Genomic DNA, 115,343 nt, shown 5'->3' with positions numbered 1-115,343 from the left:
CTGAAGTCCGTTATCGTTACAATAAACATAAAGTTTCTGATCAGCAGGATCAATTCTTCCAATCCCCTGGTTTGTACTGAACCATATATTATTCGTTTTATCCTGCAAAATTTTACAAATTACACCGTTCGGCAACTGGTTATTGTATTTAAACGCAGTTATTTTTTTAAGCCGATGATCGTACAAGAAAAGGCCGTCACCATTAGTACCTATCCACATATTCCCGTTAGCATCTCTTTTTAAGGATAAAACCTCTGCAATGGGAAGGCCTGTATTGGTTGGATTTAACGTATCGAACAATTTGGTATCGGGGTTATAAATAGCGATGCCGGTACCATATGATCCAACCCACATATTGCCGTCTTTATCCTCTTCAAACGCTCTGATATAGCCATTTGATGGCAACTTATAACCTCTTACCGCCACAAAGGAAGGTTGAAATCTGCGGAAACTATCAGCCTTCGCGTCAAAAATATCAATACCGGCGCCGTTGGTACCTATCCATACATTACCAGAGCGGTCTTCCTTAAAGCAAAAAATGTTATTTTGACTGATGTTTAGCTTTCCGGTACCGCCGGTGAATTGTGTATAGGCATTGTTTGTGGTATTGAACTTAAAAAGCCCGTGGCCAAATGTTCCTATCCAAAGCTGTTTTTTATGGTCCAGCAGCATAGCCAGAACAGGCAGGCCCGCCGAGTTTATTTTTTCCTTCGGTTTGATAATAATATGAGTGAAACGGTTGGTTTTGTTGTTGAAAATGCTAAGCCCGCCGCCGTCCGTCCCGACGTATAATTCATTATCATTTTTTTGCGCGAAAGATGATACGATTGGCGCACGTAAACCATAAGGGTCTAACTCGGTAGGTTGCACATAATTAAACAAAGTGAGGTTTTTGTCGTATTTATTTATACCGCCCATATACGTACCAACCCAATAAATGCCTTTAGGATCGATATAAATGCTGCGGATGGATTTACTGTTAAGACTATACGGATCGCGCGGGTCATGGCGGTAACGAATGGATTGACCTGTGTTGATATCCATAACATTCAGACCGCCTTCTGTACCAACCCAAATGTGGTCTTTATCATCCGCAGCAATGCTGTAAACAATGTCACCGCATAACGACTGCTCATCCTTATCATTATAGCAATAATTGATAAAGTGTTCACCATCCTTCGCCAGGCGGCTTAAGCCATTTGATGTACCTACCCACAAATTGCCCGCTTTATCCTGCGAAACCGTCATTACAACATCCGAAGGTAAACTGCGGAGATCATTTTTTTGATGGCGAAAGGCTTTAAAGCGCTTATGCGTATCATCATATAAATACAAACCTGCATTGGTGCAAACCCACATCCTGCTGTAACTATCCTGAAAAATATAGCCCATGCTTTTAACCGGGATCTGCCCTGATTTGTCTGTCCCGGTTTCAAAATGACTGATATGCTTACGATCGGGACTGATCACATCAAGGCCATTTACCGTCCCCACCCAAATAGCGCCTTCGTCATTTGCACAAACAGCGGTAATAACCCCCTGGCTTAAACGCTGCCCTTTTAAGGCCGAACTAAAGCTTTTGAAGTCATCTGCCGCCTTATCGTAATAATACAACCCAAAACCGATAGTGCCTACCCATAGCGTGCCGGTACGGTCCATACTGATACTGCTTATTTCATTGGAACCTGGCTCTACCTGTCTTTTGGCACCCAGCGGATAAACTTTAAACCTCTTTCCGTCGTACCTGTTCAGGCTTTCTGATGTGCCTATCCACATCATCCCGTTATGATCCTTCACTATTGCGTTCACGGCGTTACCCATTAATCCCTGCCTGGTGGTTAAGGCGGTAAATTTCAAGTTAGGCTTTTGAGCATGTGCCTGGAAACAGGGCCCGGCTAAAACGACTAACGTAAGTATAACACGCACAGTGCCGGCCAGCACCATATTAATCTTTCTGCGTATACACAAATCGGGTACAGAATGCATCATAACAAACAGGTTACTAATTTCCGGCGCGGTAACCCACAGGAAAAAATTGTTGATGAACTATGGTTTTAAAATTGGTATGGTTGATGTTTTCGAACAACATCATTATCCAAATTTACATTTTGTGACGATGAAACAGGCAAACTTTTGTTCAAAGAAATAACACACTGGTTCAATTGTATCGGTAATTATTGTATAAAAGTGCATATCGACCAGTTTGCGGCGACGATATCGCCAGGCCCGCCATTGACAAACGTTGTAAAATTATGGTAAAAACTGCTTGCCTTGTTTTTGGTATAAAAATACTTTTATATTAAAAAAAGCTGCATAAAATAACAGGATAGCCATTATAAATTATTCATAAGATTTCATCGCGTATCTGCTTTTTTTATAAACAACGGAAACAGGCCTGGCAAAAGTCAAACGAAAACAACCACTCAAATATGTGTAATAAAAACAATTAATCACAATTTAATCATTTATCACTGTCCGGGCGTTTTGTAGCATTAAAACATCCCCGGCACTTACTACATCCGCAATTTATAAACCTCAATATTCAATTATGAAACCCAAACGTTTACTTGCCTTATTGGCTTTACGGCTCAAGTTGTTACTAAATAATCACTACTAATCCAACTTTTTCCCAATAAAAATATATTTTAAATTCAATATCGATAAGCATTTAGTTACAGATTTGTTACATTAAGCTTTAATTTCAACCATTATTTAAGTATAACACGTATGGATGATTTTTTAGCGGCCAGATCTCAAATGGCCTTATCCTTAGGTTTTCATATCATATACTCCTGTATTGGTATGGTGATGCCTGTTTTTATGGCCATATCGCATTTCAAATGGATAAAAACGCAGGATCCCGTTTATAAAAACATCACTGTTGCCTGGAGCAAGGGCGTGGCTATATTTTTTGCTACCGGCGCAGTATCCGGTACTATGCTTTCATTTGAGCTCGGATTGCTTTGGCCGGGCTTCATGAAACACGCCGGACCTATCTTTGGCATGCCATTTTCGCTTGAAGGTGTAGCATTTTTTATCGAAGCGATAGCACTTGGCCTGTTCCTTTACGGTTGGAACCGGCTGAACAATTGGGTGCATTGGACAGCCGGGGTCATTGTTGGACTTAGCGGTATAGCATCGGGCATCCTGGTAGTATCAGCCAATTCATGGATGAACAGCCCCTCCGGGTTCGATTTTGTGAACGGCCAGTACATCAATATCGATCCTGTAAAGGCCATGTTTAATAAAGCCTGGTTTTCCGAATCGCTGCACATGACCATTGCGGCTTTTTCGGCCACAGGTTTTGCTGTGGCAGGTATACATGCACTCATGATCTACCGTAAAAAGAATATCGCTTTCCATACTAAGGCTTTTAAAATAGCCATCATTTTCGGTGCGGCCGCAGCTATATTGCAACCTTTCAGCGGTGATCTATCTGCCAAAAACGCAGCTAAACGCCAGCCAGCGAAACTGGCGGCAATGGAAGCTTATTTTCATACCCAGAAATACGCACCATTGGTTATAGGTGGTATTCCTGATACCGCGGCTAAAAAAGTAAATTATGGCTTGGAAATTCCCGGTTTATTAAGCTTTTTGGTGCACGACAACTTTAAAACGCAGGTAAACGGATTGGATAAGATCCCTGTTAAAAACCAGCCACCGGTAGCCGTTACGCATTATGCTTTCCAGATTATGGTGGGTATAGGCGTTTTAATGATGCTGATAGGGATCATTTATTTCTACGAGCTCTGGAAAAAGAAGGATCTGCTTTCCAAAGCCTGGTTTCTAAAAACTTTTATTTGGGCTACTCCGCTGGGTTTTATAGCCCTTGAAGCCGGTTGGACAGTTACCGAGGTTGGTCGCCAGCCCTGGATAATACAAGGGGTTATGCGTACCAGCGAGGCTGTTACCCCAATGCCCGGCATCCAATATTCTTTTTACCTGTTCAGCTTTATTTATTTTACACTAAGTGTGGCTGTTATATTTTTACTAAAAAGACAGATCCAGATGGTGCCTGAATTGTATGACCCTAAAACCGCCTGACCATGATGCTATATATTGTAATCCTTTTCCTTTTTGCGGCTATCACCCTCTACTTTTTATTAGGCGGGGCCGATTTTGGTGCAGGTATAATTGAACTTTTCACATCTACAGATAACAAGCACCGTACCCGCAAGATCATGTACCAGGCCATCGGCCCTATTTGGGAAGCAAACCACATGTGGCTTATCATTACTGTAGTGGTACTGTTTGTGGGCTTCCCGGTTATTTACAGCGAAATGTGTATTTACCTGCATATCCCGTTACTGGTGATGCTGCTTGGTGTAATTGCCCGGGGCACTGCCTTTTCGTTCCGTAATTATGATGCTATTAAGGACGAAAAAACACAGGCATTTTATACCCACATATTTGTTTATTCAAGTTTTGTTACGCCTTTGTTTTTAGGCATTATTGCCGGCAGCGCTTTATCAGGGCAAATTGATCCTAAGGCAACTGATTTTCTGCATGCTTACATCTTTAGCTGGTTCAACTGGTTTTCGGTCTCCGTTGGCTTTTTTACCGTGGCGCTTTGCGGCTTCCTTGCCGCTATTTACATAGTAGGCGAAACGGAGGATGTAGACGAAATTAAACGCTACATCCGCAAAGCAAAGATCATGAACATTGCCGCCGTGATATGTGGCGCACTGGTGTTCTTAGCTTCTCATTTTGAGCATGTTCAACTGGCTAACTGGATTTTTGGCAACCCTGTAAGCTTAGTTGCGGTAATTGCCGCAACCATTTCATTGGCAGTACTTTACCTGATTATATCACACCGCCGCAACAGGCAATGGATCAGGGTGCTTGCCGCTTTCCAGGTGTGTATGATATTGATATCGGTAGGGTTTTCGCGCTTCCCGAGGTTTGTCATTTTTAAGGATGGCAGTTCCATGTCCTTACTTAGCGAACATGCAAATAGTAACAGTATCGATGATCTGGGGATCGGTTTGTTGGTGGGCAGTTTGTTTATACTGCCGGCGCTGGGGTATTTGTATTACGCGTTTAAGAAGAGAACTTAACCATGATGCGCTTGATTTCAGGATTTCATGATATCGTATGTTAAATCAGGTCAATCGTGAAATCAAACGCATCACGGTTCTAATGATAAAAAAGTGCTGTCAAATATTACATTTGTGTTGTGAAGAATTATTTAAAGATCCTGTCAATCGACGAATACTCCATTACGCCTAAGTACCTGCAGCTGTCCAACGCCATTATCAGGGCCATTGAAAGCGGGCAGATTGTAAAGGATGATATGCTCCCCTCCATCAATGATCTGAGCTATGCACTGGATACTTCACGCAATACCATTGAACGCGTTTATAAGGAACTGAAGGAGAAAGGCATAGTGAGTTCCGTTCCGGGAAAAGGTTTTTTTATTTCCAATACCGATTTTCAGAAGCCGCTTAAGATTTTCCTGTTATTCAACAAACTCAGCGCACATAAGAAGATCATTTATGATGCCTTTGTAGCTACTATCGGCGAGCAGGCTGCTATAGACTTTTATATTTACAACAACGATTTTTACTTTTTTAAAAAGATCATTGCCGAAAGTATCCAGAGCGATTATGCCAAATACATCATTATCCCGCATTTTTTGGATAATGAAACCAAAGCTCATGAGATCATCAATACCATACCTAAAGACAAGCTGATTTTACTGGATAACATGGTACCTGGTGTAAACGGTAAATTTGCAGCGATATATGAAAACTTTGCTACGGATGTTTACGAGGCGCTGAAGAGCATGCTGGATAACCTCAGTAAATATCATACGCTTAAGCTGATTTTCCCCGGCAAAACCTATCACTCTAAAGAGATCATGAAGGGCTTCCTGAATTTTTGCAGGCAGTATGCTTTTGAGTATGATATTGTTGAAACACTATCGACAGAAACTATCCAGAAAAATACGGTATATATCAGTCTAACCGAGGATGACCTGGTTGATCTCATTAAAAAGATCATCGCTTCCGATTTAAAAGTAGCTAAAGATGTAGGCGTGATTTCCTACAATGAAACAGCGCTAAAAGAGATCATTCTTGACGGCATCACCACCATATCAACCGATTTTAAATTGATGGGCAGCAAAACTGCCGAGTTTGCATTGAACAACTGTCATGAACATTTCGCGGTTCCGTTTACAGTGAGGTTGAGGAGTTCATTGTAGAGCCCATGCCCCCTAACCCCCCTGAAGGGGGAACGATAGTGGTAGAAACTAAACTTCCAGAAAAATCATGCAGCGCCTCTTGAGGTGAAGACAATGTAGAAACCAGCTTACGAAGGTTTAAAGCTTCTTAAATCTGGTTTCTACAATAGAAGATTATTTTATTTCAACTCCCTAAGCTTGATACTTCTGAAAAACACTTCATTGCCATGATCCTGCAATAACAAATGCCCTTCTGCAGCTTCGCCGAAATTTTTCCAGATGGTGTACTTGCTAATGGCTACCAGGTCGCGGAAGGCTTTTGAACCGCGTTCGTATTCCAGCACTTTTACGCCGTTTAAGTAATGCTCAACATGGTTGTTTGGATATACCACCACACGGCCGGTATTCCAGGCTCCTATCGGATGTACAAAACGTTCTTGTTTATTGGCCTTGATAAGGTCATATAATGAAGCTAAAGTACGGTCGCCATCACGGCCTAATTTGGCATCGGGATGCAGTTTATCATCAAGTACCTGGTACTCCAGGCCAATAGCCGACCCTTTAGTAACTTCAGACAGGGTGACAAAATACTTAACACCGCTATTGGCACCCGGCGTAAGTTTAAATTCAAACGACAGGTCAAAAGCGCTGTAATTATCATTGGTCACGATATCACCGCCGCCAGATTCTTCCTGTCCGGCAGATGGCAGCACGTGCATGGTACCGTTAGCATATTCCCAGCCTTTTTCAGGAAAACCTTTGAGGGTTGCACCGCGCCAGCCTGTATTGGTTTTGCCATCGTATAGTAATTTCCAGCCGTTTGCTTTTTCAGCAGCAGTTATGCTGTTTGGGGTAAGGTTAACCACATAAACATCCTTTGGAAACGGCTTGGGTTTTAAATTATTGGTTTGCAGGTTCAGGTTTTTAAAGTACACCTTTTTACCGGCTTGCTTTTCTTCGCTTACGGCATGTACTTGTAAAGCTATAAAACCTTTGGTGTCGATAGTATCTACCACATCACTGGCAGGTACACCGTTTATCCAGGTTTTCATTTCGTTGCCGATACATTCTATCCTGATGTGATTGTATTCGCCTACTTTAAATGCGTCTTTGGCCTTTGGGTTCAGGTCAAGCGGATATAGCCAGTCGCGACGGCCTTCGTCATAAATACCACCAGTCCATTTGCGCGATGATGGATCTATTTCAAATTGCCTGCCATAAACTTTTCCTTTACCCTTATTACCTGCCGGGTCATAATGGCTGCGGGTTTGAACGCCCGAATTGCTCAACTCACTTTCAATTTTTGCATCCAGCTCTAATATAAAATTACCGTATTCCTTTTCGGTAACTAAAAATGAATTGCCCGAGTTGAGTACAGTGGTGCCTACTATGGCTCCGTCTTCTATTTTATAATCGGCATTACCGGCAAGTTTTTTCCAGCCTTTAAGGGTTTTACCATCAAACAGTTTGGTTTGCGCACTTACAGGCCCGAATGCCGTTGACGCCAAAAGCATAATAGCAGGGTAGATTATTTTTTTCATATTTGATATTTTCTTGTTTGATTAAACTAAACGAGCCCCTCTAATTTCTCACAGAAGAGGAGACTTAAGAGCTTTTAAAGCCCTCTCCTCTGGAGAGGATTGGGTGAGGCTTACACCTTCACCTCCCAACCCTTTTCATACTCCCTGCTCCAAAGCTTTTGAGCTTCGGGATCATTTAAAATATGACCATTATCAGGATCGATATGCAATACGCGGTCAACGCGGTATGATATATTACCCAATTGCGGTAACAGGGTTGACTTGAAGCCGATCTCAATCGGGCAGTTCAGTTTATCAGTTCCCCTTATCGAATCCGTAAAGTTTTTCATGTGGAAGCCATCCAGCGCTTCTGTTGGGCTTACCTTGTTGGTGCCGTCCACTTTGGTATCATCCTTAACTTCCTTTACCAGCTTGTTGTCACCATCGTAAACACGATAGCTGTTGCCGCTATCATAAAACAGGGTTCCTTTATCTCCATAAAATACTACCCCCCTGCTTAATTTTTCGATCTCGAAACCATTACAGCTGCGGCACTCCCATTCGGCAGCGGTATTGTTAGGGAAATTATAAAGGATATTTTGTGTATCCGGCGTTTGCCAGTCATCATTAAAATGGAAGCGTCCGCCTGTTGATACTACCTTGTTCGGATAGTCGGCACCAAGGCCCCAGCGGATCACGTCCAGCTCATGTGTACCGTTGTTCAGCGCTTCACCTGTTCCCCAGTTCCAAAACCAGTGCCAGTTATAATGGATCAGGTTATCCTGGTAAGGCCTTCTTGGCGCCGGGCCCTGCCACAAATCATAATTTAAATTGGCAGGTACAGGAACCTGTTTGCCTTTACCAATGCTTAAGCGATGATTGGTATACCAGCCTTTAGCGTAATAAGTACGACCGATTACCCCATCATGTAATTCCTTCACCATAGCCTGCACATTAGAGAATGAGCGGCGCTGACTGCCCATTTGCACCAATCGTTTATACTTATTTGCTGCTTCAACCGCCATTTCCCCCTCGTGCGGATTATGACTGCAAGGCTTTTCTACATACACATGTTTACCGGCCTGACAGGCCATGATAGTTGCAGGGGCATGCCAGTGATCTGGTGGGGCAACCACTACCGCATCAAGATCCTTTATCTCCAGCATTTTGCGGATATCCGTTAAGCCCTGTGGCTTTTTGCCTGTTTGTTTGTAAATGGCATCAATCGTTTTAGCAACCACGTTTGAGTCAACATCGCAGATATAACCGATCTCCACATTGGGTAATTTGGCAAAACTTTGGGCAAGATATAGCCCGCGGCTGTTAGTGCCCATCATCCCTAATACCACTTTTTCGTTGGGCGATCCTTTAAAAAATCCGGACGCTTTTGATAGTTGAGGTGCAAGCAGGAAACTTGTACCAGCTACGGCAGTGGATTGAATAAACTTTCTACGGTTGATCATGTTCAAAACAGGTTAATTGGGTTGATAAGCACGCCCCGGCGGACTGCCCCGCAAATTAGCTAAGTTTTGGAAAGGGCTAAAGCTATCCGGTCATTTTTTTATGAAGCAATTGTAATTTAACTGTTACTTAATCGAGCTTAAAGCGGAAAGCTGAAGGCTCAAAGCGAAAAATCAGCATTAGGCTTTCAGCCTTGAGCTTTTAACTTTTTTAAAGCAGAAAGCCCCTGTAAAGGGGCTCCGGGAGTATTAATTTGCAGGACATGCTTTAAACAAGAGGTTGTATCGAAAATACATCGAGCTTTGAAGTTTGAAAATTACGTACACGTTTGTATACGCCGTTGCCGTTGCTGCTTCCATCGGTATTGGTATTTCCTTCAATGGTATCAAATAAGTCGCCATGTACGCCAATAACAATACCGGTATGTACCCAGTCGTTTGGTGTTTTCTGAACCAGGAAAATGTCGCCGGGCCTTACTACAGCAGGATTGGCCCTTACTGTTGCAACACGGCTTAACAAGCCTTTATTAATGCCGGTAGCTCCTACAGTATCACAGCTGTAGGTTAGCGGCATAAGAGTACGAAAATCTTTTCCTAATTGGCTTGCGGCCTGATCAATGATGGTTTGTACAAACCCCATACACCAAAACCACTCTGTTCCTTCATTATTATCCATATAAGCCCGCACCCAGGGACCGCAATTACTTTGCCCCTTAACAGTAAGTTCAAATGGTGCGTTACTTAAATGCTGAATGGCCGTATTAACAACCAATTCCCTTAAGCCGGTACCTGCTACGGGGCTTTTAAATGCGTTTATCATGGGCTGGCATAGCTGGCCGAAAACGCTGCTGTCAACAATGCCGGTTTGCGACAGGTTTTTTGCCTTCTGGAAATTTTTAACTGCTGTTTCGGTGCCCGGGCCAAAGCTGCCGTCAATGCCTGTTGCTGTACCTGCCGAAGGGTTGGTAACCGCATACAGATTAAGCCAGCTTTGAATTTTACTTACTTCTTTTTGATTGTTTGAGGCACTGCCTTTTTGTTGGGTAGCCGATATAGCTATTTCTTTGAGGTATTGTTTTTTGATCATAAAGGAAAGGTTTAATAGTGATAAGGTTTAGATACCGTAATAACAGATATCGCATTACCTTCAAAAGCAAAGCTAAAGCAATCATTACAACTATAACAGCGTACTGTTACGGGATTTAACAGGAAAGCTTACGTAAAACTACGTAAGCTTTCCTGTTAATGCTTTTTAATATTGTATTGGCAGCGGTACCAGCTTTAAGTTCTGGCGCTGGTGCCAATATGGGTATATGGGGTCTACCTCGCTGGCGGCATCCAGTTTCTTAACCTGTTCAACCGTCAAATTCCACCCTATGGCGCCGAGGTTTTGCTTAAGCTGTTCTTCGTTACGTGCCCCAACTACGAGGTTGGCAACCGTAGGCCTTTGCAGTAACCAGTTCAATGCAACCTGTGCCACAGATTTACCTGTTTCTTCGGCAACTTCGTCAAGCGCATCAACAATATTATATAAATGATCAAAATTTGTGGCCGGGCCGTGGGCACCGCCCTGCACCGTCCTTGAGTTTTCGGGGATTGGCTCTCCTCTTCTGAATTTTCCGCTTAGCTGGCCGGATGACAGGGGGCTCCAAACAATAGTGCTTACTTTTTGATCGATACCTAAAGGCATCAGTTCCCATTCAAACTCGCGGTTGAGCAGGGAATAATATGCCTGGTGCGCAATATAACGGCTCCAGCCATACCTTTCAGATACCGAAAGCGATTTCATTAAATGCCAGCCCGAAAAATTGGAGCAGGCAATGTAACGCACTTTACCGCTGGCAACCAGGTCGTCCAAAGCTCTTAATGTTTCTTCCACCGGGGTACTGGCATCAAAGCCGTGCATGTGATAGATATCAATCCGGTCGGTATTTAAACGGCGAAGACTGTCTTCGGCCGATTTAATCAGGTGATAGCGCGACGAACCAAAATCATTAACGCCCTCTCCCATTGTAAAAGTGGCTTTGGTTGAGATCAGCACTTCATTACGGATGCCTTCCAGGGCTTTACCTAATATTTCTTCAGAAATACCACGCGAATAAACGTTCGCGGTATCAAATAAGTTAACACCTGCATCAAGGCAAATATTAACAAGCTTTTTTGCTTCATCAACCTGGGTATTGCCCCATGCCTTAAAAAATTCATTGCCACCGCCAAATGTAGCAGTGCCAAAACTTAACACCGGCACCCTTAAGCCGGATGCGCCTAATTGTCTGTATTCCATAGTTTGATGTTTTTATAAAGTAAAGGCCTCAGCCTGTATCGCAAATTTATGCGGAATGGTTACTGGCAGGGATTTTTACACATCATAAGTTTGTCATTTATAGCTAATGTTTCCTTGCAGAGCAGTAAACAAATCTTAGTTTTGGGTAATGATTGCAGATCCGCTAAGCGTTTCCCTTTTTGAGATGAGGCTGGAAGAAATCCATCGCCGCGACCCTATGCTAAGGTATGAGATCAGCATTCGCGATTTTATTGCCTTATTCCCGCTTAAAATAAAAAACGGAAAAGCTGTAAAACCCGAGCAGCCTTCTTCCTTTGCCTTAGACAGAGAGGTGTTTTTGCAGGTGCTTGTAGCGTTTAACCAGTCATTCAACTAAATTAATCCCCCCCCCGTTGTTTCGTCCAATCAGGAACACTTCTAAATAACAAATAAACAATTTTGGCGGCTTATCAAGTTTTAACTTTGGCCAAAATTTAACACATGGAGAAAACTAAACTTACCATTAATAATAACGGTTCGGTTAAAATAGAAGGCGATTTTGAAATAGTTGATATGCAGGGCAACGCTTACGGTTTACAGGGCCGTACGGTACTTTCTATTTGCCGTTGTGGTTTATCGGCAAACAAGCCATTTTGTGATGGTTCGCACAAAGGCCATTTTGAACATAACGCTATCGCATTTGATCTTCCGCCAAAAAAAGTGTAAACAATTGTTTTAATATACATAAAGCCCGGTGTTTAATTACATTGGGCTTTTGTTTTGTACAGGATTTTAAAATAATCTGCATTTTTGAAAACTATGCTTAAAACAATAAGGCGGCACTTTTTTCATATAGGCTATCACGGTGTAAGGTATTCGGGCTGGCAAAAACTCTCGAAGGCAATTACCGTGCAGGAAGTAATTGAAACGGCCCTCTCCAAAATCCTGAAACAACCTGTCGCCATTAACGGTTGCGGTCGTACAGATGCCAAAGTGCATGCAAGTCAGTATTTTTTTCACGCCGATATTCCTGATAATTTAGATTTCGATCTGTTGTTTCGCCTTAATAAACTGCTCCCTGATGATATAGCTGTGTTTGATATTATCCCGATGCAGGGAGATCCGCATGCCCGTTTTGATGGCGTGATCCGTACCTATGATTATTTTATCCATAATTATAAAGACCCGTTTCTTAGTAACTTCAGTTCACTTTATCCGGATCAGGATCTTGACCTGGATGCAATGAAAAAAGCCGTTTCAATCCTTCCTAACTACACTGACTTCCGCGCCTTATCCAAAACGCCCGACAAGGTTGAGCATACTATTTGTCACGTAAAATCTGCAGGGCTTTACATTGATAGCAAAGGTGATAAGCTAAGGTTTAACATTACCGCCAACCGCTTTTTATATAGGATGATCAGGATCACTGTTGGACGCCTGCTTGAAATTGGCAAAGGGCAGATGAGCACAGATGAATTTGAGTTTTATATCGCCAGCAAACAAACGCCCAAAATCATTATCCCGGCTCACCCTCAGGGTTTATACCTTTCAAAAGTAACTTATCGCTATCTTGATCTTGAACCGCGGTCGGCATTTTCACTGCTCAACAGTACAGACTGGCATCCTTTATAACGTTTATCTGCTGATTTTTAAAAAAATGACGCGTTAATTTGGTACTTTTGCACCCTCATTTTAATTTTTAATAGTATCCTGATGGCGTGGTCTGATAAATTGAAGCTTAATAAACAATTGTTGCGTTCGGTAAACGAAGCCGGTTTTGCAAACCCTAAAGAGCTTCAGCTTAAAACCATCAACCGAATAATTGGCGGGCAGGATATTATTGCCATTGGCCCCGAGGGCAGCGGGAAAACCACCACTTATGTATTAGGCGTATTAAACCGCTTTAACTATGCCCCCGAAGGTGTTCCGCGTGTATTGGTGCTTGTGCCCGAAAAAGAACAAGTGTTTGCTGTTATGGAACAGTTTGACCGGCTTAACAAAAATAAATCTATCCGTATAGTTGGCTTATACGTTGCGCCTGGCTTCGAAAGCCAGATGGATGAGCTTGCCGATGGTGCCGACATTGTTGTAGCCACTCCTGACAGGGCAAGGGCTATCTACCTTAAACTGGCCTTAAATTTAAATAAAGTTGATTTACTGGTGGTTGACGATGCCGACCAGATAGTAAAGAAAGGCTTGCAATTACCGGTTGTTGAACTGGCTAACAGTATTGACAAAGGCCAACACCTCGTGTTTACTGAGGTGATGCACGCCAAGCTCGAAAAAATGCTTGATCCGTTTATGAGGCAACCCACTGTAATTGAGGTTGATGAATTAAGCGAAATAGCTATCGAAACCCACGAACAGCTTTTATATAACGTACCAAACTTCGGCACCAAGCTAAACTTGCTTAATTTGTTTATGTACGATGAAGAGCTGTTTACCAAAACAGTTGTATTCGTAAACACCCAAACAACTGCCGAAAAGCTTTTTCAAAGCCTCAAAAGCCGTTTACGTACAGGTGTGGCATACCTGAACCCCAAATTTTTCGACACAAAAGGGTTCAAAACCATTGAAGAGTTTAAAGCAGAAGCAGGTGCAAGGATCCTGATCGTGACTAACGAAAATGACGAAAACCTTAACCTGAGCGGTATCCCCTTCCTGATCCATTTTGATTTGCCTGCAGATAATGAACTGTTTATTAGCCGCGTAGTAAACCATAACCCCGGCAATAACGACGAAACGCTGGCAATGACCTTTGCTACTGATATTGAGTTAAGCCAGGTGAAAAAGATTGAGCAGATGATAGGGAATAAAATTCCTGTAGCCGAGCTGCCGGATGATCTGGTGATCGTAACCGAGTCGAAGCCTAAAAAAGCGGATACTAAGGAAGATGTTAAACCCGCAGGTGTTGGCGAAGCTTTCCACGAAAAAAAAGCATCAAATGCTAAAACTTATAATTTAAGTGCCAGTACTAAGGCTAAAATGAATAAGAAGAAAAAGCACGGGTAGTAATATCTCCCATGTCATTCAGAATTTGTTTTGGCACCCCATAAACCAGGAAGCCGATTTACTCAGTGTGGTTGCTTAGCGCGTGAGGTGTTGAAACAAGTTCAACATGACATTTTTTATAACCATCACACTATCTCCAAATACAACTCTTCCACTTTTTTCCTTGCCCAGTCTGTTTTCCTTAAAAACTTGAGGCTTGATTTAATACTTGGGTCATCGTTAAAACAATTAATCCTGATCCGTGTGCCCAGTTCTTTCCAGCCAAAGTGAGCTACCAGTTCATTAAGGATCATCTCAAGGGTTTTGCCGTGTAAGGGGTTGTTGGGCTGTTGCTGCATATGGCAAAAGTAAATGTTTGTTTTGTTAAAATAGTATAACAAAATTTGTTGCCCTCCCGTTTAAATACTAAATGATATTAGCTGATATTTAATAAACGGTAAATTTTATTAAATTTAATGCAGCCAATCATGCACGATTAAACCACTTCTTCAATTTGCCCAAAAATATTTTAATGAATAGCTATAAGTGTTATCTTGTTTTATTGTTGCAAGCTATTTCGTTATGCGTGTTCTCACAAAACCGCCCCATTCATTTTCAGCATATCGGCAGCCGGGAGGGGCTTTCTGAACTAAACGTCAATTGCATTATGCAGGATAGCCGTGGCTTTATATGGGTGGGCACGCGCGACGGTCTTAACCGTTATGACGGTAACAAATTCAAAGTTTTTAAAAACATCGTCAACGATACTAACAGTATCAGCAACAGCTTTGTTCAGGATGTACTTGAGGACAAAAACGGAAACCTGTGGATCTCGACCAGCGGTGGCGGTTTAAACATGTACGATCGCAAATTTGATCGTTTTATCCATTATCGCCATAATCGAAACAACGCCAATTCAATAGCGAGCGATATCTTAGTTAAGATAGCACTTGATAAAAGCGGCAACCTGTGGATCTCGAATCAAAAAGAAGGCCTTGATCAGTTTAATATTGCGAAAAAAAAGTTTACCCATTACCGGTATAATGCGGCCGATGCAGCCAGTTTAAGCGATAACAATGTCCGCACAGTTTATGTAGACAGCCAAAATAAGTTATGGGTGGGTACAACCTATGGCGGATTAAATCTTTATAAGCCTCAAAGCAATAATTTTACCCGCTTTGTTCATGATGAAAGCATCTCTTCTTCTCTGTCAGCCAACAGGATCAATGTTATTTTGGAAGATAGCGATCATCGTTTATGGGTTGGCGTGAGTGATGGGGGCCTTAACTTGTTTAATCCGGCAACCCAAGCTTTTACTCATTATAAGAATGATCCACACAGTAATAATTCCCTTTCGTACAACACGGTACAATGCCTGGCCGAAGACAGTAATCACAACTTGTGGATAGGTACGGAAAATGGCGGCTTAAGTATTTTTAATTATGCCGAAGGTAAGTTTAACAACCACTTTGAGGATGATGTAGATAACAGCAGCATCGCCAATAACTCAGTTGATGTGATCCTGAAAGATAAGAGTGGGAATATATGGATCGCCGCGTTTGCCTCAGGACTTAACTTTTATAAAAAAACAAGCGAAAATTTCATACACTACCAGCACAGCGCACAGCCAAATAGTTTATCAAACAACTTTGTACTAAGTATTTACGAAGACAAAAATAACAACATCTGGCAAGGCACCGATGGCGGCGGCCTTAATCTTTTCGACCCGGAAAAGGGCGAATTTAAGGTTTATAAAAACAACAAGAATGACGATGCCGGTATTTGCGGTAACTATGTTTTGGCTATACAGGAAGATGCCAAAAATAACCTTTGGATTGGCACCTGGGGCGATGGGGTTAGCATGATGAACCCGCAAACCCGCAGGTTCAGGTCATTTAAACATAACCCGGATGACAGTACAAGTATAAGCGGTAATAATATTTACGCCATAGCCAAAACACTTAATGGAAAACTGTGGTTTGGTACCCTCGGAACAGGGCTTGATTTGTTCGACCCTAAAACCAATAAATTCATTCATTACCGCCATAATGCCAATAAGCCGGGGAGCATAAGCAGCGATAACATCAACTCGCTGCTTGGCGACTCAAAAGGTAACCTTTGGGTAGGCACTAATGATGGAGGCGTAAACCTTTATGATGCTGCAACTGATTCATTTAAGCCGGTACAATACGAAAAACTGAACAGCGCGGTGGGCAATAACACCGCGCTCGATCTTTTTGAAGACCACCTGGGTAATATCTGGATCTGCACTTATGGCGGGCTTTATCGTTTAAACCCTGCTACCGGTAAGGTTACAAACTTTAAAGTAAAAGATGGCCTCCCCAATAATTACATTTATGCGGTTGAAGAAGATAACAGCGGTAATTTATGGATCAGTACCAATAAAGGCATTTCCAAATACAACCCTAAAACTAACAAATTTAAGAATTTTACCATTGAGGATGGTTTACAGGCCGACGAGTTTAAACCTCACTCTGCTGTAAAAAGCCATGATGGCACCATGTACTTTGGCGGTGTTAACGGGTTTAACATGTTCAATCCCGAAAATATCCGTGAAAACATATATAACCCTCCGCTGGTGCTTACCGATTTTCAGATTTACAACAAATCTATCCGCGTAGCACAAAACAGCGATGATCCTTCACCCCTGAAGGAAGATATTTCCGAAACAAAATCGATAACCTTAACACATGATCAATCAGTTATATCGTTTGAATATGTATCGATGGACTTTGCCCTGAGCAATAAAGAATCGTATGCTTATTTGCTCGAAGGCTTTGATAAAACATGGAATTATGTAGGCAATAAAAATACGGCCACTTATACCAACCTATCGGCGGGTAACTATATATTCAGGGTAAAAAGCCGCAGTGCCGATGGAAAATGGTCTATCCGGCAGGTAAGTCTGAATGTCACTGTATTACCGCCATTCTGGCTCACCTGGTGGTTTATCAGTCTGCTGATTTTACTGATTGTAACGGCCATTTATGCATTTTATCGATATAAAGTAAATGCCATAGTGAAACAAAAGAACCTGCTTGAAAAGCAGGTTAGCGAACGTACTGCCGAGGTTATGCAACAATCGGAAGAACTGAAGGCCCAGTCCGAAAATCTGCAAACCTTAAATATCGAACTTCAAAATCAATCAGAAGAGTTACAAGCTTTGAACGAAGAGCTGCTTTCCCAGTCGGAAGAGCTGCAGCTACAAAAAGAACAGGAACGCGAGGCCCGGGAAGAAGCTGATAAAGCCAACCAGGCTAAAAGCATATTTTTAGCCACAATGAGCCATGAGATCAGGACCCCAATGAACGGTGTTATTGGCATGGCCTCTCTCCTGGGCGAAACTGAACTGAATGCCGAGCAGCGCGATTATACGGATACCATTATTTCATGTGGTGATAGTTTGGTAAATGTGATCAACGATATCCTTGATTTCTCCAAAATCGAATCAGGAAAAATGGAGATGGAGCAGGAAGATTTTGACCTGCGCCAGTGTATTGAGGAGGTGATGGATATCTTTTCGCAAAATGCAGCCAAACGTGAACTGGAGCTGGTTTACCAGATCGATCCTGCCCTGCCCCGGCAGATTATTGGCGATAGCCTGAGGTTAAAACAGGTGCTTACCAATTTAACGGGTAATGCGCTCAAGTTTACCGAGCGCGGCGAAGTATTTATTAAAGTATTTTTATCTAAAAACATTGGCGATAAAGAAATTGAGATTGGTTTTAGTGTGATGGATACCGGTATCGGGATTCCGGAAGATAAACTGACAACCTTGTTTAACGCTTTTTCGCAGGTTGATTCATCTACCACGCGCAAATACGGAGGCACTGGTCTTGGACTTGTGATTAGCCAGCGCCTGGTAAACTTAATGGGGGGTGAAATCTGGGCTGAAAGTGTTTATGGAGAAGGCTCTGTTTTTGTATTCACCATAAAAACAACTATCAGCAACAAACAGTCGAAACATGTACCTATTATTTTTAATGCAGAAGAGCTTGATGGCAAAAAGGTGCTTATCATTGATGATAATAAAACAAACAGGTTTATCCTCCAAACACAACTTGAACAATGGGGGATCCAAACGGTGGCGGCTGCCTCGGGCAGGCAGGCTCTTGAGATCCTTACTGCCAACAATGGGTTTAACCTGGTTATAACCGATATGGAAATGCCTGAAATGGATGGTGTGGGATTGGCCCGGGAAATCAAAAGCAATTATAAAGAACTGCCGGTAATTATGCTGAGCTCCATAGGTGATGGGTCAAAGAAAAAATATCCGGGCCTGTTTTCAACTATTTTAACCAAGCCGGTAAAACAATCGCAATTGGGTAAAAGCTTACAGGCCGAGTTCCAGGGAAAAACACAGGCGCCGGCCCCTGAAGCAAAGCCGGATAAACTGCTTGATGTGAATTTTGCGAAGGAAAATCCCCTTAGTATACTTGTGGCCGAGGATAATACGGTTAATCAAAAGCTCATTAGCCGTATGTTGGAGAAGCTGGGCTATAATTTTGAACTGGCCCATAACGGACACCAAACGCTTGATAAGTTAAAGGCTAATCCAACGTTCGATGTGATTTTTATGGATGTGCAGATGCCTGAGATGGATGGCTTTGAGGCAACCCGCCATATTCGCCAGTATGCTTTTAAACAACCCTTTATCATTGCTATGACCGCGAATGCCGGTCCCGACGACAGGGATATGTGCATAAGTGAAGGCATGGACGATTATATTGCCAAGCCAATGAAAACCGAAGCATTGATCAACGTTTTAAAGGGCGCTTATAAAATGACCAAAAATGTAAAGGGTAAATATGTTTAGCTGCTGGAAAGCAACAAGCTAATTATTGTGATGCCACACCCCAGTAACAACTATTGCGGATTTTTTTAAGAATTGCAGGTGTTATGCTTGATATTTCATGCTGATATTTATTTTGACTGTTGAGCAGGTACATGGTACCGCTGGTATTGTTATAAATATATGAGCATAAATGCGTGTCCTCACCGTCTTCATCTTTCTTTACATCAACCCTTATACCATTGGTTTTATTACTTGTATCGGGCGTTAATGCAGGGGCCGACGCTTTTACCCAGTTAATAGTATAATTTATATTTCGCTGCGAAATGCCATTGGTGTTTTCTTTATAGCTTTTGCTATCCTGAATAACTGCCAGCAAACATTTTACACATGGATCGCCCACAGTTGCCTCGCCATATTTTTTGTGCGGATTGTTGATCACGCTATCTTTTTTACCGGCTATGGTAACTGTTGTTTTTGAAATATCATTTGATACGGGCCTGGGTTTGTTTTGTTTGCAGGCAAATACGGTCATTGCCAAAGCGCAAAAACAAATACATGGTTTAAACAGAATCATGGTTTATAAATTAGCTCTTAACTTATATACATCATTTTAACTGTTTTGTGTTACTGTGTTTTGATATACCAAATGCAGTATTAATCTATAAATTGAGTTTAAACAATTTAAACATAGATTTTATTGCATTTATCGGACAGGTTAAGGACAGTTTTTCTATAAAAATTTCTTAAAATTGCCTGATTTATTTTGCCCCGCCCGGTTAATTAACGGCAGGACTTAAACCATCATAACAATTTTTCAAAAACGGGGTTTACCTTGTTATAAATAACACTGCAGCTTATGCAGGATATCATAATAAAATGACTAATAGCGGTACAGGTTCAAATTTAACGGTTGATGTGGTTTTAATTGGTGCAGGTATTATGAGCGCCACCCTTGGTGTAATGCTGAAAGAGCTGCAGCCCGATCTGACGATTGAAATTTTTGAACGCCTGGATGTCATCGCTGCCGAAAGTTCGGCCCCGATGAACAACGCAGGTACCGGTCACTCAGCGTTTTGTGAGTTAAATTACACTCCCCAGCTTCCTGACGGTAGCATTGAAATTAAAAAAGCCATTAAAATTGCCGAACAGTTTGAAACCAGTAAAGAGTTTTGGGCTTACCTTATTGAGCAGGGGCTTTTGAATAATCCACAAAGTTTTATTCGTAAAGTGCCGCACATGAGCTTTGTTTGGGGCGAAGAAAATGTTGAATATCTAAAAAAACGCCAGCAGGCCCTTACCAAACATCACTTTTTTAAAGGGATGGAATACTCGGAGGAAAAAGCTCAAATAAAGAAATGGATCCCGCTGGTGATGGAAGGCCGCGACCCTAATGAAAAAGTATCGGCAACGTTTATGGATATCGGTACGGATGTAAATTTCGGCAGCCTTACCAGTGCGCTTATAGACGAGCTTAAACAAAAAGGAGGCGTAAACATAAGCCTTAACCATGATGTAAGGGATATTAAACGCAATGCCGACAGTACCTGGAAAATTACTGTAAAAGATAAAAACACAGGCAATAAAAGAAAACTGAACGCCAAATTTGTTTTTGTTGGCGCCGGTGGTGGTGCCTTGCCCCTGCTGCAAAAATCGGGCATCCCTGAAAGTAAAGGCTTTGGCGGCTTCCCTGTGAGCGGCCAGTGGCTGGTGTGTAACAACCCGGATGTGGTGAAACAGCACGAAGCAAAAGTTTATGGTAAAGCATCAGTAGGTTCGCCGCCAATGTCGGTGCCTCACCTGGATACCCGTATGATTGATGGTAAACGAGCTTTATTGTTTGGCCCTTATGCAGGCTTTTCAACCCGCTTCCTGAAAAAAGGGTCGCTGCTTGATCTTTTTGGATCTATTAAACTAAACAATATCCTTCCCCTGCTTGCTGTAGGGCGCGATAACTGGCCTTTAACCAAATATCTTATCTCGCAGGTATTACAATCACCTGCCGACAGGCTTAATGCCCTTAAAGATTACATGCCAACAGCCAAAGCCGAAGAATGGGATTTGGACATAGCCGGTCAGCGTGTACAGGTTATAAAAAAGGATGCCAAGCACACCGGTGTACTTGAATTCGGAACAGAGGTAGTAACTTCTGCCGATGGCAGTATCTCTGCCTTGTTAGGCGCCTCACCCGGTGCATCAACTTCGGTGCCTATTATGATCCAGCTTATTGAACGCTGTTTTAAAAACCATGTCAAAACAGATGCCTGGCAGCAAAAATTCAAGCAGATGATCCCTTCATATGGTGAGTCATTGGCCAATAACGAAACTCTGAGTGATGAGACCAGGGCGAGGACAAGCAAGGTGTTGGGATTGGTTTAAAGGCTGCTTAATGGCAGGTTAACTGGCGTAGGGTAACCTAAGAAATTACTTCTTTCGGGTATAGTTAAATGAATCCTTTTGCAAATGACCTTTTTTATCCTTTTCAATAAGGATCACATCCAATTTATCGGGTGCTATTAACTGGTAAGTGATATGAACAGATTTATCCTTTAGCTCAAAATCCGCTTTATTTTTTCCGATGCCGACCAGGTAAAATAAAAGAGGCTTGTCTTTATCTTCCCAGCCGATGCTGCCACGGTTAAAATGGCGCATCTTAAAAACCGGCACCTGGTTTTGTTCTTCAATAACTACAAACTCATAAAATACGGCTTTACCATCCTTAACCACCCTGAAGCTGCTGATCATGCTATCGCCCATCGGCTCGCCCCAAAATTCTTCCATATCACCCCATGCATGTTTTTGCGTCCATGTACCGGCCATAAAAGCCAGTTGGCTAACTTTAGCTTCAGTTACTTGTGCACGGCTGTTGCCAAATATTAAAACAAAGCTGATGATTGCGGTGAGAAGGCATTTAAAATTCATGATATGAATTTAGCAATAATTCAGCACCTAAAAGTTAGTTATGTGGGACTCAGATTCCCTTCCACTCATAACTTTTGCTTTCCAGCCCTATCAAATCAATCACCCGGTTTACTACAGTCATAGCCAACTCTTCTATAGTTTGGGGTTTGCTATAATATGAAGGGATTGCTGGGCAGATGATGCCGCCTGCTTCCGTAACTGCCGCCATGTTACGGATATGGATCAGGTTGAGCGGGGTATCACGGGCCACTAATACCAGCTTACGGCGTTCTTTAAGGATCACATCGGCAGCACGGGTGATCAGGTCGTCGGAAATCCCTCCTGCTATACGGCCAAGCGTACCCATGGAGCACGGTACAATTACCATAGTATCAAACTTTGCCGAGCCCGAGGCAAAGGGCGCCATAAAATCGTTTTTAGCATAAAATTTAAAGGGAAGCCGGGTGTATTCTTCATTATCGAGCTCAAATTTCCAAACATCTTTGGCGTTGTCTGACATTACAACACCTACTTCGGCAATCTGATCCTGTAATTGGGTTAGTTTTTTTAGCAGCAGACTGGCATATATTGAACCACTGGCGCCCGTAATAGCAACAACTATCTTTTTCTTCATAATTACTCCTTCAACAACCCGAACACACAAAAAGTTAGGGGCACAAAAAAGGGTCGAATAACTTGTACCCGACCCTACATCTACCTATGAAAAACATGCCCTTGAGAGGGCACTACAAATATAGTAACACTTTTTAAATTATTAAACAATTTGTTAAAATAATTTTAACCTGTTTATTGAAGATTTTTCTCTATTAAAGTTTGGATAATTCCGTCAACCATACCTACCCTTGGCACATAGATGTTTTTGATGTTGGCGTTCTTCATTAAGGTAAGGTAAATTTCACATGCGGGGATAATAACATCCGCCCTGTCTTGATTAAGGCCAAGCACATTGATCCTGTCTTTTAATGAAAACGAGCTCAGGTAAGTATATAAGGATCTTAGTTTAGTAAAGGTTAAGGGCATATCTTCTTTTTCTTCGGATAGCCTGAACAGTTTATTGATATTACCGCCGGTACCTATGCCTGATAATTGCTTAAAATTACGGGTATTGTCGCGCACAAAATCCTTCATTTCATTCCAGGTTTCTTCAGTGTCCTGGTTATCCAGAATGCGGATAGTGCCAATGTTAAATGAACGCGAAACGATCAGCTCTCCTGCCGAAAACAGCGAAAGTTCTGTACTGCCGCCGCCCACATCAATATAAAGGTAGTTTTTGCTTTTATCGATGTTTTGCTCGGCATGACTGGCATAAATGATACTGGCTTCTTTCGATCCATGTACAATCTCAATATCAATGTTGGCCTCATCCTTGATCAGCTTCACAACATCTTCCCCGTTTTTGGCTTCGCGCATGGCCGACGTTGCACAGGCTAAATAATCGGTAACCTTATATACATCCATCAGGTTGCGGAAAGCAACCATTGATTTAACCAGCTCTGTAGTTTTCTTCTCAGATATATGCTGCTGTATAAAAGCATCATCACCCAAACGCAACGGAACACGGATCAATGTATTTTTTTTGAACGACACCGATCCGGTGTTTTGAATTATGTCGGCAATTAACAGCCTCACGGCGTTTGAACCTATATCAATGGCGGCGTATCTCAATGTTATTTTGTTTTATTTTTTAAATAATTATATATTTCAATTTGCGCCCTGTGGCTTTCGGGCGAGTTTGTTTTGTGATATTTGTTGGTATTCTGGCTGTTGATCTCGCGGGCTTTGGTATTATCCTCAAGCTGTATATCGATAATGTCCCTTACCTCCTGCTGCAGCTTTTCATCATAAATAGGGAAGCCAACTTCAACACGGTTATCAATATTCCTGGTCATAAAATCGGCCGATGTAAGGTAGATGAGCTCCTTGCCGCCATTGCAATAAATATGCACCCGGGCATGCTCAAGATATTTATCTACAATGCTGATCACCTCGATATTTTCGCTGTAGCCCTTCACTCCTGCAATTAAACAGCACATACCCCTGATAATCATCTTGATTTTCACGCCGGCATTGCTGGCCTGGTATAACTTGTTAATGAGGTCCTCATCAGCAAGGCTGTTCATCTTCAGGATCATGTATGCCTGTTTGCCTGCTTTTGCATTTTTAATCTCGTTGTCAATCAGCCTGTAAATGGCAGGCCTCGAATCAACTGGCGATACGATCAGGCTTTTAAGGCCTTTGGGTAATAATCCCCTGTTAATGGCTTTAAAAACATTCACCAGGTCATCGGTAATTCTCTTGTTGGCTGTAAACAGAGTGTGATCGGCGTAGATCTGCGCTGTTTTCTCATTAAAGTTCCCGGTTGAAAGACAGGCGTAATAAGCCAGCTTACCTTTTTCGGTACGGCTAACCAAACATATTTTTGAGTGTACTTTATAGCCGGGCACACCGTACAGTACCGTTACCCCTTCCTCTTCAAGCCTGTTGCTCCAGTGAATATTGTTCTGTTCGTCAAAACGCGCCCTTAACTCTACAAGGCAGTTTACCTTTTTACCGTTTTTGGCAGCATTGATCAAAGCGTGGATCACTCTTGAGTTTTCGGCCAAACGATATACAGCGATGCTGATCTCTTTTACCTTAGGGTCTATAGCAGCCTCGCGCAAAAAGTGGATCACATAATCGTATGATTGATAGGGCGTACTTACCAGGTAATCTTTTTTGGCGATAAGTTCGATAAGGCTTTTTCCAAAAGAAAGATCGGCGACAGGCAAAGGCACATATTTGCTGTATTCCAACTCCGGCCCGCCAACATTAGGGAACGAAATGAAGTTTTTAAAATTATGGTACCTGTTACCGGGGATCAGGCTTTCACCATGCAGGCCCATTTTATTTACCAGGTATTTCAGCATGTCCATGGGCATGTCTGAATCATACAGCAAACGCATCGGTTTACCTTTTTTGCGCTTTTGAAGGCTCTTGGCCAGTGAGTCGACAAATTTTTCACTCACTTCTTTATCCAGGTCAAGCTCCGCGTCGCGGGTGAGCTGAATGGAGTAAGCTTCGATACTATCATGTTCAAAGATGAAAAATATATCTTCCAAACTATACCTGATAATATCATCAAGCAGGATAATAAACTTCAGGTTATTGGTATCGGGCAGTTTAACAAAGCGTGAAAGGTTATCCGGGAACTCGATGAGGGCAAACCTTGTTTTTTTATTGGTGGTAAGCTTTACAAAAAAGTAAATGGCCCTGTCCCTAAGCTCTGGCAGCGGTAGGGTATCATTAAGCATGATTGGCACCAGTGTAGCCAGCAACTTCTCCCTGAAATAGTTTTTCACGAAGGTACCGCGGGTAACGTTAAGCTGCTTATCATTCAGGATAAAGATCTTTTCTTCGGCCAGCTGCTTAACAATGATGTTTTCGTACAGGTTGTTAAACTTACGTTCCTGCCTTACTACAATATTCTTGATCTGGTTAAGGACTTTTTTAGGGTTATAACCAAGTATTTCTTTTGATTTTTCGTTAAGTGCGGCTAAACGGCTTAGTGTGGCAACCCTTACCCTGTAAAATTCATCCAGGTTGGATGAAAATATCGCTAAAAAACGAATCCTGTCAATGAGGGGGACGGTTGGGTCGGCCGCTTCCTGCAAAACCCTATCGTTAAAATATAGCCAGCTTATTTCTCTGTTAATTAAGGGAACCTGTTTATCCATAAAAATTTCTCGCTTTACAGCCAGATGTTACAAATCTGCTTATTTATTTGTTAACTTAATATTAACTCATGAGGAATTACCTGTTTTCGTTCATCATTATTTATTGCAGAAATTAAACAATTTGTTGCAATATTGCGCTGTATGTTAACAATACATTAGTTTTGCAAAACATTTATAACCAACACACTACTTATGCCAACATTTGATATAGTTAGTAAGATAGACGGCCAAACGCTTGATAACGCGATAAATACCGCTAAAAAAGAGATCCTGAACCGTTATGATTTTAACGATTCAAAAAGCACTATCGACCTGGACAAAAAGACCAACGAAGTAACTATTGTTACCGAAAACGATATGCGCCTTAAAGCCATACAGGACAGTATTATAAGCCGGATGGTTAAACAACATCTTGATCCCAAAGCGCTGGATTTTGGCAAAGAGCAATATGCATCGGGCAACATGATCCGCAAGGAAATCAAGATCAGGGAAGGTATAGATAAGGAAGCTGCTAAAAAGATAGTAAAGAAAATTAAAGATAGCGGCCTTAAAGTGCAAGCCTCAATCATGGACGACCAGGTGCGGGTGCAAGGAAAAAAGATTGACGATCTGCAAGCTGTTATCAGTCTTTGCCGTGCCGAGGATTTTGGCCAGCCATTGCAATACATTAACATGAGGGATTAATTAGTTCCGGGTAAGAATTTAAGAAATCCCATTAAAACAGAAGAAGCCGCAGCGCAATGCCCGGCTTCTTCTGTTTTTATCTCAAAGCAGTGTTAGCCTGCTACCTCAACTTCTTTATTAACTTCATTAGGGCGGCCATTTTTGAAGGCCTTACGCGGCGATAAACCCAACAATTCAAACATAGCCATATCGGTATCAAATGACGGGTTTGGTGTGGTAAGCAGCTTTTCGCCTGCAAAAATAGAGTTAGCACCGGCCATAAAACAAAAAGCCTGTTCAACAGTGCTCATCTCGGTACGGCCTGCAGATAAACGAACCACGGTTTTAGGCATAATGATCCTTGTTGTGGCCACCATCCTAACCATATCCCAAACAGAAACACGGGGCTGATCAGCTAAAGGGGTTCCTTCAACTGGCACCAGGGCATTAATTGGCACCGATTCGGGGTGTTTGGGCAGGTTTGACAATGTTTTCAGCATTGATACCCTGTCGGCTACAGTTTCGCCCAGGCCTATGATACCACCGCTGCACACGGTGATCTTAGCTTTACGTACATGTTCAAGCGTTTTAAGGCGTTCATCGTAAGTACGGGTAGTGATAATCCTTTTGTAATCTTCTTCAGATGTATCGAGGTTGTGATTGTAGGCGTACAAACCGGCATCGGCCAAACGTTGCGCCTGACTTTCGGTAAGCATGCCAAGGGTACAGCAAACTTCCATATCAAGGCTGTTTACAGCTTTCACCATATCAATTACCTTGTCAAAATCGCGATTATCGCGTACCTCGCGCCAGGCCGCACCCATACATAAACGTGATGCGCCACCGGCTTTTGCCTTCTCAGCAGCAGCGATAACTTCATCTTTCGGCATTATGGCGTGTACATTTACGCCTGTATTATAACGGGCGGCCTGCGGGCAGTAAGCACAATCTTCAGAACATCCGCCTGTTTTTATCGAGATCAGTGAACTGATCTGCACTTCTGCATAGTCTTTATTCTCGCGGTGGATTGTAGCAGCCTTGTATACAAGGTCAAGCAATGGTGTATGGTATATTTCGGCAATTTCTTCTTTAGTCCAGTTGTGTCTAACTTCAGTCATCAGTTTCAGATTAAATTCGTCCCAACAATGTTATTAAGTTATTGTAAACACGCAAATATTCAAAGATTATTTATAAATATAACATTTTGACAGCTCTCAAAAAGAAACTTACTATATAACAAGGTTTTAAATATTTGTCAGTTTATCCTTCCCCCGGTTTGTGTCCTCACGAACCGCTTATATAAGTTGCCCATGAGGACACGGGCAACTGGAAAATATTACTTCAACAAAAGCTTGGTAGCCAGCCAAAGCGGTAATAAAAACCCAATACAATCGGTAAAAGTGGTTATGATAATGGATGATGCGACAGCGGGGTCAATCCCTACCCTTTTTAATATTAACGGAATGGAAGCGCCCGTTAAGCCCGCTATGATCAGGTTGCCTGTCATGGCTAAGAACAGCACCAGGCCAAGCAGCGGGTTGGCATCGTAAAAGAAAGCTACTATAAAAACAATGAGCCCGTTGGCTGCACCGTTGATCAGGCCTACTAAAAACTCTTTTAATACCGTATTATAAGCTTGTTTGTCGGAAAGATCGCTTAGTGAAATACGCCTTACAGTTACCGCTAATGCCTGCGTTGCCGCGTTGCCGCCCATACCTGCGATAATGGTCATATAGGCAGAGATAATGGAAAGCTTAGCAACTGTCGAATCAAATGTCCGGATAATAGATGCTGCAAGGAAGGCTGTACCCAGGTTGATCACTAACCACGGCAAACGGCTTTTTACAGCCTCCAGCCAGTTACCACTCAGTTCCTCATCTTCAGATACACCGGAGATCTTCAGGATGTCCTCGGTGTTTTCCTCCTCCATTACGTCGATGATATCATCTACTGTAACGCGACCGAGCAGTTTCATATGATCATCAACAACCGGGATACTGGTAAGGTTATATTGCTTGATAAGGCGGGCTACTTCTTCCTGATCGAGCTCGGCTTTTACGTAAACAAAATCAGTAGTAACTAAATCGCTGATGCGGGCATCGGCGCGGGCTTTGATAACTGTTTTAATGGAGAGGATCCCTTTCAGTATATCGTCATTATCAACTACGCAGATGGTATAAAACTCTTCCATCTCTTCAGATTGACGGATGATCTCATCAAGCGCGTCTTTTTTATCCATGTTGATGTTTACCTTGATGATCTCGGAGTTCATCAAACCACCGGCGGTATCCTCGGCATAGGTCATCAGCGCACGGATGCTGCTGGCATCTTCATGATCGAGGTCTTCTAATATCTCCTGCTGATCTTCTTCATCCAACTGGGAAATGATATCGGTAGCATCGTCATAATCCAGTTCCTCAACTATCTCGGTACGTTTTTCGGGATCGAGGTTCACAAGCAGTTCGGCAGGGCCGTGCTCTTCATCCATTTCGGATAAAACTTCCGAAGCAACATCGGCCGGGAGGATATTGATGATCCTTTCTTTTTCTTCCTGCTGAAGTTTTTCAAATAGAATTGCAATCTCCGAGGCGTGATATTCCTTCAGAACATTCTCTAACTCAGCATCATCGGCTTCGAGCGCTGTTTTAATGCGGAGCAGGTCGGTTTTATCTAAATCAAAAGATTGCATACCCGACTAAATTAAGACAATTACACCACAATTAAGGAATTAAATGGGCACAAAAAGAGTGCCTAAAGTGGTAAAGTAAAGGATGGTAACTATTAGATGCTATGGTTATACTTAACCTTCGCACCGCTTACTTTGCTTAATTTAAAAAGTGATTGCTCAACCTGCGTTTTACGAATAGAAAGCTGGATACTGCAATCGTTGTCAAATTGCTGGTTAAGTATGAGAAGGTTCTCCTCCTTAATGATCCGCATTACATCGTTCATCTGCAGGTAATCAAACGAGACAGTGTAAACGTCATTTACTGTTTTCGAAATGATAACCGATTGGTTTAATGCCTCTTCAGTTGCTACTTTATAAGCATTAATTAAACCCGGAACACCTAATAAAGTGCCTCCGAAATATCGGACTACCACAATCACCAGGTTGGTAAGGTCTTTTGATAAAAGCGTATTCAGGATCGGTCTGCCGGCAGTACCTGAGGGTTCCCCGTCATCGTTAACCCGAAATACCGAGCGGTCGATGGTTAAACGCATAGCCCAGCAATGGTGATTGGCTTTTGGATGTTCGGATTTTAACCGGGTAACAATAGCCTTGATATCGTTTTCAGAACTGATGGGATAAGCATAGGCCAGAAACTTGCTGCCCCGGTCGCGAAAAATACCTTCGGCAGGATTTTCTATGGTTTTATAAGTATCGTCAAAAAGCATTCAAAAATATTACAAGTGCAGAAAGCCCAATGTTTGCGGGAAATAAATAATAACAATAGCCAGCACGGCTATAGCTATGCCGATTTTATTAAGCAGGCTCAGCTTCTCTTTAAATACAAAGATGCCAACCAGCGTGCCAACCACAATAACACCAATATTTACAGACGAAAACACTGCAGACGGGCTATTGGCCAAAGCCTGGTGTGCCTTTAAGTAAAACAGGATGTTACCAAAATTGGCTATCCCCAATACCCATCCTATGAGGATATGCGGCAATGAAAATTTCATTTTTTTTGTGGATACCTGGTAAATCAAACCTGCGAGGGTTAATATAAAGGCAATAATGAAGATGACAAATATAGCTGTGGTAAAAGGTAAATTACTAACTTTGGTAAGCTGTTTTAACAACACATCAATAACCCCAAAGCCCAGGAAAACAATTAACAGGTAAATCCACGAACCTTTTTCTACCTTATTACCAGCTGATTTTTGCCAGGGAATGGAGCAAAGGATAGCGATGAATGCCAATATGATACCTATCGCTTTAATTGCCCCTGTAGCTTCGCCAAATAAAACAAATGCTGCCAGTATAGGGATAAACAGGGATAAGCGCTGCGCAACGTCTGTACGAACAATACCGGCCTTGCGCACCGATGTTGCCATAATTACAAATATTGTCGGGAAAAGGATCCCTAAAGCCAGGTAATTATAAACAGGCGCGTTTTGAATGATACTTAACTGCGGTTTAAAAAAGAACCAGGTGAGCAAAATGGTCATGGAATAATTCCAGGTGATGGCCTGGTAAACATCCACATGGTAACGTTTTGCCAGTTTCAGCAAAATAGAAACGATAACACTACAGCAAATACTTAAAAAAACGAACAGCATTTATATAACCGGCTTATTGTATAACAATTGCAGGCGGTCGGCGCCCACGGGATATTCATCAGCAAGTATACCTGTTATTTGCGGTGCTTTTATGCCTTTGTTCAAAACTTTATCACCGGTAAATATCCGGGCTTCATCCCAAAGACCAGCCTCAATAAAGGCATCAAGCGTACGCGCACCGCCTTCAATAATAACCGACTGGATATCCTGAAGATATAGCTGATATAAAATATATTGAGGCACAAAGCGCTCAAAATCTTCCAGTGCTATATACCTGTTTTTACCGTCCATGTCAAATTTAACCTCATTAAAGATCAGCGTTTCTACAGAGTTATCAAACACATTCAACCCTTTATCTAACTCCAGCCTGCGGTCTATCACCACACGCTTAGGTGATGGGCCATCCCAGTAACGGGTATTTAACTGTGGATCATCACTGAGAACTGTGTTTTTACCAACCAGTATGGCGTCTTCTTCACTGCGCCATTTGTGCACCAACTTGCGCGATTGGAGGCCGGTGATCCAGAACTGGCCGCCATCTGCCGGGGCAAAAAAGCCGTCCTGGGTTTGCGCCCATTTCAAAATAATATACGGCCTGTGCTTTTGTACTTTGGTAAAAAAGCGGCGGTTGAGCCATTGGCATTCCTGTTCAAGCACGCCGGTGATTACTTCAATACCGGCAGCCTGCAATTTTTCGATACCCTTGCCATCAACCTGGGCAAAAGGGTCGCGGCAGCCTACTATTACTTTAGGGATCTGTTGTTTGATGATCAGATCGGCGCAGGGAGGTGTTTTGCCGTAGTGTGCGCAAGGCTCCAATGAAACATATATAATGGCGTTTTTGAGCAGTTCGGCATGGTTATCAAACTTTTGGGTAACCTGCGCAATGGCATTTACTTCGGCATGGGCCTGGCCATATTTTTGGTGATAGTCCTCGCCTATTATACGGCCATCGTGAACTACAACTGCGCCAACCATGGGGTTCGGACTCACATAGCCCGCCCCAAGCTGGGCAAGCTCCAAACAACGGCGCATATATTTTTCATGTTCAAGCATGCTGCAAAAGTAGCTTTTATGTTACTTTGTTGCATGATTACGATTAAGGATGTTTTTGAAGATTACAGGCAGCAGATAAATGGCGTTTATGATATTAACGAAACCGAAGCTATAACGCTGCTTGTTGTTGCCGAAGTTACCGGCTTATCAAGGGCATCCGTCAAGGCATTCCCCGAACGGGAATTAACTGCTGAACAGTCGGAACGCATGAAAAACATCCTTGCCGAACTAAAAACCGGCAAACCCATCCAGTACATTTTTGGTATCACCGAGTTTTATGGCTTGCCATTTAAAGTAAACCCATATGTGCTGATCCCCCGCCCAGAAACAGAGGAACTGGTTGAATGGATTTTAGAAGGCGAAAGGTTAAAGGCGAAAGGCGAAAGGTTTTCTGTGCTGGATATAGGTACGGGCAGCGGGTGTATCGCCATCAGCCTGAAAAAGAATTTGGCAAATGCGGATGTATTCGCGATAGATGTATCGGAAGGCGCTTTGGAAACTGCTAAGGAAAATGCAGTGTTAAATAATGTTAAGATTGATTTTATGCAGGCTGATATTTTAAATATTAAATCCGGCAGCGAAGGCGTACAATATAACATCATTGTAAGCAATCCTCCTTATGTTACGCTTGATGATAAAAAGCAGATGCATGGTAATGTCACGGATTTTGAGCCTCATACCGCTTTGTTTGTACCCGAACATGATCCGCTGATATTTTACCGGGCTATAGCCGATTTTGCCCTAAGTAATTTAATTGCCGGTGGCTTGCTTTTTTTCGAGATTAATGAAAATTTAGGTAAGGAAACTATCGAACTATTGATAGGTAAAGGATTTAAAAACACTGAGTTAAGAAAAGATATGAGCGGCCGTGACAGGATGGTGAAAGCACAGCTTTAAAGGTCACAGCTTATCACTTACTACTCCCTCAAACTTGTAATAGTTATTGTAAAATAACCAATAAGCAATACCCAGGTTTAAAGGAATAAGCATCCAAAGGAGTTTGAACATAATGATCCAGAACAATACTATAAATAAGCCTAAGATCCATTGCAGGTACTTATCCATATTAAGGCCAAACCAGTAAAGGAGGCAATGAAACAGCATCGCAGTGCTTAATCCAATAAGCAGCAGTTCAACAGCCATCGGCGGGTTAAACCTGCTGAACAGCCAGATACTTTCAGGAATAAGCAAAAAGAAATATACACCTATAAAATTCAGAAATAACTGTGGCCTGTTATAGGGTAAATTGCGGGAAAAGCCAAGGCCGTTCTCCTCAAATTTCCTTTCTTCAAATATCAATACAATATGTGCCGTTATTACAGCAAGGATTGCTATACCGGCAACACGGACATCAGTTTTAACATCAGCAAACACGTAAAACACCCCGGTGATGATAAGCCAGGAAAGCGCCTTGGTAATAAGGTATAGAACCTTGCGCTTATCAAACAGGTGGTAAATGTAAAGGCTGAAATAAGGTTTGCGCCATTTACTGCTTAACCTCAATAATATAGATTGACTGTTGCCATCAATAAGCCCATTAACTTGCCCCGTATAAATAACTGAGCTTAAATAAGTTAAGGCTATTAAGTACAGCAAAATACAAACCGGAAATATATAGTAATGGTTAGCAAAGCCAACGCAAATTGTAATGATTGCATAAGCCGTTATTGGCGATAATATAGCAGCCTGTACCCAAAACCAGCTTTTCAATTGTTTCCCTTTGCTCAAGGCATTGCTGCTATAAAATAAAAAATGTTGACCGGGGGCAAAGATTTGCCCGGATACGTAATGCCAGCTTTTAACGGCATAAATGAACCAGCTTATAAACACCAGGATCATCACAACCGAACTGCTGTTCATAGCCAGCATGAGCGCTTTGTGATAGCCTATTAAATATTGGGGAGGCACTACGCCAACCATTGCCAAAAATATAAATAGCAAAATCCCGGCATGTACCCGGAAAAAACCGTTTGCAAAAATCTTTAACAATACATTGGTTAGCGATTTCATCAACTGATAAACTTTAAAGTTTGCTCTTCAACCAATAATTCACCTGATACGGGTAATGAGCCACCCTCAAGTATCTGGTGTGATGACAGTAGAAAGCTGGTTCCCTCCTGCTCATACTTTTCCTTTATCCAGCTGTTTAATATTGCTAACGAGGCTGTATCAACAGTGATCAATGGCTCATCAAGCAGGATTAGTTTGGGTTTGCCTAAAAAGGCAAGTAATAACGAGAGCTTTTTCATCATGCCGCTACTGTACGTACCAACCGGACGGTCGACAAAGCTTTGCATACCCATGCTTTTAATATACTGCTGCTCCTGTTCTGCCGGCGCGTCTTTAGCAGCAGTAAACAAAGCGATCATTTCTGTACCCGTTAAAAAATCGGGAAATACTGGTTCGGCTTCGGCAAAATTCACCAGTTTACGGTAGGCCACCGGTTGTTTTTTCATGCTGATACTTTCATCAAGCATGATATCCCCATCAAATGCCAATATGCCGGCAATAGATTTTAGCAAAGTGCTTTTACCCGATCCGTTTACCCCTTTTATCCAATAAATGCCGGTTTCAAGCTTGAGGTTTTCAATTTTTAGAGCCGGGTAATTATCGTATGATTTTGTAAAATTTTGAAATTGCAGCATCGTTGGTTTTGACGGTAGAGTGATCCTGTTGTTACACTAAAAGAGACGCATCAAAGGCGCCTCTTTAAAATATGAATTCAAAATAAATCCGAAGTCGAAGATCCCAATTCCGAAATCCTATAAAGCCGCACCTTCAATCAGCGCACTGTAAAACTCGCCAACATCCATACCTGCTGCCCTCACTTGCTGTGGTATTAAACTGGCAGCCGACTGGCCCGGCGTGGTATTGATCTCAATGAAATAAAAATCATTACTGCCTTCCAGCAAAATAAAGTCGATCCGGGCCATACCGCGGCAATTGAGGCGGGTATATACCTCGGTCACTATCCCGCCAATTTCTTTAACCTTTTCAGCCGAAAGATCGGCGGGAGTTATCTCCTGGGTTACGCCAGAAGTATATTTAGCCTCGTAGTCAAAGAAATCTTTTGAAGTGATGATCTCCGTAGCTGGCAACACTTTTATTTTGCCGTGCAAGCGGGCAATGCCAATGCTGAACTCGCGGCCTTTAATAAATTCTTCAACCAATACCTGGGCATCTTCCTGAAATGCCCTGTTCAATGCCTCGGGTAGTCCGGCTATGTTTTGCACTTTGCTCATACCCACGCTGCTGCCGCCATTGTTCGGCTTAACAAACAGCGGAAATTTCAAATTAGCCGCTATGGTAGCCACATCATGCACATCGCGCTCAAACAAACGCATGGAATGTGCGGTATGCAACCCATGGATACCGTTTACGATAGCCTTGGTATAAGCCTTGTTCATAGTAATGGCCGATGTTGTAGCATCGCATGTATTATATGGGATATCCAGCATATCAAAATAGCCCTGCAGCTTACCATCCTCGCCCGGGGTACCATGAATTGTAATAAAGGCAAAGTCGAACTTTATTTTTTCATGGTTAAGGGTAATCGTAAAATCGTTCTTATCTACATCAACAGTGGCGTCATCTGCTTCAAAAAACCACCTGTCGCGGGTGATTAGAATGGTATAAACTTTATAGTTACTATTAACCGCAAGGTTAGCAGCAATATTTTTAGCACTGTTCAGGGATACTTCATATTCGCCGGTAAAGCCTCCGGCCAAAAGGGCAATATTTTTCATGTTCTTGGTCAGAAAGTCCGAAAGTCGGTAAAGTCCGAAAGACGAAGCAGACCCCCAAATTTAGTAATTAGATGATGCTGTCATAATTTTTTCTAAACATCTCCATCAATACAACCAAACTATAAACTAACTATCTGACTTAGGGACACTACCGACTTGCGGGCAACTTTAAAACTTTACGGCTAACAAAATAATTCCTATGTTTGATACTTAATTAAAAGGTTTACCCTTACATATACTGATGAGCAAATTTGGGGCTTACTTAAAATCAAAATCATTCCGGAATAACTTATTAATGGCTATTGTGACAGTAATAGCCGTTGTTTTAATAGCATTTTTCAGCCTTGGTTATTACACCCGCCATGGTTCGGGTATACCTGTACCAAAACTCAAAGGCCTTACCATTGATAAGGCTATGGATATTTTAAAAGAACAGGGGTTTGGCTATAAAATTGACTCTGTTTACGTACAGGATGTGGCCCCCGGCACCATCGTTGAGCAGGACCCCGATCCGGGAACCAACGTTAAAGAAAACCGTGTTATTTACCTTACTATGGTAACTCTTCAGGCACCACCTGTAAGCCTCCCCGATCTTGAGCAAAGCAATTACCGTGAAGCCGTTGCAACCATATCAAATTATGGCTTGAAAGTTGGTGATACAACTTATCGGTCAGACATCGCCCGCGACCGGATCCTTGAAGTACGTTTTGGCGGCCAGGTTATAAAACCGGGCACTAAGCTCCCTAAAGGATCAAAGATTGATCTTGTTTTAGGTGATGGCGAAGGCGCGAGTGAGGTGGAAATACCCGAGTTGGTAAACCTCGATCTTGATGCTGCCCGCTTTGCCATTAAAGGCGCGGGATTAACCGTAGGTATCATTACTTACCAGGGTGCTATTACCGATTCGACTAACGTTGTTGTGGTTTCGCAATACCCAATGAAAACGGACTCGTTAAGCAAAACAAGTATAGGTACCCGTATAAACTTAACTGTTTCACAAGGCACAAAAACAGATGCAGCTCCACCGGCAAATTAAAGCAACCGAACTGCTTGAGCGCTTAAATCAAGGTGAAAGCCTTAGCCTGATTGACGTACGTGAGGTAATTGAATACCATACCTATAACATAGGTGGCAATAATATCCCGCTTTCAAATTTAGAAAATGCGCTTAGCAGTTTACCTTACAACAAAACAGATGAGATAATCGTTATCTGCAAGGTTGGCTTAAGGAGCGAAACGGCGCAAGCCATATTGCAACAATACGGTTACAGCAACGTAAGGAATTTAAGCGGCGGGTTAATAGCTGTTCAAAAATTAAAATAAACACAACAAATACTATCTATTCAATATCATGACCGCGGAAAAACAAGGATCAGGCATATTCAAAAAATTTATCATAGCGCTGGTAATCATCATCGTTGTGCTGTTAGGCTTTACGGGATTCAATTATTACCTTAAATACTTTGGCCCTAACGTTACCGATAAGCAGGAATATTTATATATACACACAGGTGCAACTTTCAGTGATGTTTTTAAAACCATCCAGAATGAGGGCATTGTAAAAGATACAGCATCGTTTGCCTGGGCAGCCCGTAATATGAATTATACCACCCGTGTAAAGCCGGGTAAGTACCGCCTGCATGAAGGCCTGGGCAACCGTAAGCTCATCAACATGCTGGCTTCCGGTACCCAGGAACCTGTTAAGGTTGAATTTCATGGATTAAGGCTTAAAGAACAGTTTGCAGGTTTTATCTCAAAAAAAATCGAACCAGATTCAATGTCAATCATCAGGCTGCTCGATTCGGCAAGTTTTGTAGGTAAATATGGCTTTACTACCGAAAACGTTTATACGGTGATTATGCCCGACTCATACCAGATGTATTGGAATACAAGCCCCGAAAAATTCTTTAAAAGGATGTATGATCACTATGAGGCATTTTGGACTCCCGAGCGCAAACAACTGGCTGCCGCGATCAACTTAACTCCGCAGGAAGTATCCATTCTCGCATCGATAGTTGATGCCGAGGCCTTGCATGACGATGAAATGCCTGCAGTTGCCGGTTTATACCTTAATCGTTTGAAAAAAGGCATGAAATTAGAAGCCGACCCTACTGTCATCTTCGCGCTGAATGACTTTACCATTAAACGTGTACTGACGCGGTACCTTTCCTATAATTCGCCATACAATACTTATCTGCATACAGGTTTGCCTCCGGGCCCTATCATGATGCCATCGGTAAATGCCGTTAAAGCGGTATTGAACTACCAAAAAAGCGACTATACCTACATGTGTGCCAAAGCCGATTTTTCTGGTTATCATGCTTTTGCAACCAACGTTGCCGACCATTTGGTTAATGCGCATAAATTTCAACAGGCCCTTAACGAGCGTAACATCCGCAGGTAATGTTTGAGCATACCACCAAAATACGGGTGCGCTACGGCGAAACTGACCAGATGGGCTATATGTATTACGGTAACTACGCCGAATTTTATGAAGTTGGCCGTGTAGAGATGCTCCGCAGCCTTGGCCTTACTTACAAAGGCATGGAAGATTCGGGCATTATGATGCCGGTACTTGAGCTTCAGTGCAAATACCTGAAACCCGCTTTATATGACGAGGAGATCAGCATTAAGGTGATCATGGATAAATTGCCTGGCATCCGTATCCATTTCAGGTACGAGCTAACAAACCCTAAAGGCGAGCTTATTAATACCGGCGAAACACTGCTCGTGTTCATTAACATGAAAACTAACCGCCCATGCCTGCCCCCGCAGGATTTTACCGATAGATTAATGCCCTTTTTTAAGTAGATTTGGTGTAAATGAAATGGCTGCACCGTTTTTTACTCCGGTTTAGGTTCTACAGGTATATCATCGAGTGGACAAAGTCTGTCATTATTCCAGGTTTCAGGCCATTGCCCCTTTATACAGTTATAGACTTTTTTGTAAAGGAGATTGCCAATAACTCACTCATTAACAGGGCTTATGCATTAGCATATAGTTTCATGCTGGCCGTTTTTCCCGCTACCATTTTTTTGTTCACACTTATTCCTTATGTGCCTATAAAACACTTTAAAGGTAACCTGATGATGGTACTGGCCTCTGTAATGCCTACAAACGCCTATATGGCATTCAGGGAAACCCTTTTTGATATCGTAAGCAACCAAAACGGCAAGCTCCTTTCATTCGGGTTCCTGACAACCTTGTATTTTGCAACAAACGGGGTTATTAACCTTATGAAGGCTTTTAATAAATCTTCATTAATTGAAGATAAGCGGAGCTGGCTTAAACGGCGCCTGGTAGCAACAGGGATTACCGTAGCTATAAGCTTTGCGTTATTACTTGCAATTTCCATACTCATCCTGGGCCAATCCATCATCCGGTTTATCCAGTCACACGTGGCATCTGAAAATCACTTTTGGGTTTATCCGGTTATGCTGTTCAGATGGGTGATTATCGTGATAATCATTTTTGTAACCATAGGATGCTTGTACCGTTACGCCCCTGCACATAAAAAGAAATGGAATTTTATTAACCCTGGTTCCATACTGGCTACGGCACTGGCAGTTTTAACCTCGCTGGGTTTCTCCTATTACATCAATAATTTCTCCTCGTACAATAAAGTTTATGGCTCGATAGGTACGCTCATCGTTGTGATGATCTGGATGTATATAAACTCATTAATCTTGATAATTGGGTTCGAATTAAACGCGTCGGTAGAGCTTTCCAAGCGCACAATTCGCATTGTAAAACCAAGATTTAACACTTTTCGGGCAAAAAAAACCGACCAGTCAAAAAATTAACTTTTTGTTAATCAGTAATTTATATAGATTATTTAATTAAATTAAAAAAAGTGAAATTCAAATTTGGCAATTCGCCCCGGATTTGTACTTTTGTCCCCGGAGAGTTGGCAGAGTGGTCGATTGCGGCAGTCTTGAAAACTGTTGAACTGTGAAAGGTTCCTGGGGTTCGAATCCCTAACTCTCCGCCAAGTAGTATTCAATCAGGATCAAAAGCGCTGTAAATAAATCATTTACGGCGCTTTTTGTTTTTATCGAAGGCCTCGCCCCCGTTTACCTTCGCATCACTATTAATGGCGTACGCATTGAAATCTCCTCTAAACACTATGTTAATCCCGACAAATGGAGTACAAACGGTCAAAAGTTAACCGGGAACAATAAGGATACAAAAAGCATCAATGCCTATTTGAAAACATTAGAACACCAGGTGTACGATGTTCACCGGGATATGATAGAACGTAGGTTATTGATCACTGCTCCTAACTTAAAGACAGGCTCCTTGGTGGCAAAACCTCGCCGGGAAAAATGCTGGTGCCGATATTCCAGGAACATAACCGTCAGGTTGCAGCGCTTATTGGCAAAAGAATATGCGAAAGGGACGCTTGATCGGTACGAAACAAGCCTGAAACATACACAAGCATTCTTGCAATAGAAATTTAATTCATCAGATATTGATATCCGGGCAATCGACCATGAGTTTATCATGGGTTATGATTTTTAACCGCGTTCGGAAAGGGGGTGCAATAATAACTCAACAGTGAAATACCTCAAAAACTTTAAAAAGATCACTCTGATCTTTTTAGCAAACGGTTGGTTTGATAAAGACCCATTTGTCAATTACAAGCCAAAGGTTAAAGAGGTTAAACGCGACTTCTTAAATGCGGAAGAACTGGAGGTGATGACCAATAAGAAACTTGTCAGTGACCGCGTATCACAGGTAAGGGATATTTTTCTTTTCAGCTGTTACACCGGCTTAGCTTATGCAGATGTTAAGAAATTAAAATGTTTAGAGATCGTGACCGGAATCGATGGACAAAAATGGGTTTATACGAGTCGTCAGAAAACAGATACTTCTTCCCGCATTCCTTTACTTCCCCTGGCAATGGAATTAATGGCAAAGTATGGAGACCACCCTCAATGCGTGAATGATGGTTTATTGCTTCCTGTGTTGAGCAATCAGAAAATGAATAGCTATCTGAAAGAAATAGCGGACGCCTGCGGCATTAATAAAGAATTGACCTATTATGAGCCCGCCACACTTTTGCAACGACTGTAACACTTGCAAATGGTGTTTCTATTGAAAGCGTTTAAAAAATGCTTGGACATTCTAATATTAAGACTACACAGCACTACGCAAAAATACTCGATATGAAAGTCGCGCAGGACATGTCTAAACTTAGGCAGCTTTATTAACATACTACCTAATTAAATAACCACAGAGCCATAAGTGGCTCTGTGGTTGAGCATTATATTTTCAATTAACACATAAATGAGCAATACAACATCTGTACCTGACGATATCATCATGACTAAATCTATTATATCAGGGATCAGAAAATAATGCTGGACAGCGATCTCGCCGAACTTTACCGTGTAGAACACGGCGTTTGAAAGAACAGGTAACAGGGAATATCAACAGGTTCCCCACCAGCGTTATAAAAACAAATAGATCTTTACGAGATTCTTTTGAGCGCTTTTTGTGCTTCTTTTCTAACAAAGGCGCTCGAATGTATGGATAGAGTCTCAATTTTTTCTTTCGCCCTCTTCGATTTCAATTTTCCCAGAGCTTCCATGGCATGAGTCATAACATCATCGTCATCAAGCAAGCCAATTAATACGTCTTCTATCTTTTCGCCTTTCATTTTACCCAAAGCCATAACAAACATTTGCCTTGATGTACCATTTTCTTTATCTCTAACGATAGATAAGACACCTTCCAAATCATTTTCCCCAATGGTTTTATAAAGCGTGTTTCCAATAGCCCATCGCAATCCCATTTTTTCCTTCGGAAGTCGGTTATATACGGCTATCAAAACAGTACCGGTTTTACCATTCGCTTCCTTTACGGCCAACGCCCTTACTAACCCTTCTTTTAATCTGGCGTCATCTACGCCTTCATTCAACAAATCGAGTAAAACCGGTATTGCACTCGGATATGATTTGTTGGAATTTACTAAATCGTAAATATCGTCTATATCAAGTCCAACACTGGCCAATGCCGATTTTATTCTATGTTTATCGCCTGTTAACATTATTTAGTTGGGATTGGTTTAATTGTAATAGTTCCTTTATTTATTAAAGTTTGCAAAGGCTTCGTGAAAGTGGTTCCCACCTGGTATACTGTTGTCGGTCTGACATAGATAATAAATTTCAGGCCTTCACGCTGAGAATACAGGTGAAAATCTTTTATCTGATTTGTCAGACCCAGTCGCTTTACGTTCTTCACTTCTTCAATTGTTGCGGTAGTCAGCGCTTCAGGTATACGGTAGTTCGCGGTTTTGGTTATAGATTCTATTCTTATTTTGGGAGCCGTTATACCAACAGCATTTTCCCCGGATATTCCAGCGGATCTTGCCGCCTCAAGCGGAGGCAGTGTACTCCGCCCGTTCCATAAACCAAGATTATTTGCTTTTGCGTATTGATATCCTCCGATTGAACCACTAACCACCCCGGTTCCAAAACCGTTGACTGCACCACTTAAACCAGAACTGAAGGCGTCATCTACGCCTTTCCCGCTTAGCAACGTAAAGCCGGCGCCTAACACGAACCCTGAAGCAGCATTGGAACCGCCCTGTACTAATGCACCTTTAATCAGAGGACTTGCTATTTGCGATGTATAACCAGAGATATATGGAGAAATAGCAGAGCTGAGTTGGCCTCCGGCCCACGCTGTTACAACACCTGTTGCGCCAGAAACTGCGATTTGTCCGCCGTTAATATTTCCCCATCCATTTTCTTGTACCTGAGTGACTAGATTATTCCCGGCTCCCATTATTCCTGCTCCTGCTAAAGGATTCCATAATGAAGAAGCCCCAGCTGCAGCCCCAACCCCAAAGTAGGAAAAACCTGCCGACCAGCTGTGTACGTTACCCTGAATCGCATTCATAACCAAATTAGTCGTTCCGCCTATTAAAGCTGCGATACCTACGGCTGCAATGACTGGCAAGATTTTTCCATCCGGGTCTGTATTTAGAACAGGGTTATTTCCTAATGCCGCGTAAGGGGATTCATTAGTAAACTGATTAGCTGGATCGGGGGCGTTCCACCTACCTGTCGAAGCGTCATAATTTCTGGCACCAAAGTCATATGTCTCGACACCATTTTGCAGTTCTTTTCCGTTGAAAAGATATTTATTCTGAATACCACTTGTATAGCTAAACAATGAATTTAGATCGTCCGATCGATAATCCATGCCATACGGATAAAAATTGGTTACCTGAATTACGTCTGCTGTTGTTTCGCCCGGGTATACGGGTTGGATCACGACACGTGTATTTCCAACCTGGTCTTTCAGAAAATATTGATAAATGTAATTTGGGTTACCATTAATTTTACTTGCTATACCTTCGTTAGTGGTTAAAAGCGCGATCTGTCCTTGTTCGTATTGTATTTCCCCGATATAGTCCGTAACATAAACATTCGTTCCCACTTTATAAGTTCTTCTGAGCTTTTCACCGGTTCCATCGTAATCATAGGTCATTGCCCTACCGTCGGCCCAACTGATACTGGCAGGCAAATTGAAATTGTTATAAATAATTGATGTAATACCTTTATTTAAGTCTTTGGATAAATTGCCCGCTAAATCATAAGCATATTCTCCTGCCTGCTTGCTGCTGTTCCCTCCGCCATTATCCTTAAAACCGTAAACATTATTACCACTATCATCATCGATCTCGTCGACCTGATTTCCATTAAGATACGTATATTTCAGATTATCGATCTGAGTTTTCCCTGCGCTTAATTTAGCCCATCTGACAAGGTTTTTAATATTACCCATCTTATCATAGAATACGTTTTCTGAAAAATTCCCGTCTTTTGTCGCTCCGGTAGAAGATGCAGCTGCAACCATGCGATCGGCCTTGTCATAAGTATAATCATACTTCAGAACAGGAGATGTCAATGAACTACCAATTGGTTTTCCTACCGCCCACTGCATCGAACCGATGTTTGTTCCGTATTGTGCCTGGTCTGCACCTTCATATTTAAGGATCATCCCAAATTTATCGGGATCGTTGGAATTAACATCGTCCGGATTGCTGGTGCTATTGTTAGTTAACGAGGGATCATTAATAGATGTAAGCGCTCCATGAATGTTATATCTGTAATCTATGCTTTGTATGAATTTGGAATTGCCACTTTTTTGATGCAGTTTTCGATCGATAACCTGGCCCAAATCGTTGTAAGTAAGCTGGGTCATCAATACTTCCGGATCATTCGCAATCTGTTCGAAATGCTGTAGCTCTCTCCCTTGGTGATCATAGGTAAATTTATTAGTGATGTTTAATGAGCCTGCGGAACTCGAATGCTGATGGATAGTTTTAGTAACATTTCCATTAAAATCATACTCATTGTTGTAAATATCTTTTCCTGACAAATGATTAGCGCTTTGAACCTGAATCAATTTGCCTTGGGAATCATAATAATTAAATGTCCATAATCCTGCGTTAAGATTTGAGACGAGGCCGGTTTTCGAAATGGTTGGAAATCCCTGCACCTGATTACTATACCCTGATGGGTTACCCGAATAGGGTTGATAAGCAAAACCGGAGGGTGCTCCTGGAACGTTATAGTCGTCAAAATAATCAACAGTATAAAACACTGATAGATTTTGCGGCCATGCATCTGCGGAATAGCCATTCCCGGTTGATATCCTGTTTTCGTAGAAGGCAGTTTCTCGATTCAGGCTGGCCTGTAAATCATCTCTTGTAATTGCTCTATTATCATTATTCCAGGTCCCGGAAATGATAGTTCTTCCTAATGCGTCATATTTTTTGACCGACCACTCCTTGTTTAATCTTTGATTGCCATCCTGCGATGCCACGGGCTGATCCAGTAAATTATATACTGTGTACTCCCAATCCTTCCCTGGAAGCAAGGTGGCGATAAGACGTTGTCTCTCGTCATAACGGTATTGGTAACAAACACTGTTTAGTGCCGACGGCGATATGTTAACACTATTTGAAGATGATAACTGGTCCGGATTCGACGCCTGTGGCAGGATATAACAGAGATTTCCTAAATCATCGTATACGAAATAGGTGGAGACAATCTCCAAAGTGCCGGACGGATTTTTAATAAAAGACCTTTTCAGAACATCCTTTCCTCCCTCATCCGTGTAAATTTCATGCGTTCCGTTTCGCCCATCTGTAGCAGTCCAGTTCGGGTCTTTTATTACTTTGACATGCAGATCATTAGCAGCATAATAACCTGTAGAGCCGTATACATATAGGCTTCGGTCTCCGCTCGCATTAATATTTACGCCATATGCTACCACGATACGGGTATTCTCCACATCAGTGATCGCAATCTCATTGTTTCCTGTATAATCAAATTTGATTGTGTGTCCACTGTTCGGAGCCGAACTTCCTGTTAATTGCCAGCTATCTCCAACCGCACCCTGTTCGACTGGCCTGTTTAATAGCGAATTATCAAAAGCAGCTTTTGAAGCGGGACTATTGCTTTGCGGGTTTATTGTACTGCCAGATTGATAAAAACCCGCCTGCTCAGCAACCGCGTTAACTCGATATGCTCCATTCCCTGAATAAGAGTAAGGAAGATATTGATTAACCTGCCGTCCGAGATTATCATATTCGTAAGGTTGAATCATATCAGTTTTATTGACAGATTGCGCTCTGCTAACGGTCTGAATGACACGCCCGAGATTATCCGAAAATGTCGTGGAAATATTTAGGTTGGAACTATTGTTTTCCTGCGCCTTCAAGGTAGCGGCTGTTGCAATTGCCATCTTTGGGGTCCAGGTGGAAATAAAGTTTGCCGGAGATCCGGGAGTGAGATAACCAGGCTCTATCATGGCGACGAATGCGCCATTTGCACCATCGGCAGTAAAATTAGGTCCCAGTGTAATACTGTACGGATCTTTATAGGTGCCTTTAGTATTAGGAGCGTTCAGTGTAATCTGACCTGAAGCATTCAAACCGGTTAGGGCGACCAAAACTATGATAAGAATGTAAAAATTTGGAGTGCGAATCGAATAGTTAACCCGCTGCTCATTGAAGTTTTGTTTTATTTTCATTTAAAATTTTATAGCATTTTTTTCCCGCATTGCTTTTCGTCACCCTCGAATATGCAAACTGACGTCGATTTTCAGTTCTGCTCAGGGGTTGAATACTCGACGGAAGTCACCTTTGTTCCTGAAAGCATGCAGGCTTCTCTTTCCTTTAATCGCGACAAACTATCTCTGCGTCCAAAATGACCTTTTCCAATGTGGTTGAAAATGGACCTGGAAAGTGTTGCCAGTTGATCCGGTGTGAGCAATGCCTTTACTTTTTCTTCCCGCTGCCGGATCAGCATAAGAAACTGCCTGTGCCTTTCTTCGGGTCTCAGGTTCTTTTCTTTCATCAGCATGCGGATCTGCGTTTCATTGAACTGCATAGCATCTGATACTTTTTCGGCCAGGGCTAAATCAATATTTAAATCTGATTTCAGCTTGAGAATCTTTGCGGAATCAGTTACGGCACGTGTCTGAGCCGATATTCTTCCAAACGGTAGCAGGATGGTTGTAATGAAAATAACGATAATTACACTTTTCATAAATACTTGATTTAATTGGCGTTTGTAGTTAGGGGTATGTAATCGTTGCCGTTAGCAACAACATTATAGGAGTAATCGCTGCTCTCATATATTAACCCGGATCCGGAATAGGGGTCTATATAACTTCCATAGCTCGAAAGCAGATGACGACCCAGTGATAAAGTAGACTGCCCAGCTGCGACCGTGTAATTTAAGAGATTAGACCCCGAACTTGTGCCATTATAAGCGGTAACAACATTGAAATCTTCAGTAACATTAACTTTAACAGGTCTGTCGACAACGTAGGGGATAGTTCCCGCAGCATCAGAGTAAAATCTAATATGCACATCCGCCATTGAAGAACTTCCGCCTTCTCCGTTTGGACTGCTCCAAGAGTCGTACGTAAAATTCGTCAGTTCTATTTTTGCGTAAAGGGTTAACGATGAGCAACTGGCGTTCGCATTAGCGTATTCCTGACCGTTCTGATCAATTTCGATTTGAGCCAGGGCATTCGCGGCAAGTTGTGAACCCGCACTATACCTTCCTGCAGGAACTTGGTACGTAATCGCCGTTCCGGCAATACCCGGTCCGCAATCATTCTTATAAAATAACCTCGACTGTGCCTGGTTACTAAATGTGATAAAGCAATTTCCCGGTTCGCCGTAAAGGTTGTAACAGTAAGCATTGATAATATTTTTATCAGCGCCTCTTACATATTGCAATCTGTTGAACTCATCGTATTCATAATAAGTTGTTTGATTATTTTCATTTGTTGTACTGGTCATACCTACCAGCGGCTCATAAGTATAAGTGACCATTTCCGAACTTAAGGGATGTAATCTTACCTCGTCGATATATCCCGCGCCCGAAACGGTAACGCTTGTCTGATTGGAGACTAAGTGTTTATAACAGCGCCATCCGTTTCTATCAGCCAGTAATATTGGCGTGCCCTGGGTTCCGTTAATGGCATAATAGGAGGTATTTTTGGACCAATATGTAATAATATAGGTTAAAGCCGGATCTAAACCATTTTTTATCAGACCGCCTTTGGAAAGGTTATACAGTTTTTTTCCGGTTATCGAGGACAGGTCAAATATGGGCGCTCCCGCGTATAACCAGTTCCCGCTGTCGGCTGATTCAAAACTCGTATAAGCTATATTGCCCTGCGCAGCATTGCTGACTTCGGCGATTTTATACAATCCCCGATACCCCACGATATTCGAATTATAATAGGCCCGCGCCGTATTAGTTTGGGATTCTAATAAGTTAGTATTTGCATCATATTTGTTGTATATATTAAACGTCTTTAATCCTGGATCAAAAGTATCGACCTCATTGCCATTGCTGTAAGAAACTTTATAGTTCAAATAACTTGTCTTATTTACGGGACTTTTTACTTCCAGTTTCAGTTCGGAACTTGGTGCTACGATATTAAATGCATTAGGTGCATACTTCGTCACGTTAACAGAAACTACTTTAGTTTGATAATTTCCGTTGACCACATGGACAACCTCTACAGGATTGGCAATGTTGTTTGTATAAACCAAATAGGTGAGTGCTAATTTCTTGTCCGGTTCTGTAGTCGGAATAGATGGTATAATATCAAAAGGATAACGAAACGTTACCTCATCTGCTCTGCCGCCACTTCCGGTTGTAACAATTGTCTTAATGATATTTGGTGCATAACTTGTGTAACGGTAGCTTTCTATTGTATTTTGTTGGGCACTCCTCGCCTTAAAAAACTGTGTATTTTTCTCATCAAGTCGTAAATCCTGCGTAGAATAACTGAAACCGGTGATGTTATACATGTTATTGCTCTGGTCATCTGTACTCCATAAATGCGGCTTTACGCCTGTTACTAAGTCTGTCGCAACCGTTAGGGAATATCCATAAGTTGTTTCCTTTACAGGCAGTCCGTCAGGCCCCAATAGTTCTTCTTTCAATACTTTCCCTCGGGCAAATGCAAATGATGTTTTGGGTATATTACTGGTATAGTTACCATATGACAAGTTTGTCTGAGCATTGAAGTTTAAAGAAACACTACTTGCCCAGGTCGCATAACTGGTAAAAGTCGCCTTATCCGGATAATTGGAAAAATTGCTAAGCGTATATCGTGTTACGCTACCATCGGCGCGCTGCACAGCTGTCGAGGAATAACCTACGTTTACACCATTACCGTCGGTTACAGATTCCAGCGGTTCCGAACTATAAGTCCAGATTGTCGCCATATCTGACCCGCACATTACCGTACACTGGTCCCCCCACGAAGGCACATAGGCGCTGTAAAGCTGACCACTTGACGTACTTCCACCCGGAAGGTTGTATGAGAATGTTGTTTCGTCCACCAGTTCACTGTCGGAGTCTTTTTTCTTCTGATAAATACGCTTTACCCTAAGTCCCGCACCTGTTTTGTTTTGATTGTCTGCATAATATCTGTTCAATTCATATTCAAAGTTTACTGACCCTCCGAGCAGGTCGGTTACTTTTTGCAGGATATTTGCGCCGGTATTTGTCAGATCGGGCGTTTTATCGGAATAAGTATAGATGTTGGAACTTTGCGCGTTGTTATTATAATAGCCCAAATAATCAGTTTTGACAGAATTGCGCGCGGGTAAGTTCACACTCTCGTTATAATAAAAACTATACAGGTTTTTCAAGATATTCCCGGGATAAACCTGTGATATTCCCGATAGTTTAAGCCTTTTGGTATTGGAACCGTCACTGGAAGTGAAATAGCCGTAATTAAGCTTGTAACTGTGGACCGCCCTGTTGTTGTAATTTATTGAAATATCCGTTAAAGCTTTGGCGCCGTTGAGGTCAGCCCTCGATAGATTATAGGTTAAATTGATATCGGTCCCGTTACCTGATATTTTGGTCAGATACTTTTCCTGATAACTTATATCGATGTTTTGGTTATAGGTCGTATCGCCCGTGTGCTTACTGCCTAAACAACCGAGCCGTGTTGACGTACCATCAATCTTTTTATCCACCCTTCTAACGTTCAGGTAATTTGTATAGCTGATATTCGCCTGATCTCCGTAGGTAAAATTAATTTGCTGGCCATTAGTCGTGATGATCCTGGAGATGTACCATGCGGAAGTATAATTTTGATATTCATTTTTGACCGGTCCATGTACGACGCTGGCCATCGCCTGACTGATCTCGAAAAAATACTGATTACCTCTCTGGTCTCTGAGTACCCATTTCGATGTGCCGGCAGCCTGCCCGCGTTTAAAAGGACAATAATCGATCCTGATGCCAGTTTGATTAGATTGCAATACGGGCTTGCCGTCAGGATCCATCACAAAATAGCCTGAAAGTCCAAGAAATGAATAATAAAATTTATCTGGTTCCGCGTCCCAGGTACCGTCTGATACCTTATCCATGTATTCCCTGTTAAGTAAGCCGGTATTTCTGCCGCCAGTTCGGTTAGCGCCCGAATACCCGTAATAATATTCATCAGGTATCCCATGTACTTCCCGGGTAATTGAGCCGCCCAGGGAAGGGCCCCAGCCCAAACCGGCTATTCCTGCGATGTCCTGGACCTTAATGCCATTCGTTGAGTAGGTCAGCGATATCGGGAACGTAATGCCGGAAATATTGACGCTGTTTAGCGGGGAACAGTAATTGAGACGACCTGAATAGTAATCGACCCCAAAATTATTTGTAAGCGTTGCAGTTTGAGAGGGAGCAGGGATATACGAGCTGAGACTGGCATTACCCTGGCCATAGCCCTTGATTGTGATAATTAAAAATGTTAGAAAAACAAAAAGAAGATTCCTTTTCATAAAGTGTTGCTTGATTTTTGACTGTTTTCAAACGCCGGGGATAAACTAACCTTCTGGTTGACTTAACGACCTGCGTTTTGTAAAGCAAATGACCGGTTAATTAATTTCCTGTTTTGCCATGCCCTGATAATGCGCTTAGCCGCTTGTTTAACCGGTTAATTTGTCGTTGCTGTTGCTTATTTTCTTTATGCTCCTGTATAAGGTATAAGGTCAGTTCTTCAACTTTTCTCACAAGCAGCCTATTCATTTCGCCAAGGTCCAAACCCTGTTTGGAAACTTGTTCTGCTGATGGGATTTCCGGTAAGTGTTGATATTTATTGATGTATCTTTTCACATCCTGCAAGGGCAGCAACCGATAGTCCTTTTTAAAAACGAAGTCGGGCCAGGGATAGGCTTTCACGGTTACAGCTGTAGCGATGACCCCGCCGTTTACTGCTAATTTATAGCCTTTGGAATCAAGCGTTCCAATGGCAACATTACCCTGAACAATAGCCATATAAGTATTAGCTGAGGTTCCCCATGATTGTATATCCTGGTAGGGGTCTCTTTCCCACCAGGTCCGGGTATTTGTTTGTGGATTTAAGAATGAAACATCAATGGAAATGCCGTCATGTAGCCTGGCAGTTAACCAGTCAGTCCCAGCAGCGTTTCTCACCAGCCAGATATTATTTTTGAAGTAGTTTGAGCCCGATGGCCCTCCAACCGAACTAATCAAAACAGCGTTTTTGGCGGCACCACCTAATGGCGAGGATGCGAACACGGTCAACTTTGCATCAGGATTCACATTTCCTATACCCAAATTCCCGGCAAAATAGCCTTGCCCGTCTGCTCTTACGCTGAAGTTGGTGGCACCGTTAGTGATACCGTCAAAGTAATAATTGGCTGCATTGTTACTATTGTCAGTAATGGCCCGGAAAATGCCCGCAGGGTAATAATAGCCGGCGCCCAGCTGATGGCCTGTAAAAAACACCTGTCCGACAGAAGTTTGGGAGACAAGTTTGGTATTGTTGTTTAATACATCGTTCGCATCAACTGTGACTGCTTTCGTCTGTGCCTGTACCATATACAGGTTTGCTACACTTGTGATAATAAGTGATAAGATTTTCCTCATTTTATTTATTTTTCCTTTTTAAATACCTCACTTGTTTTTCTAACAGACTGATTTTTTCATGTGCCTGGATCATGTATAATGTCATCTCCTCCATCTTTTGCATTAATAAGCGATTCATTTTGCCCAAATCAAGTCCAGCATCAGATATCTCAGGTTCAGAGGGTACCTGAGGCAAATGATGATTGCGCTCAATAAAGGCCTTTACGCTGCTTAAGGGTGGCAGTTTATAATCCTTCTTGAATACAAAGTCAGGCCAGGAACCGGTTGCCTTTACCGTAATGCCAGTAGCGATTACACTTCCTCCAATGGCTAGTTTATAAGTTGACCCGGCTAGTGTCCAGTTGCTGTTGTCGGTCGTTCCTATTCCGACATTCCCCGTGCCGGATATAACAAGCCTGTCGGATAGCGTACCTGCGTTATTAGTTAAAAAATGAAGAGAAGTAGTAGGCGATGCATTGATGCCATTGTCCCTAAAGGAGTAAATTTGCGCGCCGAGAAGATCAGGCGAAGGATTCATCGGTGTGTAGAAACTTATCGCAGCTCCCTCTCCCCCGAGTTCGTTACCACCATTCCCTCTTTGTTCCAAACGCAAAAGTTCTTTGACAGAGCCGGGTATCATGACTGAACTGATTTGTAAAGGTGCTCCGGGGGTTGACGTGCCTATTCCTACGTTGCCGGCGTTGCTGTTAAAGATGTCGTTGCCTCCTGTTGTCCATTGGGCACGTGACGAAAGGGAAGAAATGAGCAGAAAGACGAGAGATAAAATGTAATTTTTCATCCTGGGGTTGTTAAAAAAACTGAATGGAGTTGTTGATAAATGGATTAAGTAATCAGGTTATAGATAAGCAGAATCCGCGCGAAATTTCATTACACTATACGCGCATGACTTATGATCCGCAGGGTAAGCAAATAGTGTTATTGTTGTTTAACCAGGCAAAGGCCACTATTCACTGCTGATTTAACAAACAGTTAGTGATTCTGAGTAAACCATACTTGAGGAATCCATTACCTGTATTAAAAAAATAAATGGCGGGCGATATAGGTTAAATGATTCAAAATATCGTTTTTTAAAAAAATCGCCAAGCTTATTCCCTAATTGGGGCCGCGGTTCAAAGGAGGTTAAGTTCTTTTGTGATAAAGTATTCATATTGCAGTAGTTCAGGTACTACAAATATAAAAATTTTATTGGCAAATGCAATTTTTAGCAATTCTTAAAGTCTATGTTTTTTTCTTTTTGAACATTCGTGACAAACATAAATTCATGCTGGACTGTAATTTTCCAGGGAACTTCATTAGTTTTCATTCGGCACTTGGTTCCGCCGGGGAGGGTAACTGTATTTTTTTGCAGGCGATAGAAGCACTACAAATTACAAATAATGCGTCATTGGGCATTAACCGAATGGAACGGAGGTGCGACCATGCGTTATTTATAAGAAACAGGTTCTCTTGAACTCCTGTAGTTTGATACTTCCATTGTTATCCAAACCCGCCTGGATATAGTGATCGAGTGACGTTTGCACTTTGAGTAGTGGCTTAAACAGCGGAGATATTTATTATACCATGGAAATATCAGGCTTTACCACTACGTTGGATTCTCTATTTGATTATTCAGGGCGATTTCGAAATATCTATGCCGTTTTTAGTCGAACCAGGAAACATCGTTAAATAGCGTTATAGTAACTCCTGGACATACTTATTATTGGAAGGTTATCACCAAAGATGGCCAGGGTAATACTTCGGGCTCTGGTTTGTTCCATTTTGAGGTAAATTAAGCAACAGCCCTGATCCGTTAACTAATGAAATTCCCCAAATACACTCGAATCAAAAAGAGCTCATATTTGCGTTAAACGAAGGTTACAAAACAACAAAAACTAAAACGGCCCTTACACATCGTCTACACGAACCAGTTTATTGATGACTTGAAGCGGCTTTGCTTTATTTGATGATTAAGGCAGATTAGAAATATCTAAGCCGTTTCTAATCGACCGGTAAAAATTATTGCATGTGAACTATACGCTGTCGAGCACGGAAACAGAAAAATTTGTTATTTAATATTATTTACAAGTTCGAGGCCATTAGGGTAGACTGAAAATTCCAGCAAACGTCTTCAAATGGTTTAACTCATCTGGCTAACAAGTCCGATGAAGGAAACACGTCCAAAACGATTCATCAAGGCTGAATCTTTAAACCCGTCCAAGTCAATTCTTTTCTCGAAGGGCACACGGCTCTGTTGGTGAAGTGCTGAGCGAATCGAACGATGATCTTTAAATAACAAAAAAATTACAATAAGCGTTCATTTCAAGCTTAGGCGGTTTGCTTTTGCTTGCTGGAACAAATCCTTACGTTGATCTTTTCAATCTAATGCCCATAGCAACCTATGGTTTTCAAAGCTCGTTTACGTGAAGTTCAACAAAAAGAATTATGCAAGTCCTGGCTTTGTCCAGATTTACGATGCCAGTGCCTTTCACTAAAAACACTAAAATGTACAAAAAAAGGGCATTTTGAACGCTGCAAATTTCACATATGATCTATTATTTCTCAAAAATCAATCCATCATCACAATATCCATTGTCATACATGTATTTAAGGGTTTCCAAGCAATCAGCTACCGGTAGTTTAATTTCCAACGAAGGAATAGTCAGATATTTGAATTTATCAAGTAACCCCAAAAACATTTCTACAGTAATACCGCTTACATTTTTGAGGTGATGTGGTACAAATTCGATGACCAGCATTTTGGTTTTCTCTAAAATAGAAGCCATTCCTTTTAGCGCAAAATATTCTGAACCTTCTAAATCCATAATAATCAAATCATATTGTTCATTAACTAAGAGCCGATCTAAGGTGTTTGCTTCTATAGTTATTTCTTTCGGATTATCATAATAATACATGATGTCATCATGTAAAGGCTTTCTTTTGCTTCCCCCGGAATTGATCCTGTTTTGCAGAAAATTTATGGTTCCGGGAGCTTCTCCGGCAGCGATATTAATCGCACGACAATTTTCCAGATCATTTAATGCCAAATTGAGTTCTAACAATTGAAAAGTATTTGGATTGGCCTCTATTGCCGTAACATGTTCAGCTATTTTGGCAATCGGTACAACCAGCGTACCTATATGAGCGCCCACTACTAAAACGTGGCTATCGGCATTGACAAGTTTTTCTATCCGCTTAACTTCACCCGAACTGTAGTTTCCTGTAAACCGTAACGACTTACCAACTACGGCATCCTCCGGGTCAACTGCATATACGCCATTTTGGCCATTTACGATTATAGAATAAGCAAATCCCCCTACAACCGATCTTGTTAAACTTCCAAACTCAAGCATTCTCAAAAAATTTCGTTGCTGGTCTTCACCGGTACCATTTGCGTGTTCTCCATATTTGATCAATGGATCAATGATATCCAGTAACTTGTTTACAGCCTCATCGGGCATTTTCTGAATTATATCTATGGCTTGTTGTAGTCTCGTTGTCATTTGTGGTAGTATAGGCCAGCTAGTGACTGTGGTAATGAAAAGCTATAATTGTGATCAAAAATGATCGGTAAATTCAGGAGAACCGGTTAACATGAAAATAATAATTCAAAAGTTCATTTTTATAAAAACGCGACACCCTTAACTTATTTAATATATTCAGACACTCCTGCTCAAAACCAGGGAACACTGCATCGAACGACTTCTCTTCTATTTCGCCTCCTATGTCAATTGCATGATGTTTGTTCATACTCCGTTTAAAATAATGCTTTTTTTCTTTAGCGTTTTTTGTAAAAACTTTTATCGTTTGCCATATGCTTTCATCTTTGAGTGTTATATCCCATTTCAGCAGGTTTCTATGCAAAAATATTATCTCGTTATCGGTGTCATGCTGTACCATCGTAGTACCGTTAAAGGAATTGTCCCGATTATCTTTATATCCACAGGTACCGGCAGCATGTTCAATCATGTAATATGGGGTTCCTAAAGCCAACCATGCAAACCTGAATGTATCCTTATCTCCATACAAAAATTTATAATACACATCTCTCCTCATATTAAAATAGGCGCAGAGTTGTAGCTGGTTCCAGGATTTTGCTTTGTCAATTAATATTTGCCCACTATCTTGTTCATACGACTTAGAATATTCAATTTCCAAAATCTCCCAAATAGGATTTGTTACTGAGGTTTGCCAGTAATCCGGCCAAAACATACATCCATGCTTTTTATACGCGGCATTTTCAAAAAGATAAGTGGGATCTTTTACACAATTATTATCAGCATCCAAAAACAGGACCTCTTGAAAACTACTATAAAGGATAGAAAGCGGCTTCATTAAAAAACCATGAGGAGCATTGTCCATAAACTGCCTCAGGTCTTTGCATTGAACCCCCAATTTAGCCAATTGTCTCTTCATTCCCCTACTAATTTCGTTTCCATGAAACCAAATTTCTATCGGCAAATTGCAACCAAAATTTCGCAAAGTATTTATCAATACCCACGCAGATGTAAAGTATCTCAAACCACCGGCACTGATTACTATACCCTTTCCTTCACCTACCTTTTGACCCAAAAATTGACTGGGTTTAGTCACCTGCCTTTTCCATTCTTCTTTTAGTTGGCAAATTTCTTCTACGCTTAATTCACCTTTTATCTGGTAAAAGCTTTGCTGGGCTGTTTCGCTCATAGGGAAGTCTCTGTTATTTTAATTGATTGGGGCAATCCTGCAAGTTGATTTAGGCATTATATTATGCAACTAAGGAACGCCAAAAACATATCTTAACAACCTATATTTTCTCTGCTGCCGAACTCGGTTTTCGCAAGTTAAGCTAATTTAATTTAACCTTTACGAAAGGTAATGTCAACATTTCACTTTCACATTTTTTTCAAGATTGATGATTTTATCGAAAAGAGTTTCGTTAATAAGAAGAACAAATTGCCTTTAACCAATACCATAATGAGTTGAATAATTTTGTTAGTTTATCAACGTTACATATATTATATGATAATTACAAATTTTTATTGATGGATAAATATATATATTTATATTTGATAAAATCATTGAGTAGACTTGATTGGTTCAACGTATTCAGACAGGTAATTTTGGGAATTTCGGCTAATAACCTTTATGTAAAAAATAATTTCATGAAAGGTTAAACCCTATAACCTGAATGGACTGAAAAATCAAAATATTGATTTTAATTGAACCTGCATGAGACAGGAGAGAAAACCTTATCAGAGGTTATTATTTGATAATCAGCATACTTTTATGTATTGACTATTAATCGTGCGTGGTATTTTTATATTACAAAGTTCTCTATAATCATTTCTAAAAAGATGGAGGTTCTGGCAAAATTGTCGTGACCAGTATCAGTAAGAAATTATTTTGCAGTAGGTAACACTTAAAGAGAAATTATAAACCCAAACCTTCATTTTCACAATGACATAACAAATTACAGATATTAATCATAAAAACAAAAGAGAATGATATAACGATCAATTATAACAATTAATACCTGTGAGTGACTTATAAACGAAGCATTCAGATTCCAGGTAAGTACAAAACAATAAAGTACAACTTAAATAACTTAAACCTATGATTACAATTAAATTGTCAAAAACCAATATTCACTTTTTTAACTGCCGGTCACATATCCGTTTTCTTTTCATGAAAATTACAGAAGGAGCCGATTTAAAGATTCTATTTGAGATTATAACGAATTCGTGAAATTCCCATTGGTGAAATATATTGTATTGAAAGAGGATTGAATATTCAAAATCCAGAACTACGTTAACTCACTTGAATTACGACGTCCAATTGACGCTCGATAAAACTGCTACAAAATCATGATAAATTGTATTGTAATCGACGAGGAAAAGTTGGCTCAAAGCACTTTGTTTAACCATTTAAAACAAATAGGTGACCTGCAAGTACTGGGTATATTTAACAATGTTTTAGATGCCAAGCCTCTAATTACTTCTGAAAAAGTAGATCTCATTTTTTGTGATTTCCAGATGTCCGATGTGGGCGGGCTTTCATTTTTGAAAAGTCTAAAAAAAACTCCCCTATTTATTTTTGTTACAGAAAACCCAAGTTACGCTATTGAAAGTTTTGAGTTGGATGTGCTTGCTTATATCATGAAGCCATTTAAGGAGGATAGGCTACTTAAATCTATAAATAAAGCGCGGGTTTTATTGGATGCCGGAAAACCCCATTTACATGATAGGAAATCTCTGATATTTAAGGATCGGAACTCAAACATCATTATGCCATATGACGATATATTTTTTATTAAGAGTGATAAAGACTATATCAGAATTGCAACCAGGGAAAAAGAATATATTATTTGGCGAAAGATTTCGGACATAGAACGATCTCTGGACTCAGCCAGGCAGTTTCTTAGGGTTCAAAAATCTTATATTGTTAACCTTGATTTTGCCAAAATAGTGGGAGGAAGTCATATCAAAATGAAAAGTGGTATCGAAGATATCCCAATCGGGAAACAATATAAAGCCGAGTTATACAAACGACTTGGAATCTCTACTGATTATAAACTGCGAAATGATACAGTACAGAATTAATTGCACGATGAATATCGCTATTTAGTAACGGAAATCATGATTACAAAAAAATTTAGTTCTGTACCAAAAGTACTGCATCAGATTGTTGGGAAAAAAACAACCCTACAAATAGATAAATGCCTGCAATCCTGGCACGTAATAAAAAAATCCGGATATGAAATAAGAATATGGAACGATGATTTGATTGAGGAATTTCTGAAGGAACGCTATTCATTTGCTTTAGATGCATTCAAAAATGCAAGAAACCACGGAGAAGCCGCGGATATAGCGCGCTACCTGATTATTTATCATTTTGGCGGCCACTATATGGATTGGGATGTGGAGTTACTTTCACCCGACAAATACCTGGAGTTAAGCGATAAAAACCCGCGTGGTTTTTTGGTTATTGACCCGTTAAATGACACTCTTGCATCCGAAACATTTGCCGCTCTCCCAAATGAACCGTATTTGCTGAGTTTATGTGAAGATATTGTAGGATTATATAACTCGGGGCAAAGGGAGCTGTTGAATACACCAGCCTATTCCGGACCATTCAGAATGCGGGACACCTTAAAAACACATGCTAATTCATCTCAAAGCATTATACAAGTTAAAGATTTAATGGCTTATGATTATTGGGAAATTAGAGAATTGCCTGAAAAGGTTATTACACAACCACTAATTCATTACTGGTTGCATACCTGGATGCAATAGAGTAACACTTATTATAAAGCCCAAACTTACCGGTAGTACAATAACTTTTTTATCGGCCCCCCAGATGTCATTTTAAAATATGCTTTTTTGTTCTAAACTGTTATATTTTTCAAAAGCGTTTTTGATTTGCGATAACCTTCTCTCGGTATTCGAAAACATGATATCAACCAAATCAGTATCCATTTTGTGCTGTGGCGTAACATCCGAATAACCAAAGTTGTGTTGTTTAGAAATAAATGGGAATAAAATCATTTTGTTTTCGGCCAGGTTTGACAACACAATATCAGCTACCACATCCTTTGAAAATTCATAACTCAATATTTTTTCAAAAAGCCGTTTATATATTATCATAAACTGTGTAGCCCTGGTTAAATCGACCCAAAATCGGGTTCTCGATACGGGTACCACAACATTGATTGAACTTGTTCCTCCATTTATATAATCTATATTTTGTTGAAACCCTTCAAAGATATTTTTGAGTAGTTCATGTTTAGCATAATCATCCGTAAATTCATGATCATCTTCACAGATTATAATTACATCGTCGTCATTTTCTATAGCTAATTTTATAATTTTCCGTATAGTGATCCAAAGGCCAATGGCGCCAATGGAGTGCCTGTGTGCTTCTATAATTTTAAAATCAAATTCAGACCGATCTTGAAACTGTTTAATGATATGTGAACGCCGGTCATCTCTTTCCGGTAAATTAATGACATAGGTTGGAATGGAGAATTCATCATCGGGTGGCGTCGAATTGGTGCTTTCTACCAAGTTTTGCAGGTTTCCATAATACTGATATATTGTATCAGATAGTTTTAGTTTTCTGAGGACAGAACTATTTTTATTGTTATCAGAACTGTCATTGTTCTCTATCTGGCCGTTCGAATTTATATTTTTATTAATTGAGAAAAACGGAGTTAGAACTATCTTATTTTGGCTTAACCTGGATATTCGCGATTGAATATATTCGTTGGGTATTGTAAGTGATGCCCGAAGCGTTTGATAAAACCGCTTGAATATTACGATAAATTGCGCAGACTCTATTGATTCTACCCATGATAGGTTTTCATTAATTGGGATAGAACAGCAAAAATAAGATAAACCGGGTACCAGAACATCGGCTTCTAACGCTTCCGCCCTTTTGATGCTTTCATCAAAAGTTATAGCGTTGTAATCTTCGCTAAATTCGTGATCGTTAAGACAAAGTATCAGGAAATCCTTTTCACATTGTACAGGATCTTTTAAGATCTGCTTTATTGAGTTCAGTACCTCAAAGTGATAACTTTCAGCTTCCAAATCGATTAACTGACAACAAAACTCTTCGCGGTTTTCAAACTGGTGCTGTAATGCGTGGGTACCATTTTTTTGTAAAACAATAGTTGTAAATCTATTATTATCAAAATTTATAATTTTATCCATAAAATCGATGTTTAATCACTGTGCCTGGAAATCAATCTATCTAAAAGCCTCCGATGCCGGATAACAATACTTGCGTCTATAAAATATTTAGGTTTATCTGGAATTTGCAACATTTTTGTTGTTAGCAGTTTTTTACCGATAGATATGTTCACGGTGTATGCCGAATCGTTATGTAGATTATTTATTTCAGAAACCGTACCGGTTAACAATCCATATTTCTGATATGGGTATTCTTCAACTTTTATAAAACATTGCTGCCCTTTTTTAATGTAAGTGGCTTTAGCGGGTAAAACATCAACCTGAATTGAATAACTATAAGTATTAAGAGACGATTGATATGCCCTGATAACACCCTTACCTTCAATAGTATCCGGGTATGGCATAAAATAAGCGCCAACTATTAAAATAATAAAAACGACGATCATCAAGATCATTCCGTTTCGTATCAACCAACGGGGTGGTGCTTTTATAAAGTCATCCGTTTCCTGGTCTCCTATATTGCGGGTTTCAAATTCCGGCATTTTTAAGTAGCTAATTCAAGTTGATTTCTAACTAATTCGTAATACGCACCCTGCTTTTCAATTAAGGCTAAGTGCGTCCCTTGTTCTATTAACCGTCCTTTTCGTAAAACAATGATCTGTTCGGCTTTTTTTACTGTACTCAACCTATGGGCAATTACTAAAACAGTACGGCCCTGAGAAAATGTTTCCAGGTTGTCAATAATTTCGCTCTCATTGTTAGAATCCAATGCGCTTGTAGCTTCATCCAGGAATAAAAAGTTTGGGTTTCGATAAATTGCCCGTGCAATCAGGATCCTTTGCTTTTGGCCAGAGCTTATACCATTGCCGGTGGCCCCAATTTTTGTTGAAATACCTAATGGCAAACTATTGATAAATTCCTCCAGATTTGCCCCACGAATAGCCTCCCATAATCGCTCCTCATCAAAATTCTCTTTAACGGTAATGTTCTGACTAATGGTATTAGAGAAAATAAACCCTTCGGCCATAACAGTACTGCACTGGTTTCTCCACCATTTATGAGATAATTTATCTACAGGTATATCGCCAAGAAATAGCTCTCCCTGTGTTGGCTGATAAAACTTCAACAGGATTTTCATTAAGGTACTCTTACCGCTGCCGCTTTCGCCAACTATCGCGGTTGTTTTACCGAACGGAATAGTAAAAGTCAAATCATCTAAAATTAATGGAGAGCCGGGGCCTCCGTACTGAAAAGTTAAATTCTTAACATGTAAATCCATTTTAGCCTCGCTATCCAACACCGGGCTAATATATTCGTCTGAAGCTTCCTCCTCTTTTTGGTCGTGAATTTCATTTAGCCTTTCCATACTTATTTTCGCATCCTGAAAATTTTGTATAAAAGATAAGATCTGGCCTATAGGAGAATTAAGCTGGCCAATGATATAGGATACACTCAGCATCATACCCAGGGATATATTTCCAGCCAAGGTTTCTTTGGCGGCAACAAACGATATTAAAATATTTTTAAATTGCGTAAGAAGGTTAAAGCCTACATTTTGCGACTGCGACAAGCTTAAATTAGAGATATTAATTTTAAAAAGCTTCATCTGCAGGCGCTCCCAATCCCACCGGTGCTGAATTTCGCTATTGTTCATTTTGATATCCTGCATGCCGGTGATAATCTCATACAGGCTATTCTGATTTTCACTCAGGTTCTGAAAACGTGCGTAGTCCAGGTTCCTCCTTTTCTTTAAAAACACGATGATCCATCCGAGAGAAATTATAGAGCCGACAAGAAAAATCAGAAATATAGGTATGCTGTAAATTGCAAGTACAGTTAAAAATACCACCATGCTTATTAAGGAGAACAAGGTGTTCAACGACGTTCCTGTTAAAAACAACTCTATCCGGGTATGATCAGAAATCCTTTGAGTGATATCGCCAACCATTTTCGTATCGAAAAAGCGGATTGGAAGCCGCATCAATTTAACGAGAAAATCGGATACGATCGAAATATTTATCCTGGCGCTTATATGTAATATTATCCAGCCCCGCAGTACCTCTATAGCTGTATTGCCGAAAAACAATACAATTTGAGCAATAAAAATCAGGTATATAAAATCGAGGTTATGCTGATTGATCCCCACATCAACTAAACTTTGCGTCAAAAAAGGAATGATCAGGGTTAAGATACTCCCCACCAGCATTCCGGCAATTAGCTGAAATAAAAGCTTTTTGTAAGGTTTTAGGTAGCGAACCAGGAAGGCCAAGCTGGGGGATTTCTCTTCCTCTCCTTCTAAAACGTAAAAATCATTTGTTGGTTCCAATAACAGCGCAAAGCCACAGTTTCCATCTTGTACCGACCAACTTTTCAAAAACTGTTTTTTATCAACCTTAACCAAGCCAATTGCGGGATCGACTATTGATATTTTCTTACTGGCATCGTTCCTATCGTAGTCTTGCGGGGGTAATACAACAAAGTGATTCCTGTTCCAATACAGTATACATGGAAGCGTTACATCTTCATCCAATTGATCGAAAGTTAATCTCGTCCCCAGGGTTTTAAATCCAACTTTTTCAGCAGCTTCACTTATTCCTTTAAATGAAACCCCATTGCGGGTTAAATAAGAAAATTCCCTTAAGGTCTTTAACGGATAATGTTTACCATAGTATTTGGCAATCATTCTCAAACATGTCGGGCCGCAATCCATTTGATCTAATTGTCTGTATACAGGGAAACTCTTTTTCAAAATATTGGAGGTAGATAGTTTATATTAAATTATGACAATAGAAAGTTTACAAACATGTCACTACAACTGTGCATGAACCTTTATTAAATCCAATCTTTCCGACGGTTTTTTGTGCGTCATGAGCGAAAGCCTGGTATAATTTGGTTCATCTTCATTTATCCTGTTAAAATCAACTATGTAGGGATAAAGTAGTAGTTTATTTGAAAGAGCAGCAGCAATATCCAGTTCTTCCATAGCCGTATTTGCCGGTCTAAAATTTAAAATTTTGTCAAAGGCATTCTTAAAAATTACAACTAAGGGAGCGTTGAAAAAAAAATTGATCCAAAATAAATTTTCAGTTACAGGTACGGCTATTTCAAAATCCTGGGCCCCTCCGATTAATACCTCAGCAGATAATTTATGGGCCAAAGAAATATTGCCGAAAAGATCCACTGTAGAAAAGAACTGAGTAAAACGAACATCATTTCTGCAAACTATAATTGTATCTTGATTTCTTTCATAGGCCATTTCAACTGCCTTTTTTAAATTAGCCGGGTAAATAACACTTTCATACGGAGAAATTATATGATCTACTAAAAACTCGTTTCGATTGAAATGATCTTCGTAGCCTGACTTTTCTTCGCCTGATTGGGTAATAATGAATACCTGCAAACGCCCGGCTTGGGTTCCGGTCTCCGATAATTGGCGCAGGGGCGGGTTTTCATAAAATTTGTACAGGTACTTAATAACTCTGGTTTTTCGTACACTATTATCAAAAAGAGCATCAACCCTTCCCAATACGGAATTCCTCGGGGTAACATCGGAGTATCCAAATTCTTTCTGTATGGAAAGAAAGGGAGAGATAAAGTATTTTTTGTCGGTTAAAACCGAGATTTTAGTATCGGCGGAATCATAATCTCTAAACGGAGCGTTAATAATTGCACTAAAAAACTCTTTAAAAATTATCATGAATTGTGTTCCTGATGATTTTTCAACCCAGTAGATATGCTCAGTTACCGGAACCGCGTTGTTAAACCAACTTACACCTGCAAATAACACATCCCCTTTCTTTTCGGTTACATAATCAATAGCAGATAACAATAAATCAAATGAATATTCGCCGGTAAACTCATGATCGTCTTCACAAATCACAATACAGCTATCCCTAAAAAGCCGGCCTTCCTGAAGGATTTTTACAATCGTCATCCATAACCCCACCGCACCCTCCGAACACTCGATTGCTTCGATTATGATCGCTTCAAATTCCTGGTGTTTTGAAAACTCATTTAAAACATGTGCTTTTCTTTCGACCCTTTTTTTAAGGTTGATAATATGAACAGGTATTGTTTCCATAAAATTTATTGTTTCACTAAATTTCTCGCGCTTAAATCTGAGTTTAAATAAAACACTGCATTCAACTCTCTGAACATAAATTCTGTCAGGCTCTCCTCTATTTGTTTTGTTGTTGGCGTTAGCTCTGAATTGTTCAGAAGATTTTGTACATCCAGAATAATGCTGATTTTTAGTATATCGTAGATCTTACTTATCGGAGTGGACATGAAGGCAACAAATTCGTTTTTGAATTTTCCATACTCACCCGAAAAGCATAGCTTTTTTAATTGTAACCATTCATAAATTATTTGCCTATCCGGTGTATTGATTTCAAAATCAAGGTTTGAAAAAATATGTGTGAACAGATCCTGGGCACTAACGCCCAATTGCTTTTCTGAATGAATAGCCAAAGAGACAATCGAGCGGAAGCATTCATAACAGTACCCTTCGCGTACATACTCATTTTTTTTCCAGAATTTCTTTTCAAAAAATATCTGTCCGTTTTGAAATTCGCAATTCCCGTTGAATAGATACATCAAAAAGTCGTGAGCATAACTTCCGGCATTTTTCCAATCATTTGATCTGAAAAGCACCCTGATAACGTTTTTATTCTGTTCTGCAGCTCTCATCAGCAAAGTACTTACTCCACTACGGATCAAATATTCATTCAATATGATGCATTCCAGGCTTTTATTAATGGCGTTGTGATAATCGCCATTCTTATAATACAATAAGGCAATAACAGAATACCCCCATTGTGTTGCGAAAATGTAGAGGAGGCCGGAAAGCTGTTGTCCAATTTCCTGTTGTATTTCCTGATATAGCAAGAGAATTTGATCATTGCTAATAGACTTTTGTAATATTTGCTGCGTTAACGGATTGAACTTACTGGATAAGGTATGTGCCAGTTCAAGCATCTCACTGTCTTTGACTAAATTGCTCAATTCCTTTTCCCGCAGAATCTGGGCGAGCTTATTATAGTCGTACAACATGGTCGACTCATTCAGAGAAGGCGGAAACTTTTCTACTGCCGATAACAATTCGTATAGTTCACTATCGCTCAAAAAATTTTTAACACTTTCCATATTTTAATACTGGTTAAGCAATTAATGTTAAGGAAGAAATATCCGGGAGTTCCTGGTTTAAAGAACGCATTAGCGCGGCACCTATGCCTGCAATGCCCCAGCTAAAACCAAGATTACCAAACTCATCCTCGTTAGAAACCCTGGATTTATAACCAGCGTAATTATTAGCATATGTTGCATACTCGACAATTTTCTCATACCAGTAATGAGACGCCTTGAGGTATTGCTCATCGTTTTTGTATTTAAAAATCTTTTCAAAAGTTGTTGCAAGGCCGGCTGCACCATAGGTAATACTGGCGTCGAAAGTTAAGTTATCCTCCTTCTTTCTAACCAAGCAGTCAAGTAAAATACGGTCTGCTATTTCTTCAATATTTTTATCTCCAAGTAGTATCCCCGTTCTCAATAACGCATATCCAATTCCGAGATCTCCATAGCATAAAGAAAACTGCTTTGGCCCGGGCTCATGGTCTTCTAAATAGTGAGGAAACAGTCCTTTGCCAAAATCAGCTTCTTGCTTTATTAAGAAATTGGATGCTTTGCGCAGAATTTCGACACAAGTATCAACTTCGATCTGAAGTTCCATTACATTGCAAACAAAAGACATTATCAACGCACTTCCGTGAGATATGCCAAGATATACCCGGTCGTGCAATGCGGGAAGTGTCCAATAAATGCCAGCATCTGAATCTGATATCGATTTTTCTTTAATTTGAAACAATAAATAAGATAATTTTTCCCTGATACCATCAGCTTCGTCCACTCGGCCTATCAAATAAAAGCCCGCCGCCAGCGCCCCGCTTTGGTAATCAAAATTGCCCGCCTCAACTTTGCTTTTCATTAAATCAAACAAGATCGAATCCAAGCCTAACAGATATTCGTCAACATCAAAGGCAATTAAGTTATTTTGCTTGCTGAACTTTATAAATCTTCCAAAGTGGGCCAATTGGTTATCTATCGTATCCGTTTTGTAGGTTCTTTGAAATTTTTCGGCCGTCAAGTTCCCGAAAGCCTTAAAAATTAATTCTTCGGCTTTATCCAGGTATTTTTTATCATCAGCAAACACAGAATAAAAGATGTAGAACAATGCCAAACCTAAAATTCCTGTTTCAAATGAAGGATCGTCAATGAGATCGCATTTTAAATCAATTGCTTCCCGTATCTTAACAATTTCAGCTTCTATGCGCTGACGTTCGTTATTATCTTTTTTATTCATGTGATAGTTATCTGTTTAGATTAGACCAACTGATTTTGAAGTTTAATTTCCATTGTATAGTATTTTTTTAAAAAATGATATACAACCAATTCATGATTCCTCGCCCTGGAAAGAAAAATCCTGTTTAAATTCATATGGATATAACTTTTAAGAAGATGAGCTTTCACTTTGTGGGTGAAATCGGGGTTCATCCTCATCCGGTTTATTATCAGCTCGTTATCTTTACTCCTTTTTCCAAAATCTGCAAAAAGTTCCATTAACTCCGGGTTCATATCAGCTGTTAACAGGTTTTTGATTAGGGAAGATTTCTCGCGGTACTTGTTATTTAATGAATAGTTCAGCGCTTTTGCATTAGTTTCGGAGGCAGCAAATTCCTGGAAAAAGGTATTACTCAGACCCTGTATGATTTCCTGCTTTTCTGCAACGCTACAATCAAAATCTGAAAGCAACAGGTCCACGCTGTACAGGGCGCCTATCCATCGATTCTCTTCACCCTCATCGCCATCCAGTTTGCTTAAAAAGTTTCCGACCGCCTCGCTATCTGCAAAAAATAGGTCTTCGCTATCTTCCATAAAGGTTGCAGTGTATCTTTCCACCTCCCTTACATAGCTATCTATTAATACTTTGCTGATTTTATTATCGGCAACTTCAGTGTCAATTATTTTATTGAATTTCAGTAAAATTGAGGAAAAAGGATCTGTGCCACCGGATGTGTGAAACCGGAGACGAATGTGCCGATCTGGGTCGTCATACCTGATAAAGAACCATTTATCGATGTAACCGCTTTTAAGTAAATCATCGCAAAATGGTATAAGCTCGGTTTTCAGGAAATAATCCAGACATTTGTTCCCGCCGTATATTTTCAAAAAAAACCATTCGCTGCCAGGTAAAAATATGCTTTTAATATTTTTATGATTCTCGCTCTCATGAGAATATGAATCCGGGTAAGCAGGCTGTTTTGCCCCATACGGGATGATAATTTCATTGCAATATGCCCCGTCTTGATCTTTTATGAAACAGTTATCTTCTGTTTGCAAAAACTCAAGTAAAATAGCATCCTCGTTCTTTAAATGTCGTTGAAGTTGCCGCAGGCAAAAATCATTATTCAGGTCAAGACATAATTCATTGTCAAAACTCTGAACCAACGTTACATACCGTGGGATATTTAAACGATTGCGGATAACTTTAAGATTTGCTTTAAAAGATTGTATTGTTGAAAAGAGCTGCTTTTCATTTTTCTTTATACGCCATCTTGCCCTGGTGAGTATTATCTTTTTAAATTCAACACGGGGCAGGTATTCTTCTTTATAGTATTCCTCCCAATTCCAGACAAAATAATTTTTGATTTGTTGACTTTGAATGTCAGATAAAAATTTCAACAGGGGCTCTCCCCTCTGAACATTAAACGCGTTAGTCATTTGAGGCAAAACCTCTTTATTTAATGACTTTGAACGAAGAATTACGCGCCCCTTTTGAATGGAAACCAACAAATCTTCTAAAAAGATCACATGGTCCTTATCTACCGAAGGAGAACAATTGATAGGAATTTCATATCTCCTCAGGCTTGGTCTTGATACTACGTTTGTAGCATGCCCACCCGGGTTATGCAGAACTTCGGCCAAAATAAATTTATTGTTAAGGTTTTCTTCATCAAGGGTTAATTGACTTAGTTTATCGTTCAAAACGGGATCACCGCAGGCAAACCGCCCTAACATCCGACCTGCAGAATAGTTGAACAATTGTTTAGCTAAGAATTTATAATTCCCATCGTCCAGTTCGGCGGTTGACGAAGCAATAATACTTCCAAATATAAATTTACTGCTATTTTGATGGACCGATTTGCTTTTTTGCTCCTCATTTTTTTTAAGATCCAAGATATCACGCTCATCAATTTCGATAATTGGGCTGCCGGTTTTATAGAATGTTTTAACAACCTTTTGAACGATGGCGGTAATGCCGCTTAGGTTTTTCGATTCATCACTGTCGACAGCCCGTATTACTATATTCTTTAGGAGAGGCATATGCTCGGTTGTGCCGTTTATTGCTGAACCATAACCTACGCCCGCCTCAGTGTCCAACGCAATAAATAAAGGAACCTCCTTCCCTTCAAATTTCTTGTCAAATCGTTGTTTAAAGCTTTTTAGGTCGGCAGAACTTTCGGGGGTTTGCAGTTCCCATAATATCTCGGAATGCTTTGAAATCTCCCGGACTACATTTGCATTGATGCTATTTTTATCTGTATTAAAAAACAGTGTCTCCTGCAACGTGTCGCCATCTTGCCGATGCGTAAAACACGCTCTCAGTTCATAGTCTAACTCTGTTAGGGAGTTGAGGTTAAGGTTTTCACTCTTTAATTTATGGTAAACATCTTTCAGTAAAGCTGAGGTTTTAGGATTTTGCCCCGAAGCCCCTATAGTTTCAACCAGCCTTTTTACATTGTTATCTCCGGTAACCTGCGGATTAAATTCACTTATTAATATCTGCGAAGAAATTAAGTCACGGATAAACTGCTCAATACGCGTAACACTGATCGAAGCATTTTCGGATCGTACAGCTTCTACAAGCTCATCGAATCCCGTTAACTCCTTACCGCTAGCTAAAACTTTATTGATGTATGAAGATTCCGATACTGAACTTAAAATATTCTCCGAGCGGCCGTTTATGGATACGGATTCGGTAAATAATAATTGATCGCCTACTTTGTAAAGTGTATCATTTGCCCTGAACTTAATATTCAATTGAGCATCTGACTTTTCAATAATTTCTTTGATGATTTCACTTAGAAATCCCATATCAAATTCGGCTGTTTTTCTGAACTTATTATTTTGAAACTGTATTTCTGAGGGTTCATTGGTGATCAATCCGGTTGTTGTGCCCGCGAATGTTCCAAAAGGAGTACACCTCGAACACATTCTGATATAATATTTATGTGAAGCCAATAATAGTTTAATAAGCTCCTCCCTGTTATATTTGCTTCCGCTCAACCACTTTTTCAATTCCTTAAAAAGTACTGGTGAGGCCAGAAAAAGTCCTTCTAAAAATGTCTCATCTGAAAGGATATTTTGCAACTCTCTAATAGCATTGCCATTTAAGTCATCTTCCCGATTAAGTTTCTCTAAGACAGCGTTCATCTTTGTCAACTTATTGACAGAGAAGGTTGGGATTCTTAGCGTATAGAAATCATAAGTGTACAAACTATCACCTGCCATATTTTTAATATCATGTTATCTTTGAGCTCTTCTCTTTTCATCAAAAGATATGTTCTTGTTATTTCCAGAAACTTTAGATCTCCCGAATAAATAGGTAAGCCCAAGGTTGAAGGTTCTATAATCGTAATCCGTTTTTATGGTCTGGACAAAATCATTAAAACGGATATCATATTTGTTTACCGTACCAAGAAAATAGCTTGAGCTTATTATGAAATTGTTGTTAATTAACTTTAGCCTGGCCCCGGTTGTCAAATTACGCTGAGCGTAAGTGTAAACGTTTCCATTAGTAGAAGGCAGAGACTGGCTGTAATTAATGTAAAAACTAAGCTTAGACGTTGCCTTGAAACTATTATTGACACTAAATGAGGCGGAAACCCCATTCTCAGTAGGGATGTTCTGGATTTTGGATTTTGGGGATACTAAGAAAAAAGTGGCAGACGTGCTGTTGTCCCACCATTTAAAAAAGGCGCGATTAAATGAAACGTAGGTCCCTAAGTTATCCTGAGATAAATAGTTTTGTATTGTTGAAATAACCGATGGACCGTTAACGGTTGTAATTGATGAAAACAGATCGCTGGTATGTTGTGCAAATACAGTAAAGGAAAGCATGCCTTTGTATAGGTAGCTGAGTTCTAAATTATTACTGAAGGAAGGGAGCAAAAGTGGATTCCCTACGGAATAACTATAAAGATTGGAATAAAACGCGAACGGGTTTAAGAAATTAAGACCGGGGCGGTTAATCCTCCTCGCATAATTTAACGAAAAAACATTATCCTTATTGGCTTTGTAAGTGATATAGGCTGTAGGAAATAAAGCCCCATAATTTCGTTTATTACGTTGGTTTAAAGTAGGCGAATAGCCATCCATCATCGTATACTCATACCGTAATCCAGCCTTGGTGGTCCATTTTTTGGATAATTCCGATTCCATGCTGAAATATCCGGCAAGGTTATTTTCTGTATAGTTGAATTTGTTACTACGTGTGTTATCTAAGACAAAATTTTTGTTGGCATAATTAAAGTATTCCACATCGGCACTATTATCAAAAATGGTGTATTTTGCGCCGGTCTCTACGGTTGCCCCTTTATAAGGCAATGTTAAATCTGATTGGACAGACCAGATCTTATATTCTGAAAGGCTGTTATTCCGTACAGTTGCATCGGTAGTTTCAGATTCAGAAACAAAATTATTTCTTACTTCGGGCCTGTTTGTAAAAAAGTTTACCGAGCTATTTAATTTCTTCCCGGTCGAATCAATGTTTAAATCGTGGTATACGTTTAAAGTTTGAGTGAATACAGGCCTTAAAATTTCGGCATTAGTGTTCAAAACAGAGTCGACTGTACTGCCGGTATTAAAGCTGCTACTGTTATTTAAAATGGTGTGCGCTTTACTGTGTGAAATGTTGTAAATAACCCCGACATTATTGTGTTTGTTTAACTCATAATCTATACTTAAACCGGCCTGTAAATTTGGGGTAGTTGTTACGCGTCGCCCTTTGCTAAGTATGGGGTTAGGCTGCCCGGTTATATCATTCGACTCGACAATAATATTATGATAATTTGATTGGCTAAAGGTGAAAGTGCTGTTAATTTTTTTTGACCGAAAAAATAAGGCCAAACTGTTATTATATGAGCTGTAGGTTTGCTGCATCAACGACGAACTTATTGAACCCCGCCATCCCAATGATTCGTTTTTCTTTAAAACAATGTTAATCAGGCCAGCATTTCCCTGCGCTTCATACTTTGCCGGAGGAGTAGTTATAATTTCAATTTTTTCCACATTTTCTGAGCGTAGCGTTTTAAGGTAATTGGTCAGATCTACTCCGCTCAGATTTATCAATTTCTCATTTATCATAACCCCCATACTTCCTTTGCCTACCATCGAAACACTGTTATCTGAAACTGTTAAAAGAGGCGCAACGCGCAAAACCTCAAATAGTGAGGCCCCATTCGCCATTATGGTGCTATTTAGGTTAAAAATTAGTCGATCAACTTTTCTTTGCAGGATGGGTGCTTTTTGAGTGATTTTGACTTCTTTTAATTCTTTTAATTCTGCCCCAAGAACGATATCTGTTAATTTAATAGAAGAACCGGTAAGCTTAATATTATTTAACAGCCGGGTGTTGTAGCCTATGCAACTAACCTTAATAACAAATATCCCATTGGTTAAATTGGTGAGTTCGAAATAACCTTGTTTGTCACTTACTCCATATTTTACTGCACTCGAGTCATTAGCATTTAAAACTGATATGTTTGCATTTTCAATTCCTTTGCCCCCGGTTTCGACTACCCTGCCAGAAATAACCTGTGCCGCTACGTGATAAATAATGCCGAAAAACAAGAGAAAACTTAATATACCTCCTCTATAATAAAGACACAACTTCATATAAATTTTTGATTGATTTGCTTATTAAGACACTATCAAAAAGGGAGTGTTGCACCAAAGCAATCCTTTTTAAGAAAAGTATCAGGTACCAAAACCTGTACCTGATACTTTAGATGAAGTTTAGCATTGGCTACTTCCGGTATTGCAGCTACCAGAATTGCCGGTTGTTCCGCAACTTGAACTACCGAGGTTGCAGTCGCCAGAGGTTGCCTGAAAGTCGGCAACAGCTCCCCCTAAGATTTCCTGAAGTTGTCTTTCGTCCAGTTTAGCGATTGTTTGTTTGTCCAATGCTAATGGATCAAGTTTGATCTTTTTCATTTTTTTATTAGATGTAAAATTGTCCCTACTCTATTAAATGGGATTTTCGGGTTACTCCCATTGCTACGTAACAATTTCTTAGTTATCTTATTGATTTGTGTGCTATTTGCTTATTAACAAAGATTTTCACAAATTCAATAAAAGGGTTTTCAAAGTTGGATAGAACGTTGGCTTATAATCTTAAGACACCTATAGGGAAGATATAAATCAATACCTGATTAGAAAAATTATTTCGACCAAATTAAATTTCACCCATACCAAAGGTTAAAATTCCTCGACATCGTGAAAACAAATGAATGGAGGAGCATTGCGGGCACAGGACAAAAAAGTACTAACTTGCAATGAAGGATTTAGAGTCTATTATTAGGATTACTGAAAGTTGCCCGGCGCATCTGTCAATCCCTTTACCTTGGCTTTGTAACTACTTATATTTCAAAATAGTCTTTGTTAAATAAGCACAGGCGATTTGATTATTTAAGGGTGATCCATTAGGTGACCTCTAATTGAATAAAAATACAGCGTATTGAATTATAGTGGAGACTAAACTGGTTATTGTTCCCTAACTGTCCGCTTAAAGAGATGTTCAATCATGAACATCTCTTTTTTATTTGAGACATATCTCTTATATCAGATAGTTAAAATAAAAACTGGCCTTATTAAGAGTGTTCGAAACAATTTAAAATCTCTTCTCTTTAATTCTATCATTCATAAAAAAGGCCTTAATTTCACCGGAAATGTTTTTTTGGGTGTTCGATTTCCCCAAAAGTATCTATTCTTCCCCCCTCTCAAAATACTGTTGAATTAGTGTATGTTTTCACAATTGCTTTTAGAAAACCTCACGGGCTGGCAGCCATAGATTTGGAGCCAAAAGACGGAAAAAGCTAAAAGAAAACTATAAATTATTTAACAATAAACTTTGGTTAATGAGGGTTAAGCGAAAATATCTGAAATAGTACCCGCGGTTGCATAATCTCTCATGAAATAAAACACAGGGCAATGCAAATTAAACAGCTATTTAAAACATTTGTTCAATTTAATATTAATTGCTATGTTTGTTCCGCAATGAGTAAACAACAATTGGACGCTTCCACAGAAGAAAAGATATTGGCGACAGCCAAAAAGATCTTCACCCAAAAGGGTTATGAGGCGACCAAAGTACGTGATATTGCCGCCGAAGCAGATATCAACCTGTCTTTGGTCAATTATTATTTCCGCAGCAAGGAAAAGCTGTTCGAGCATATCATGGTCGATAATATCAATAAGCTGTTTGAAAAGGTGGGGCCAGTGTTGAACGACGAAAAATCCAGCCTCCAGCAAAAGATCAGTTTTATAGCTGAACATTATATCGATTTATTACTGGAAAATCCTGACCTGCCAAGATTTGTTGTGAATGAGGTGCTTTCCGGCTCCAATAAGATCGAGGCTATTTCCAGCAAACGCGCACTGTTCCAGCAATCACATTTTGCCAAACAAATCTTTGCTTTGCAGGCCGAAGGAAAGATCAAATTTGAGCCGGTACAGGTGATGATGAACCTTATGGGCATGCTCATATTTCCGTTCCTCGGGCAAAAATTGTTTAACAATATTGGCGTACAACCTGCTGGCTTTCGTGAAATGATGGAAGCGCGGAAACAACTGATCCCGGTTTGGATCGATGCTATTATTAACAGTTAAATTTTTTTGCCCCTATATTAAACAACTGTTTAAAACGATTTATCAAATAAAAACGATATGAATAGTAGATACCTATCGTGCCTCGCCTTGGTGTTGACCATTACTGCCGTACAGGCTCAGGAAAAACTGACACTGGCCGAATGCTATCGCCTGGCACGTGAGAATTACCCGGTCATCAAAAAAATGGACCTGATTTCTCAAACCTCGCAGTTCACTTTAGAGAACGCGAACAAGCGCTATTTGCCGCAGATTTCGTTCTCGGGCCAGGCTTCTTACCAATCGCAAACCATCGCCTTTCCATCCGCGCTGGCGGGGGCCTTACCACAGATCAGCAAAGATCAGTACAAAATACAGGGCGAGGTTGATCAGCAGCTCTATGACGGCGGTGCAGTTCATCAGCAAAATGAAGTGACCAAAGCCAATACCGATTTGCAGCGTCAAAACCTGGAAGTGAGCCTGTATACTTTAAACGACAGGGTGAACAATATCTTCTTTTCCATTTTGCTGGTGGATGCGCAGTTGAAGCAAAACGAACTGCAAAAAGGAAACCTGCAAACCCAGGCGCAAAAAACGCAGGCCTCGTTTAACAACGGCGTAGCCTTTCAAAGCAATGTGAACGAGTTGCAGGCCGAGGTGATGAGTACCGATATGGCCACTACAGAATATACTGCCAACCGTACGGCCTACCTGCGGATGCTGTCGCTGCTCATTGGTAAAGAAGTAACTTCCTCTGCACAGCTTCAAACACCCGGCGCAATTTCCCATACCGGCGATATCAATCGTCCCGAGCTGAAAGCATATGACCTGCAAAAGTCAGTTTATGATGCCCAGGAAAAACAACTTCGTTCAGATTACCTACCCAAGTTCAGCGCCTTTTTCCAGGGTGCTTACGGCAGGCCTACCTTAAATATCGTCGAGAACCAGTTCGGGGCCTGGTATATCACGGGCATCCGTTTAAACTGGTCGCTGGGCAGCTTATATACTTTAGGCAACTCAAAGAAAATACTGAACCTCAACCGCCAGTCAGCCGATGCGGATAAAGCAACTTTTTTATTGAACACCAAAATGGACCTGGCGCAGCAGGATGAGCAGGTGAAAAAATATAACGACCTGATACAGCAGGATGAAAAAACGATCGCGCTACGGGAATCGGTCACTAAGTCGGCCACTGCACAACTGGAAAATGGCGTGATCACCACCCACGAATATGTCCAGCAGGTGAATGCAGAAAACCTGGCCAGGCAAAACCTCATCCTGCACCGCATTCAATTAGTACAGGCACAATATAATTTCAACTATAAATCAGGCAATTGATATGAAACGCACCTTATACTTTTTAACGATAGCGCTGCTGCTAAGCGCCTGCAGCCACAAAAATGACTTTGATGCTTCGGGCAATTTTGAGGTTGACGAAGTAATCGTTTCCGCCCAGCAGAACGGGCAATTACTTTCCTTTACCATACAGGAGGGATCACAGTTAAAAGCGGGTGAACAGGTGGGTCAGATCGATGTAACTACCGCTACACTTCAAAAACAGCAAACCGAAGCATCGATAAAGGCATTAAAAGAAAAGATCAGCAACCCTAATGACCAGGCCGAACTGGTACGCCGTCAGCTGGCTGTACAGGAATCACAACTGGCACAGCAGATCCGGGAGCGCGACCGCACCGCCAACCTTGTCAAAGCCGATGCAGCTACCAAAAAACAACTGGACGATGCTAATGCCGCACTGGATCAGTTGCGCAAGCAGATTGCCGTTACCCGGCAGCAGCTCAAACTGAACACCACAAACACTAATACGCAAAACCGGAGCATTATGAGTGAGCGTGCCCCGATGGAAAAAACGGCCGCACAATACCAGGAGCAAATTAATAAAGGGCAGGTCATTAACCCTTTAACCGGTATCGTTTTAGTGAAATATGCTTTGCAGGGTGAAATGCAAACCATCGGCAAACCCTTATACAAGATCGCCAATACCGATACGCTGACACTTCGGGCTTACGTTACCGGTACGCAGTTGCCGCAGATCAGGATCGGCCAGCAGGTCAAGGCCCGCATCGATCAGGGCGAAAAAAATTATAAATCTTACGACGGGCAGATCAGCTGGATCTCCGACAAATCGGAGTTTTCGCCTAAAACCATTCAAACCAAAGATGAACGCGCCAATTTGGTTTACGCGGTTAAAGTACGTGTGAAGAATGATGGTTACTTAAAGATCGGCATGTACGGTGAAGTGATCTGGTCAAAACCTTAATATGATGCCCGCAGTCTCTCTTAAAAATATCAGTAAAAATTACGGCGACGTAAAAGCTGTGGACAACGTATCCTTTGAGGTAGAAAAAGGCGAACTGTTCGGCCTCATCGGCCCGGATGGTGCCGGCAAGACCTCGATCTTTCGTATACTGACCACTTTATTGTTAGCCGATAAGGGCGCTGCCATCGTGGAAAGCTGCGATGTGGCGAAAGATTACCGCGCCATCCGCAACCAGGTAGGTTATATGCCGGGGCGTTTTTCTTTATATCAGGATCTGACGGTTGAAGAGAACTTGAATTTCTTCGCTACGATATTCGGCACCACCATCCAGGAGAATTATGACCTAATCAAAGATATTTATGAACAGATCAAGCCCTTCAGCAATCGCCGGGCCGGTAAATTATCGGGCGGTATGAAACAAAAGCTCGCCCTGTGCTGCGCGCTGATCCATAAACCAACGGTATTATTCCTTGACGAACCGACCACCGGCGTGGATGTGGTATCCCGCAAAGAGTTTTGGGAAATGCTGGCGAAGTTAAAACAGCAAAACATCAGTATCCTGGTATCTACGCCTTACATGGATGAAGCCAAACTATGTGACCGCATTGCTTTAATGCAAAGCGGCAAGATCATGTCGGTAGACAAACCGGGCAATATTGTACAAAGCTTCCCTAAACCCTTATTTGCCGTCAAAGCTGCGGCTATTTATCAATTATTGCAGGATCTGCGTACTGATGAATCCGTGGAAAGCTGTTATGCTTTTGGCGAGTATCTGCACCTGACCTTGAAGGACGACACCAATGATAGACGAAAAGTAATTGATATGGTAGCTAAGTATCATCATGAAGAGCTGGAAGTGAAGAACGTAACCCCTACCATCGAGGACAGTTTTATCCGCCTGATGCGGGAACAAAATTTAAAGGAGGCCCCTGATGGAAAATAAGGCGATCATCTGTAAGGATCTCACCAAACAGTTTGGTGATTTTAAAGCAGTAGACAAGGTCACGTTCGACGTGAACCAGGGTGAGATCTTCGGTTTCCTCGGTGCCAATGGCGCGGGCAAAACTACCGCTATGCGCATTTTGTGCGGCCTTTCTTACCCAACTTCGGGCGAGGCTACAGTAGCCGGCTTTGATGTATATAAACAACAGGAACAAATCAAACGGAACATCGGCTACATGAGCCAGAAGTTCTCTTTGTATGATAACCTGACCATCCTTGAAAATATAGAATTTTATGGCGGAGTGTACGGTGTATCACGCCCCGAGATCAAAACGCGGAGCCAGGAACTGGTTGCTACGCTTAACCTGGAAAAGGAAGCCAAAAAACTGGTAAGCGAGCTGCCTTTGGGCTGGAAACAGAAGCTGGCTTTTTCGGTAGCGATCTTTCACCGTCCCAAGATCGTGTTTTTAGATGAGCCTACCGGCGGGGTTGACCCGCTTACGCGCCGGCAATTCTGGGACATGATCTACGAAGCAGCTGCCGGCGGTATTACCGTATTTGTAACCACGCATTATATGGATGAGGCCGAATACTGTAACCGCATTACTGTGATGGTGGATGGCCGCGTAGAAGCAATGGATACGCCTGCTAAATTAAAGGAACGGTTCAACACCCATTCCATGGACGATGTTTTTTATGAACTGGCGCGCGGCGCCAAAAGATCGGGGGATTAAATGAAGCAGTTATTAGCCTTTATCCGCAAGGAATTTTATCATGTGTTTCGCGACCGCCGGACCTTGCTCATCCTGTTCGGGCTGCCCATTGTACAAATTGTGCTCTTTGGTTTTGCCCTGAGCAGCGAGGTAAAGAACATCGGCATTACGGTAATGGATAACGCTCATGACATCAATTCGCAGCAGATCGTGAATAAGATCAATACCAGCAGCTATTTCAAAATGAAAGAGCCGGCCAAAAGTTATGCAGATATTGAGCATATGTTCAAAGCAGGCACGGTGAAATGTGCGCTGATCTTCCCGGTCAACTTTGGTGCAGACCTATATCATACCGGCAAAGCCGATGTACAGGTTATCGCCGATGCGTCTGATCCGAATACAGCTACCATTCTTACCAACTATCTTACTAATATTATTACTAATTATCAGCAGCAGCTCAATCCAAACGCCGTCAATGCATACCAGATTATTCCGGATGTACGGCAGCTGTATAACGAGGAGCAGAACGGTTCATTGAACTTTATTCCCGGGGTTATCGCGCTGATCTTCATGATTGTCAGCACTGCGCTTACTTCCGTGTCCGTAGTAAAGGAAAAGGAACTGGGTACGATGGAAATATTACTGGTATCGCCCTTTAAACCCATTATGGTACTGGTTGCCAAAGCGGTGCCTTATTTGGTATTATCGCTGATCAATTTTGTGATCATCCTGCTGTTATCGGTCTTTCTGCTGGATGTGCAGATCAAGGGGAGCCTGATCTTACTTTTTGCCGAAAGCATTTTGTTCATCATCACCTGCCTGTCGCTGGGGTTACTCATCTCCAACCTCACCAATTCCCAGCAAACGGCTATGCTGATGTCGATGATGGGTATGATGCTGCCTACTATGCTGCTCACGGGCTTTATGTTTCCGCTGGAAAATATGCCCTTAATCTTCCGGATTATTTCGCACCTCATCCCATCCCGGTATTATTATGATATTGTCAAAGCGGTAATGCTGAAAGGGCTTGGGTTCAGTTATGTCTGGAAGGAAACACTGATCCTGGTGGGGATGGCAACGGCGCTGTTAACGCTGGCATTGAAAAACTTTAAGATCAGATTGTCATGAAAGTATTAAGGTTTATATTACAAAAAGAGTTCCGCCAGATCTTCCGCGACAAAACGATACTGGCTATGATGTTCGCTATGCCTACCATCCAGCTGATCATCATGCCGCTGGCCGCCAACTTTGAGGTGAAGAACATTAATGTGGCTTATGTTGACCATGACCATAGTACCTATTCAGAAAAACTAATCAATAAAATCGGTTCTTCCGGTTACTTTAGAATTGCAGGCTCGCCTGATTCTTACACCAATGGCCTTAAAATGATTGAGGACGGGGATGCCGACCTGGTATTGGAGATACCACCCGGCTTTGAGCGCAACCTCGTACGCGAAGGCATCCAGCACGTTAATGTCTCGGTCGATGCCATTAACGGCACCAAATCATCCATCGGTGGCGGTTACCTGATGGCGGTTATCGGTGACTTTAACAGCAGCCTGGACGTCAATATCAAATCGCCGCACGGCAGCGTGTCCTTAACTACAACCAGCATTGCGGTCAAAAGCGCCAATTGGTATAATCCCCGCGCCGAGTACAAATACTATATGGTGCCCGGCATTCTGGTTTTGTTGCTTACACTGATCGGCGGCTTTATCACCGCGCTGAACATTGTACGGGAAAAGGAGATCGGCACCATCGAGCAGATCAACGTAACCCCTATCAAAAAATGGGAGTTCATTTTAGGCAAACTTATTCCTTTTTGGATAGTCGGCATGATCGTTTTCACTGTAGGCCTGACCGTCATGTATGTGGTTTACGGCATTTTTCCTAAAGGCAGCTTGCCATTACTTTATCTGTTTGCAGCCATCTATCTTATCGCGCTGTTAGGACTGGGTTTATTGATCTCCACCTTTGCCGATACCCAATTGCAGGCTATGTTCGTCGCTTTTTTCTTTATGATGATCTTTATGCTGATGAGCGGTTTTTTCACGAGCACCGACAGTATGCCGGGCTGGGCGCGACAAATCTCCGACTTTACCCCGGTTACGCATTTCATCAGCGTCGTCCGGCTCATTGTGCTCAAGGGCAGCGGCTTTGCAGAAGTAGGCACCGAGTTGCTTTATCTCGTTGGTTTTGCCATTCTTTTAAATTCGCTGGCTATTTTAAATTACCGGAAAACAACATAATTATGAATTTATCTAACAACAAAATACTCATTACCGGTGGCGCTACCGGGATTGGGCGGGGTTGACCGAACGATTTGCAGAGGAGACAACACATCGTTGCGCGATGAAAATACCCGGTACGCTGTCACCTTCAACAACCAAACAAAAGTTTGAATTAAATACGATCAGTTTCGATAATTGAATAATTATTATTTGATTTTCAGCTCATCCAGATAACTTTTGTAAAATTTGGCTATCCTTACGTCGGGCGGTCCTAATGAATGAATGACGAACTCTTTGGGAAGCACGGCCCAGTTATAGAATACACCCAAAAGAATAGCGCTTGTCAGTTCTACATCCACCAACCTCATCTCCTGAGCAGCTATAGCTTCAGTCATAATAGCTTTGATCAACTGGTATTTTTTTTCCAAAAAGAAATTGATGGCTACGGCTGAACCGGTTGAGCTTGGGAAAAACCGTTCATGCAGCAGCAATCTGAAAAAGCTTTCATGATTTTTAATGAGGTAAATATGCTGATCCATGATCGCGTCAAGCTTTTGCAGGGCGCTAAGATGGTTGAGCTTCGCTTTTTTATTAACTTTTTCGAAGCGGGCGATACCGCGCTCCAGTACCATTTCCAGCAGTTGTTCTTTCGAACCAAAGTAATAAGACAGCATGGCCGGATTAACACCTGCTTGTGTTGCGATGGCCCGGGTTGAACTTTCCTGGAAGCCATGCAAGGCAAATAGGTCTTCGGCAGCGTCAAGGATCAGTGTTTGCTTATCGTTCATGTCAGTTATAAATTATACAGGTATGGACTGCGCCACCTCTTTACCATAAAAAGGTTTTTTCCAATCAAACACCACACGTTTATCTGAGCCGTGAAAAGGAAACACGATCAGAAAGGCCAGCATAACGAAACCCACCAGGATCAGCAATCCATAAACGTCCCGGATTGCCAGTAGTGTAGCCTGCGTTTTAACATTGTAAAACAGGCTTGCATTTCTGGCCGCCACAAATGGACTCAAGCTATCCATATTTGCCGCAAGCTTATCCGTATAGCGTACGGTACCACCGTAAATCATATTACTATAAAATGCAGTTCCGATGGCAGGCGCAAAAAGTGAACGCATGGTGATGATAAGCAGCGTGATATCATTGATAAGCACATAGGATATATTACTGGTCACATAGATCCCCACACTGATATAAGCGATAACAGTAGCCATAGCGCGCAGGAACATCGGCAGGAACAGATCGCCCGGCGCAGTATAAACGCTTGTGAGGCGGTACATCAGTAAATTGGAAAGCAGGTACGATGCGCAGCATACCGCGGCCATGGTGTTGAACCTGGTAAATTTCCGGTAGTATAAAAAACATAAAGTCGTACCTGTCAGATAGCCGGGAATGACATAGGTATTGATCTGCGCGCTTTCAACCGGATTGTTCCTGAATACAACATTTAGAAAAGGTGAGATCAGCGCGCTGGTACTAAAAAACAAACAAAACATCCCCAGGATACTTACCCCAAGCATAGGTTTCCATTGCTTTAAAAAATTGAAGTTCATTAATGGCCTTCGTACAGCCAGGCTTTGGCGGATAAAAAGCATTCCACTGATAATCGCGCCGGCTGAGGCCAATTTAACTTTTACAGAATTGAACCAATCTTCGGTAACGCCATAAGCAAATACATAGCAGCACAGGATGAGGGTTATGCTATAAAGCACAGTGCCCAGCCAGTCATATCCGTACAATGGTACTTTTTTAGATTGCCGGTTAGGATGCACCAAAAAAACAATGATGAGTAAGCCTGTAAATAAAAAAAGATTTTGGGTGTGTAAACCGAATTTCCAGCCCCAGTGGTCGGCTATAATTGCCGATAAAAATCCTGATACCGGGCCAAATACCAGCGAAAGCGGATAGTAAATGCAATAGAGCTGATAGCGTTCGCCACGTGGCATAAGGATCGGTATCAGGGAAATGACGACGATAAGCGTTGCGATCATTTTGATGAACCCGATAGTAAAGGAGATCATCACCATGGCCAGAGGCTGATCAGTAACCGTGTACAGGAAATTCAAGAAGATCAGTACCGGAAAGATGAGGCAAAGCAATGTTTTCTTTGCGCTGAATTGCTGTAGCCTCAAAGTGAGCGGCAACACACTTGCCATGCCGGCGGTATAAGCAAAACTGGCCATGGTGAGGTCTGCGGCAATGGAATTTTGGGAGCCTACCACATAACCTGACACGGTGGAAGGAATGCCACCATTGAAGGAAAGCATGATACTTAGAAACAAGAGCAGCCAAAGATCCAGACACTCGGGCACCCAACTGTGAAACACGCGGTTGTTCATCGATTTAGTCTTTTATTAGTTTTACCTCGGCATTCATACCGGCCCGAAGTGCAGCCAGGTCTTCATGGTTGTTTTCGCCGGCAAAGTCTATTTTAACAGGGATCCGTTGTTGCACTTTAACAAAGTTGCCGGTGGAGTTATCTACCGGAACAGCTGAAAAGCGGCTACCGGTGGCCTCCGAAATGGCAGCAACCCGGCCGCGAAAAGTTTTACCGGTAAGGGCGTCAATCCTGATCTGCACCGCCGAACCGACTTGTAATTTGCCGATCTGCGATTCGGAGTAATTGGCGGTAACCCATTTGCCGTCACCACGCACGAGACTGACAAGCGGTTGCCCTGCCTGCATCAGCTGGCCTTCTTCAATGATCTTCCGGCCCACAACGCCATTATAAGGAGCTGTAATTACAGTATAAGACAAGTTAAGTTTGGCCATGTCTACGGCTGCCCGGGCTTTTTGAACGGCAGCGTCCGCCACGGCTACCCGTTTGCCGGTTTGGCTGGTAGTTAAGGATGATCCCTGTTGCTGGGCCTGCAATGCCCTGTACTTTGCCTTAGTCGCATCCAGATCTGTTTGTACCTGGTCAAACTGAAACTGGGTCACAATATCTTCTTTCAGCAGGTTTTGGTACCTTTTATAATTGATTTCCATATTATCCAACCTGGCTTTCAACTCATCGAGGTTAGCCCTGGAAACGGCAATACCATTAGCTGCAACATCTGTTCCCGAATTAGCAACAATTTTATTCGCCTGCGCATCGGCCAGCGTGGCTTCAGCCTGCTCCAGTTGGATCTTGTATTCCCGGTCGTCGATCACCACCAGGGTATCGCCCTTTTTTACCTGCTGATGTTCCGAAAAGCTGATAGTTTTGATATAACCGGCCACCCGTGTGTTAACCGGGTTAATATATGCTTCCACCTGGGCGTCGTCGGTAAAAGCCGAACTGTCAAAGTGAAAGAAAACGGTGATCCCCCAGGTGACCGCACCTAAAATGACCAGTGCCGAAAGCACATTAAATATGATGGCCTTTTGCCTGCGCTTATTTGTTTCGTGATGATTTTTCATTGCTGTTGCTTACTTTTATAGTGATTATAATTTTCCGGTTGCTTTTTGGAGCGCGTACCATTGGTAAAGGATATTGATGCCTGCGTTGGCCCGGTTCAGTTCTGTTGTTAATTTGGCCGAACTGGCATCCAGAATGTCGGTAAGCAGTGCCAGCTGATTGAGGTATTTTTTTTCTACTATGCGGTAATTATCATCTGCCAGTAGTTGTGCCTGCTGACGGCGAACCATTTCCGTTTTGGCCTCATTGAATTTGATAAATGCAGCGTTGACGTCCAGTTCGGCCTGTTGTTTTACCTGTTCCGAATAGGATTGCTGCTGTGAGCGTTCTATCTGTGCCAATCTGATCTTGTCTTTGGCGTGGTATAAAGAGGAAACGTTATAGGTTAGCCTGATACCGGCCTGATACACATTATAATAAATATCCTGAGGTGGCAGTATGTTCAGGTAGGGACGTGATAACCCATCACCTGCGTAAAGGCCCAGCTTAGGTAATTTCTCGGCCTTAGCCAGGCTGATATTCTTATCCGCGATACTTTCGTTAATGGTATTGGCCTTTACCGCCGGTCTGAACGCATAGGCCCTATTAAGGTATTCGTTGAAATTGACAGTTTCCAGCTTGTTAGCTGCAATCGTGGTATCTACACCAATCTGCAGGCCGTCGGGCAGGCCTAAAGTTACGGTTAGCTCTTTGTTGATGATAGCAATATTATTATCAACCTGTTCGGCTAATACATCCAGATCGGTGATCTGCAGCTGACTGCGGATCATATCATTTTTAGTGACCATGCCTTCTATATGCAGCCCCTGTATGTTTTTCAACCTGGCTTTGGCCAGCTCTATATTTTTTGCATACACTTTTTTCTGATTGAAAAGGCGGTACAATTCCAGGTATTTACCAACCAGCAACAGGCGTATCGTTTCGCGGTTCTCTTCATAGGTCAGCCCGGCCAGTTGTTCCTGCAGCTTAGCTTTTTTGATGTTGTTGTTGATACTGCTACCGCTGTAAAGGACCTGGCTGGCTTCCAGCGTATAATCATTGGTAAAGTGCGGGGCTGGCACCGTTTCGTTAAAACTGAAATTCGGGTTCAAAATGGTGATGTTGCCGATATACCCGGCGCTGATGCCTGCACTGATCTCCGGCAATTTTGCTGATTTGGCGATCTCCGTGCGTTGTCCGCTTGCTTCAATATTCTGGCGGGAAATTGCTAAGGTCTTGGAGTTTTTTTCAGCCAGGTCAAAAAGATCATTTATACTTAAGACATGGAGGCCCGTACCCTGGGCAGCTACCCGGGCCGGTAGTAATAAAACGAAAAGCCCGTATTTGATTATTTTTTTCATTTGGTTTAAACACATACCGTTCGTGATTGAACTATTAGGGTAAATTTTTTAATTGTTAACCTGACTTAAAATTTTTGATAGCATGATAGTCGCCGTCTGGATCTCCTTTTCGGAAAGCCCTGCACCGAACTGTGTATAGAAATCGTTAAAGATTGGATCCATCTTCTTTTGAAAGGCCTGACCTTCTTTAGTAAGTGTAATGATCTTGTTCCGACGGTCGACGCTGTCTTCCGTCCGGGTAACCAGTTGAAGTTTTACCAGGTTATCGATCAATGGGGTAAGGCTGGCTTTACCTTTTTGCACCGCATTCGCGATCTCCTGCTGGTTCACTTCGTTTTTACGCCACAATACATTTAGTACCTGGAACATTTCATAGCTGATATCGCTGTCCAGTTCTTTGATCCGCCGCTGAAAAAAAGTTTTAACCGCCTGGCGAACGGCAATCAGGTTATCCATAAACGGTACCATCAGATTATCAAATCCCTTTTCCATGATACAAAGTTAATACACGTACAGTTTAAACACGAACTTTTTTTTGATAAACTTCATTCTTCTCTAATTGTTGACAGATCAATGACGTTTAAAGATGTATACAGGCTCTTCTAAACGTCATATAAGCGATATGATCATCATTTAACGCTCCGCCGCCCCAATAATGATCGCCGGCATTTAGTCCGTTCGAAGCAAACAGATCCCCATCGGGTCATTAAACATATCGGACTATTCCCTGCATACTGATACCTTGTCCTCGAGTTAGACACTTACAGCTTTTTGTTAGCACGCATACGTATTTACATACAAAATTCCAATCCCCCTTGTTAAGTGCTTTTTTCAACTAAAAACTCCCCTTTTGTCCCCTCTTTTTTGCTGGTTAGCCCCTTTTGTTTTATGTGTTTTTCAAAGACTTTGCCCTCTTGAATAATCATGCCAAAAATGATCATTCATGTTAACCAATTATTCCAATGAATTAAAAAACATCATGAGAAAAATTCCGAAAGTAGTGGATACTCTTAAAAAAGGGGAACCGCCAGCATCTTAATTGAAAAACACCTCAACGAAAATGCCAGGATAAATTCCTGGTCGGGCAATGATAGGTTATTGTTAACTCCGGGAACTATATGAGCGCTTTAAAATTATGCTTTCGGTTCCCGCTGCGTCATCGACAACAGCATATAATATAACTATCCATACCGGTCAAACCAAACAATTAAATTATTAACAACCCAATTATGAAACGAAAATTACTTATTTCAAATTATTTGTATTCAAAGGGGTTCCGCGCTGCACTTAAAACCCTGGCACTATTTATACTGCCAATAGGTGCTAACGCGTTAACCCCCAATTTAATAAATCACAACAATGGCCCGATAACCGGGCAAATAGCTTCTGATAAAGCAGTTATTACCGTAAAAGGATCCATTATAGACGCTTCCAATGGCCAACCCCTGATAGGTGTCTCTATCAGTGTTAAGGGAACCAACAAAGGTACGCTGAGTGATATTAAGGGCAACTTTCAACTTACTAATGTACCGGATAACGCTGTACTCGTTGTAACCTACATCTCTTACGAAAAAGTTGAAATAGCCGTAAGCGGGAAGACTGATATTGCTATAAAACTTCAGCCCTCAATGAAAACCCTAAACGATGTGGTAGTAGTTGGTTACGGAACGCAGAAAAAAGAAAACCTGACAGGATCTGTAGGTATTGTAAATACACAGGACCTGGAAAGCAGGCCCTTGACAAATACCAGCCAGGCGCTACAAGGTACAGTTTCAGGTGTTTTTGCGCTGCAAAGTTCGGGTAAACCCGGAGATGATAATACCGTCATCGACATCCGAGGGGTAGGAACTTTCGGAGATAATTCCCCCCTGGTATTGGTTGACGGTTTTCCGGGAGCTATCGGAGACGTGAACCCTAATGATGTTCAATCAATCTCGGTGCTTAAAGATGCGGCGTCGTCTGCTATTTATGGTAACCGTGCAGCAAACGGGGTTATTTTAATTACTACTAAACGAGGATCAGCGGGTAAAGTTCGTGTAAACTATAGCGGCTATGCAGGTGTTCAGAGCCCGACAAGGCTACCCAAGGTATTAAATTCTGTTCAATATACAACGCTTTACAATGAGGCAGCCGTAAATTCCGGTTCTGCTCCCCTATATCCTGATTCGACAATTCAAAAATACGCCGCTTACAACAATCCATTATACCCTGATATCAATTACTTCGATGTATACTATGGTAATGCTTATATGCAAAATCACCGTGTAAGCGCTACGGGTGGAAGTGACAATATTAACTATTCATTTATGCTGGGCCATTTGGATCAGGACGGGATCCTGGTTGCTACCAATTATAAGAAAACAGACTTCCGTCTTAATCTTGACAGTTATCACCTAAAAGATAAAAAACTCCGTGTTTCCGGCAATATATCCGGAAACTTGGGGATAAAAAACGAACCGACAGATCTTTGGAATGCTGAATGGTATGCAACCTTGGCGCCAATACATCCGCTTAAAGATGCAAATGGCAGCTGGGTTTCTGTTAACGGTGAACGCAACTATTACGGTGAAATTAAGGAAGGCAGTACAAACCTTACAAAACGTTACAATTTTAGCGGCCAGGCCGAAGCTGAATATAAAATTTTGCCCGGTTTAAGCGCGCAGCTTACCTACGGTTATAATGTTATCTCTACTAACGGAAATGCCTTTCATGCCAATGTAACCTTGCAAAACCAAAATGGAACGGTTACGCAGTTACCTTCAGACCTGACTACAACAAGCGAGATTGACGGCCACTCGTTGCTTACCGGTTTACTGAAATATAATAAGACGATCAATCGTCATTCATTCAATTTATTGGGCGGTTACAGCGAAGAGGAGTTTACTTATGACTGGCAAAACGGCTATCGTGCACATTTCGTAAATAACTCGCAACGTATATTGAATCTTGGCGATGCAGCCACGCAAACCAACAATGCAGGCAGCTATGCCCTTGGCCTTCGCTCTTTTTTTGGTCGTTTTGGCTACGCTTTTGACGAAAAATACTTATTCGAAGCCAATATCAGAAGAGATGGTTCTTCCCGGTTTGCACAAGGCAAGCAATGGGGCACATTTCCATCATTTTCAGCGGCATGGGTAATATCGAAGGAAGGTTTTATGAAAAATATGAGCTGGCTTGATTTTGCAAAAATCCGTACTTCCTGGGGCCGTTTAGGTAATCAGAATATTAGCAATTACTATAATGGCAGCGATATCCTGAGTTCAGGGCAGAATTATTCCTTTGGCGGAACACTTTACTCGGGTGTTGCCATTACGGCAATGACTAACAAAGATCTGACATGGGAAACAGCCCAACAACTTGATTTGGGCCTCGACATTTCCTTGCATAACAACATTGAAATTACCGTAGATTATTTTGATAAAAGAACTAAAAACCTGTTGTTAACTCAGCCCATCCCACTAACAATTGCCCAATCGGCCCCAATGGCTAATGCAGGCGAAGTGCAAAACAAGGGCTTCGAGCTTGGAATCTCGTATAGAAAAACGTTTGATAATGGCATTAAATTAAGGACTTCATTAAACCTTTCACACATTGTTAACAAAGTTACCCAACTGGACGTGCCTCAGCAGCTGACTTCCCCAAAAGCAGTTGTTGTTGGCTCTGCTATAAATTCATTCTACGGATATCAGATGACCGGGATCTACCAGATCTCCGACTTTACATGGCAAAATAACAGCGATGCATCTATCCCTTACGCAAGTCGCACCTATACGCTTAAACCCGGGGTTGTTAAAGTAAGCGATTTCAACGCCCAACCAGGTGACATTAAATATGCAGACCTTAACGGTGATGGTATTGTTGACCAAAATCATGACCGCAAAATTATCGGGAAACAGTTTCCAAGCGTAACGTATGCTTTCAACTTTAATGTGGCCTGGAAAGGCTTTGACCTTGGGGCATTTTTACAAGGCGTACATGGTATGCAAGGTTATACCTACTATGAAATAGCTTCGCCTTTCAGCGGTTTTGCAAACCTCGGTACCTGGTGGTTAAACAGGTGGACTCCACAGAATCCGTCTAATACTTATCCGCGCCTTACCTTGGATGGTGTAAGGAACAATATCCACTCTTCCTTTTACGTGGAAAACGCATCCTATCTGAGGATCAAAAACATCGAATTAGGATATACTTTAAATCCGGCAGCCCTTAAGAAAATAGGCTTAAGCTCACTTAGGATCTACGCGAATGTGCAAAATGCCTTCACGTTCACCAAATTCAAAGGCTTTGACCCGGAACAAACCTCAGACCAAACAAGGGCCGAAGCATATCCGCAGGTTCGTGTTATGACCGCAGGTGTAAATGTTAATTTCTAAATGATAAAATCATGAAAAATATATATAAAGTCTTAACCGTGTTATCTGTTATTAATCTTGCAAGCTGCAAGAAAGGCCTTTTGGACAAGACGCCAAATGACCGTTTATCGCCTTCCACATTTTACCAAAATGAAACCCAGGTAAAAATGGCACTGGTTGGTATTTACAATGCCATACAACCTAATGCAACGCCGGCACAATTTTTTCAATTTGATTTTGAATCAGATAACGCCTATTGCCAGGATGCATGGCAAGGCTCGAAAGAAGTAGGAGAATGGCAAACAACATCCAATAGCTGGGCCCCATACGCTAAGTGGACACAGGATTATGCTATTATTTCAAGGGCTAATGAGTTTCTTAAGGATGTTGCCGCTGCAAGTATTGATGCTACAGTAAAAAGCCAAATGGCAGCGGAGGCGAAGTTTTTACGTGGTTACGCATATGTTGATCTAATCGCTTATTTTGGTGATGTGCCATTAATTACGCAGGTTCAGTCACTTTCAGACGCATATGTTTCCAGAACGGCCAAAGCCACTGTGTTAACACAGATCGTAGCTGACCTTACAGACGCCGCTGCGGCGCTGCCAACCTCCTATTCGGGTTCTGACGTGGGCCGTGCAACAAAAGGCGCCGCCCTGGCCTATAAAGCAAAAGTGCTTTTATATAACGGAAAATGGGCTGATGCCGCACAGGCAGCGCAGGATGTTATTGACCTTAAAGCTTATAGTTTATATTCCAATTATGGTTTGTTGTTTGATGAAACGCATGAAAACAACAGCGAAGTAATTTTTGATATCCAATATATACCAACCACCCAACCACAACCCTGGCCGTCATCTGCGTTATCTTTAAGCGTTTGGCCAACACCAAATGTTACCGCCGACTTGATAGATTCATACTATATGGCCAATGGGTTGCCAATTACTAATTCGGCTTCAGGATACAATGCTCAAAATCCTTATGTCAATCGTGATCCAAGGTTGGCTGCTTCGGTGGTGCTGCCGGGCTCTCAGTGGGGTTCAACCACCTATATTCCAGCCAATGATGTGGTTCCATCAGGGGCTCGTCCGCGCAAGTATGCGGCGATTGGCATTGCAGACCCCAATAATTGTTCCCTGAATACTATCCTGATGCGTTACGCTGATGTATTGCTGATCCGCGCCGAAGCCTTGATTGAATCCGGAAGCACTGCGGCAGAAATCTATACACTTATTGACCAGGTGCGGGCACGGGTAAATATGCCAACGGTTGAAAGTGTAGAAGGTTCCAGCTTGAGCCAGGCGCAATTACGTGCGGTTTTACGCCATGAACGCAGGGTTGAATTCTTTATGGAAGGTACCCGGTATGCCGACATATTACGATGGAAAGACCAGTCACTGGTTCATGACGTGTATGGTTATGACAAATCATTACTGAGTAACCCGGCAAGTGCATCTACCTGGAAATTTAGCCAGGTTAAGTTAGAAACCAGGACATTTAATGCAGCCAAAGGATGGTTATGGCCAATACCCCAGGCTGATATTGATATTAACAACAAATTGTTACCTAACAATCCGGGATATTAAGGCGCCGGAGATCACATCATAAAATGATGTGATTGGTAACCTATCTTAAAACATAACCCTCGGTAAAACTTCCCATTTGTGGCAGTTTATCGAGGGCTTTGTTTTAAGTAAAACACTGTCTGTCTTGCGCTTAGTTTAAAATCTGCTACGGTCGTGAAATAGCTAAAAGTATTTTCACTATACAGGATTGTCTTCCATGAATAATAGCAGATGAAAAGATATAATTGTGAAAATTATCCGGTGCATCAACTCGCCGACTTCACTGCACCCGTCACCCCTCTTTGCTTCACAAAAAGAGGGTCTACTTTTTTAATTTCCTGCCTCTTTACGCGCGGCGTAGAGAGCCCGGCGTTGCGTATACCGGGTGAGCCAAACACAACGCCATGTTATTTATTCTTCAATTTGGGCTTAAACAATTACTTATGCAGCAAATAATTAATAAAAAAGGTCGTCTTTTTTGGAGACAACCTTTTAAGCACGGGCTTGGGATATTAGATAAACTAAAGCAGGGAGCTTCTCCGGGCTATTAGCATTGTGATTTTATTGAGCAATAAGCTTCCATTGTTGATTGTAGCTTGAGCCCTGGTACCATTGTTGTACAGATGACCCGTTGGCAGTTAAACCACCTGTATCAAGGCATTTACCCGTCGTAAGGTTAATTACCCGGTAATAACCATCTCCGGTTGATACAAGCGACCAACGCTGGTTAGTACTTGTGCCTACCACGTACTGTAAAACATTTGACCCATCGGTAGTATTGGTACCCACATCAAGGCATTCTTTTCCTGTAACACAGCTTAAAGTATAATAACCTGCAGTATAGCTTATATTCCATTTCTGATTGTTGCTTGTTCCCGATGCCCATTGAGCTACCGCTGCACCATCGGTAGTACTGCCCAAATTATCAAGCATAAGGCCCGAGGCGCGGTTCTGAAGCTGGTACCGCCCGTCGGCAACCGGCCCTATCCATACAGGTGAGGCTGTAAGTTTCCATGACCACTTGAACATGTTGGCAGTGCCCGGGCTAACCTCGGTGAGGTTATTGTTTGCTGTGTACCAACGATAGGTATCAATATCATTAACACCCGACCACGCAATTGTTCCCATTGAATTATCCTTGGCATAAGCAAGTGATCCGGTCAGAAATGCCTGGTCAACATATACGCCGGTATCCCATTGCCACCAGAAACTCATGTTCCTGAATGTTTCGATACCGACCTCGGTAACTATGGTACGCGAAGCATAAGAGCCTGTCCTGGCCGACATGATACTGTAGTAGCTTGACCAAACATTGTACGAGCCCCAGAACCACCAGTAGCAATGCAGGCCAAGATATTGATTGGCTAATCTCGAATCGGCGCCAACAGCAGTTACGTCTGCAGCATAACCGGTACCATCCAGGATACATTTTCCATCGGCCGGGCTATAAGTGGTTAAGAAACCGGCATATAGGTTATTTAAATCTGTACTTGAGTAATCAACCGGCTCGTTGATAGGTTCATATAATACCGATGTGTTGTTTTTATATACATTATTTACAGTTGTCCACATGGTATGCCATTGGGCGGTATCAGGCACGTGGTGTACACCAACCGGCCAGTAGCACAGGATCACCTTGCAACCATTGGCTACAACTGCGTTAATAGCAGCCTGGTAAACCGGCCAATAGGTTGAGCTTGATGCGGTCCAGGGATTAATGGGCATCCTGATGGTGGTACCTCCGCTTGTTTTAACGGCACTGGATATACTGGTAGCCAAAGTGGCGGCCTGTGTTGCGGTGAGGGATGTTGTCATACCACTGGGCAATACAACCCTTCCGTCGCCCTCGTTTCCATTAGGGTCGGCCCAGTTTATACCCCTGAAACCGTTTGTATTGGTGGTTGAGAGGGCAAATGATTGTTTTCCAAACTTTTGACCTGATAGATCAGCGCCTTTTTGAATAGAATCTTTAGAACAGCCCATAGCCAGGACTAACAGGCAGCATAGTGCCCCGGTAGTTAAATTTTTTCTCATAATTTTATATTAGGTGTTAAATAAGTAGCTCTTTTTGATCAATCGGTTTTGATTTTTAGTACGGTGGGGCCCTTCCCTGCTTTAACACAAAGGGGATTCTATCAGTTAGTTGTAAACTAACCGATAGAATATTCAGGCACAAATCGAATATTCTCATGGTAGATGTCTTGAAAAAATTAGATTTTCCCGGCCAATAATTAACCCTCAATCACTGCTGGATGTAACCGTCAGTAATTTAATTAGCCAATAAAAATGGCTGTGAGTAACAATGGCAATTGAAAATCCGTGCTTATATGGTTGACCTAAATTTCTTTTAAAAAGCATGAATTGAAAAGGGGGTAAAGCCTCAATATTGAGGGGATAAAGTGGCACTTTATGAAGTTTTAACACAACAGCTTAGATTTTTATCAATTTTTTCTTCTCCGATTTAAATCACGCATCAATGCTTTCTGTTTATAATTATTGTTATAAATACAATTAATAATTTATTTAAATTTGATTGCCTTATAAACTTAATGCTTCAGGATTATATGAGAGGTTCTGCCAAAATTTAAGGAGACTGATGGATCATTTAATGAGTATTAAATGAGGTTTGAGCATTATCAATCCGAACATGAAGAATGTATCAAACCAAGATTTAATACTTCGACATTAAAAGACCGTTCGTCGGCATTTGTAGTACAGCTAATGTTTATGTGCGTACATTGCTGAATTGCCTTTATCCTGAAAAATATAAGTGTATTAAGTACAATATTTTAGTGGCTAACCTAACGAAGCAAAGGTTGTGATGCCTAACTTATACTGTAAAATTATTAGTGATAATACTGTATTGTATTTATCTAATTAAAAGTGATAACGGACTTATGTATAAAGCTGTCTTGTTTTTCCTGACTAATCTCCTGTTTGTAGCTGGCCTGAATGCACAGATTTCGACAAACTTTTCAACTAATGATGTAAGGAACTTTGCGTTGAAATCATATACCACTCATGATGGGCTGCCATCCGAAAATGTAACAGTGGCACTTAAAGACAGCCGTGGGTATATGTGGATAGGAACAGATAATGGGCTTTGCAAGTTTGATGGCTACACCTTTGAAAGTTTAGTAAATATTCCCGGAAACACGGCAAGTATAAGTTCAAATTTTATCAGTGCGCTGGCAGAAGATAAAAATGGAAAGATATGGGTTGGGACAATGGACGGCTTAAATGTTTTGGATCCCAATACGGAGAAGTTTGAACGATTTTATCATAGCGATAAGATCAACGAATCGGTAAGTAACAATAAGATTTTTTCCATCTTCTGCGATAGAGAAGGAACGATCTGGATAGGTACAGATGATGGTTTTAATCAATATATGGCAAATAAGCAATCATTTATTAGCTATAAACCCAATCCGGACGATCGATTTTCAATAAGAGGGAAGTCGGTAAATGCAATTGTCGAGGATGATAAGAAAAACCTGTGGTTGGGAAACTGGAACGGCGGATTAAATAAATTCGATAAAATCAGTAAACACTTCAGCAATTACCCGCAGACTGAATCCCAGCTTAAAAAAAGCCCTAATGATATTTGGAGCCTTTTTTACGATCAAAAAAACGGTTGTATTTGGGTGGGCACCTATTGGAGCGGCCTTTTTTGTTTTAATCCTAAAAACCAGCAATATATCCGATTTTCAAGTCATGATAATATTAATATAGGAGCTTTTAGCATTGATAAGGCTAATGACTCCACCTTAGTTGTTGGAAGCAACGGCGGGTTTTATTTTATAAATAAGGGCAATGGCCAATGGCGAAAAATTGGCAATGTTAATAGTACCGCAGATGGCTACGTTTACAATGATGGAGCAGGGATTATGTGGCTTTGCGGCAAAGATGCTTTAACAAAAGTTGATTTTACACAATATAAATTCCACTTCATTCCCTTATCAATCGCACCTCGCGAAGCAAAAAGTATGTTATTGCAAGGCAATATGCTGTGGCTGGCTACCAACGAAGGGCTTTATAAGTTTGATTTACTGAAGAGGACGACAAGGTTATTTCAACACACCAATGATCCCTCAAGTATTAGCAGCAATCAGGTTGGCAAAATATATTTAGACAATAGTGGCGTGTTATGGGCAGCAACCGAAAATGGGTTTGATAAGTTTGACAGCAGGAATAATAGGTTTATACACCACTTTCACCATTCAGCACTGAGCAATTTCTTTAATGAAGATGTTTTCAGGGACATTCTTGAAGTAAGCCCCCATAAATATTGGCTCGCTACAGATGCCGGTTTAAAGATTTATAATGAAGAAACACAGCAATTTAAACATTATTATAATGACGACAGAAACCCTAATTCAATTGCCAGTAACCATATTTATAACCTTTTAAAAGATAGCAAAGGCAATGTATGGATTGGAACAAGCGGAAACGGAGTCGATCGTTTTGACCCCAAAACCGGGATTTTTCATCACTATACTTATGATGATAAAATTGCAAGTAGCCTGAGCAATAATATTGTGCATTGTGTATTTGAGGATAGTAAAAAAAATATCTGGATCTGTACTGCCGACGGATTAAATAAATACGTTCAGGAAAGCGATTCTTTCGTTGTTTATTCACGTAAAAATGGATTTTCAAGCAACGTTTTCAGTAATGTGGTTGAAGATGAGTCGGGAAATCTTTGGATCAATTCTGCCACCGGGGTATCAAAGTTTACACCCCAAACATTAGCCATAACTAATTTTGATGAGGGCGACGGCGTGTTTTCGCATTCGCTTATTTACAAATCAGCAGATGGGCAAATTTATTTAGGAGGAAATTCAGGTGTAGTGGTATTCGATCCTTCAAAAATTAAGTTGAACGATAAAATCCCGCAGATTTACTTCACCGACTTCCAGGTGTTTAATAAATCTGTGAAACCGGGTGCCGATTCACCGTTGAAAAGGCCGGTAGGCGCAGCTGATACCGCCTTTCTTAATTATGATCAAAATGTATTTTCCATTGAATTTGTTTCGCTTAATTATACCCATTCGGAAAAAAATGTTTACCGGTATAAACTGGAAGGCTTTGATGAAAAATGGAACTTTAATGGTAACCAGCGAAGGGTTACTTACACCAACCTTAATCCCGGAACTTATACGTTTAAAGTTATAGCAAGCAACAATGATGGTATCTGGAACAGGACGCCTAAATCCCTGATCATCATTATTTCGCCGCCATGGTACCGTACCTGGTGGGCATATACAATTTACGTTATATTTATTGGAGGGATAGTTTATCTGTATCTTTTGTACCGTGACCGCCAGGCCAAATTAAAATATGAAATCCAGATAGCTCATTATGAAAGCGAAAAGGAAAAGGAACTCAATGAACGAAAGCTCGCCTTCTTTACCAATATCTCGCATGAGTTCAGGACACCTTTAACATTAATCATTAACCCTATTAAGGAACTTTTGTATAATGAAAAAAAGGCTGTGGACACCTCAAATTTAACCATCGTTTACAGAAATGCGCGCAGGTTATTAGGTTTGGTAGATCAGTTGCTGCTTTTCAAAAAGGCCGAATCAGAATCTGATCAGCTGAGAATAAGTAATGTTAATATAACCGATTTGTGTAAGGAGGTTTATTTATGTTTTGTACATGAAGCAAAAAGGAAACAGATCCACCTTGAGTTCGAGTTATCAACCGATTGTTTGAATATTTATATAGACCGGGAAAAAACAGAGATCGTACTGTTTAATTTGCTCTCGAACGCCATGAAGTTCACCCCAAAACTCGGGAAAATTCGTGTTTGTGCAGAAGAATCTGAACAGGCGGTTTCAATAATCGTCGAGGACACCGGTTGCGGGATTCCGCCAGAGGTGGGTGACAAGCTTTTTAGCCGGTTTTACCAGTTATCTGATTTGGCCAGTACGTCAAATGGAGGATTTGGCCTTGGGCTTTACCTTGTAAAAAATTTTGTAGAGCGTCAGGCCGGAATCGTTGAATATCACAGTCAGGCTGGAAAGGGAACAGCCTTTACAATTACTTTTAAAAAAGGAAAAGCGCATCTAAAAGATCAAATTATCTCAGAACAGCCAACGACTGCTTCTGAGTTTTTAAAAGAATTGATAGATTCTGAAACTACAGCCAATGATATAGTACCTGCAGCAGACCCTGGAGAGGAAGTATCAGTGTCTGAACTCAAAACACTGTTAATTATCGATGACCACGAGGATATGAGAGAGTATCTCCGCCAGATATTTAAACTTGAATATAATGTTCTTGTAGCGCCGAATGGTGAGGATGGAATCAAAATTGTTAATGAGCAGTGGCCGGATATCGTTATATGCGATGTCATGATGCAGGGTATGACCGGGATAGAAGTTTGTGCCGCTACTAAAGGGAATATGACAACTTCTCACATTCCTGTCATCCTTTTAACCGCAAGTGCGTCAAACGAAATCAAACTAAAGGGTATTGAGAGGGGCGCCGATGATTATATCGGAAAACCTTTTGACAAAGATATCCTGAAAGCACGGGTTAGCGGGCTGCTTAAAAGCAGAAACACACTTCAGCAATATTTTTATAATGAAATTACACTGAACAATAACCCGCACACTATCTCGATAGAATACAAAAGGTTTCTGGATTCCTGTATCCGGATTGTGGAAGAGCATATTACTGATCCGGATTTTAATCTGCAATCCTTAGCCTCCGAACTAAATATGTCTTATTCGGGGATTTACAAAAAAATCAAGATGATTTCAGGTCAGCCAGCCAATAGCTTCATAAGGGTTATCAGATTGCGAAAAGCTGCACAGCTATTTGTACATAGCGATCTAAATATATTAGAAACTGCTTACGCTGTTGGAATAAAAGATATCAAATATTTTCGCGAGCAGTTTAAGAAGGTATTTGATTTAAAACCTTCTGAATACATTAAAAAGTTTAGGAAGAATTTTAAAAACGCCATGGTTTACCAGGGGGCCGAAAGAAAGTAAACCTGTATTGCTGTATTGTTTATCCCTGCCTGAAAAAAACTACCCGCCCCCCACTCTTGAGCTGGCAATTTATTGATGTTGTCTTTGTTAAACGGGTGAATAAGTAGCTATTTTATCGCCAACCCAGTGCAGGGGCAACTTGCTCCAGAATAGCCGACAACACATGAACATTGTAATCGACGCCCAAAGTATTGGGTATAGTCAACAGCAGCGTATCGGCTTCCTGGATGGCTTCGTCCCGGGCCAGTTCCCTGATGAGCTGATCCGGTTCGGCAGCATAGCTTTTTCCAAAGACCGCACGTTTATCGGCTTCGATATAACCGAAACTATCGGCAGCTTTTGCTTGCTGTCCAAAGTAATACCGGTCCTGGTCGGTGATTAGTGCAAAAATAGACCGGCTTACGGATACTCGTGGCCCCCGTTCGTGTCCCGCTTTTTTCCAGGCGTCTTTATATAACCTGATCTGCTTAGCCTGTTGTACATGAAAAGGTTCACCGCTTTCATCATACTTTAAAGTTGAACTTTGCAGGTGCATGCCGTGTTCGGCCGCCCAAATAGCGGTAGCATTAGAGGCGGCGCCCCACCAGATACGTTCATGCAAGCCTTCCGGGTGCGGTTCCAGGCGCAACAAGCCAGGTGGATTGGGAAACATCGGGTATGGGTTGGGCTGCGCGAACCCCTTCCCTTTCAGTTTATCCAAAAACTCCAGTGCTTTGCGGCGTCCCATTTCTGCATCAGTTTCTCCTTCAGCAGGCTCGTAACCGAAATATCGCCAACCGTCGATCACCTGTTCCGGCGAACCCCTGCTGATTCCTAATTGTAAGCGCCCGCCGGAGATCAGATCGGCGGCACCGGCATCCTCTACCATGTACATCGGGTTCTCGTATCGCATATCAATCACTCCTGTTCCGATCTCTATTTTACTGGTTTTTGCGCCAATTGCAGAAAGCAAAGGAAACGGCGATGCTAACTGGCGCGCAAAATGGTGCACCCTAAAGTAAGCGCCATCCAAACCGATCTCTTCGGCCGCAACAGCCAGGTCAATCGACTGAAGCAAGGTATCCCCTGCCGTACGGGTGTTGTAGGAAGGATGGTCGGACCAATGTCCAAATGATAAAAATCCAATTTTCTTCATAGATGGCTTGCTTTATTTGCAACAAATGTACGCATCATTTCAATTCGATCCAGACGGGTGCATGGCTGCTGCTGCCTTCACAGCCACAGAAAATGTTTATCGACTTGCGCTGCTACTAAACCTGGGGCGATAATTAATTGATTAAATCATTTTACTGCGCAGTTCTTTATATCGTGACCGGCCCACCGGCAGCAATCTGCCATTTGTTAGCCGAACAGCATACTTACCGCCGGGTTCGATGACCAGCTTTTCCACTTGTTTCAGGCTGACGATATACGAGCGATGGATCCGGGTAAACTCACCCGGAGGCAGGAGTTGTTCCAGCGCATCAAGGCTTTTGTCATGTAGTTCCTGGTTTCCGTCCTCCAGATGAAGTTCGCTGTAAATACCGGCGCCTTTAATATAGTTGAGGTGTATGGCTTTTATCATTTTGATCATACCCCCTTTTCTCACCGCTAAGTACTTTAGCCCGTTATCGGATATTTTGCTTCTGGTATTCAGCCGTCCAAAAGCCTGGAACAACCGGCCTTCATCAAACGGCTTGGGCACAAAATCTAATACACCATAAGAAAAAGCTGTAATAGCTTTATCGGTATAGGCCGAAACGATAATGGTATGGAAAGGCCGGGCCACCATAGTCTCCAGCACTTCAAAACCGTCTTCGCCATTCAGGTTCAGGTCCAGTAACAGCACATCAACGGGTGAATGTTCCATGAACTCCAGGCCTTTGGACAGCGTGTCGCATAGAGTTAGCGTTAGCTGCTGCTCAAAATATGCCCTGGCCATGCGCGCCAGCCGTTTGGCTATCCGGGCCTCGTCTTCTATGATCAAAACATTCATAAGTCAATGCGGATTATACTTCGCCAGCCTCCTGCAAAAGGTTCTGAAGTAAAGCCCCACCGGTCACCATAACTTTCTTTCAAGCGCGCTTCAATATAACGAAAGCCGTTGCCGCTTTTACGTCCGTTTTTTATCCGGTTCTCTGCAAATACCTCAAAGGTATACTGTTTATGAGTGTTCATGTGCAAAAATGCAAGCAGGAAACGTATGCTGCCGTCATGGAACGGGGCGCTATGTGTTATCCCATTCTCCAGCAGGGTATGAATAATTGCCGGCGGGATCAATTCATCATCCTGTATTCCCTTCTCTTCCCATATATACGTAACCTCCTTACGGAACTGCATAACCAACAAGTGTTGCCTGCAAAGGTCGATCTCCTGCCGGATGGAGATAAGCGAATGTTCAGCAATTTTGTTCATCAGGTCAAATTCCTGCGAGAGTGCCTGAATGAACTGAACACCCTGTGCAGGAGATTCTTCCACCCAGTCCATAAGGGAAGTGAGGGTATTACGCAAAAAGTGCGGTTGGATATTTTTTTTGATGAGTTCCAGTTGCAAGCGGGAAGACAACAACAGCGATGCATGGTGCGCTTCCTCCAGTTGTTTTGCCCCGAGGGTTTGCAGGTAAAGGATGCAAAGCAGGATCATCGTAAAGGCGATATATAACCCAAAATCGTAAAATATATACTGGTTAATGACCATAGAAGCTGCAAAACCGCACAGCACCAACACGCTTCCCCGCTGCCTTTTGGCCAGGGCGTACAACAAGAGCAGTACCGATGCGATCCATAGTATCAGACTGTATAAATGGGTTGTCAGATCATAGTGACCATACTCAAGAATATATATGGATGACAAAGTAACAAGCAATATGACTATGAGCGGTAGCTTGTACGGCACGTTAAAGTAAACCGCGAAATACAAAGGGATGAGAACCGCTATCGCAAAGGTAAGCCAGCCTACAATGATTAGGCGGGTATAAAACTGCGTATAGGGAATATCGATATAATATTTCAGATATTCCATAGCCAGCAGTGTGAAGAACAGAAAGCAGACCAGCGCGAAAAGTAAGGTTGTACGTTGCTTGTGCCTGCTGTTGGCATACAAAAACGTGTAGTAGATGGCGGCGATAAGAAAGGCGCCCGCCATCAGGTTGACCAGGGAAAGTTCGACAAGCGGCTGACGCAGCATTTTCAGGTAGCTGTCTGGTTTGGCCATTACCTCACGCTCGGCTTCCAGCAGGTATTTTTGGGTTCCCCTGATCACGACCTCGTGTTTGCCGAGGCCTGAAAGTTTGTCCGGAACCTGGTAATAGCTTGTTTCCGTACCGGGTACTTCAGGCCGGCCCGGAGCAGCCGGCACCCCATTCTGTCCAACCCTAACACCATCCCAATATACCACAAAGGCGCCGAAACTGTGCACAAGCAGGCCCAGGGGTGAACTGAACTTTTTTTCCTGCAGATTGATCTCCACACGTGCAGTAAAAGTGGTATCTGGCCGGCTGATTACCGCATCCGATGCTTCGTAACGGATCTCCCGCTGGCAGGAGGTAAAAACAACAAGCTGCAGGAACAGAAGAAAGATACACCATTTTTGCATACGATAAAGGTAGGCAATCGCCTTTTACTTTTTAGTGCAGCAGGAAAGCCGCTGGTGCCGTTCGCATGTTTTTTTGAGCCATACCCGTTGCCGCTCTTTAATCTTGTGGCATGAGAACCATCCTGATCCTTTTTCTTTTTATTTGGCTGAGCAGGCCCGGCACTAAAGCCCAGACCCTTAGCGGAACATTAGCCGACCGCAATACACATCACCCTATTGCATATGCAACGGTAAGCCTGCTGGATACAACCGGCAAACCGGTTTTAGGCACTATGACCGATGTAAAAGGCAAATTTGTACTAAAGCTAAATAAAGAGGGCGTTTTTATGCTGAATTGTAGCTTTGTAGGTTATGAGCCCCTTTCCCAAAGCGTGACACTTACCGGTGCCGGCACTGATCTGGGCAATTTGTTAATGATACCAGATGCACTTCAGCTCAACGAAGTAACGGTTTCCGGCCAGCAACTTGCCCTGCACCTACAGCCTGATAAAAAAGTTTTTGAAATAGGCAAGGATGTCCTTTCTCAAAATGGTTCTGTCAGTGACGCGTTGAACGGCATCCCCTCAGTTGCCGTTAGCCCGCAGGGCGAGGTTAGTTTACGCGGCAATACAGGCGTTACTGTATTGGTGAACGGGCGGCGCTCGGGGCTCACACAGGGGAGCGCCTTAGAGCAATTGCAGGCCGACCAGGTAGAGCGTATCGAAGTGATCACCAGCCCTTCAGCGCGTTATGATGCTTCGGGCAGTGCGGGTATTATTAATATTGTCCTGAAAAAAAATAAAAAGTCGGGCTTTAACGGACAACTGAAGGCAGTGGCAGGGGTACCCAATGATACCCGGATCAATCCCAGTCTGAACTATAAGTCGGATAAGTTTAACTTTTTTTCTACCCTTGGTATGCGTAAGTCAGATTATAAAGGGCTCTACACCACCGATCAGGTTACCGGTGCCAGCAGCCTGAAGATGGGGCAGGACGAGAAAAGGCACGACGACGGGAAAATGCTATACCTCGGTGCCGATTACTTTATCAGCGACAAGCGTACCATGACCGCTGCCTATCTCTGGAACGGGACGCATGATCACGACAAAACAGTACTGAACTATAACTACAGTAGCCCGGCGCCAGACAGCGCGCTGGTACGGAACGGCGAATCATGGGAGCAGCGAAACTACAACCAACTGGAATATAATTATACACAGTTGTTTTCCCATGCCAAACAAAAGTGGACTGTTGACCTTCAATACGATTGGTGGGACAGTAACAAGGACTGGGCCTTGGCTACCCGGAAGATTTATCCCGTATCTTTCGGCTATCCAAACATCCGTACGAATACCCGTAATGAGAACCGCGACCTGCTGGTTCAATCGGATTGGGCGCAGCCCATAGGCAAAGAAACCTTGCTCGAACTGGGTATCAAGACCGAGAACCGGCATGTGCAGTACGATTTTTTTGCCCAACAGCAAACCGGGGACGATTATCTGATTTATAAAGGCCTCGATAACGGGTTGGATTACAGCGAACGTATCCATAGCGGTTATGCGCAGTTGGAAAGTAAAGCAGGAAAGCTCAGGTGTCTCGGCGGGCTTCGCCTTGAAATCACCGGCATCCGTGCATCCGGCCGGGATGGTCAATATCAAAGCCGCAAGGACTATGTACGCCTGTTCCCGACATTGCACCTGGATTATTCCCTGAGCACCGTTTCAACATTGCAGGTACATTACAGCCGTCGCATCAGTCGCCCTTCGCTCTACCAGCTTTCTCCTTATATGGAATTGACGGACCTTAACGCACAAAATACCGGCAACCCTGATCTGAACCCTGCCTATTCAAACCTCTACGAATCCGGGTTCCTTTACCGGGGCGGCACGTTGACAGTTAACCCGTCGTTATATGTTCAGGATTCTCAGCACCCGATAACGGATTACACCTTCCGTAATACAGAGGGTACGTTTATTACGCTTCCTGTTAATATAACCCGTGAGACCAGACAGGGTTTTGAGTTGAATGTGATGTATAATCCGTTGAATGTGCTGCAACTCAATGCCGATCTTAATTTGTATCACTTCCGGCAATCGGGGACTTATCGTGGCTTTGATTTTGGCTTTTCCGGCGGTTCTTCTTCAGGAAGGTTCAGCGCACAATGGAAGCTGGCTAAAACGCTGAGTGCCCAGGGACGTTATTATTATAACGGCCCTTCGGCAAACGCGCAGAGCCGCAACCGGGCCACCCACTGGGCGGACTTCGGCATCAGTAAAAACCTGCTTGCTGACCGGCTTTCTGTGGTGACCGATGTTACCAACATCTTTGATTCGCGCCGTTATCGTACCACAACCACCGGGCCGGGTTATGTATTCTCTACTATGAGCCGCTTTAATGGTGCTCGTTACCGCCTGAGTATAGTTTATAAATTTAAGGGTAATACAACGGTGCGTGAAGCCAAAACCGGTAATCGGAATTGATTATATGAAAAGGGAATGATTTTTCCTTTTCTATGTCGATCAGGGAAAGGCAGGTTTTGTTACCTCCGAAACTGTAACCTGATAACGCCACTCCAGTCTAATCATTAAAAGCGGATAAATGAAAACTTTAAGGTCAACTATAGGGATGCTGACCATGGCATGTGGATTTGTAACTGCTCTCCTTTTAACGTTAGGGCAATTCGCCTTTGCGCAAAGCCATCTGCCTGTTGTACGGGCTTCTTCCAAAACCGCCAGCATCAGGGACGGAAAGCACTTTAAGCCGGGTTACTGGGCGATTATGCCTGAAAGGAAACCTGATTATTACTACCCTGAAATTCCTGAGAAACCCCATAAAGTGACTTTCATCACAGATCTTGATTCCATTTCATTTGATGTCGCCTATGGAAAGAATTATGACTTTATCATTTTACTGAACGGAGAAGACAGCTGCTATACCCGCATTTCAGCCCGGTACAAAAACCTTAATGCTTCCACAAGAAAAATTGCCGACGCCGGGCCAGATACCATTCCATTTACATTGGGCGACAATCGTAAAATATACGTAAACGCAAAACTAAATGGCTCGAAGGTCACCAATATACAGCTCGATCTGGGCGCAGGAGGAACCCTCATCAATAAAACTTCCGTTGGGAAAGTAAAAATGAATTTTGATGGGAAGGTTACCCTTACCAATTCGGATGGTGTAAACCAGGTACAGTCGGCCAGTAAAAATCTTCTGCAAATCGGGAACCTGGTTTGGGACAGCGTGGCCATCGCTGTAGCCGGTAATATGAAAGATTACGAAGACCTTTTAATCGGCAATTCTTTATTTAGAGACAAAATCCTGGAAATCAACTACAACAAGAAAATATTAGTTGTTCATGATGTCATACCCCCTCAAATAACCGCTTATTCCCGTCACGACATGGTACTTGATGGCGGCGTTATACCGTACATAGCAGTAAATCTTACCATTCGTAACAATACACAAACAGGTTGGGTCATGTTTGACACAGGTGCGCGCACCTCTATTTTAAATAGCTTGGATGCTCCAATGGCTTACCGGATAATGACCGAACTGTCAGGCATGATCGGTTTGGATGAGACGATTACCCCAAAGCTACGCATCGGCAATTACCAGCTTTCAGGATTTGAATATAAGACACGGGATATGGGTAAAGAAGGGCTGCATATGATCCTGGGCAACGATCTGCTAAAAAGGTTCAACCTGATACTCGACAATAAAAATGGCCATTTATATATGCAACCCAATTCGCTTATAAATGCACCATACCGAAAACGTGATGAATATTATGTGGTACGGATAGTTACGGGATTGGTAATCTTTTTGGCCGGCATCCTGGCGTATGTAAAAATGAGAAAGAAATAAATTAAAGAAACCGTTCGCTCAGTTTATTATGCGCTAAAGGATACCGGCGCTGACAGAAGCTATTTTTGATCTTACCGGAAAGTGGATTAGGAAACTGCCATTTGATATGAGTAAAGTTTAGGCTGACTATAATTCGGCATCAATGGTTGTATTATTACGAATACCTGTTAGAGACAACGTCTAAACCTATTGCAAATTAAATGTGTTATTAATAGATACCCATAATTTTCAAATATTCATCAATCCTTGAATTCTGAAATGAGTTGATGCCTTTGCTGATATGTAAAACAAGGATCTTTATTGCATGTCCGACATTACTATTATTCCATCATAGTTGTCATGATTTGGGAATTCAAATAAGGTATCGCAATTTTTCTTTAGCCTTGTTTGATGTTGCTGTGCGATTTCAATTAGCCAAAATCTTCAATTTTTTTGGGACATGCGGATAAGGGCTATCGTCTGCATGATATCGAACTATATAAACCTTTGATTTTTGATCCCTAACTGTCCGTAACCGGGACTATGCGTTAAGGAATTCGATTCATTAAGTACATTGGAGCAGTTTTAGCTTTGCCCGGGCAGCTGAAATCAAACCGCCTCATTGGGCAAACGAATCTTCTGAACTCATATTAGCAAATTTAGAGAGCCCTGATTGTGCGTAAATAGAGTCAATCCCCGGTTTTAAAGTTTAGTCTTTAATTTAATTCACTCTCCGTCCGTTTGGAGAAACTACTACTAAAAATACAATTGCTTTCCTTCGCCCGGTTTTGATCCTTATTTTAATAAAAAAAAGAAAAACATTTAGCAAGAAGCACCAATAATATTTTTCTTTTTTATATATTACGAACTGTAACTTAGGCATATAACGCTCATTATTAGACTATTATTTTTTTTAAAAGATATTTTTTTAACCTAAACACAATTATCATGTTCGACAATGTCGCTTTTAATGTATTTATAGGATTAGTATTTGTTTTCCTAATTTACAGCCTGCTTGCAACTATAATACAAGAGATCGTTGCGCGATGGTTGACGCTACGGTCAAGAATGCTTCAAAAAGGAGTTCGGAGAATGTTGCAGGACCAAGAAGTCAAACATACTGCCACATTAAAAAGAGTATTTTATGAAGTGAAGCAGAATATTCAGCGCTTTTTTTTCCCATACCTGGGCATGGATAATTCCCTTTTTAAGGCATTTTATCAATACCCAACCATTAAATACCTCACCGAAAGTAGTTGGAATAATAAGCCCGCCTATATAGACCCTACGGCATTTTCGCAAACAATAGTGTATTTGCTTCAGGGCAGCCAGGCAAGTGGTACAGCAAATGCTGCTGATCGAATTAAGAATGTACTTTTTACTACTAAACTCACTAACGGCCCCGCAGGCAACTCGATAAAAATCCAAAAGGAAACATGCGAACATATGGCCCAGCTCTGGAACGATGCGTCCGGCGATATTAACCAGTTCAAATTAAACCTGGAAGGTTGGTATAATCAGACTATGGACCGTGTTTCTGGTTGGTACACTAAACAAACAAAACTGATCCTGTTTTTTATTGGCCTTTTTATTGCCAATGCCTTTCATGTTGATACAATTGCGATTTACAAGTTACTTGCAAAAAACAGTACTGCCCGAAATGACCTTGTACAGCTTGCAATCAGCCGGGGCACCAAAGAGAATACTCAAACTGCTACAATGGATGATGAAACGCTCAAGGCTGCGAGCACTACGGTCAGAGCAGATATTGCCCAGGCCTCACAAATCCTATCAATAAATAATCCTGAGAATGATAGCTGCCTGGTCTGCCGCATTTTTCAAAAACAACAGTCGGAACTAATAACGGCAGAAAATGACTTGAAAAAAAAGAAAGATTCGACATCCAACGGTTTTAAGAGAATTAAACAACAGCAGGGGCAATTAAATTTAATGATAAGGAATTATTCGCCGGCATGTAAAAATGCTACTCATTTTAAATATCCAGGCAAGCTATCGCCGGGATACTTACTCACTGCTCTTGCGATTTCCTTAGGGTCAACATTCTGGTTCGATCTGTTAAACAGGCTGGTACAGCTGAGAGGCACGGGGGCCAAGCCCGACGACAGCAGTAAAAATACCGGCGGTTTAACCAATCCCCCAATCAAACCCGTTGGATAATGAAAATCACCGTAAGCAAATATCTAAATGCCCGGATTGGATCACCATCCGTAAATGCAACAATAAAAACCTATAAAAGCCCCGGCGATGTTTTAAGTATTGACGCAGCAGTCATTGGCGATGATATCGAAGGAAATGCAATTTGGTACCATAATAGCGAAGACCTTTGCTATTACTGGAGCGGAGGTATAGAGGAGATAGAATTCGCCATGGCTACAACTGATATTGGAAAAAAAAAGGAAAACACTATGTTGCTTTATACAGAGGCAAAAGGTTATTTCTGGCGAAAATTCCGCGAACTTTATCCAACAATTAATGGTGTGGGAATTGAACATGATCCTATTTATCTCCTTAAATTTCAATCTGCAAATCTGACGTCAGTAAATATTCCCGCAGCATTGTATTTCAAGGGTTTTAAGATCAACACATCGATTATATTATCCACCAACAGTATATTTAAAAGCCATGCGCTCGGAGATAGTATTTCCAGGGCAAAATTAAACGAGTTTGGAAGTTGTGGGATCAGGGTAAAGGGTTCTGCTACTAACAATTCCGGTGATTACATCCTTACTAATTACCACGTCGTAGCGCCAGACCTTCTTTTAAAAAAAATATTTAATTACTCAGCTGATGATGACACCGCCGTACTGGACTGTAACATGCCTTCATGGACGAAGGCTCCAAACCTTAACAATAGGATCGGCTTTTTGTATCAGGGCCAATTCGACGAATGGAGTGATATCGGAATCATAAGGCTAAATCCAGGTGTTTCCTTGTTCAACACAACGTTCAACGGCAAAAAAATCAACGGGCACCTGGACGTGTTCGGAGATGTAGATTACGAGGCCAAACCGGTTGTTTTATATGGCGCCCAAAGCGGTGAAAAGTTTGGTATAATTCAATCAGTTAATGCCTCTCAAAAGTTTGAGCTTTCCGGCCAGACGTACTTCAAGGACAACCTCATACAAATAAGTAATGCAAGCGATCATGGAGATTCAGGCTGTCCTGTAGTTCTCGGAAGCAAAATAATCGGCCTTTTAATAGGATCGGATGCATTGTCAAGCTATGTTATCCCGATTCAACGGATGCTCAATCATTTTAAACTTAAGCTTTAACAATATGAAACGGCCCCTCGCCTTTATCCTCCTGTTGTTTTCTTTGACGTGCAGTGCTCAAACAACTAAAAAAATTAATTACGACCTGATAACCGCAAAAAAATTACCTGAACTGACCGCGGGTGAGATCCTGATCGTGGAAAAAATTCTTTCCATGAAAAAAGCCAATGAGCTGACAATGGAGTACAATGGCGGAAATCCTTTAACCGGAACAACAGCCGGAAGTGGAAATGCAATTTCCAAGAAGTTTAAGATTCCAAATGGCGCGAAAGAATTGACTGTTAAATACGGCACTGATGAGGATAATGAAATTACTGTTCAATTAGCTGGCGCTAACAGCTCAAACGAAAATCATGATTCAACTTCTCCTGTAGATTTAACCGTTATTGAAGATGATGACGCCTTGGACAGGGCGATCTGGGCTGCAATAAAAATTGAGGCCTACTGGTTTCACCAGGGCAACTCAAAATCGGTCAAAACCGAACAGATGAAGAAAGTCCTGGTGCGATTTATTGACGCAGAACGATTGAAAAACATTTACGGTGACAATTATGGAAACTGGAAGGATAAAAATCCATTTGTCAAAGACATTGATTTCACTAAATTATATCCGGCGCCAAAGTACAGTGAACTGAACGCAGGCATTGGTGATTTAGCAGGCAGCTTTGATGTAACGAATTACGTACAGGCATTTGCAGATTTCTTACGTGACCGTATTAAACAGGAATTGACCATTGCCTACCTCCAAAAATTCAAGCAAACTTTGGACGAGAATAAAGAAATCCGGGAATTATTGCCGAAGACCTGGTCCACTTTCAAAGACAATAATATTTTCAATCTTCCGAGTATGGGTGCGACCTATAAAGATGCATTTGCGGATGACCTGGCAAATTTAACGGACAACTTCTTCTACTATATAAAGCGCAATCATTTCGAGGGGATGCCGGATGCTAACAAAGATGCCTTTACTATTGGCAGTTCAATGTATGCCTTCATTAACCAGATGGCTAATGGAGATCATCCCTCTACCGCATTACATACCGTTGCGCTTCAGAACCCTTATAATAGTTCGGCTAAACTAAAAAGCACCTATATCATCGCACTTACTGATATGCTTTCTCAAAACTTAATGGGAAAGACGGGGGATAAGTGGATTGAGCTTAAAACCGTTTCAAAACTAAATCCCGACATTATCCGAATTTTTTTCGCGTTGCTCTACGATAAATATCCGCAGTTATTTGACAGCAAAGAATTTAGCAATAGTTTGCTTGATTTAGCTAAAAATGATAAACTCCAACAGCGTTTCAATGACATTTACAACTTCGTTGTTCTGGCTCAAAACATCGATAATAAAATATCAGATTTCCAAAAACTTAAAGCGAATCCCGGCGCCATTTCCCTTGCGGATCAAAAACAAACCGCGCTGGATTTTTTCTTGAGCAATTCCGAATTACTTACCGGTCTTATAAAATCAACCTTTTCTATCGTTAACCCCGATGAAGTCAATAAAGAACAATATACGATGATGCTTTCGAGTCTTAAAGATGCGATAGATATTGCGAAAGCCATCCGATCAAATAGCCTGCCTAAAGCGACAAACGCTGCAATCTCTTTGATTACGACTGTTGTGGGTTCAGAAAAGAACATAAAATGGCTTACGCCGCTTAAAAACATACTGGCTTTTGCCAATGATATGGTTGCAGCAAAGTCATCTGATGAGATAAAAGCGGTAATTGAAAATTACGCTGCACCTGTCCAGTCCTACCAGGTAATCCGGAAATCCAACTTTTCAGTCGCTTTAAGCGCATACCCTGGTCTTTATGTTGGCACAGAACGAAACAGGCAAACGAATACTAAACTATTTAAATACGGAACTTTTGGTGTGACAGCTCCGATCGGTTTCGCATTCAGTTTCGGAAGCAGTGCAAAAGACAGCTGGTCAAAAACATTGTATTTAAGTGTTTTGGACATTGGCTCGGCTTTAAGCTACCGTTTTAATAATACAACGACTGATATCCCGGATAAGATAAAGCTTGCCCAGATTTTTTCGCCCGGAGCCCATTTTATATGGGGAATAAAGAAAAGTCCTCTTGCTATTAAGGTAGGCTATCAGTATGCACCAGAACTGAGGGACATTACTACTCAAACCGTTACTGTAAATGAGGCCGGGGTATGGCGTTTAAGTGCAGGGCTTTCTGTTGATATCCCGGTATTTATTTTTACAAGCAAACATTAGCAGACAGGAAGATGAAAAGATTTTTAATGCTGTCTGTGTTAACGTTATGGGGTTTAAACGTTTACAGTCAAAACAAGATAGATTTTTCCGGTTGGGCGCCATCGAATCTCGATCAATACAAAGGTACCTGTTATGCCTATGCCACTACTTATACAGCCCTCACAATTAAGCTTGCTATTAAAATAAACTTAAGCTCAGCACAGGACATTAATGAAAATGCTTTTTCGCCCGCATTTACCGCTTCAAGGTTACAACAACATAAATCTTTTTTAAAAAGGATTTTTACTTCATGCAGCGTCGGCGGAAATATAGAAAAAGCGGCAGAGATACTGAAAAACGAGGGTGCCGTCCCCGTCAAAAATTTCCGAAGGCATACAAATACAACTGAAACAGAGCTGAGCAACGCCGCAGGTTCAACTGCTGATAAATCACTACCTATCAGCAGTTGCTGTTATGCAGTTCAACCTGCTGAGTTGGCCGATGCTGCCGCATACAGGATCCAAGGATTTGAATGTATTATCGACACCAATACTTCCAGGGAAAATACCAGCACGATTGTTGAAATATTGAAAAAATATCTTAAAGTGAAGGAACCTGTTATTTGTGCCATAAGGCAAACCTCAAAGTTGAGGAGCAATACAGATCTCATCTACCACATCGAGAGCGACGTTGATGCCAATAATAATTATAAAACATCTAATCATGCAATCTGCATAGTAGGGTTTAATGATGAGATTAACGGCGGCTCTGTTTTAATTAAAAACAATTATAAAACTTTTGGCAGCAATGGTTTGGCATGGATCAATTATGAGGACTTCAAAAAGTATCTCAGTTATGCCATCGTATTGAAAGCTTTCAACGCTGATACCTTTCCGATGCCATTGAAATATGATAAAGCAGAATTATTCTGATCCGGAATTGAAACCGAATAGTGGCTGTTTTATGTGAAGTTAACAAAAAATCATGTGTCTTAACTCTCCGCCAAGCACTATCCAATTAAAACAAAATAGCTATAAATGAATTATTTACAGCTATTTTTGTTTTTAGCCCACACTTAAATACACAATAACAGGATGCCCCCGGGGCCCTACCTTTACGCAAAGGTTCGAACGCCTTCAGCACATCGTTTATTTTATTATAATTGCCGGAGGCTATTGGTTATTAAAATAACCTTCACTTGCCCACCTGACATGACTTTCAAGGAAGATAATTTCCTGATAAAGAAAGCCCCCCTAACTTTTCTGCAAATAAAAATCCTGATTTATGCAGGATTTTTATTTAATATTATTTACATAAGTTACTGACCTTCATAACTAATCGTCAAAAACCAAAACATCTGGTCTTCTTTATTTGCCCACATCCATGTCCCTCAAAGGCGCCTCAGCATGAAGATGGTGCGTTTTTTGGATCAGCACATGGGCTTCGGTCCTGTTATGGCCCGGAGGTGCTAAAAGCAAACTTGTTTTGGACAAGCCCGACCACAAAGTTTGATTTTGAAAAGCGATAGTGCAACCGCCACGTCTCCTTTGCGAAATCATGCGGTTAATATCGCCCACACAAACCCAGGGGGTATGTAATGTAACTCCCCATTTGGCATGATCATGTGTTTCGGGCCAGGCCCAGTGCGCCCCCATGAAACCTAAGTTGATGTATTTGATATCGAAAGTTTTATGAATGCCATCGCTATCGGCAATAGGTGGAATAGGACCGCGAATCCATGTTTCAATGTCTAAATCATCTTTTAGGATGGGCCCTACCAATTCGTTCCAAAAATCTTTATTCCATTCCCGGTTCTTGGCTATGACTTTGAAAGGCATACCCCCAATAGACTTTAAGTCGATAAAGTCACCCAGGGCAACCGGATGGCTCGCCAAAGGCTGTGTCAGCGAATGCAGATCGGCTGTTGTGGGCAGGTTGGCGATATTATGGAGATAGATCTGCGGCTCCTGATGGTTCAGCATTTGTTTGGCAATAAGATTAGCGGTATCTAAATCCAATGAAATACACAGGTAGGTTTGCCCGTATTTGGGCGTAGGATCTTTGATAGCACCAGGATCTGCAAACTTTGGCCATGAGTGAAGTAACCAAAATGCAGTTTTAGATTCGGTATCAAATGCCAGCACCCCCTTAGTATGCCCTTTGGTTCCATCATCATGTTTATTGACACTTTCGGGCATCTCGTCATTATAAAGAACCCATCCGGTACTTGGGGCAGGTGATTTGAAGTTTTTGAACACAGAATCCATCGTAAGATTAAGTGCCCCTTTGTCGCCATTCAAAACATTGAGTGATTTGGTAATTGTTCTTTTTCGGGGATCAGTATTGGCATCGATAGTGGAGTCGTAATAAACATATTCGTACCCTGTAGCTTTGTCATTACCCACACCTCCGTCAAGTTGCGGAACTTTGTAGATAAACCACCAGTCAACTGGCGCGCCATTCTCATCAAGCGCAGAAATTTTCATACTTTTTTTGGTTAGGTTGAAAAATTGATTGATTAATTGCTTGCAGGCATTGATGAGGTTTGCAATAAAGATAAAGTAATACCGAGCATAGATGCCCACGTAATTTCACGGTATTTTCAGAAGAGATTCCCGTATTTTTACGGATAAAAATACTATGAATCCATAGTTGGAGATTTAAGGCAATTAGCAAAAAAAAACTCGCTATCTGATAGAGACAACGAGTTTTAAGCATATATCATAATATGATATGGTTAATCTCTTGGAAAGATATTGAAGTCAGAGCTATTTTCCCGATCAATCTTCATCTTCATCTTTGCCGGCCAGTTTAGCAGGATAAGCTTTTTTGCCTTTAGCAGCAAACCATAATATCCTGTTCATCACATCATCATTTCCGCCATCAATGTGGTCGTACTCGGGCCTTGATGATAACTGTGCAAAATGTAAAGCAGGGCCTTTGAGTGAAGAAAAAGGCAGGCTGATTTTATTGAGCGGCACCCTGTTTTTTAAACTGGTATAAGTATAAGGAGACGGTTTGCTGGTAAAGCAATCAAACATCGGCAGTGCGGTTGCATCAATAATATTCATTGGTGGCAAACCCAATATTTGTTCAATAGAACGCACTACACAGGTTTGATTATAGTTTTTGCTCACCTTATGCTGCAACCTGCTATACGGACTAATCACAAATCCTGTAGTACGATATGCAGATACATGGTCCCACCCTGCCTGGGAATCATCTTCAGTAACAAATATCACCGTATTTTTCCAGAAGCGGCTTTTTGAAATTGCTTCAACAATCCGGCCGAGCGCCAGGTCATTGTCAGCTACCATGGCATCAGGTGTCGGATAGCCTGGCCGGGTGCCCACCGTATGATCGGCCGATAGGGCCATGATCATCAATTGCGGTAACTGATCGCCGGGCTTTTGCTCATATTCATGAAGCTCTTTGATAAAAGCGGTGGCCCTTAACTGTTCATTGATCTTATGTTCATCAGATCCCGGGAAATTCTGTGACAGCATTGGCCTTACCCGCGATATGGTACTGGTGTTTTTAAAGGCGAATGGTTTGCCTGCTGTATAATTGTTATAAATATCGCTCCAGCTTAACTTGTCATCAAAATGTACAGCACAGGCTTCACCATAAATTCTGACTGTTTTGCCGTGATCGGCAGCATTATTCCAGATAAAGCCGTTCCCGTCATAAACCAAAGCATCTTCCTGCACATGCGGATAGCTTCTAAACCATGAGCGTACGCTTTTTTCAACGTAATCTGTTACCATAGCGGCATCCGTCCATTGATGCCCTTCAGCCGAGCATTTGCCGGAAACGTAATAGTTATCAAGCAATAAAAAGTTACGCGCTAAATTATGCTGATTTGGCGTAACACTATCGCCATAAATACAAAGCGATTTGTTACCATCACCTTCGGGCATATCGCCCAAAACCTGGTCGTAAGTACGGTTTTCTTTGATGATATACAATACGTGGTTAAATACCGATGGTTCGCCAATACGCTCCGGTATTGGTTTTGGGGCAATGTTTTTACGGGGCAATAACTGTGCAATCTCCTGGCGGAAGCTGAGGTTTAGGTTTTGGACTTTCTGAGTATACTGTTTTAGCAAAGCATCGTCAGGAATAGCTATCATTGATACGGTAGCCTTTGAATGGTGCGAGTTATAAGCTGTGCCATCTGCTCCTGATGGTAAATCGCCTTTTAGATTACTTTTACCTATCTCATCGGTGCCTATTCTTGAGCCCTCTCCTTCCAGATTGGTTACAAATAAGTTATTACCATCAACAGCCAGGCCACCGGGGTATGCTTCGGTTGGGATAAAGCCTTTCACCTCGTTATTGCCGGTTCCTTTAAGAGATGTTTTACTGCCCAATTGTACCATGGCTACAGCGTTATCCAAACCGTTTGCTACATAAAGTGTAGTACCATCGGCATTAATGGCCAAAGCATTGGGTGTATCTCCTATATAACTTTTTTTACCCGGATTTAATTTAACATCAATCGCAGCCACATTTTGCAGTGAACTTGTCGAAATTACCGATACCATATCGCTGTTACCATTCGCCACATAAACAAAAGCTTCATCGGCGCTGTTGATAATAGCATTAGGATGCAGTCCAACAGTAATTTCTTTGATCTCATCTCCCTTAGCCAGATCCATAACCATTACTGTGCCCTGCACTGTTGCCCCGGTTTTGGGATCGATATAAGCCTTGCCGTAGGGTACGCCTGCTGTTTCACGTTTTAATGTATCAATAGCCTGCGGCCCGGCCCAGTTGGTTAAAAATATCTTATCCCTTGCAATCGTCAATCCATAAGGTGCAACACCGGTTGATCTTGTCCAAACGGTTTTTTCATTAGTTAAATTAATCTTTACCAATTGGTTATTCCCATTTAAAACTACATATAAGTAATTTATGCCATTTTCTTTGTTGATGGCTAAATCGTTAGGCAATGCCAATGGGG

The 115,343-nt window shown here is 41.6% G+C and carries 86 protein-coding genes and 1 tRNA gene (2 of these 87 only partly in view); 39 read left to right on the top strand and 48 right to left on the bottom strand.

Translation table 11 applies throughout. The annotated features are described in order from the left end of the window. Positions 1-1,989: the start of a two-component regulator propeller domain-containing protein gene (locus tag SNE26_RS07535; RefSeq protein ID WP_321558748.1), read on the bottom strand. The gene continues 2,196 nt to the left of window position 1, outside the view; only the first 1,989 of its 4,185 coding nucleotides appear in the window; its start codon is at positions 1,987-1,989; its stop codon lies beyond the left edge, outside the window. A gap of 738 nt (positions 1,990-2,727) precedes the next feature. Here SNE26_RS07535 and SNE26_RS07530 point away from each other — a divergent pair. From SNE26_RS07530 to SNE26_RS07520, 3 genes are all read left to right on the top strand, one after another. Next, positions 2,728-4,044, top strand: coding sequence for a cytochrome ubiquinol oxidase subunit I (locus SNE26_RS07530; protein WP_321558747.1), 1,317 nt, complete (start codon positions 2,728-2,730; stop codon positions 4,042-4,044). A gap of 2 nt (positions 4,045-4,046) precedes the next feature. Further along, a complete protein-coding gene (locus SNE26_RS07525; protein WP_321558746.1) occupies positions 4,047-5,057 on the top strand; it encodes a cytochrome d ubiquinol oxidase subunit II in 1,011 nt (336 codons plus the stop codon). A 119-nt stretch (positions 5,058-5,176) separates the two neighbouring features. Next, positions 5,177-6,205: a GntR family transcriptional regulator gene (locus SNE26_RS07520; RefSeq protein WP_321558745.1), complete on the top strand. Its 1,029-nt coding sequence runs from the start codon at positions 5,177-5,179 to the stop codon at positions 6,203-6,205. A 158-nt stretch (positions 6,206-6,363) separates the two neighbouring features. On the opposite strand, the gene SNE26_RS07515 is transcribed toward SNE26_RS07520, so the two are convergent. From SNE26_RS07515 to SNE26_RS07500, 4 genes are all read right to left on the bottom strand, one after another. After that, positions 6,364-7,725, bottom strand: a complete 1,362-nt coding sequence (locus tag SNE26_RS07515) for a DUF1080 domain-containing protein (protein ID WP_321558744.1) — start codon at positions 7,723-7,725, stop codon at positions 6,364-6,366. 110 nt (positions 7,726-7,835) lie between these two features. Next, positions 7,836-9,167: a Gfo/Idh/MocA family oxidoreductase gene (locus tag SNE26_RS07510; RefSeq protein ID WP_321558743.1), complete on the bottom strand. Its 1,332-nt coding sequence runs from the start codon at positions 9,165-9,167 to the stop codon at positions 7,836-7,838. 265 nt (positions 9,168-9,432) lie between these two features. Further along, positions 9,433-10,251 (bottom strand): peptidoglycan-binding domain-containing protein, encoded by an 819-nt coding sequence (locus tag SNE26_RS07505; RefSeq protein WP_321558742.1) that lies wholly within the window; start codon positions 10,249-10,251, stop codon positions 9,433-9,435. 165 nt (positions 10,252-10,416) lie between these two features. Next, entirely contained in the window at positions 10,417-11,448 is a 1,032-nt protein-coding gene (locus SNE26_RS07500; RefSeq protein ID WP_321558741.1) for an aldo/keto reductase, read from the bottom strand. 184 nt (positions 11,449-11,632) lie between these two features. Between SNE26_RS07500 and SNE26_RS07495 the strand changes: the two genes are divergently transcribed. The 4 genes from SNE26_RS07495 to SNE26_RS07480 all read left to right on the top strand — a co-directional run bounded on the left by SNE26_RS07495 (position 11,633) and on the right by SNE26_RS07480 (position 14,439). After that, positions 11,633-11,824 (top strand): hypothetical protein, encoded by a 192-nt coding sequence (locus SNE26_RS07495; protein WP_321558740.1) that lies wholly within the window; start codon positions 11,633-11,635, stop codon positions 11,822-11,824. A 104-nt stretch (positions 11,825-11,928) separates the two neighbouring features. Further along, a complete protein-coding gene (locus tag SNE26_RS07490; RefSeq protein ID WP_110583172.1) occupies positions 11,929-12,153 on the top strand; it encodes a CDGSH iron-sulfur domain-containing protein in 225 nt (74 codons plus the stop codon). 93 nt (positions 12,154-12,246) lie between these two features. Further along, the gene (locus SNE26_RS07485) at positions 12,247-13,059 is read left to right on the top strand and encodes a tRNA pseudouridine synthase A (protein ID WP_321558739.1); all 813 of its coding nucleotides are present in this window, start codon (positions 12,247-12,249) and stop codon (positions 13,057-13,059) included. An 81-nt stretch (positions 13,060-13,140) separates the two neighbouring features. Continuing rightward, positions 13,141-14,439, top strand: a complete 1,299-nt coding sequence (locus tag SNE26_RS07480; RefSeq protein ID WP_321558738.1) for a DEAD/DEAH box helicase — start codon at positions 13,141-13,143, stop codon at positions 14,437-14,439. A gap of 125 nt (positions 14,440-14,564) precedes the next feature. On the opposite strand, the gene SNE26_RS07475 is transcribed toward SNE26_RS07480, so the two are convergent. Next, the gene (locus SNE26_RS07475; RefSeq protein WP_091170888.1) at positions 14,565-14,777 is read right to left on the bottom strand and encodes a VF530 family DNA-binding protein; all 213 of its coding nucleotides are present in this window, start codon (positions 14,775-14,777) and stop codon (positions 14,565-14,567) included. A gap of 173 nt (positions 14,778-14,950) precedes the next feature. Between SNE26_RS07475 and SNE26_RS07470 the strand changes: the two genes are divergently transcribed. Next, positions 14,951-19,255 (top strand): two-component regulator propeller domain-containing protein, encoded by a 4,305-nt coding sequence (locus tag SNE26_RS07470; protein ID WP_321558737.1) that lies wholly within the window; start codon positions 14,951-14,953, stop codon positions 19,253-19,255. 22 nt (positions 19,256-19,277) lie between these two features. Here the strand turns inward: SNE26_RS07470 and SNE26_RS07465 are convergent, their stop codons facing one another. After that, positions 19,278-19,808 carry a hypothetical protein gene (locus tag SNE26_RS07465; RefSeq protein WP_321558736.1) on the bottom strand — a complete coding sequence of 177 codons (531 nt, stop codon included), beginning with the start codon at positions 19,806-19,808 and terminating at the stop codon, positions 19,278-19,280. A 302-nt stretch (positions 19,809-20,110) separates the two neighbouring features. Between SNE26_RS07465 and SNE26_RS07460 the strand changes: the two genes are divergently transcribed. Beyond that, complete coding sequence (locus SNE26_RS07460) at positions 20,111-21,610, top strand: malate:quinone oxidoreductase (RefSeq protein ID WP_321558735.1); 1,500 nt, start codon at positions 20,111-20,113, stop codon at positions 21,608-21,610. A gap of 45 nt (positions 21,611-21,655) precedes the next feature. On the opposite strand, the gene SNE26_RS07455 is transcribed toward SNE26_RS07460, so the two are convergent. The 4 genes from SNE26_RS07455 to ppk1 all read right to left on the bottom strand — a co-directional run bounded on the left by SNE26_RS07455 (position 21,656) and on the right by ppk1 (position 25,866). Then, positions 21,656-22,153: a DUF6265 family protein gene (locus tag SNE26_RS07455; RefSeq protein WP_321558734.1), complete on the bottom strand. Its 498-nt coding sequence runs from the start codon at positions 22,151-22,153 to the stop codon at positions 21,656-21,658. A 49-nt stretch (positions 22,154-22,202) separates the two neighbouring features. Continuing rightward, the gene (locus SNE26_RS07450; RefSeq protein WP_321558733.1) at positions 22,203-22,766 is read right to left on the bottom strand and encodes a UbiX family flavin prenyltransferase; all 564 of its coding nucleotides are present in this window, start codon (positions 22,764-22,766) and stop codon (positions 22,203-22,205) included. 173 nt (positions 22,767-22,939) lie between these two features. Then, positions 22,940-23,818: an exopolyphosphatase gene (locus tag SNE26_RS07445; protein WP_321558732.1), complete on the bottom strand. Its 879-nt coding sequence runs from the start codon at positions 23,816-23,818 to the stop codon at positions 22,940-22,942. A 2-nt stretch (positions 23,819-23,820) separates the two neighbouring features. Then, on the bottom strand, positions 23,821-25,866 hold the full coding sequence (gene ppk1, locus SNE26_RS07440) for a polyphosphate kinase 1 (RefSeq protein ID WP_321558731.1): 2,046 nt from the start codon (positions 25,864-25,866) through the stop codon (positions 23,821-23,823). A gap of 192 nt (positions 25,867-26,058) precedes the next feature. On the opposite strand from ppk1, the gene SNE26_RS07435 reads away from it, so the two are divergent. Further along, the gene (locus SNE26_RS07435; RefSeq protein WP_110583183.1) at positions 26,059-26,550 is read left to right on the top strand and encodes a YajQ family cyclic di-GMP-binding protein; all 492 of its coding nucleotides are present in this window, start codon (positions 26,059-26,061) and stop codon (positions 26,548-26,550) included. 92 nt (positions 26,551-26,642) lie between these two features. Here SNE26_RS07435 and bioB read toward each other — a convergent pair whose 3' ends face one another. The 5 genes from bioB to ribD form a co-directional block, all read right to left on the bottom strand. Next, a complete protein-coding gene (bioB, locus tag SNE26_RS07430; RefSeq protein WP_321558730.1) occupies positions 26,643-27,647 on the bottom strand; it encodes a biotin synthase BioB in 1,005 nt (334 codons plus the stop codon). 218 nt (positions 27,648-27,865) lie between these two features. Continuing rightward, complete coding sequence (gene mgtE / locus SNE26_RS07425) at positions 27,866-29,218, bottom strand: magnesium transporter (protein ID WP_321558729.1); 1,353 nt, start codon at positions 29,216-29,218, stop codon at positions 27,866-27,868. 92 nt (positions 29,219-29,310) lie between these two features. After that, complete coding sequence (locus SNE26_RS07420; RefSeq protein WP_321558728.1) at positions 29,311-29,925, bottom strand: YigZ family protein; 615 nt, start codon at positions 29,923-29,925, stop codon at positions 29,311-29,313. A 9-nt stretch (positions 29,926-29,934) separates the two neighbouring features. After that, the gene (locus SNE26_RS07415) at positions 29,935-30,813 is read right to left on the bottom strand and encodes an EamA family transporter (protein WP_321558727.1); all 879 of its coding nucleotides are present in this window, start codon (positions 30,811-30,813) and stop codon (positions 29,935-29,937) included. Then, positions 30,814-31,869, bottom strand: coding sequence for a bifunctional diaminohydroxyphosphoribosylaminopyrimidine deaminase/5-amino-6-(5-phosphoribosylamino)uracil reductase RibD (gene ribD, locus SNE26_RS07410; protein ID WP_321558726.1), 1,056 nt, complete (start codon positions 31,867-31,869; stop codon positions 30,814-30,816). It lies immediately after the preceding gene. A 33-nt stretch (positions 31,870-31,902) separates the two neighbouring features. Here ribD and prmC point away from each other — a divergent pair, with 33 nt between their 5' ends. Beyond that, positions 31,903-32,766 carry a peptide chain release factor N(5)-glutamine methyltransferase gene (gene prmC, locus SNE26_RS07405; protein WP_321558725.1) on the top strand — a complete coding sequence of 288 codons (864 nt, stop codon included), beginning with the start codon at positions 31,903-31,905 and terminating at the stop codon, positions 32,764-32,766. 3 nt (positions 32,767-32,769) lie between these two features. Here prmC and SNE26_RS07400 read toward each other — a convergent pair whose 3' ends face one another. The 3 genes from SNE26_RS07400 to SNE26_RS07390 form a co-directional block, all read right to left on the bottom strand. Then, positions 32,770-33,879 carry a hypothetical protein gene (locus SNE26_RS07400; protein ID WP_321558724.1) on the bottom strand — a complete coding sequence of 370 codons (1,110 nt, stop codon included), beginning with the start codon at positions 33,877-33,879 and terminating at the stop codon, positions 32,770-32,772. Next, positions 33,879-34,514, bottom strand: coding sequence for an ABC transporter ATP-binding protein (locus tag SNE26_RS07395; RefSeq protein WP_321558723.1), 636 nt, complete (start codon positions 34,512-34,514; stop codon positions 33,879-33,881). Before SNE26_RS07395 ends, SNE26_RS07400 begins: the two co-directional genes overlap by 1 nt. Positions 34,515-34,631: 117 nt before the next feature. After that, on the bottom strand, positions 34,632-35,615 hold the full coding sequence (locus tag SNE26_RS07390; RefSeq protein ID WP_321558722.1) for a D-alanine--D-alanine ligase: 984 nt from the start codon (positions 35,613-35,615) through the stop codon (positions 34,632-34,634). Positions 35,616-35,856: 241 nt separating this feature from the next. Here SNE26_RS07390 and SNE26_RS07385 point away from each other — a divergent pair, with 241 nt between their 5' ends. The 9 genes from SNE26_RS07385 (at position 35,857) to SNE26_RS29510 (ending at position 41,025) form a co-directional block, all read left to right on the top strand. Continuing rightward, positions 35,857-36,651 (top strand): PASTA domain-containing protein, encoded by a 795-nt coding sequence (locus SNE26_RS07385; protein ID WP_321558721.1) that lies wholly within the window; start codon positions 35,857-35,859, stop codon positions 36,649-36,651. Beyond that, on the top strand, positions 36,629-36,937 hold the full coding sequence (locus SNE26_RS07380; RefSeq protein WP_321558720.1) for a rhodanese-like domain-containing protein: 309 nt from the start codon (positions 36,629-36,631) through the stop codon (positions 36,935-36,937). Before SNE26_RS07385 ends, SNE26_RS07380 begins: the two co-directional genes overlap by 23 nt. 28 nt (positions 36,938-36,965) lie before the next feature. After that, complete coding sequence (mltG, locus tag SNE26_RS07375; protein ID WP_321558719.1) at positions 36,966-38,018, top strand: endolytic transglycosylase MltG; 1,053 nt, start codon at positions 36,966-36,968, stop codon at positions 38,016-38,018. Continuing rightward, complete coding sequence (locus SNE26_RS07370; protein ID WP_321558718.1) at positions 38,018-38,425, top strand: thioesterase family protein; 408 nt, start codon at positions 38,018-38,020, stop codon at positions 38,423-38,425. Before mltG ends, SNE26_RS07370 begins: the two co-directional genes overlap by 1 nt. A gap of 11 nt (positions 38,426-38,436) precedes the next feature. Then, a complete protein-coding gene (locus tag SNE26_RS07365; protein WP_321558717.1) occupies positions 38,437-39,417 on the top strand; it encodes a YihY/virulence factor BrkB family protein in 981 nt (326 codons plus the stop codon). Positions 39,418-39,515: 98 nt separating this feature from the next. Beyond that, a tRNA-Ser gene (locus tag SNE26_RS07360) sits at positions 39,516-39,605 on the top strand. A gap of 11 nt (positions 39,606-39,616) precedes the next feature. Then, positions 39,617-40,066: an Arm DNA-binding domain-containing protein gene (locus SNE26_RS07355; protein WP_321560024.1), complete on the top strand. Its 450-nt coding sequence runs from the start codon at positions 39,617-39,619 to the stop codon at positions 40,064-40,066. Positions 40,067-40,171: 105 nt separating this feature from the next. Further along, complete coding sequence (locus SNE26_RS07350; RefSeq protein WP_321558716.1) at positions 40,172-40,690, top strand: site-specific integrase; 519 nt, start codon at positions 40,172-40,174, stop codon at positions 40,688-40,690. 284 nt (positions 40,691-40,974) lie between these two features. Beyond that, a complete protein-coding gene (locus SNE26_RS29510) occupies positions 40,975-41,025 on the top strand; it encodes a hypothetical protein (RefSeq protein ID WP_373695599.1) in 51 nt (16 codons plus the stop codon). Between the two features lie 62 nt (positions 41,026-41,087). On the opposite strand, the gene SNE26_RS07345 is transcribed toward SNE26_RS29510, so the two are convergent. From SNE26_RS07345 to SNE26_RS07320, 6 genes are all read right to left on the bottom strand, one after another. Beyond that, a complete protein-coding gene (locus SNE26_RS07345; protein WP_321558715.1) occupies positions 41,088-41,666 on the bottom strand; it encodes a HEAT repeat domain-containing protein in 579 nt (192 codons plus the stop codon). Continuing rightward, a complete protein-coding gene (locus SNE26_RS07340; RefSeq protein ID WP_321558714.1) occupies positions 41,666-45,667 on the bottom strand; it encodes a DUF6443 domain-containing protein in 4,002 nt (1,333 codons plus the stop codon). Before SNE26_RS07340 ends, SNE26_RS07345 begins: the two co-directional genes overlap by 1 nt. 71 nt (positions 45,668-45,738) lie before the next feature. After that, positions 45,739-46,185, bottom strand: a complete 447-nt coding sequence (locus SNE26_RS07335) for a hypothetical protein (protein ID WP_321558713.1) — start codon at positions 46,183-46,185, stop codon at positions 45,739-45,741. Positions 46,186-46,196: 11 nt separating this feature from the next. Further along, positions 46,197-49,952 carry a DUF5977 domain-containing protein gene (locus SNE26_RS07330; RefSeq protein WP_321558712.1) on the bottom strand — a complete coding sequence of 1,252 codons (3,756 nt, stop codon included), beginning with the start codon at positions 49,950-49,952 and terminating at the stop codon, positions 46,197-46,199. A gap of 100 nt (positions 49,953-50,052) precedes the next feature. Next, a complete protein-coding gene (locus SNE26_RS07325) occupies positions 50,053-51,063 on the bottom strand; it encodes a hypothetical protein (RefSeq protein ID WP_321558711.1) in 1,011 nt (336 codons plus the stop codon). Position 51,064: 1 nt separating this feature from the next. Further along, positions 51,065-51,841 carry a hypothetical protein gene (locus SNE26_RS07320; protein WP_321558710.1) on the bottom strand — a complete coding sequence of 259 codons (777 nt, stop codon included), beginning with the start codon at positions 51,839-51,841 and terminating at the stop codon, positions 51,065-51,067. Positions 51,842-51,864: 23 nt separating this feature from the next. Here SNE26_RS07320 and SNE26_RS07315 point away from each other — a divergent pair, with 23 nt between their 5' ends. After that, positions 51,865-52,020 carry a hypothetical protein gene (locus SNE26_RS07315; RefSeq protein ID WP_321558709.1) on the top strand — a complete coding sequence of 52 codons (156 nt, stop codon included), beginning with the start codon at positions 51,865-51,867 and terminating at the stop codon, positions 52,018-52,020. Positions 52,021-53,594: 1,574 nt separating this feature from the next. Here the strand turns inward: SNE26_RS07315 and SNE26_RS07310 are convergent. Beyond that, a complete protein-coding gene (locus SNE26_RS07310; RefSeq protein WP_321558708.1) occupies positions 53,595-54,542 on the bottom strand; it encodes an FkbM family methyltransferase in 948 nt (315 codons plus the stop codon). A 73-nt stretch (positions 54,543-54,615) separates the two neighbouring features. Then, positions 54,616-55,725 (bottom strand): hypothetical protein, encoded by a 1,110-nt coding sequence (locus tag SNE26_RS07305; protein ID WP_321558707.1) that lies wholly within the window; start codon positions 55,723-55,725, stop codon positions 54,616-54,618. Positions 55,726-56,885: 1,160 nt separating this feature from the next. On the opposite strand from SNE26_RS07305, the gene SNE26_RS07300 reads away from it, so the two are divergent. Together SNE26_RS07300 and SNE26_RS07295 are read left to right on the top strand one after the other, a co-directional pair. Further along, positions 56,886-57,620, top strand: coding sequence for a LytTR family DNA-binding domain-containing protein (locus SNE26_RS07300; protein ID WP_321558706.1), 735 nt, complete (start codon positions 56,886-56,888; stop codon positions 57,618-57,620). 36 nt (positions 57,621-57,656) lie between these two features. After that, positions 57,657-58,313 carry a glycosyltransferase gene (locus SNE26_RS07295; protein ID WP_321558705.1) on the top strand — a complete coding sequence of 219 codons (657 nt, stop codon included), beginning with the start codon at positions 57,657-57,659 and terminating at the stop codon, positions 58,311-58,313. A 72-nt stretch (positions 58,314-58,385) separates the two neighbouring features. Here SNE26_RS07295 and SNE26_RS07290 read toward each other — a convergent pair whose 3' ends face one another. The 9 genes from SNE26_RS07290 to SNE26_RS07250 all read right to left on the bottom strand — a co-directional run bounded on the left by SNE26_RS07290 (position 58,386) and on the right by SNE26_RS07250 (position 71,981). After that, the gene (locus tag SNE26_RS07290) at positions 58,386-59,732 is read right to left on the bottom strand and encodes a hypothetical protein (RefSeq protein WP_321558704.1); all 1,347 of its coding nucleotides are present in this window, start codon (positions 59,730-59,732) and stop codon (positions 58,386-58,388) included. Positions 59,733-59,743: 11 nt separating this feature from the next. Further along, positions 59,744-60,253, bottom strand: a complete 510-nt coding sequence (locus SNE26_RS07285; RefSeq protein ID WP_321558703.1) for a hypothetical protein — start codon at positions 60,251-60,253, stop codon at positions 59,744-59,746. A 2-nt stretch (positions 60,254-60,255) separates the two neighbouring features. Further along, on the bottom strand, positions 60,256-62,460 hold the full coding sequence (locus SNE26_RS07280) for a peptidase domain-containing ABC transporter (protein WP_321558702.1): 2,205 nt from the start codon (positions 62,458-62,460) through the stop codon (positions 60,256-60,258). A gap of 60 nt (positions 62,461-62,520) precedes the next feature. After that, positions 62,521-63,792 (bottom strand): hypothetical protein, encoded by a 1,272-nt coding sequence (locus SNE26_RS07275; RefSeq protein WP_321558701.1) that lies wholly within the window; start codon positions 63,790-63,792, stop codon positions 62,521-62,523. 5 nt (positions 63,793-63,797) lie between these two features. Next, positions 63,798-64,856: a hypothetical protein gene (locus SNE26_RS07270; protein ID WP_321558700.1), complete on the bottom strand. Its 1,059-nt coding sequence runs from the start codon at positions 64,854-64,856 to the stop codon at positions 63,798-63,800. A gap of 13 nt (positions 64,857-64,869) precedes the next feature. Continuing rightward, complete coding sequence (locus SNE26_RS07265) at positions 64,870-66,069, bottom strand: lanthionine synthetase LanC family protein (RefSeq protein ID WP_321558699.1); 1,200 nt, start codon at positions 66,067-66,069, stop codon at positions 64,870-64,872. Between the two features lie 20 nt (positions 66,070-66,089). After that, positions 66,090-69,263 (bottom strand): lantibiotic dehydratase, encoded by a 3,174-nt coding sequence (locus SNE26_RS07260; protein ID WP_321558698.1) that lies wholly within the window; start codon positions 69,261-69,263, stop codon positions 66,090-66,092. A gap of 30 nt (positions 69,264-69,293) precedes the next feature. Continuing rightward, positions 69,294-71,663, bottom strand: a complete 2,370-nt coding sequence (locus SNE26_RS07255) for an outer membrane beta-barrel family protein (protein WP_321558697.1) — start codon at positions 71,661-71,663, stop codon at positions 69,294-69,296. Between the two features lie 120 nt (positions 71,664-71,783). Further along, positions 71,784-71,981, bottom strand: coding sequence for a class I lanthipeptide (locus tag SNE26_RS07250; RefSeq protein WP_321558696.1), 198 nt, complete (start codon positions 71,979-71,981; stop codon positions 71,784-71,786). A gap of 1,062 nt (positions 71,982-73,043) precedes the next feature. Here SNE26_RS07250 and SNE26_RS07245 point away from each other — a divergent pair. The 7 genes from SNE26_RS07245 to SNE26_RS07215 are packed head-to-tail and all read left to right on the top strand — an operon-like array spanning position 73,044 to position 79,813. Continuing rightward, complete coding sequence (locus tag SNE26_RS07245) at positions 73,044-73,655, top strand: TetR family transcriptional regulator (protein ID WP_321558695.1); 612 nt, start codon at positions 73,044-73,046, stop codon at positions 73,653-73,655. 57 nt (positions 73,656-73,712) lie between these two features. Continuing rightward, positions 73,713-74,969 (top strand): TolC family protein, encoded by a 1,257-nt coding sequence (locus tag SNE26_RS07240; RefSeq protein ID WP_321558694.1) that lies wholly within the window; start codon positions 73,713-73,715, stop codon positions 74,967-74,969. A gap of 1 nt (position 74,970) precedes the next feature. Continuing rightward, positions 74,971-75,909: an HlyD family efflux transporter periplasmic adaptor subunit gene (locus SNE26_RS07235; protein WP_321558693.1), complete on the top strand. Its 939-nt coding sequence runs from the start codon at positions 74,971-74,973 to the stop codon at positions 75,907-75,909. 1 nt (position 75,910) lies between these two features. Continuing rightward, entirely contained in the window at positions 75,911-76,852 is a 942-nt protein-coding gene (locus tag SNE26_RS07230; RefSeq protein ID WP_321558692.1) for an ABC transporter ATP-binding protein, read from the top strand. Then, complete coding sequence (locus SNE26_RS07225; RefSeq protein ID WP_321558691.1) at positions 76,842-77,585, top strand: ABC transporter ATP-binding protein; 744 nt, start codon at positions 76,842-76,844, stop codon at positions 77,583-77,585. Before SNE26_RS07230 ends, SNE26_RS07225 begins: the two co-directional genes overlap by 11 nt. Beyond that, positions 77,586-78,692, top strand: coding sequence for an ABC transporter permease (locus SNE26_RS07220; protein ID WP_321558690.1), 1,107 nt, complete (start codon positions 77,586-77,588; stop codon positions 78,690-78,692). After that, a complete protein-coding gene (locus SNE26_RS07215) occupies positions 78,689-79,813 on the top strand; it encodes an ABC transporter permease (RefSeq protein ID WP_321558689.1) in 1,125 nt (374 codons plus the stop codon). Before SNE26_RS07220 ends, SNE26_RS07215 begins: the two co-directional genes overlap by 4 nt. Before the next feature lie 188 nt (positions 79,814-80,001). Here the strand turns inward: SNE26_RS07215 and SNE26_RS07210 are convergent, their stop codons facing one another. From SNE26_RS07210 to SNE26_RS07185, 6 genes are all read right to left on the bottom strand, one after another. Then, positions 80,002-80,583, bottom strand: coding sequence for a TetR/AcrR family transcriptional regulator (locus SNE26_RS07210; RefSeq protein ID WP_321558688.1), 582 nt, complete (start codon positions 80,581-80,583; stop codon positions 80,002-80,004). A gap of 12 nt (positions 80,584-80,595) precedes the next feature. Beyond that, on the bottom strand, positions 80,596-82,074 hold the full coding sequence (locus SNE26_RS07205) for a hypothetical protein (protein ID WP_321558687.1): 1,479 nt from the start codon (positions 82,072-82,074) through the stop codon (positions 80,596-80,598). 76 nt (positions 82,075-82,150) lie between these two features. Beyond that, the gene (locus SNE26_RS07200) at positions 82,151-83,209 is read right to left on the bottom strand and encodes an HlyD family secretion protein (protein ID WP_321558686.1); all 1,059 of its coding nucleotides are present in this window, start codon (positions 83,207-83,209) and stop codon (positions 82,151-82,153) included. A gap of 24 nt (positions 83,210-83,233) precedes the next feature. Then, positions 83,234-84,547, bottom strand: a complete 1,314-nt coding sequence (locus SNE26_RS07195) for a TolC family protein (RefSeq protein ID WP_321558685.1) — start codon at positions 84,545-84,547, stop codon at positions 83,234-83,236. Positions 84,548-84,595: 48 nt separating this feature from the next. Continuing rightward, positions 84,596-85,039, bottom strand: a complete 444-nt coding sequence (locus SNE26_RS07190; protein WP_321558684.1) for a MarR family transcriptional regulator — start codon at positions 85,037-85,039, stop codon at positions 84,596-84,598. A 326-nt stretch (positions 85,040-85,365) separates the two neighbouring features. Next, on the bottom strand, positions 85,366-85,488 hold the full coding sequence (locus tag SNE26_RS07185; protein ID WP_321558683.1) for a hypothetical protein: 123 nt from the start codon (positions 85,486-85,488) through the stop codon (positions 85,366-85,368). Between the two features lie 288 nt (positions 85,489-85,776). Between SNE26_RS07185 and SNE26_RS07180 the strand changes: the two genes are divergently transcribed. Together SNE26_RS07180 and SNE26_RS07175 are read left to right on the top strand one after the other, a co-directional pair. After that, entirely contained in the window at positions 85,777-88,920 is a 3,144-nt protein-coding gene (locus tag SNE26_RS07180) for a TonB-dependent receptor (RefSeq protein WP_321558682.1), read from the top strand. Positions 88,921-88,931: 11 nt separating this feature from the next. After that, complete coding sequence (locus SNE26_RS07175) at positions 88,932-90,485, top strand: RagB/SusD family nutrient uptake outer membrane protein (protein ID WP_321558681.1); 1,554 nt, start codon at positions 88,932-88,934, stop codon at positions 90,483-90,485. A gap of 540 nt (positions 90,486-91,025) precedes the next feature. Here SNE26_RS07175 and SNE26_RS07170 read toward each other — a convergent pair. Beyond that, positions 91,026-92,498, bottom strand: coding sequence for an RICIN domain-containing protein (locus SNE26_RS07170; RefSeq protein WP_321558680.1), 1,473 nt, complete (start codon positions 92,496-92,498; stop codon positions 91,026-91,028). An 863-nt stretch (positions 92,499-93,361) separates the two neighbouring features. On the opposite strand from SNE26_RS07170, the gene SNE26_RS07165 reads away from it, so the two are divergent. Further along, the gene (locus SNE26_RS07165) at positions 93,362-97,468 is read left to right on the top strand and encodes a two-component regulator propeller domain-containing protein (RefSeq protein ID WP_321558679.1); all 4,107 of its coding nucleotides are present in this window, start codon (positions 93,362-93,364) and stop codon (positions 97,466-97,468) included. 112 nt (positions 97,469-97,580) lie between these two features. Here SNE26_RS07165 and SNE26_RS07160 read toward each other — a convergent pair whose 3' ends face one another. From SNE26_RS07160 to SNE26_RS07150, 3 genes are all read right to left on the bottom strand, one after another. After that, positions 97,581-98,603: an LLM class flavin-dependent oxidoreductase gene (locus tag SNE26_RS07160; RefSeq protein ID WP_321558678.1), complete on the bottom strand. Its 1,023-nt coding sequence runs from the start codon at positions 98,601-98,603 to the stop codon at positions 97,581-97,583. Positions 98,604-98,744: 141 nt separating this feature from the next. Then, on the bottom strand, positions 98,745-99,443 hold the full coding sequence (locus tag SNE26_RS07155; RefSeq protein ID WP_321558677.1) for a LytTR family DNA-binding domain-containing protein: 699 nt from the start codon (positions 99,441-99,443) through the stop codon (positions 98,745-98,747). Further along, complete coding sequence (locus SNE26_RS07150; RefSeq protein ID WP_321558676.1) at positions 99,440-101,041, bottom strand: histidine kinase; 1,602 nt, start codon at positions 101,039-101,041, stop codon at positions 99,440-99,442. The genes SNE26_RS07155 and SNE26_RS07150 overlap by 4 nt, the downstream gene beginning before the upstream one ends. 110 nt (positions 101,042-101,151) lie before the next feature. On the opposite strand from SNE26_RS07150, the gene SNE26_RS07145 reads away from it, so the two are divergent. From SNE26_RS07145 to SNE26_RS07120, 6 genes are all read left to right on the top strand, one after another. Then, positions 101,152-103,500 (top strand): TonB-dependent receptor domain-containing protein, encoded by a 2,349-nt coding sequence (locus SNE26_RS07145; protein WP_321558675.1) that lies wholly within the window; start codon positions 101,152-101,154, stop codon positions 103,498-103,500. 118 nt (positions 103,501-103,618) lie between these two features. Further along, entirely contained in the window at positions 103,619-104,890 is a 1,272-nt protein-coding gene (locus SNE26_RS07140; RefSeq protein ID WP_321558674.1) for a retropepsin-like aspartic protease, read from the top strand. A 1,128-nt stretch (positions 104,891-106,018) separates the two neighbouring features. Continuing rightward, the gene (locus SNE26_RS07135; RefSeq protein WP_321558673.1) at positions 106,019-107,047 is read left to right on the top strand and encodes a hypothetical protein; all 1,029 of its coding nucleotides are present in this window, start codon (positions 106,019-106,021) and stop codon (positions 107,045-107,047) included. Then, on the top strand, positions 107,047-108,162 hold the full coding sequence (locus tag SNE26_RS07130) for a hypothetical protein (RefSeq protein ID WP_321558672.1): 1,116 nt from the start codon (positions 107,047-107,049) through the stop codon (positions 108,160-108,162). The genes SNE26_RS07135 and SNE26_RS07130 overlap by 1 nt, the downstream gene beginning before the upstream one ends. Before the next feature lie 154 nt (positions 108,163-108,316). Beyond that, positions 108,317-110,398, top strand: coding sequence for a hypothetical protein (locus SNE26_RS07125; RefSeq protein ID WP_321558671.1), 2,082 nt, complete (start codon positions 108,317-108,319; stop codon positions 110,396-110,398). 11 nt (positions 110,399-110,409) lie between these two features. Next, on the top strand, positions 110,410-111,309 hold the full coding sequence (locus SNE26_RS07120) for a C1 family peptidase (protein WP_321558670.1): 900 nt from the start codon (positions 110,410-110,412) through the stop codon (positions 111,307-111,309). Positions 111,310-111,744: 435 nt separating this feature from the next. Here SNE26_RS07120 and SNE26_RS07115 read toward each other — a convergent pair whose 3' ends face one another. Both SNE26_RS07115 and SNE26_RS07110 read right to left on the bottom strand, forming a co-directional pair. Then, positions 111,745-112,863, bottom strand: a complete 1,119-nt coding sequence (locus SNE26_RS07115; RefSeq protein ID WP_321558669.1) for a deoxyribonuclease II family protein — start codon at positions 112,861-112,863, stop codon at positions 111,745-111,747. A 294-nt stretch (positions 112,864-113,157) separates the two neighbouring features. Then, positions 113,158-115,343, bottom strand: the 3' portion of a protein-coding gene (locus tag SNE26_RS07110) for a bifunctional YncE family protein/alkaline phosphatase family protein (RefSeq protein WP_321558668.1). It continues 550 nt past the right edge of the window; the window shows 2,186 of its 2,736 coding nt (coding positions 551-2,736); its start codon lies beyond the right edge, outside the window; its stop codon occupies positions 113,158-113,160.

This window comes from Mucilaginibacter sp. cycad4, from assembly GCF_034263275.1.
In the GTDB taxonomy this organism is placed as follows: domain Bacteria; phylum Bacteroidota; class Bacteroidia; order Sphingobacteriales; family Sphingobacteriaceae; genus Mucilaginibacter.
The sequence above is the reverse complement of the archived record's forward strand: the minus strand, read 5'-3'. Positions and strand labels throughout refer to the sequence as shown.

Excerpts from the sequence above, each read along its gene's own strand:
- SNE26_RS07530 (WP_321558747.1), top strand. The coding sequence starts at position 2,728 with ATGGATGATTTTTTAGCGGCCAGATCTCAAATGGCCTTATCCTTAGGT.
- SNE26_RS07525 (WP_321558746.1), top strand. The coding sequence starts at position 4,047 with ATGATGCTATATATTGTAATCCTTTTCCTTTTTGCGGCTATCACCCTC.
- SNE26_RS07515 (WP_321558744.1), bottom strand. The coding sequence starts at position 7,725 with ATGAAAAAAATAATCTACCCTGCTATTATGCTTTTGGCGTCAACGGCA.
- SNE26_RS07510 (WP_321558743.1), bottom strand. The coding sequence starts at position 9,167 with ATGATCAACCGTAGAAAGTTTATTCAATCCACTGCCGTAGCTGGTACA.
- SNE26_RS07505 (WP_321558742.1), bottom strand. The coding sequence starts at position 10,251 with ATGATCAAAAAACAATACCTCAAAGAAATAGCTATATCGGCTACCCAA.
- SNE26_RS07500 (WP_321558741.1), bottom strand. The coding sequence starts at position 11,448 with ATGGAATACAGACAATTAGGCGCATCCGGCTTAAGGGTGCCGGTGTTA.
- SNE26_RS07495 (WP_321558740.1), top strand. The coding sequence starts at position 11,633 with ATGAGGCTGGAAGAAATCCATCGCCGCGACCCTATGCTAAGGTATGAG.
- SNE26_RS07490 (WP_110583172.1), top strand. The coding sequence starts at position 11,929 with ATGGAGAAAACTAAACTTACCATTAATAATAACGGTTCGGTTAAAATA.
- SNE26_RS07485 (WP_321558739.1), top strand. The coding sequence starts at position 12,247 with ATGCTTAAAACAATAAGGCGGCACTTTTTTCATATAGGCTATCACGGT.
- SNE26_RS07480 (WP_321558738.1), top strand. The coding sequence starts at position 13,141 with ATGGCGTGGTCTGATAAATTGAAGCTTAATAAACAATTGTTGCGTTCG.
- SNE26_RS07475 (WP_091170888.1), bottom strand. The coding sequence starts at position 14,777 with ATGCAGCAACAGCCCAACAACCCCTTACACGGCAAAACCCTTGAGATG.
- SNE26_RS07470 (WP_321558737.1), top strand. The coding sequence starts at position 14,951 with ATGAATAGCTATAAGTGTTATCTTGTTTTATTGTTGCAAGCTATTTCG.
- SNE26_RS07465 (WP_321558736.1), bottom strand. The coding sequence starts at position 19,808 with ATGATTCTGTTTAAACCATGTATTTGTTTTTGCGCTTTGGCAATGACC.
- SNE26_RS07460 (WP_321558735.1), top strand. The coding sequence starts at position 20,111 with ATGACTAATAGCGGTACAGGTTCAAATTTAACGGTTGATGTGGTTTTA.
- SNE26_RS07455 (WP_321558734.1), bottom strand. The coding sequence starts at position 22,153 with ATGAATTTTAAATGCCTTCTCACCGCAATCATCAGCTTTGTTTTAATA.
- SNE26_RS07450 (WP_321558733.1), bottom strand. The coding sequence starts at position 22,766 with ATGAAGAAAAAGATAGTTGTTGCTATTACGGGCGCCAGTGGTTCAATA.
- ppk1 (WP_321558731.1), bottom strand. The coding sequence starts at position 25,866 with ATGGATAAACAGGTTCCCTTAATTAACAGAGAAATAAGCTGGCTATAT.
- SNE26_RS07435 (WP_110583183.1), top strand. The coding sequence starts at position 26,059 with ATGCCAACATTTGATATAGTTAGTAAGATAGACGGCCAAACGCTTGAT.
- bioB (WP_321558730.1), bottom strand. The coding sequence starts at position 27,647 with ATGACTGAAGTTAGACACAACTGGACTAAAGAAGAAATTGCCGAAATA.
- mgtE (WP_321558729.1), bottom strand. The coding sequence starts at position 29,218 with ATGCAATCTTTTGATTTAGATAAAACCGACCTGCTCCGCATTAAAACA.
- SNE26_RS07420 (WP_321558728.1), bottom strand. The coding sequence starts at position 29,925 with ATGCTTTTTGACGATACTTATAAAACCATAGAAAATCCTGCCGAAGGT.
- SNE26_RS07415 (WP_321558727.1), bottom strand. The coding sequence starts at position 30,813 with ATGCTGTTCGTTTTTTTAAGTATTTGCTGTAGTGTTATCGTTTCTATT.
- ribD (WP_321558726.1), bottom strand. The coding sequence starts at position 31,869 with ATGCTTGAACATGAAAAATATATGCGCCGTTGTTTGGAGCTTGCCCAG.
- prmC (WP_321558725.1), top strand. The coding sequence starts at position 31,903 with ATGATTACGATTAAGGATGTTTTTGAAGATTACAGGCAGCAGATAAAT.
- SNE26_RS07400 (WP_321558724.1), bottom strand. The coding sequence starts at position 33,879 with ATGAAATCGCTAACCAATGTATTGTTAAAGATTTTTGCAAACGGTTTT.
- SNE26_RS07395 (WP_321558723.1), bottom strand. The coding sequence starts at position 34,514 with ATGCTGCAATTTCAAAATTTTACAAAATCATACGATAATTACCCGGCT.
- SNE26_RS07390 (WP_321558722.1), bottom strand. The coding sequence starts at position 35,615 with ATGAAAAATATTGCCCTTTTGGCCGGAGGCTTTACCGGCGAATATGAA.
- SNE26_RS07385 (WP_321558721.1), top strand. The coding sequence starts at position 35,857 with ATGAGCAAATTTGGGGCTTACTTAAAATCAAAATCATTCCGGAATAAC.
- SNE26_RS07380 (WP_321558720.1), top strand. The coding sequence starts at position 36,629 with ATGCAGCTCCACCGGCAAATTAAAGCAACCGAACTGCTTGAGCGCTTA.
- mltG (WP_321558719.1), top strand. The coding sequence starts at position 36,966 with ATGACCGCGGAAAAACAAGGATCAGGCATATTCAAAAAATTTATCATA.
- SNE26_RS07370 (WP_321558718.1), top strand. The coding sequence starts at position 38,018 with ATGTTTGAGCATACCACCAAAATACGGGTGCGCTACGGCGAAACTGAC.
- SNE26_RS07365 (WP_321558717.1), top strand. The coding sequence starts at position 38,437 with ATGAAATGGCTGCACCGTTTTTTACTCCGGTTTAGGTTCTACAGGTAT.
- SNE26_RS07345 (WP_321558715.1), bottom strand. The coding sequence starts at position 41,666 with ATGTTAACAGGCGATAAACATAGAATAAAATCGGCATTGGCCAGTGTT.
- SNE26_RS07340 (WP_321558714.1), bottom strand. The coding sequence starts at position 45,667 with ATGAAAATAAAACAAAACTTCAATGAGCAGCGGGTTAACTATTCGATT.
- SNE26_RS07335 (WP_321558713.1), bottom strand. The coding sequence starts at position 46,185 with ATGAAAAGTGTAATTATCGTTATTTTCATTACAACCATCCTGCTACCG.
- SNE26_RS07330 (WP_321558712.1), bottom strand. The coding sequence starts at position 49,952 with ATGAAAAGGAATCTTCTTTTTGTTTTTCTAACATTTTTAATTATCACA.
- SNE26_RS07325 (WP_321558711.1), bottom strand. The coding sequence starts at position 51,063 with ATGAGGAAAATCTTATCACTTATTATCACAAGTGTAGCAAACCTGTAT.
- SNE26_RS07320 (WP_321558710.1), bottom strand. The coding sequence starts at position 51,841 with ATGAAAAATTACATTTTATCTCTCGTCTTTCTGCTCATTTCTTCCCTT.
- SNE26_RS07315 (WP_321558709.1), top strand. The coding sequence starts at position 51,865 with ATGGAGTTGTTGATAAATGGATTAAGTAATCAGGTTATAGATAAGCAG.
- SNE26_RS07310 (WP_321558708.1), bottom strand. The coding sequence starts at position 54,542 with ATGACAACGAGACTACAACAAGCCATAGATATAATTCAGAAAATGCCC.
- SNE26_RS07305 (WP_321558707.1), bottom strand. The coding sequence starts at position 55,725 with ATGAGCGAAACAGCCCAGCAAAGCTTTTACCAGATAAAAGGTGAATTA.
- SNE26_RS07300 (WP_321558706.1), top strand. The coding sequence starts at position 56,886 with ATGATAAATTGTATTGTAATCGACGAGGAAAAGTTGGCTCAAAGCACT.
- SNE26_RS07295 (WP_321558705.1), top strand. The coding sequence starts at position 57,657 with ATGATTACAAAAAAATTTAGTTCTGTACCAAAAGTACTGCATCAGATT.
- SNE26_RS07290 (WP_321558704.1), bottom strand. The coding sequence starts at position 59,732 with ATGGATAAAATTATAAATTTTGATAATAATAGATTTACAACTATTGTT.
- SNE26_RS07285 (WP_321558703.1), bottom strand. The coding sequence starts at position 60,253 with ATGCCGGAATTTGAAACCCGCAATATAGGAGACCAGGAAACGGATGAC.
- SNE26_RS07275 (WP_321558701.1), bottom strand. The coding sequence starts at position 63,792 with ATGGAAACAATACCTGTTCATATTATCAACCTTAAAAAAAGGGTCGAA.
- SNE26_RS07270 (WP_321558700.1), bottom strand. The coding sequence starts at position 64,856 with ATGGAAAGTGTTAAAAATTTTTTGAGCGATAGTGAACTATACGAATTG.
- SNE26_RS07265 (WP_321558699.1), bottom strand. The coding sequence starts at position 66,069 with ATGAATAAAAAAGATAATAACGAACGTCAGCGCATAGAAGCTGAAATT.
- SNE26_RS07255 (WP_321558697.1), bottom strand. The coding sequence starts at position 71,663 with ATGAAGTTGTGTCTTTATTATAGAGGAGGTATATTAAGTTTTCTCTTG.
- SNE26_RS07250 (WP_321558696.1), bottom strand. The coding sequence starts at position 71,981 with ATGAAAAAGATCAAACTTGATCCATTAGCATTGGACAAACAAACAATC.
- SNE26_RS07245 (WP_321558695.1), top strand. The coding sequence starts at position 73,044 with ATGAGTAAACAACAATTGGACGCTTCCACAGAAGAAAAGATATTGGCG.
- SNE26_RS07240 (WP_321558694.1), top strand. The coding sequence starts at position 73,713 with ATGAATAGTAGATACCTATCGTGCCTCGCCTTGGTGTTGACCATTACT.
- SNE26_RS07235 (WP_321558693.1), top strand. The coding sequence starts at position 74,971 with ATGAAACGCACCTTATACTTTTTAACGATAGCGCTGCTGCTAAGCGCC.
- SNE26_RS07230 (WP_321558692.1), top strand. The coding sequence starts at position 75,911 with ATGATGCCCGCAGTCTCTCTTAAAAATATCAGTAAAAATTACGGCGAC.
- SNE26_RS07225 (WP_321558691.1), top strand. The coding sequence starts at position 76,842 with ATGGAAAATAAGGCGATCATCTGTAAGGATCTCACCAAACAGTTTGGT.
- SNE26_RS07220 (WP_321558690.1), top strand. The coding sequence starts at position 77,586 with ATGAAGCAGTTATTAGCCTTTATCCGCAAGGAATTTTATCATGTGTTT.
- SNE26_RS07215 (WP_321558689.1), top strand. The coding sequence starts at position 78,689 with ATGAAAGTATTAAGGTTTATATTACAAAAAGAGTTCCGCCAGATCTTC.
- SNE26_RS07210 (WP_321558688.1), bottom strand. The coding sequence starts at position 80,583 with ATGAACGATAAGCAAACACTGATCCTTGACGCTGCCGAAGACCTATTT.
- SNE26_RS07205 (WP_321558687.1), bottom strand. The coding sequence starts at position 82,074 with ATGCTTTCCTTCAATGGTGGCATTCCTTCCACCGTGTCAGGTTATGTG.
- SNE26_RS07200 (WP_321558686.1), bottom strand. The coding sequence starts at position 83,209 with ATGAAAAATCATCACGAAACAAATAAGCGCAGGCAAAAGGCCATCATA.
- SNE26_RS07195 (WP_321558685.1), bottom strand. The coding sequence starts at position 84,547 with ATGAAAAAAATAATCAAATACGGGCTTTTCGTTTTATTACTACCGGCC.
- SNE26_RS07190 (WP_321558684.1), bottom strand. The coding sequence starts at position 85,039 with ATGGAAAAGGGATTTGATAATCTGATGGTACCGTTTATGGATAACCTG.
- SNE26_RS07185 (WP_321558683.1), bottom strand. The coding sequence starts at position 85,488 with ATGATCATTTTTGGCATGATTATTCAAGAGGGCAAAGTCTTTGAAAAA.
- SNE26_RS07180 (WP_321558682.1), top strand. The coding sequence starts at position 85,777 with ATGAAACGAAAATTACTTATTTCAAATTATTTGTATTCAAAGGGGTTC.
- SNE26_RS07175 (WP_321558681.1), top strand. The coding sequence starts at position 88,932 with ATGAAAAATATATATAAAGTCTTAACCGTGTTATCTGTTATTAATCTT.
- SNE26_RS07170 (WP_321558680.1), bottom strand. The coding sequence starts at position 92,498 with ATGAGAAAAAATTTAACTACCGGGGCACTATGCTGCCTGTTAGTCCTG.
- SNE26_RS07165 (WP_321558679.1), top strand. The coding sequence starts at position 93,362 with ATGTATAAAGCTGTCTTGTTTTTCCTGACTAATCTCCTGTTTGTAGCT.
- SNE26_RS07160 (WP_321558678.1), bottom strand. The coding sequence starts at position 98,603 with ATGAAGAAAATTGGATTTTTATCATTTGGACATTGGTCCGACCATCCT.
- SNE26_RS07155 (WP_321558677.1), bottom strand. The coding sequence starts at position 99,443 with ATGAATGTTTTGATCATAGAAGACGAGGCCCGGATAGCCAAACGGCTG.
- SNE26_RS07150 (WP_321558676.1), bottom strand. The coding sequence starts at position 101,041 with ATGCAAAAATGGTGTATCTTTCTTCTGTTCCTGCAGCTTGTTGTTTTT.
- SNE26_RS07145 (WP_321558675.1), top strand. The coding sequence starts at position 101,152 with ATGAGAACCATCCTGATCCTTTTTCTTTTTATTTGGCTGAGCAGGCCC.
- SNE26_RS07140 (WP_321558674.1), top strand. The coding sequence starts at position 103,619 with ATGAAAACTTTAAGGTCAACTATAGGGATGCTGACCATGGCATGTGGA.
- SNE26_RS07130 (WP_321558672.1), top strand. The coding sequence starts at position 107,047 with ATGAAAATCACCGTAAGCAAATATCTAAATGCCCGGATTGGATCACCA.
- SNE26_RS07125 (WP_321558671.1), top strand. The coding sequence starts at position 108,317 with ATGAAAAAAGCCAATGAGCTGACAATGGAGTACAATGGCGGAAATCCT.
- SNE26_RS07120 (WP_321558670.1), top strand. The coding sequence starts at position 110,410 with ATGAAAAGATTTTTAATGCTGTCTGTGTTAACGTTATGGGGTTTAAAC.
- SNE26_RS07115 (WP_321558669.1), bottom strand. The coding sequence starts at position 112,863 with ATGAAAATTTCTGCGCTTGATGAGAATGGCGCGCCAGTTGACTGGTGG.